The organism is Mycolicibacter sinensis, assembly GCF_001673565.1.
Classification (GTDB): domain Bacteria; phylum Actinomycetota; class Actinomycetes; order Mycobacteriales; family Mycobacteriaceae; genus Mycobacterium; species Mycobacterium sinense_C.
On sequence record NZ_LZMF01000057.1, the window covers coordinates 1 to 114,552 of the forward strand.

Annotated in this window: 110 protein-coding genes and 1 pseudogene; 70 read left to right on the plus strand and 41 right to left on the minus strand. The window is 65.6% G+C overall.

The features are described from left to right. The 12 genes from A5648_RS08670 to fadD4 all read left to right on the plus strand — a co-directional run. Positions 1 to 489: ABC transporter permease (locus A5648_RS08670; RefSeq protein ID WP_131810541.1), on the plus strand; the 489-nt coding region annotated here is incomplete at its 5' end. A gap of 1 nt (position 490) precedes the next feature. Beyond that, complete coding sequence (locus A5648_RS08675) at positions 491 to 1,351, plus strand: ABC transporter permease (RefSeq protein ID WP_234787366.1); 861 nt, start codon at positions 491 to 493, stop codon at positions 1,349 to 1,351. Positions 1,352 to 1,357: 6 nt separating this feature from the next. Further along, positions 1,358 to 2,509, plus strand: a complete 1,152-nt coding sequence (locus A5648_RS08680) for an MlaD family protein (protein ID WP_065024148.1) — start codon at positions 1,358 to 1,360, stop codon at positions 2,507 to 2,509. Then, a complete protein-coding gene (locus tag A5648_RS08685) occupies positions 2,503 to 3,513 on the plus strand; it encodes an MlaD family protein (protein WP_065024149.1) in 1,011 nt (336 codons plus the stop codon). The genes A5648_RS08680 and A5648_RS08685 overlap by 7 nt, the downstream gene beginning before the upstream one ends. Continuing rightward, entirely contained in the window at positions 3,501 to 4,475 is a 975-nt protein-coding gene (locus A5648_RS08690) for an MlaD family protein (RefSeq protein WP_428844325.1), read from the plus strand. The genes A5648_RS08685 and A5648_RS08690 overlap by 13 nt, the downstream gene beginning before the upstream one ends. After that, the gene (locus A5648_RS08695; protein ID WP_165607323.1) at positions 4,475 to 5,587 is read left to right on the plus strand and encodes an MlaD family protein; all 1,113 of its coding nucleotides are present in this window, start codon (positions 4,475 to 4,477) and stop codon (positions 5,585 to 5,587) included. The genes A5648_RS08690 and A5648_RS08695 overlap by 1 nt, the downstream gene beginning before the upstream one ends. Then, on the plus strand, positions 5,584 to 6,597 hold the full coding sequence (locus A5648_RS08700; protein WP_082966391.1) for an MlaD family protein: 1,014 nt from the start codon (positions 5,584 to 5,586) through the stop codon (positions 6,595 to 6,597). Before A5648_RS08695 ends, A5648_RS08700 begins: the two co-directional genes overlap by 4 nt. Before the next feature lie 41 nt (positions 6,598 to 6,638). Further along, positions 6,639 to 7,556: an MlaD family protein gene (locus tag A5648_RS08705; RefSeq protein ID WP_234787368.1), complete on the plus strand. Its 918-nt coding sequence runs from the start codon at positions 6,639 to 6,641 to the stop codon at positions 7,554 to 7,556. 14 nt (positions 7,557 to 7,570) lie between these two features. Further along, positions 7,571 to 8,293: a hypothetical protein gene (locus A5648_RS08710; RefSeq protein ID WP_065024153.1), complete on the plus strand. Its 723-nt coding sequence runs from the start codon at positions 7,571 to 7,573 to the stop codon at positions 8,291 to 8,293. Positions 8,294 to 8,302: 9 nt separating this feature from the next. Next, complete coding sequence (locus tag A5648_RS08715; protein WP_131810542.1) at positions 8,303 to 8,887, plus strand: hypothetical protein; 585 nt, start codon at positions 8,303 to 8,305, stop codon at positions 8,885 to 8,887. A gap of 31 nt (positions 8,888 to 8,918) precedes the next feature. Next, positions 8,919 to 9,719 (plus strand): RsiV family protein, encoded by an 801-nt coding sequence (locus A5648_RS08720; RefSeq protein WP_065024155.1) that lies wholly within the window; start codon positions 8,919 to 8,921, stop codon positions 9,717 to 9,719. A 25-nt stretch (positions 9,720 to 9,744) separates the two neighbouring features. Then, complete coding sequence (gene fadD4 / locus A5648_RS08725; protein ID WP_065024156.1) at positions 9,745 to 11,280, plus strand: fatty-acid--CoA ligase FadD4; 1,536 nt, start codon at positions 9,745 to 9,747, stop codon at positions 11,278 to 11,280. Here the strand turns inward: fadD4 and A5648_RS08730 are convergent. Further along, on the minus strand, positions 11,264 to 11,827 hold the full coding sequence (locus A5648_RS08730) for a TetR/AcrR family transcriptional regulator (RefSeq protein ID WP_065024157.1): 564 nt from the start codon (positions 11,825 to 11,827) through the stop codon (positions 11,264 to 11,266). The two genes, fadD4 and A5648_RS08730, sit on opposite strands and share 17 nt — an antisense overlap. A 379-nt stretch (positions 11,828 to 12,206) precedes the next feature. On the opposite strand from A5648_RS08730, the gene A5648_RS08735 reads away from it, so the two are divergent. From A5648_RS08735 to A5648_RS25075, 3 genes are all read left to right on the plus strand, one after another. Next, a complete protein-coding gene (locus tag A5648_RS08735) occupies positions 12,207 to 12,509 on the plus strand; it encodes a hypothetical protein (protein ID WP_065024158.1) in 303 nt (100 codons plus the stop codon). A 68-nt stretch (positions 12,510 to 12,577) separates the two neighbouring features. Beyond that, entirely contained in the window at positions 12,578 to 14,077 is a 1,500-nt protein-coding gene (locus tag A5648_RS08740) for a class I adenylate-forming enzyme family protein (protein ID WP_065024159.1), read from the plus strand. Positions 14,078 to 14,421: 344 nt separating this feature from the next. Beyond that, entirely contained in the window at positions 14,422 to 14,631 is a 210-nt protein-coding gene (locus A5648_RS25075; RefSeq protein WP_165607321.1) for an HAD-IA family hydrolase, read from the plus strand. A 51-nt stretch (positions 14,632 to 14,682) separates the two neighbouring features. Here A5648_RS25075 and A5648_RS08750 read toward each other — a convergent pair whose 3' ends face one another. Beyond that, entirely contained in the window at positions 14,683 to 15,744 is a 1,062-nt protein-coding gene (locus tag A5648_RS08750; protein ID WP_065024161.1) for an acyl-CoA dehydrogenase family protein, read from the minus strand. Beyond that, positions 15,745 to 16,992, minus strand: a complete 1,248-nt coding sequence (locus tag A5648_RS08755; RefSeq protein WP_082966393.1) for an acyl-CoA dehydrogenase family protein — start codon at positions 16,990 to 16,992, stop codon at positions 15,745 to 15,747. It lies immediately after the preceding gene. 54 nt (positions 16,993 to 17,046) lie between these two features. On the opposite strand from A5648_RS08755, the gene A5648_RS08760 reads away from it, so the two are divergent. Both A5648_RS08760 and A5648_RS08765 read left to right on the plus strand, forming a co-directional pair. Next, positions 17,047 to 18,027, plus strand: a complete 981-nt coding sequence (locus tag A5648_RS08760) for an acyl-CoA dehydrogenase family protein (RefSeq protein ID WP_065024162.1) — start codon at positions 17,047 to 17,049, stop codon at positions 18,025 to 18,027. A 500-nt stretch (positions 18,028 to 18,527) separates the two neighbouring features. Continuing rightward, a complete protein-coding gene (locus A5648_RS08765; RefSeq protein WP_065024163.1) occupies positions 18,528 to 20,642 on the plus strand; it encodes a molybdopterin-containing oxidoreductase family protein in 2,115 nt (704 codons plus the stop codon). Here the strand turns inward: A5648_RS08765 and A5648_RS08770 are convergent. The 11 genes from A5648_RS08770 to A5648_RS08820 all read right to left on the minus strand — a co-directional run bounded on the left by A5648_RS08770 (position 20,639) and on the right by A5648_RS08820 (position 34,064). Then, positions 20,639 to 21,334 (minus strand): nitroreductase family protein, encoded by a 696-nt coding sequence (locus A5648_RS08770; RefSeq protein WP_342707250.1) that lies wholly within the window; start codon positions 21,332 to 21,334, stop codon positions 20,639 to 20,641. The genes A5648_RS08765 and A5648_RS08770 overlap by 4 nt on opposite strands. 454 nt (positions 21,335 to 21,788) lie before the next feature. After that, positions 21,789 to 22,622, minus strand: a complete 834-nt coding sequence (locus A5648_RS08775; protein WP_065024164.1) for an SDR family NAD(P)-dependent oxidoreductase — start codon at positions 22,620 to 22,622, stop codon at positions 21,789 to 21,791. A gap of 3 nt (positions 22,623 to 22,625) precedes the next feature. Next, complete coding sequence (locus A5648_RS08780) at positions 22,626 to 23,783, minus strand: acyl-CoA dehydrogenase family protein (protein ID WP_234787369.1); 1,158 nt, start codon at positions 23,781 to 23,783, stop codon at positions 22,626 to 22,628. A gap of 31 nt (positions 23,784 to 23,814) precedes the next feature. After that, the gene (locus A5648_RS08785; protein ID WP_065024165.1) at positions 23,815 to 24,591 is read right to left on the minus strand and encodes an SDR family oxidoreductase; all 777 of its coding nucleotides are present in this window, start codon (positions 24,589 to 24,591) and stop codon (positions 23,815 to 23,817) included. Continuing rightward, positions 24,591 to 25,454: an enoyl-CoA hydratase/isomerase family protein gene (locus A5648_RS08790; RefSeq protein ID WP_065024166.1), complete on the minus strand. Its 864-nt coding sequence runs from the start codon at positions 25,452 to 25,454 to the stop codon at positions 24,591 to 24,593. Before A5648_RS08790 ends, A5648_RS08785 begins: the two co-directional genes overlap by 1 nt. Before the next feature lie 38 nt (positions 25,455 to 25,492). Continuing rightward, positions 25,493 to 26,647 (minus strand): acyl-CoA dehydrogenase family protein, encoded by a 1,155-nt coding sequence (locus A5648_RS08795; RefSeq protein WP_065024167.1) that lies wholly within the window; start codon positions 26,645 to 26,647, stop codon positions 25,493 to 25,495. Beyond that, positions 26,647 to 28,437: an acyclic terpene utilization AtuA family protein gene (locus A5648_RS08800; protein WP_065024168.1), complete on the minus strand. Its 1,791-nt coding sequence runs from the start codon at positions 28,435 to 28,437 to the stop codon at positions 26,647 to 26,649. Before A5648_RS08800 ends, A5648_RS08795 begins: the two co-directional genes overlap by 1 nt. Next, positions 28,434 to 30,407, minus strand: coding sequence for an acetyl/propionyl/methylcrotonyl-CoA carboxylase subunit alpha (locus tag A5648_RS08805; protein WP_065024169.1), 1,974 nt, complete (start codon positions 30,405 to 30,407; stop codon positions 28,434 to 28,436). Before A5648_RS08805 ends, A5648_RS08800 begins: the two co-directional genes overlap by 4 nt. Before the next feature lie 12 nt (positions 30,408 to 30,419). Next, positions 30,420 to 32,012: an acyl-CoA carboxylase subunit beta gene (locus tag A5648_RS08810; RefSeq protein WP_234787370.1), complete on the minus strand. Its 1,593-nt coding sequence runs from the start codon at positions 32,010 to 32,012 to the stop codon at positions 30,420 to 30,422. Between the two features lie 58 nt (positions 32,013 to 32,070). Continuing rightward, positions 32,071 to 32,910, minus strand: a complete 840-nt coding sequence (locus A5648_RS08815) for an amidohydrolase family protein (protein WP_234787371.1) — start codon at positions 32,908 to 32,910, stop codon at positions 32,071 to 32,073. A 2-nt stretch (positions 32,911 to 32,912) separates the two neighbouring features. Continuing rightward, entirely contained in the window at positions 32,913 to 34,064 is a 1,152-nt protein-coding gene (locus A5648_RS08820) for an acyl-CoA dehydrogenase family protein (RefSeq protein ID WP_065024172.1), read from the minus strand. Positions 34,065 to 34,223: 159 nt separating this feature from the next. Here A5648_RS08820 and A5648_RS08825 point away from each other — a divergent pair, with 159 nt between their 5' ends. From A5648_RS08825 to A5648_RS08845, 5 genes are all read left to right on the plus strand, one after another. Further along, on the plus strand, positions 34,224 to 35,828 hold the full coding sequence (locus A5648_RS08825; protein ID WP_082966404.1) for a pyruvate, phosphate dikinase: 1,605 nt from the start codon (positions 34,224 to 34,226) through the stop codon (positions 35,826 to 35,828). 34 nt (positions 35,829 to 35,862) lie between these two features. Then, on the plus strand, positions 35,863 to 36,618 hold the full coding sequence (locus A5648_RS08830; RefSeq protein WP_082966394.1) for a FadR/GntR family transcriptional regulator: 756 nt from the start codon (positions 35,863 to 35,865) through the stop codon (positions 36,616 to 36,618). 69 nt (positions 36,619 to 36,687) lie between these two features. Then, positions 36,688 to 37,701 carry an acyl-CoA dehydrogenase family protein gene (locus tag A5648_RS08835; RefSeq protein ID WP_065024173.1) on the plus strand — a complete coding sequence of 338 codons (1,014 nt, stop codon included), beginning with the start codon at positions 36,688 to 36,690 and terminating at the stop codon, positions 37,699 to 37,701. Between the two features lie 2 nt (positions 37,702 to 37,703). Then, positions 37,704 to 38,318, plus strand: coding sequence for a hypothetical protein (locus A5648_RS08840; RefSeq protein ID WP_082966395.1), 615 nt, complete (start codon positions 37,704 to 37,706; stop codon positions 38,316 to 38,318). Beyond that, entirely contained in the window at positions 38,315 to 39,082 is a 768-nt protein-coding gene (locus A5648_RS08845; RefSeq protein WP_065024174.1) for an enoyl-CoA hydratase-related protein, read from the plus strand. Before A5648_RS08840 ends, A5648_RS08845 begins: the two co-directional genes overlap by 4 nt. A gap of 48 nt (positions 39,083 to 39,130) precedes the next feature. Here A5648_RS08845 and A5648_RS08850 read toward each other — a convergent pair whose 3' ends face one another. Next, positions 39,131 to 39,973 (minus strand): mycofactocin-coupled SDR family oxidoreductase, encoded by an 843-nt coding sequence (locus A5648_RS08850; protein WP_065024175.1) that lies wholly within the window; start codon positions 39,971 to 39,973, stop codon positions 39,131 to 39,133. Positions 39,974 to 40,071: 98 nt separating this feature from the next. Here A5648_RS08850 and A5648_RS08855 point away from each other — a divergent pair, with 98 nt between their 5' ends. The 20 genes from A5648_RS08855 (at position 40,072) to A5648_RS08950 (ending at position 59,466) form a co-directional block, all read left to right on the plus strand. Next, entirely contained in the window at positions 40,072 to 41,292 is a 1,221-nt protein-coding gene (locus A5648_RS08855; RefSeq protein WP_065024176.1) for a CaiB/BaiF CoA transferase family protein, read from the plus strand. Between the two features lie 293 nt (positions 41,293 to 41,585). Continuing rightward, positions 41,586 to 43,100, plus strand: a complete 1,515-nt coding sequence (locus A5648_RS08860) for a class I adenylate-forming enzyme family protein (RefSeq protein ID WP_065024177.1) — start codon at positions 41,586 to 41,588, stop codon at positions 43,098 to 43,100. Positions 43,101 to 43,131: 31 nt separating this feature from the next. After that, positions 43,132 to 44,040, plus strand: a complete 909-nt coding sequence (locus A5648_RS08865) for an SDR family oxidoreductase (protein WP_065024178.1) — start codon at positions 43,132 to 43,134, stop codon at positions 44,038 to 44,040. Further along, on the plus strand, positions 44,037 to 44,486 hold the full coding sequence (locus A5648_RS08870) for an FAS1-like dehydratase domain-containing protein (RefSeq protein WP_065024283.1): 450 nt from the start codon (positions 44,037 to 44,039) through the stop codon (positions 44,484 to 44,486). Before A5648_RS08865 ends, A5648_RS08870 begins: the two co-directional genes overlap by 4 nt. Then, positions 44,483 to 44,926, plus strand: a complete 444-nt coding sequence (locus tag A5648_RS08875) for a MaoC/PaaZ C-terminal domain-containing protein (RefSeq protein ID WP_065024179.1) — start codon at positions 44,483 to 44,485, stop codon at positions 44,924 to 44,926. Before A5648_RS08870 ends, A5648_RS08875 begins: the two co-directional genes overlap by 4 nt. Next, positions 44,923 to 45,324: a Zn-ribbon domain-containing OB-fold protein gene (locus A5648_RS08880; RefSeq protein WP_065024180.1), complete on the plus strand. Its 402-nt coding sequence runs from the start codon at positions 44,923 to 44,925 to the stop codon at positions 45,322 to 45,324. The genes A5648_RS08875 and A5648_RS08880 overlap by 4 nt, the downstream gene beginning before the upstream one ends. Next, complete coding sequence (locus tag A5648_RS08885; protein ID WP_207511628.1) at positions 45,324 to 46,523, plus strand: thiolase C-terminal domain-containing protein; 1,200 nt, start codon at positions 45,324 to 45,326, stop codon at positions 46,521 to 46,523. The genes A5648_RS08880 and A5648_RS08885 overlap by 1 nt, the downstream gene beginning before the upstream one ends. An 80-nt stretch (positions 46,524 to 46,603) precedes the next feature. Beyond that, a complete protein-coding gene (locus A5648_RS08890; protein ID WP_109470733.1) occupies positions 46,604 to 47,764 on the plus strand; it encodes an amidohydrolase family protein in 1,161 nt (386 codons plus the stop codon). Then, complete coding sequence (locus A5648_RS08895; RefSeq protein ID WP_065024182.1) at positions 47,764 to 48,042, plus strand: hypothetical protein; 279 nt, start codon at positions 47,764 to 47,766, stop codon at positions 48,040 to 48,042. The genes A5648_RS08890 and A5648_RS08895 overlap by 1 nt, the downstream gene beginning before the upstream one ends. After that, complete coding sequence (locus A5648_RS08900) at positions 48,029 to 48,658, plus strand: HAD family hydrolase (protein WP_065024183.1); 630 nt, start codon at positions 48,029 to 48,031, stop codon at positions 48,656 to 48,658. Before A5648_RS08895 ends, A5648_RS08900 begins: the two co-directional genes overlap by 14 nt. 77 nt (positions 48,659 to 48,735) lie before the next feature. Next, positions 48,736 to 51,363 carry an NAD-dependent epimerase/dehydratase family protein gene (locus A5648_RS08905; RefSeq protein WP_065024184.1) on the plus strand — a complete coding sequence of 876 codons (2,628 nt, stop codon included), beginning with the start codon at positions 48,736 to 48,738 and terminating at the stop codon, positions 51,361 to 51,363. A 13-nt stretch (positions 51,364 to 51,376) separates the two neighbouring features. Then, positions 51,377 to 52,384 carry a hypothetical protein gene (locus tag A5648_RS08910; protein WP_065024185.1) on the plus strand — a complete coding sequence of 336 codons (1,008 nt, stop codon included), beginning with the start codon at positions 51,377 to 51,379 and terminating at the stop codon, positions 52,382 to 52,384. Beyond that, on the plus strand, positions 52,381 to 52,833 hold the full coding sequence (locus A5648_RS08915; RefSeq protein WP_234787373.1) for a Zn-ribbon domain-containing OB-fold protein: 453 nt from the start codon (positions 52,381 to 52,383) through the stop codon (positions 52,831 to 52,833). Before A5648_RS08910 ends, A5648_RS08915 begins: the two co-directional genes overlap by 4 nt. Beyond that, on the plus strand, positions 52,830 to 54,011 hold the full coding sequence (locus A5648_RS08920) for a thiolase family protein (protein WP_065024186.1): 1,182 nt from the start codon (positions 52,830 to 52,832) through the stop codon (positions 54,009 to 54,011). The genes A5648_RS08915 and A5648_RS08920 overlap by 4 nt, the downstream gene beginning before the upstream one ends. After that, positions 54,008 to 54,625 carry a histidine phosphatase family protein gene (locus A5648_RS08925; protein ID WP_065024187.1) on the plus strand — a complete coding sequence of 206 codons (618 nt, stop codon included), beginning with the start codon at positions 54,008 to 54,010 and terminating at the stop codon, positions 54,623 to 54,625. Before A5648_RS08920 ends, A5648_RS08925 begins: the two co-directional genes overlap by 4 nt. Before the next feature lie 5 nt (positions 54,626 to 54,630). Next, positions 54,631 to 55,539 (plus strand): 3-keto-5-aminohexanoate cleavage protein, encoded by a 909-nt coding sequence (locus A5648_RS08930; RefSeq protein WP_065024188.1) that lies wholly within the window; start codon positions 54,631 to 54,633, stop codon positions 55,537 to 55,539. 26 nt (positions 55,540 to 55,565) lie between these two features. Further along, positions 55,566 to 55,757 (plus strand): ferredoxin, encoded by a 192-nt coding sequence (locus A5648_RS08935; RefSeq protein WP_234787378.1) that lies wholly within the window; start codon positions 55,566 to 55,568, stop codon positions 55,755 to 55,757. 128 nt (positions 55,758 to 55,885) lie between these two features. After that, the gene (locus A5648_RS08940) at positions 55,886 to 56,944 is read left to right on the plus strand and encodes a cytochrome P450 (protein WP_165607322.1); all 1,059 of its coding nucleotides are present in this window, start codon (positions 55,886 to 55,888) and stop codon (positions 56,942 to 56,944) included. After that, positions 56,941 to 58,410 (plus strand): aldehyde dehydrogenase family protein, encoded by a 1,470-nt coding sequence (locus A5648_RS08945; protein ID WP_065024191.1) that lies wholly within the window; start codon positions 56,941 to 56,943, stop codon positions 58,408 to 58,410. The genes A5648_RS08940 and A5648_RS08945 overlap by 4 nt, the downstream gene beginning before the upstream one ends. A 27-nt stretch (positions 58,411 to 58,437) precedes the next feature. After that, positions 58,438 to 59,466: a hypothetical protein gene (locus tag A5648_RS08950; RefSeq protein WP_065024192.1), complete on the plus strand. Its 1,029-nt coding sequence runs from the start codon at positions 58,438 to 58,440 to the stop codon at positions 59,464 to 59,466. A gap of 453 nt (positions 59,467 to 59,919) precedes the next feature. Here A5648_RS08950 and A5648_RS08955 read toward each other — a convergent pair whose 3' ends face one another. After that, complete coding sequence (locus A5648_RS08955; protein WP_082966397.1) at positions 59,920 to 60,603, minus strand: TetR-like C-terminal domain-containing protein; 684 nt, start codon at positions 60,601 to 60,603, stop codon at positions 59,920 to 59,922. A gap of 192 nt (positions 60,604 to 60,795) precedes the next feature. Between A5648_RS08955 and A5648_RS08960 the strand changes: the two genes are divergently transcribed. Further along, the gene (locus A5648_RS08960) at positions 60,796 to 61,803 is read left to right on the plus strand and encodes a hypothetical protein (protein WP_065024194.1); all 1,008 of its coding nucleotides are present in this window, start codon (positions 60,796 to 60,798) and stop codon (positions 61,801 to 61,803) included. 15 nt (positions 61,804 to 61,818) lie between these two features. Next, on the plus strand, positions 61,819 to 64,437 hold the full coding sequence (locus A5648_RS08965) for an NAD-dependent epimerase/dehydratase family protein (protein WP_065024195.1): 2,619 nt from the start codon (positions 61,819 to 61,821) through the stop codon (positions 64,435 to 64,437). Positions 64,438 to 64,521: 84 nt separating this feature from the next. Here A5648_RS08965 and A5648_RS08970 read toward each other — a convergent pair whose 3' ends face one another. The 9 genes from A5648_RS08970 to fadD3 all read right to left on the minus strand — a co-directional run bounded on the left by A5648_RS08970 (position 64,522) and on the right by fadD3 (position 74,160). Further along, on the minus strand, positions 64,522 to 65,769 hold the full coding sequence (locus tag A5648_RS08970; RefSeq protein WP_065024196.1) for a hypothetical protein: 1,248 nt from the start codon (positions 65,767 to 65,769) through the stop codon (positions 64,522 to 64,524). Between the two features lie 7 nt (positions 65,770 to 65,776). Then, positions 65,777 to 66,172, minus strand: coding sequence for a heme-binding protein (locus tag A5648_RS08975; RefSeq protein WP_064856151.1), 396 nt, complete (start codon positions 66,170 to 66,172; stop codon positions 65,777 to 65,779). A gap of 39 nt (positions 66,173 to 66,211) precedes the next feature. Then, complete coding sequence (locus tag A5648_RS08980; RefSeq protein WP_065024197.1) at positions 66,212 to 67,378, minus strand: pyridoxal phosphate-dependent aminotransferase; 1,167 nt, start codon at positions 67,376 to 67,378, stop codon at positions 66,212 to 66,214. Beyond that, positions 67,375 to 68,514: an alpha/beta hydrolase family protein gene (locus tag A5648_RS08985; RefSeq protein ID WP_065024286.1), complete on the minus strand. Its 1,140-nt coding sequence runs from the start codon at positions 68,512 to 68,514 to the stop codon at positions 67,375 to 67,377. The genes A5648_RS08980 and A5648_RS08985 overlap by 4 nt, the downstream gene beginning before the upstream one ends. Positions 68,515 to 68,576: 62 nt before the next feature. Continuing rightward, the gene (locus tag A5648_RS08990) at positions 68,577 to 69,563 is read right to left on the minus strand and encodes a linear amide C-N hydrolase (protein ID WP_065024198.1); all 987 of its coding nucleotides are present in this window, start codon (positions 69,561 to 69,563) and stop codon (positions 68,577 to 68,579) included. A 20-nt stretch (positions 69,564 to 69,583) separates the two neighbouring features. Continuing rightward, the gene (gene ipdE2, locus A5648_RS08995; RefSeq protein WP_065024199.1) at positions 69,584 to 70,546 is read right to left on the minus strand and encodes an acyl-CoA dehydrogenase IpdE2; all 963 of its coding nucleotides are present in this window, start codon (positions 70,544 to 70,546) and stop codon (positions 69,584 to 69,586) included. Continuing rightward, positions 70,547 to 71,503, minus strand: coding sequence for an acyl-CoA dehydrogenase family protein (locus A5648_RS09000; RefSeq protein ID WP_065024200.1), 957 nt, complete (start codon positions 71,501 to 71,503; stop codon positions 70,547 to 70,549). It abuts the gene before it with no gap. After that, entirely contained in the window at positions 71,500 to 72,633 is a 1,134-nt protein-coding gene (locus tag A5648_RS09005) for an acyl-CoA dehydrogenase family protein (protein ID WP_065024201.1), read from the minus strand. The genes A5648_RS09000 and A5648_RS09005 overlap by 4 nt, the downstream gene beginning before the upstream one ends. Further along, positions 72,634 to 74,160 (minus strand): 3-((3aS,4S,7aS)-7a-methyl-1,5-dioxo-octahydro-1H-inden-4-yl)propanoate--CoA ligase FadD3, encoded by a 1,527-nt coding sequence (gene fadD3, locus A5648_RS09010; RefSeq protein WP_065024202.1) that lies wholly within the window; start codon positions 74,158 to 74,160, stop codon positions 72,634 to 72,636. Between the two features lie 181 nt (positions 74,161 to 74,341). On the opposite strand from fadD3, the gene ipdE1 reads away from it, so the two are divergent. Genes ipdE1 through A5648_RS09035 form a run of 5 tightly spaced genes read left to right on the plus strand, consistent with a single transcriptional unit; the run spans position 74,342 to position 78,715 of the window. Continuing rightward, positions 74,342 to 75,490: an acyl-CoA dehydrogenase IpdE1 gene (gene ipdE1, locus A5648_RS09015; RefSeq protein WP_065024203.1), complete on the plus strand. Its 1,149-nt coding sequence runs from the start codon at positions 74,342 to 74,344 to the stop codon at positions 75,488 to 75,490. Beyond that, positions 75,487 to 76,287: a (5R,7aS)-5-hydroxy-7a-methyl-1-oxo-2,3,5,6,7,7a-hexahydro-1H-indene-carboxyl-CoA reductase gene (gene ipdF, locus A5648_RS09020; protein WP_065024204.1), complete on the plus strand. Its 801-nt coding sequence runs from the start codon at positions 75,487 to 75,489 to the stop codon at positions 76,285 to 76,287. Before ipdE1 ends, ipdF begins: the two co-directional genes overlap by 4 nt. Before the next feature lie 4 nt (positions 76,288 to 76,291). Beyond that, positions 76,292 to 76,879, plus strand: coding sequence for a TetR family transcriptional regulator KstR2 (gene kstR2, locus A5648_RS09025; protein ID WP_065024205.1), 588 nt, complete (start codon positions 76,292 to 76,294; stop codon positions 76,877 to 76,879). Between the two features lies 1 nt (position 76,880). Beyond that, the gene (gene fadA6, locus A5648_RS09030) at positions 76,881 to 78,035 is read left to right on the plus strand and encodes a steroid 3-ketoacyl-CoA thiolase FadA6 (protein ID WP_065024287.1); all 1,155 of its coding nucleotides are present in this window, start codon (positions 76,881 to 76,883) and stop codon (positions 78,033 to 78,035) included. An 11-nt stretch (positions 78,036 to 78,046) separates the two neighbouring features. After that, positions 78,047 to 78,715: a TetR/AcrR family transcriptional regulator gene (locus tag A5648_RS09035; RefSeq protein WP_065024206.1), complete on the plus strand. Its 669-nt coding sequence runs from the start codon at positions 78,047 to 78,049 to the stop codon at positions 78,713 to 78,715. A gap of 10 nt (positions 78,716 to 78,725) precedes the next feature. Here A5648_RS09035 and A5648_RS09040 read toward each other — a convergent pair whose 3' ends face one another. Further along, the gene (locus tag A5648_RS09040) at positions 78,726 to 79,391 is read right to left on the minus strand and encodes a TetR/AcrR family transcriptional regulator (RefSeq protein ID WP_065024207.1); all 666 of its coding nucleotides are present in this window, start codon (positions 79,389 to 79,391) and stop codon (positions 78,726 to 78,728) included. 85 nt (positions 79,392 to 79,476) lie between these two features. On the opposite strand from A5648_RS09040, the gene A5648_RS09045 reads away from it, so the two are divergent. From A5648_RS09045 to A5648_RS09055, 3 genes are all read left to right on the plus strand, one after another. Continuing rightward, complete coding sequence (locus A5648_RS09045) at positions 79,477 to 80,163, plus strand: DUF899 domain-containing protein (protein WP_065024288.1); 687 nt, start codon at positions 79,477 to 79,479, stop codon at positions 80,161 to 80,163. Positions 80,164 to 80,181: 18 nt separating this feature from the next. Beyond that, positions 80,182 to 80,580 (plus strand): VOC family protein, encoded by a 399-nt coding sequence (locus tag A5648_RS09050; protein WP_065024208.1) that lies wholly within the window; start codon positions 80,182 to 80,184, stop codon positions 80,578 to 80,580. A 122-nt stretch (positions 80,581 to 80,702) separates the two neighbouring features. Beyond that, positions 80,703 to 81,629, plus strand: coding sequence for a DUF559 domain-containing protein (locus A5648_RS09055; RefSeq protein ID WP_065024209.1), 927 nt, complete (start codon positions 80,703 to 80,705; stop codon positions 81,627 to 81,629). Between the two features lie 15 nt (positions 81,630 to 81,644). Here the strand turns inward: A5648_RS09055 and ipdC are convergent, their stop codons facing one another. Genes ipdC through echA20 form a run of 4 tightly spaced genes read right to left on the minus strand, consistent with a single transcriptional unit; the run spans position 81,645 to position 85,094 of the window. Next, positions 81,645 to 82,715 carry a (3aS,4S,5R,7aS)-5-hydroxy-7a-methyl-1-oxo-octahydro-1H-indene-4-carboxyl-CoA dehydrogenase gene (gene ipdC, locus A5648_RS09060; protein ID WP_065024210.1) on the minus strand — a complete coding sequence of 357 codons (1,071 nt, stop codon included), beginning with the start codon at positions 82,713 to 82,715 and terminating at the stop codon, positions 81,645 to 81,647. Continuing rightward, complete coding sequence (gene ipdB / locus A5648_RS09065) at positions 82,712 to 83,464, minus strand: cholesterol ring-cleaving hydrolase subunit IpdB (protein ID WP_065024211.1); 753 nt, start codon at positions 83,462 to 83,464, stop codon at positions 82,712 to 82,714. The genes ipdC and ipdB overlap by 4 nt, the downstream gene beginning before the upstream one ends. Then, positions 83,461 to 84,339, minus strand: coding sequence for a cholesterol ring-cleaving hydrolase subunit IpdA (gene ipdA, locus A5648_RS09070; protein ID WP_065024212.1), 879 nt, complete (start codon positions 84,337 to 84,339; stop codon positions 83,461 to 83,463). The genes ipdB and ipdA overlap by 4 nt, the downstream gene beginning before the upstream one ends. Continuing rightward, positions 84,336 to 85,094, minus strand: a complete 759-nt coding sequence (gene echA20, locus A5648_RS09075; RefSeq protein WP_065024213.1) for a (7aS)-7a-methyl-1,5-dioxo-2,3,5,6,7,7a-hexahydro-1H-indene-carboxyl-CoA hydrolase — start codon at positions 85,092 to 85,094, stop codon at positions 84,336 to 84,338. Before echA20 ends, ipdA begins: the two co-directional genes overlap by 4 nt. 52 nt (positions 85,095 to 85,146) lie before the next feature. On the opposite strand from echA20, the gene A5648_RS09080 reads away from it, so the two are divergent. Beyond that, entirely contained in the window at positions 85,147 to 85,911 is a 765-nt protein-coding gene (locus A5648_RS09080) for an SDR family oxidoreductase (RefSeq protein WP_065024214.1), read from the plus strand. Positions 85,912 to 85,935: 24 nt separating this feature from the next. After that, positions 85,936 to 86,841 (plus strand): SDR family oxidoreductase, encoded by a 906-nt coding sequence (locus tag A5648_RS09085; RefSeq protein WP_065024215.1) that lies wholly within the window; start codon positions 85,936 to 85,938, stop codon positions 86,839 to 86,841. Between the two features lie 13 nt (positions 86,842 to 86,854). Here A5648_RS09085 and A5648_RS09090 read toward each other — a convergent pair whose 3' ends face one another. Genes A5648_RS09090 through A5648_RS09105 form a run of 4 tightly spaced genes read right to left on the minus strand, consistent with a single transcriptional unit; the run spans position 86,855 to position 89,887 of the window. Next, positions 86,855 to 87,823: a phosphoglycerate mutase family protein gene (locus tag A5648_RS09090; protein ID WP_065024216.1), complete on the minus strand. Its 969-nt coding sequence runs from the start codon at positions 87,821 to 87,823 to the stop codon at positions 86,855 to 86,857. A gap of 33 nt (positions 87,824 to 87,856) precedes the next feature. Beyond that, positions 87,857 to 88,336, minus strand: coding sequence for a nitroreductase family deazaflavin-dependent oxidoreductase (locus tag A5648_RS09095; protein ID WP_065024289.1), 480 nt, complete (start codon positions 88,334 to 88,336; stop codon positions 87,857 to 87,859). Between the two features lie 10 nt (positions 88,337 to 88,346). Beyond that, entirely contained in the window at positions 88,347 to 88,736 is a 390-nt protein-coding gene (locus tag A5648_RS09100; RefSeq protein ID WP_065024217.1) for a hypothetical protein, read from the minus strand. Further along, entirely contained in the window at positions 88,736 to 89,887 is a 1,152-nt protein-coding gene (locus A5648_RS09105) for a steroid 3-ketoacyl-CoA thiolase (RefSeq protein WP_065024218.1), read from the minus strand. Before A5648_RS09105 ends, A5648_RS09100 begins: the two co-directional genes overlap by 1 nt. A gap of 117 nt (positions 89,888 to 90,004) precedes the next feature. Here A5648_RS09105 and A5648_RS09110 point away from each other — a divergent pair, with 117 nt between their 5' ends. The 7 genes and pseudogenes from A5648_RS09110 to A5648_RS09135 all read left to right on the plus strand — a co-directional run bounded on the left by A5648_RS09110 (position 90,005) and on the right by A5648_RS09135 (position 97,313). Next, positions 90,005 to 91,249, plus strand: coding sequence for a cytochrome P450 (locus A5648_RS09110; RefSeq protein ID WP_065024219.1), 1,245 nt, complete (start codon positions 90,005 to 90,007; stop codon positions 91,247 to 91,249). Between the two features lie 32 nt (positions 91,250 to 91,281). Further along, positions 91,282 to 92,529 carry a cytochrome P450 gene (locus tag A5648_RS09115; protein WP_065024220.1) on the plus strand — a complete coding sequence of 416 codons (1,248 nt, stop codon included), beginning with the start codon at positions 91,282 to 91,284 and terminating at the stop codon, positions 92,527 to 92,529. Between the two features lie 129 nt (positions 92,530 to 92,658). After that, positions 92,659 to 93,495, plus strand: a pseudogene (locus A5648_RS24565) (acyl-CoA dehydrogenase family protein); the annotation flags it as partial. 96 nt (positions 93,496 to 93,591) lie between these two features. Then, positions 93,592 to 94,755, plus strand: coding sequence for an acyl-CoA dehydrogenase FadE29 (fadE29, locus tag A5648_RS24570; protein ID WP_234787379.1), 1,164 nt, complete (start codon positions 93,592 to 93,594; stop codon positions 94,753 to 94,755). 28 nt (positions 94,756 to 94,783) lie between these two features. Beyond that, a complete protein-coding gene (locus A5648_RS09125) occupies positions 94,784 to 95,746 on the plus strand; it encodes a bifunctional MaoC family dehydratase N-terminal/OB-fold nucleic acid binding domain-containing protein (protein ID WP_065024222.1) in 963 nt (320 codons plus the stop codon). After that, the gene (locus A5648_RS09130) at positions 95,743 to 96,156 is read left to right on the plus strand and encodes a MaoC family dehydratase (protein WP_065024223.1); all 414 of its coding nucleotides are present in this window, start codon (positions 95,743 to 95,745) and stop codon (positions 96,154 to 96,156) included. Before A5648_RS09125 ends, A5648_RS09130 begins: the two co-directional genes overlap by 4 nt. After that, the gene (locus tag A5648_RS09135) at positions 96,156 to 97,313 is read left to right on the plus strand and encodes a lipid-transfer protein (RefSeq protein ID WP_065024224.1); all 1,158 of its coding nucleotides are present in this window, start codon (positions 96,156 to 96,158) and stop codon (positions 97,311 to 97,313) included. Before A5648_RS09130 ends, A5648_RS09135 begins: the two co-directional genes overlap by 1 nt. Positions 97,314 to 97,324: 11 nt before the next feature. On the opposite strand, the gene A5648_RS09140 is transcribed toward A5648_RS09135, so the two are convergent. The 3 genes from A5648_RS09140 to kstD form a co-directional block, all read right to left on the minus strand. Then, positions 97,325 to 98,764: a PPE family protein gene (locus tag A5648_RS09140; protein ID WP_065024225.1), complete on the minus strand. Its 1,440-nt coding sequence runs from the start codon at positions 98,762 to 98,764 to the stop codon at positions 97,325 to 97,327. A gap of 150 nt (positions 98,765 to 98,914) precedes the next feature. Beyond that, positions 98,915 to 99,775, minus strand: a complete 861-nt coding sequence (locus A5648_RS09145; RefSeq protein ID WP_065024226.1) for a MaoC/PaaZ C-terminal domain-containing protein — start codon at positions 99,773 to 99,775, stop codon at positions 98,915 to 98,917. 3 nt (positions 99,776 to 99,778) lie between these two features. After that, positions 99,779 to 101,473 carry a 3-oxosteroid 1-dehydrogenase gene (gene kstD, locus A5648_RS09150; protein WP_064856254.1) on the minus strand — a complete coding sequence of 565 codons (1,695 nt, stop codon included), beginning with the start codon at positions 101,471 to 101,473 and terminating at the stop codon, positions 99,779 to 99,781. A gap of 262 nt (positions 101,474 to 101,735) precedes the next feature. Here kstD and A5648_RS09155 point away from each other — a divergent pair, with 262 nt between their 5' ends. The 6 genes from A5648_RS09155 (at position 101,736) to A5648_RS09180 (ending at position 108,332) form a co-directional block, all read left to right on the plus strand. After that, the gene (locus A5648_RS09155) at positions 101,736 to 102,992 is read left to right on the plus strand and encodes a cytochrome P450 (RefSeq protein WP_065024227.1); all 1,257 of its coding nucleotides are present in this window, start codon (positions 101,736 to 101,738) and stop codon (positions 102,990 to 102,992) included. Between the two features lie 159 nt (positions 102,993 to 103,151). Next, complete coding sequence (locus A5648_RS09160) at positions 103,152 to 103,937, plus strand: 2-keto-4-pentenoate hydratase (RefSeq protein ID WP_065024228.1); 786 nt, start codon at positions 103,152 to 103,154, stop codon at positions 103,935 to 103,937. A gap of 10 nt (positions 103,938 to 103,947) precedes the next feature. Next, positions 103,948 to 104,877, plus strand: coding sequence for an acetaldehyde dehydrogenase (acetylating) (locus tag A5648_RS09165; protein ID WP_065024229.1), 930 nt, complete (start codon positions 103,948 to 103,950; stop codon positions 104,875 to 104,877). Positions 104,878 to 104,882: 5 nt separating this feature from the next. Beyond that, positions 104,883 to 105,914 carry a 4-hydroxy-2-oxovalerate aldolase gene (dmpG, locus tag A5648_RS09170; RefSeq protein WP_065024230.1) on the plus strand — a complete coding sequence of 344 codons (1,032 nt, stop codon included), beginning with the start codon at positions 104,883 to 104,885 and terminating at the stop codon, positions 105,912 to 105,914. Positions 105,915 to 105,935: 21 nt separating this feature from the next. Next, positions 105,936 to 108,041, plus strand: coding sequence for a RecQ family ATP-dependent DNA helicase (locus A5648_RS09175; RefSeq protein WP_065024231.1), 2,106 nt, complete (start codon positions 105,936 to 105,938; stop codon positions 108,039 to 108,041). Between the two features lie 21 nt (positions 108,042 to 108,062). After that, positions 108,063 to 108,332 carry a hypothetical protein gene (locus A5648_RS09180; RefSeq protein WP_065024232.1) on the plus strand — a complete coding sequence of 90 codons (270 nt, stop codon included), beginning with the start codon at positions 108,063 to 108,065 and terminating at the stop codon, positions 108,330 to 108,332. Here the strand turns inward: A5648_RS09180 and A5648_RS09185 are convergent. The 4 genes from A5648_RS09185 to A5648_RS09200 are packed head-to-tail and all read right to left on the minus strand — an operon-like array spanning position 108,307 to position 111,348. After that, positions 108,307 to 109,023, minus strand: a complete 717-nt coding sequence (locus A5648_RS09185; RefSeq protein ID WP_065024233.1) for an EthD domain-containing protein — start codon at positions 109,021 to 109,023, stop codon at positions 108,307 to 108,309. The genes A5648_RS09180 and A5648_RS09185 overlap by 26 nt on opposite strands. An 8-nt stretch (positions 109,024 to 109,031) precedes the next feature. After that, positions 109,032 to 109,961 carry a TIGR03619 family F420-dependent LLM class oxidoreductase gene (locus A5648_RS09190; RefSeq protein WP_065024234.1) on the minus strand — a complete coding sequence of 310 codons (930 nt, stop codon included), beginning with the start codon at positions 109,959 to 109,961 and terminating at the stop codon, positions 109,032 to 109,034. Continuing rightward, entirely contained in the window at positions 109,958 to 110,431 is a 474-nt protein-coding gene (locus tag A5648_RS09195; protein ID WP_065024235.1) for a nuclear transport factor 2 family protein, read from the minus strand. The genes A5648_RS09190 and A5648_RS09195 overlap by 4 nt, the downstream gene beginning before the upstream one ends. Beyond that, a complete protein-coding gene (locus tag A5648_RS09200) occupies positions 110,428 to 111,348 on the minus strand; it encodes an IclR family transcriptional regulator (protein ID WP_065024236.1) in 921 nt (306 codons plus the stop codon). Before A5648_RS09200 ends, A5648_RS09195 begins: the two co-directional genes overlap by 4 nt. 97 nt (positions 111,349 to 111,445) lie before the next feature. Here A5648_RS09200 and A5648_RS09205 point away from each other — a divergent pair, with 97 nt between their 5' ends. Genes A5648_RS09205 through A5648_RS09215 form a run of 3 tightly spaced genes read left to right on the plus strand, consistent with a single transcriptional unit; the run spans position 111,446 to position 114,512 of the window. Next, complete coding sequence (locus A5648_RS09205; protein ID WP_065024237.1) at positions 111,446 to 112,573, plus strand: hypothetical protein; 1,128 nt, start codon at positions 111,446 to 111,448, stop codon at positions 112,571 to 112,573. A 2-nt stretch (positions 112,574 to 112,575) separates the two neighbouring features. Then, positions 112,576 to 113,358 carry an SDR family oxidoreductase gene (locus tag A5648_RS09210; RefSeq protein ID WP_065024238.1) on the plus strand — a complete coding sequence of 261 codons (783 nt, stop codon included), beginning with the start codon at positions 112,576 to 112,578 and terminating at the stop codon, positions 113,356 to 113,358. Then, positions 113,358 to 114,512 carry a sulfotransferase family protein gene (locus A5648_RS09215; protein ID WP_065024239.1) on the plus strand — a complete coding sequence of 385 codons (1,155 nt, stop codon included), beginning with the start codon at positions 113,358 to 113,360 and terminating at the stop codon, positions 114,510 to 114,512. Before A5648_RS09210 ends, A5648_RS09215 begins: the two co-directional genes overlap by 1 nt. The last annotated feature ends 40 nt before the right edge of the window (positions 114,513 to 114,552 follow it).

Below are 114,552 nucleotides of genomic sequence, written 5' to 3' on the forward strand. Positions count from 1 at the left end.
GCCGGCCTCCTGATGGGCGGTGCCGCGGCGTCGGCAATCGCCTCCGATCTGGGTGCCCGCGCGATTCGCGAAGAACTGGATGCCCTGCGGGTAATCGGCGTCAATCCGATCCGGCACCTTGTTGTGCCGCGTTTTCTGGCCTTGATTCTGCTGGCGCCCGTGCTGTGCGGCATCATCATCGCCTCGGCGGTGATCGCCTCGTTCGTGTTGTCTCTGGGTGTCAGTGATGTGGCTCCCGGAACGTATTGGCTGTCCTTCGGTGCGTTCGCCAAGATGGTCGATGTCTGGTTCGCCCTTGGTAAGGCGGTGGTGTTCGCCGCGATCGTCGGGATCGTCTCGGCTATTCGGGGCATTGAAGCCAAAGGCGGGCCGCGTGGCGTGGCGGACGCGGTGAACGCAGCCGTCGTGCTCAATGTCGTCGGGATCTTCATTGCGAACCTTGCCATCACCCAGGTTCAAACGATGTTCTTCCCCATGCAGGTGGCCTGACATGAGCAATCGGGTAGGCGCACCGTCACGTTTCGCTGGTGGATGGAGACGGCTCCTTTCGCCGTTCCGACAGCTGGCTAGGGACACCGGCCAGTGGGTGGTGTTCGTGTCGCAGTGTATTTATCTGCTGCCATTGACCTTTCGTAAATATCGCAGAGAGTCATTGGACCGGATGGTGAATCTGGCCTGGGGGCGTGGCTCGCTGCTGGTGGACGGCGGCGTCATCAGCGTGCTGGTGGTTCTGGGCCTGGCCATCGGCAGTATGGTGGCCATCGAGGCATGGTCCACGCTCAATATGATCGGGTTCGGTGCGCTGTCAGGAATTGTCGGTGGCCTGGCAAACGTTCGCGAGATGGGCCCGTTGGTAGCCGGAATCGCATTCGCTGCGCAGTGCGGCACCCGGATGACTGCCGAGATCGGGTCGATGCGCATCGCCGAGGAAATCGATGCCACCGAGGTGATGGGTCTGCGCCCGATACCGTACGTCGTCGGCACCCGGCTCATCGGCGGCATGCTGATTGTGGTTCCCGGCTACGCCCTGACGATGCTGACGAGCTTCTTCATCTCCAATTTCATGATCCAAGGTCTGTACCACGCGCCGGGCGGGACGTATAACCACTACTTCGTTCAGTTTCTGTCCCCGACGGACCTCGCATATTCGACGATCAAAGCCGCAGTCTTCGCGTTTGCTGTGATCATGATCCACTGCTACTACGGATATTTCGCGTCTGGAGGCCCTGTGGGGGTAGGTGAGGCCTCGGGTCGCGCGGTCCGAGCCAGCTTGGTGAGTGTGATGACCCTCGACTTGATCATGACCATCATGATGTGGGGATTCAAGCCGACCTTCCTATTCAAGGGATAGCCGGCGATGACGATTCTTCACGCTTCAGCGCAACAGGAAACACGCATTCTCGAGCGGATCGGTCTGCTCGCCATCACCTGCGTAGTCCTCGTCTCCACCGTCTACGCGACATTCAAGCCGTCGGCAACGAAGTCCGCTGAAACACTTGCCGTGATCATCGAAGCGCCCTATGTCGGACAGGGGGTGCAGTCGGAAACCCCAGTCATCATGCACGGAGTCAAGGTCGGCGAGGTGACGTCGATCGCAAGTATCCCCGGCGGCGGGGTCCGGATGGGAGCTGTCCTGCAGCCCGGCCCCGCGCAAGGACTGACGGATAGCTTGCAGCTTGACTATCGCCCGGCCAATTACTTCGGGATCACCGGCATCAACATTACGCCCGGTGAGGGTGGTCGGCCGTTGCGCAACGGTATGCAGCTGGCGATCACCCCGGAAGGAAATTTCAGCCTCCAAGCCCTGCTATACCGCTTGGGCGCGTTGACGCATGGCGTGTTCGATCAACGACTCATCCGTGTCTTTGAGCGTGCCACACAATACGTCGACGGATTAAACCCCCTGTTGGAGACTGCCTTAATGGTGGGCAGCGCGGTGGCCCATGTCCAAACAGTAAGCACTGCGCAGCTGTTGAGGAACACCACTGGGATCAGCATCGCTTTTCCCGCGGTCATCGACGCCGCGACGACGACGGCGGATATCTTTTTGAACAGCTACTACGGCTTGGGGCATAACCCGGACACCGCTCAGAGCATCAAGGATAAAGCGAAGTACTACAAGATCGTCGACGCCGAAGGTAAACAGCGTTACGAGAACAACGAGCGGCTATGGCTGGCCAACCGAGACAACGATGTGTTCTTCGATCGGCAGGTCGTGGCGCTGATGGACAAAGCCCGGTCCGACCTGTTCGGTCAGATCGGCAAGCTCGAATCGTCGCACTCCGATGACCTGTTTCCGCTGGTGGACAGCATCCGGGGCATAGTCGACGCGGTACCTGAGATCTTCAGCCCCGAGGATTTCGCCGAAACGGTCATGGATCTGCGCGGGCGATTCGAGCGCATCTATGGAAGCTCCCCGGACCAGCACTCGCTGCAGGTGCAGATTGTGCTGGATCGACTCCCCGGAGTTGCGGCGCCGCTGGCCTACGCCCCGGGGGAACCATCATGAAGCCCAAATCGGCGCTATGGCGATTCGTCCTGGTGAGTGCTCTCAGCGTGGTGCTGCTGATCATCGTCTCGAACGCGATCCGCCAACCCGTCCGGGCATCTACCTCGACCTACCGCGCAGAGTTCACCGACGTATCCGGTCTGGCCGAGGGCGCTGATGTGCGGGTACGCGGAGTACGTGTCGGCAAGGTGAAGGGCATCGAGCTAAACCACCGCGGTGACGGCACCAACATCGCTGCCGTAGCTCTCACCCTGGAGGATCGGTTCACGATCGGGCCTGATACCCGACTGGCGGTGAAGTACCAGGCATTGACGGGACTGCGATATGTCGATCTGCAGAATCCCATAGCGGGGGATGATGCCGGCGTCCAACGGATAACTGAGGTGCCGACAGCGATGACCCAACCGTCGTTCGATATCACCATCTTGTTCAACGGCCTTCAGCCGGTACTCGCGACTCTCAGCCCAGAGGAGATCAACACCTTCACCGACAACGCCGTAGCCTTCCTGCAGGGTGACGATGGCGGACTCGGACCCATGCTCGACAGTATTCACAGGCTGACCAGATTCGTCGCCGACCGCCAAGACGTGATCGCAACGTTGGTACGCAATCTCAATACGCTTGCGGATGGAGTTAAAGGGCGGTCAGAGTATCTGACGCAGATGCTCGATGAGATCGAACTGCCAATCAACCAAGCTGTGTCGATGGCCGACGAGTTCCGCAAGTCGCAGATCGCAGGTGCAGATTTCACCGGTACGGTGATCCAATTGCTGGCCGCTGCCGGTCTACGGCCCGGAATCGAACCAAGCAGGGCATTGGACCAGGCGCTGACCAATACTTACGACGCCATAGAGGCATTCAAGCGGACGCCGGTGATTTGGGAGAACATTCCGCCACCACCGGAAGCGGGTGGCCCGGTGCCGTGCTCCAAGGGTCGCGCTCAGCTTCCCGAAGCGGTGGATGTGTTGCTGAACGGACAACGGATAGTGCTATGCAAGAAATGAGTTCCGGTCGTTCCCAGCGCTTCTGGGGTGTGGCCGCGATGGCATTGATTACCGCTATCGGTGTGACAGCGGCAACTCTGTACATCAAACCGCCGGGTGAAAGCGCCATAACGTTCTACACGGACGATGCGGCCGCACTGCGGCCCGGCGACACCGTCCGCGTGGCTGGCGTCGTCGTCGGTAAGGTCAAAGACCTTGCGATTGAGCCGGATCAGGTCAGAGTGCGGGCCAGCGTTAACAAGAAGGCCTTCGTCGGCGATCAATCGCAGATTCAGGTGCGAATGTTGACCGTTGTCGGGGGCTATTATGTCACCATTGTTCCGTTGGGAAAACGGCCTCTGGGGAATCTCGCGATACCAAAGGAACGCGTGACGATGCCCTACAACTTGATGCAGGTCCTGACCGATTCGACCAAGATCACCGAAGGCGTGGCGACGAAACCCATTAAAGAATCCATTGACCAGTTTCAGAATGCCTTGACTGGGACCAATACCGAAACCGTTTCGGCCATCTTGGATGCCGGTAACAGCGTGACAGATATGCTGAGCAGGCAGCGAGGGCAGGTCGGTAGCATCCTCGACCTCTCCGATGAGTACATCGAGAGGTTGACCAGCTACAGTCCGCAACTAGAACAGTACCTACGCCGGATATCGATACTTGAGCAGACACTGATCTTGTACGGCAAGGCTTTTGGTGACGGTCTTACAAGGCTCGGCGGTGTTGGCTGGACGCTGGGGCCGGCAATCGATGACTACTTCGCGCACCGAGATGACTTTCTTGCCCGGATCCGCAACATCCTGGGCGATTTGCGAACCATCGAAACCCGTCACGGTGCGACGGTCAGAATGCTGCAGCGTATCCACGATCGAATGGAAGTGGCGTTGGACAAGCAGAACAACTTCACGCGGCCCGAACTCCTGGCTACCGATATCTGTATTCCGATACATGGGAGCCCATGCTGATGAACGCTCCGTTTGGGTGTGACAGACGTCCGGCGCTGGCACGGATTTCTCGCGCCCTAGTCGCCGCGGCTGTGGCCTTGAGCGCTGTCTCCTGCGGGCGTGAACACGAAGAGCGGATGTCCACGGAACAGTTCTGTGCACACATGTCGGACAGTGTGGGCCTCTACGCGGGTAACTCAGTGACTCAGATGGGTTACAAGATCGGGACTGTCGACAGCATCACACCCACCGACACCGAGGTGGAGGTCCGATTCACGCTGACCGAGAGTCGTCCGCTGCCGGTTGATGTCAAGGCGATCACCCGTTCGACGTCGGTGTTGGCCGACCGGTCCCTGGAGCTGGTGGGAAACTATCGTTCGGGTCCCCGGTTGCCGGCGGGTGAGTGTATTCCGCGCGAGCGCACGCTCACCCCGTTGAGTATCTCCCAGGTGATCGGTTCGGCGACCAACTTTGTCAATGGCATCAGCCCCGCCGGTTCAGACAATATCAGGGATGCCTTGCGTGGTGTCGGGGAGTCTGCCAAGGGCAATGGTGCAGGGTTGAATCGACTGTTATCCGTGTCGTCGGAATTACTCGACAACCCGGACCAAAACATTGCCGACATCGGAAAGATCGTTCGCAATACCGCCGATCTGACATCGATGTTGGAGAGGAACCGGGCGCCACTCCGGGAGATCCTGGAGGACACACCGGTGGTTGCTCCTGAATTGGTGAAGGCCGTAGGCGGTGTCGATGGCCTTGCCGCCGTCATCCACCCGATGGTCGCGATTGTGGGGGATTTCGAGACCGAACTGGGTGATGATATCCAGCTGACCTTGGACTTCGTCGCCGATGCGATCCGTCACCTAAGTCCGCACTACAAAGGTATTGCGAACTTGTTGAACCCGGTGCCACGCTTCATCAACACCATCTCGTACGAGTTGAATAATAAACAGTTCAATGTACTCCGGTGGCGACCGCCAATTTATCGCGTTCACACTCCCAATGGGCTGGTGGTATGCGGCATGATGAATCAGTCGATGCCGGGCAGCTGTGCCGACGTCAACGGTCAACCATACGCGGTGGACATCGCACTGCTGCAATATGTATTGCTGGAGGCGGCGCGCCGATGACACATCGTATACGGCTCGCCGTCGCCGCGGTGATCAGCGGGATAGCATTGCCACTGACATCGTGCGCGGGAACCAACGCGCTCAGCGTCGACGTGATCCCGGTGCCCGGCAGCAACGCCTCCGGCGGGTACGACATCATTCTTGAGTTTGCGAACGTTCTGAACCTTCCGGACCGGGCCAAGGTTGTGATGGACGGAACGAAAGTAGGCTTTGTCAAAGATATTTCGTTGAAGGCCAGCGGTGTCGAAGTGACCGCACGCATCGACGACGGCATCCTTGTACCGTCGGACATCCACTCAGTTTTGCAGCAGGCCACGGTGCTGGGCGACACTTACATGGCATTGGAACGCAACACCGATGCGGACGCGCCGAAGTCCCCCCCACTGCAACCGGGCGGTCGGATTGCGTTGTCGCAAACGACGTCGCCGCCTCAACTAGAAGATACTCTTGCGAATCTAGCGAACTTCGTCGGCAGCGGGTCGATTCAGCGGGCCCAGAATTCGGTAATCAAGATTAATCGCATCACGCCGTCCCGGCCCGAGATTCGGGCAATGGCTGCTCAAGTTGCTACCGATCTAGATGACCTGTCCAACAACATCGACAACGTGGACCTCTGGCTCGATGGTTTTGCTCAGTCGGCGGCTGTGATGGCGGCAAATACCCCGAAATTCGATACCTGGTTCACGCCATTGGGAGTTCGAAGCTTCGCCCATGTCTTTGTGCTGGTGCATTTTATGGCGCCGATCATGCCGACCATTGGTAGTATCTACTACAACGGATATTGGCTGGTGCCTGTCCTTTCTTCGGCGGCCGCGGCGATCGCGGCTATTCAGAAGGGCAAGTGGGTATTCGAGGACGAGGTGCACAAATGGGAGAGGTTGGTCAACGATCAGATTCTGCCCCAGGAAAAACACCCTGCTATCAACATCACCTCGATCGTTGACTCGGATGGGCGGGATCTGACCAACAATGTGCAAGAAGTATTGCGCATGATTGGAGCCACGCAATGAGATTAAAAACAGGCTTGGCCATAGGCTCGTTCGTCCTATTCATGGTGATGATACTGGGATTCGTACAGTATGTCAGGTCGTTGGGGATCACCGTGCGGCCGCCCGAACACCGCACGAACCTCTCGATGGAAGTGTCCGATATCAATAATATCGTGGTAGATGCCAACGTGCTGCTCCGCGGGGTGCCCGTGGGAAAGGTGACGGGCGTTGACACCACGACAGCGAACGCAATAGTTCATTTCTACGTAGATGACGCACATAGGATTCCGATAGACAGCACCGTGCGGTTAGATAATCTCTCCGCACTCGGTGAGTCGTATATCGAATTAGAACCGCGCAGTACCGGCGGCCCGGTCATGCGCGATGGCCAGCGAATCGCGCCACACGATGTGAAGCAGCCTCCATCGATATCTGAATTGGGTACCAGCGTTGTACGGGTACTCAACGAACTAGACCCGGATCAGCTGAGTCGTGTGATCGACGAGGCAGATGCCGGGCTTCCGGATCCGCATGTGGTCCTGCCTAATCTGTCCCACGCGAGCCTGGTGCTGCGCAACACCACCGCGGATTTTCACGGGACCGGACAACGACTTCTCGGGAATATGCAGACATTGTTGCGAAATGCGGGATTCGTCGGTCCCGCGTTGGCTGCTACCGCGCCACCGCTCAAAGATATCGGACCGGCTATATCTATCACGTGGAACGACGTATGGACGGCGGGTTTGTTCTTACTGCCGACTGACACCTTGACTTTCAGCGCCTTGCTGACGCGTCTGCAGAGGTTCCTCGATGACAGGGGAGGCGATCTCAAGATTCTGGGCGTGGCAACCTCCGGGAACATGAAGCTAATCGCCAACGCGTTGAGGAACTTCGACAGCACCCAGGTCATGAAGAACCTACAGGCGACGGTTCCCGCGGACGGCCCGATCGATATCCATGTAGCGGTTCCAGCAGGATAGACAGAGTATTGACTATGGAAGCCAACGTTTGCACGGGAACAGAAGAGGAGGTGGGCGCCATCTCTGAGCAGAACGGGGCCGCCGACCAGAAGGACGACGTCGACAATGAACGCCCTGATGCGACAGGGGACGACGCGAAGTCAGGGGAAACCGAATCGGTTGTTGCTGAGTCGGTGGCGGGAGCGCCGAAGACGGCATCCACCAAGGGGGACAGCCGTCAGATATCCATCTCTGTGCGAACCCTGGGGTTCGCTGCGCTTGCTGCGGTAGCCGTGGCCGCGGCGGGTATCCCTACTTGGCTGTACTTCGGGGAGCGGGCCAAGGTCGATGCCCATGAGCGCCAGGTTGCGAACTACCACCACGCCGAGCAGATAGCCCTGGACTACGCGGCCAAGGCGGCGAGGATCGATTACCGGGATCTTGACGGGTGGAAGAAGAACCTCGTCGACAATACGACACCGGAATTAGGGGACAAGCTAGCGGAAGCCGGTACATCGATGGAACAACTACTGGTGCCCTTGCAGTGGAATTCGACAGCCACACCCCTCGTTGCCAAGGTGCGGTCCGATGACAATGGCATCTACGTGGTAGATACGTTCGTGGGTGTGAACACCAAGACCATGCAGGCGCCGGAGGGGTTGCAATCAACTGCGACATACAGCGTGACCGTGGATAGCAATCACGATTGGCAGATCAGTGAAGTCGGTGGTATCGGCTCAGTTGTCGGCCCGAAGTAGGACGCGAACATGACCGCGATGTCATCACTGAGCAGGGGGCGGCAGGGCGCGTTTCCTTGGTCGTACAGGGCCTCTGGAACTGGAGGCCGTGTACCCGCTGGCCTCATCGGCGCGGTCCTGCTCGTCGCGGTCAGTGGCGTGGCGCCAGCCCATGCGGATGCGGTCGATGTGTTGAAATCGGCGATTGATGCCGTGCATCGTGAGGGTGGGTGTGTGCCACTGCAATGGGAGCCCCGACTGGCCGAAGTGACCGAACGGACCGTGCATGAGGTCCAAGGATGGGTCACTCACACCGCAACCTTCCTGCCCGTCGAGGACACCACGTTGATGTCGGAGCTGCGCCGAGTCAATTACCGCACGATGAAGGCGAGGATGCTGTCCGGCTACGCGGACGACTTGACCGGGGGGGCTGGAACCTACCAGGACAAGGCCGTCAAGGCCACGATCCTGCAGGGACGGTCATTTGACGTGCTGGGCGATTGCTCGTATACGAAATTCGGAATGAGTGCCCTGAGTGATGACGGCAGCCAAGGATGGCCCTCGACTCCACCGAAAAGTTTTGCCGTCACCAGCGTGGTGCTTGCGAGCGACTAACGGCACCGGCCGGATAAGGAGCTATTAGGACATGCGAAAGGTCGCGTTGTTGCGTGCCGTCGGCTTGGCCGGCGTCGTTGCTGCTCTAGTGCTTTGTGGTGTGAGCGCCATCGGTTCCGCCGACGCGCCGGCACTAGGCGGTCCAGCCGTAGACGCGTGCCGTGACCTGGGCGGGAGTATCCAGGCCGGCACGATATGTCACGTCACCGAGAAAACCGATGCGTACTCGATCGATATGCGGTTCGGCGTGGACTACCCCGACGGCCGCGCGGTCGCTGATTACGTACGCCGGTTACGCGACGATTTCGTCAACACCGCACAAGCGCCCGGAGCCAAGAACCTGCCCTATCAGATGTTCGTCGGACTACAGACCTTCAGGTCCGGGCAGCCGCTGCGCGTGGTGCCGAGTCTGGGCCAACGATTTCCCGGCGCGCAGGCATACGGACAGCCCTGGCAGGGCTCTGAGACCATGGTGCTGAAGAACTTTCAGCGCTTGGATGTCGATTCGGTCACGCCACGATCGCGGTACAAGACATTCACCTATGACCACAACAGGAACCGGGCGTTGAGCTTCGGTGATCTGTTTCCGGCCGACTCAAAACCCCTCGAGGCCATCTATCCATATGTTGCAGCCGATTTGGAGCGCAAACAGATTGCCCGGCAATATAAGCTGTCGCCAAAAGACGGCCTGGACCCAGCTCTTTACCAGAATTTTGCCATCACGGACGATGCCTTGATCTTCTTCACCGATCAGGGCCGCCTGGTGCCGGACGAGGCAGGGGACATCCAGATCGAGATTCCGCGCAATAGTATCCCGCCACTGGAGATTTAGCGGTGAGTTCCGTAGGACCAGAACAGTGCAGATTCGTCAGCACATAGATTCGCAAAAGCCGGCACTCGTCCTGCATCCGTCCGGGACAACCGTGAGTTTTGCCGAGTTGGAGGCCCGTGCGAACCGTTTGGCCCACCATTTTCGGCGGGCAGGTCTACGTGAGGGCGACGTGATTGCTGTCGTGATGAACAACAACGAACACCTACATGCGGTGATGTGGGCTGCCCGCCGAACCGGCCTGTATTACGTCGTCATCAACACGCATCTCACTGCCGCTGAGTCAGCCTACATCGTGTCGAACAGCGGAGCGGCCGCAGTGGTGGGAGCGCGGGCTACTGCCGACCTCTGCCGTGGGATCGAGATGGAGTTAGGTTCTCGAATGCCGGCGTTGCGCATGATTGCCGACGCTGAAATCCGAGGTTGGCAGCGCTATCCGGCATGTGTGGCTGATTATCCCGAGACGCCGGTGCCCGATGAGCGAGAAGGTGATCTGTTGCAGTACTCGTCGGGCACAACCGGGAAACCCAAGGGGATTGTCCGGGAGCTCAGCGGCCTCACCCCGGCCGACGCGCCGATGCTGCTGACACCGATGTTCGACAGGCTCGGGATCAACCGGGACTCAGTGTATTTGAACCCTGCGCCGTTGTGTCATACAGCGCCCGCTTACTGGTCCATGTCGGCTCAGGCGGTGGGTGCCACCACCGTGGTGTTGGAGAGGTTCGCTGCCGAAGTTGCACTTGCTGCGATTGAGCAATTCCGCGTCACGCACGGTCAGTTCGTGCCCGCCATGTTCGTACGCATGCTGAAACTTCCGGAGGACGTCCGAAGTTCGTACGATCTGTCCAGTCTGCATCGAGTGGTGCATGCGGCCGCCCCCTGCCCGGTGGGTATCAAACAACAGATGATCGACTGGTGGGGTCCGATTCTCGACGAGTTCTACGCGTCATCGGAGGGCGCGGGAAGCACGTACATTACTGCTGAAGAGTGGCTGACTCGGCCGGGTTCGGTGGGAAAGCCACTGGTAGGAGTTCCACACATCGTCGATGACTTCGGTTGCGAACTGCCACCCCGAGAAGCGGGGGAGATCTACTTCGGTGACGGCATGGAGTTCAGCTATCTCAACTACGACGGAACGACTGCCGATTCACGCAACGCGCAAGGCTGGGTGACTGTCGGGGACATGGGCTATTTAGACGAGGATGGCTATCTGTTTCTCACCGACCGTCGTCACCACATGATCATCTCGGGAGGAGTCAATATCTATCCGCAAGAGGCGGAAAACATGTTGATCACCCACCCAAAAGTATTGGACGCTGCGGTATTCGGTATTCCCGATACTGAGATGGGACAGCAGGTGCAGGCCGCGGTCCAGACTGCGGACCCTGCCGACGCCACGGCAGACTTCGCCGCCGAGCTGATTGCCTGGCTTCGCGATCGATTAGCGCACTACAAATGCCCACGTTCGGTGGGATTCGAGAGACAGTTGCCACGCAGTGATACGGGCAAGCTCTACAAGCGCGAACTCGTCGAGAAGTACGCGACGCTCAGTGCGGCCGAATGAAGGCCGCCAACACGAGATCGACCAGGCCTTCCGTGTAGCTGTCGGACTCGCGGGCCAGTTTGGTTATCTGCGACGGAGGTGTGGCCAGGCAGTGCATAAGCAGGCCGCCGAACAGCGCGTCGAGGAGCAGTGTCATTGGGGTGTTGGCCGGTAGATCATTGCGGGCGATCGCCCGGTGGGCGATATTGCGCATGGCGGTCACGTTGCCGTACATGAAGTCTTCCCAGCGAGGGGCGAGTTCGGGGATCAGCCGTCCCTCTGCGGACAGTCGCAGCAGCGCGTCACCCGCGTCCCCGGTCAACAACGCGAAGATGCTGCGGGCTATGGCCAAGAGATCGCCGCGCACGGAACCGGTGTCGACGTCGTAGGGGACATCGATGCGGGCCTCAAGTGTGTCCAGGAGCAGAGCGGTATTGTCGGACCAGCGCAAATAGATCGATGACTTGCCGACACGAGCTTCTCGGGCGACCGCATCGATGGTGAAGCCGGCCCAGCCGACCCGACCGTAGAGTTGCACCGCGGCGTCGCGCACCCGCTGCTCGAGCATCGGATCTCGCGGCCGGCCCGCGACCCCGTTGGTTGTCTGGCTCAATCTTTGCCCCGGTGGTCAGCAGGAGTGGGGCGTCAGACGCTTCTCCTGGCGTTTTCCTGATGGTATTACTGGTGGACGGACCGCGGACCACCGGGATTCCTATCAATGGTCGTCTGCCCGGCTGGATTTCATTTCCAGAGCCGCCTGGTCGCTGCTCTTCGACCGTGAGATGCGTGATCGCGCGGCCGCCGGGGGTGACGGTGGAAGCGCGAACCGCGCGCGTCCGGAGCGTAAGAGCTCGGAGGCCCCGATACCGATTCATGTAACCAGGTTGTATTATTAGGCGGAGCTCGAGCCCGTCGAGGACGGTGGACTGTATGAGGAGGGTGCGCACGTGATCAAAAGCGGTGCACGACTTGAAAGCCAAGTCTGCGACACGCAGGTTATCGTGGTGAAATCTGCCGACAGTCTCGACGATCTGCGCGCCGGCGGTCATCCCATGGTGCCCATCGGAACGGCTCACGCCGATGGGCTGACGCCCCATTCTGACTGGACTTCGGGTGCATTGATGGGGAAACGTTACGTCGATTCGTCGGGTGCTGAAGTGCTGGTCACTCGCGCCGGTGTCGGAACGCTAACCGTCGGCTTGACCGCCATGACACTGAAGGCGGCGGCGCCGTTGCCTGCCAGCGACTGACGCTGCGGAGGCCAGGGCAGGGCAAGGCGTTGACGCGCCGGTGTCCGCGTGTGTGAAAGGTAGGACGGTTGACTCTTTCGCTTCTGCTGGAGATGGCCTCGGGTGATGCCGACCGAGTTGCCGTCGTTGATGGACAGCATCGGTGGTCGGTCGGCGATCTCAGTGAAGTGACCGGTGGGGGAGCCGGTTTGATCACTGCAAGTGGTGCACGCACGTTGGTCTACGTAGGGCTCGGGGGGGCCTTGCTGCCGGCGCTCTTGTTCTCGGCCGGACGCGCGGGGGTTCCGTTCTGTCCCTTGAACTATCGACTGGGTGCTGACGGTCTTACTGCTCTGCTGGCACGACTGCCCGAACCGCTAGTCGTAGCCGATCCTCAGTATCGTGATGCAGTCGAAGTCGCATCCGCGTTCGAAGTCCTCGACAGCGCTCAATTCCTGCGCCGTGCTGCCGAGGCTGAGCAGGCAGACGTGCTTGTTGACGGCCATGAGGTTGCGGTCATCCTCTTCACTTCGGGGACTACCGCACGGCCAAAGGCGGTTGAACTCTCCCACGAGAACCTGTTCAGTTATGTCACTGGCACCGTCGACTTCGGTTCGGCCGCACTACAAGACGCCGCGCTGGTATGCGTGCCGCCCTATCACATCGCTGGTGTCGGAGCGGTGTTGTCGAACATGTACGCCGGACGCCGCCTGGTCTACCTGCCGACCTTCGATCCGGCCGCGTGGATCGCGCTGATCGACACCGAGCAGGTCACCTCAGCGACGGTGGTGCCAACCATGTTGGACCGGATCGTGTCGGTGCTGGAACAGCAGCCGGCGCAGCTGAGCTCGCTGCGCACCCTTGCCTACGGCGGCTCGCGGGTTCCGCTTCCCCTGGTGCGAAAGGCCTTGGCGCTGTTGCCCCATGTCGGCTTCGTCAACGCCTACGGACTGACCGAGACCAGTTCGACGGTCGCGGTCCTGACACCCGAGGACCATTGGGCCGCGCTCGACCCCGTCGACACGGTCGCAGTGAACCGACTCGGTTCGGTGGGACGCCCGGTACCGGGCATCGAGGTGCAGATCCGCGACGGACAGGGTCAGGTACTGGCGGCCGGTGGCACCGGCGAGCTGTACCTGCGCGGGCCGCAGGTCTCGGGCAGCTATGCCGAGATCGGATCGGTACTGGACTCTGAAGGGTGGTTCCCCACCAAGGATCTGGCGACCATGGATCAGGACGGCTACCTATTCGTGCACGGCCGTAGCGACGACACCATCATTCGTGGCGGGGAGAACATCGCGCCCGCCGAATTGGAGGACGTACTGGTCGAACATCCATCGGTCCACCAAGTCGCGGTGGTCGGTGCCGACGATCCCGAATGGGGCCAGATCATCGTGGCCGTGGTGGTGGCCGAACCGGACACTGCCCCGGCCGTCGAGGAACTTCGTAACTGGGTGCGTGCGCGGCTGCGCGGATCGCGCACGCCCGACCGCGTGGTGTTCCGTGCCGAACTTCCGGTGTCGCCGACCGGCAAGATCCTGCGCCGAGATTTGGTCCGGGAGCTCAATGAGGGGTCTACCGCCCCCTAGTCTGGAGGCCGATGTGTCGAGTTCGGATACGGGTGTGCCCACGCTGTTGAGTGATATGGCGGGGTGCTGACCTCGCCGGTCCCTGCGGCGTTTGCCAATGTTTGCGCGTTGTTCGGCATTGACCTCAACGGGTTCGTGGCAGGCTGCCGAATGGGTGATCCGGCCAGGCGCTTCGCAGGACTGGAGTGGGTGCTCGACGATGTCGGGTTCGCCCGCGTGGTCACGCCCATTCTCACCGAGCACGCGCACGCACCCGTCGACGGCCTGGTATGGGTGCGCGAACTGCAGCGATTCCTTCGGATCACTGGAGCGTTACCCGTGGGCGTCATTGCCCCACTTCACCGATGCGGTCATCTCCTCAGTGGTCGGTATGCGCAAGCGGTCCACGTATCTATGGACTCGTACTAGAGCGGTGTGGCAGGCCGGCGCAAGAGTGCGTGTTCATCGACGACTCCGAGGCGAACCTCGGTCCTGCCCGTGCACTCGGCATCCGTAGCATTCACCATCAAGGTCCGGCGACGACGATCGCCCAACTCAACGCTATCTTCGGCTGACGGCGACGCGTCGAATAAATTTTGGTGCAACGGTATTGCGTTAGAGGCTGATCAAGCGTCGAGCAGGCTCGCGGCGATACGCGCCCGGTGCTCGGCGGGTGAACCGTATGTGAGCTCCAGGGCCTTTGCCCGGCGCAGGTACAGATGCAGATCGCACTCCCAGGTCACACCGATGCCTCCGTGTAGCTGAACGGCTGTGCTGACCACCTCGATGGCATATCCGGTCGCAACCGCCTGTGCCAACGGGGCCGCCCGGCCGGCGCGGCCGTCCTCGGCCAGTGCCCAGGCGGCTGCGTAGACCACCGAACGGGAATTCTCCACCGCCACCAGCATGTCCGCCAGCCGGTGTTTGACCGCCTGGAAGGTGCCGATCGGCAGGCCGAATTGGTGGCGCTCTGTGGTGTACCGCGCGGTGCTGTCCAGTGCGGTCGACGCCGCGCCGACGGCTTCAGCTGCCGCAAGAGTCCAGAGTAGCTCGGTGGGGCGGTCGGGTGTCTCGTCGACGGCGAGTATTTCGGCCGCGGTGCCGGAGAACTCGGCAGCGGCTGCGGGCCGGGTGCGGTCGACGGTGGCCAATGCTGTGATCTGTGCGTTGCCGGTTACCAACCAGCGCAACCGGTCGTCGATGACTGCGGGTACCAGCAGGATGGTCGCCGCGGCGGCATTCGGGATCAGCGGCAGACGGCCATCGAGTCGCCAACCGTCGCGATCCGACCGGACGCTGATTGCGGCCAAGTTGGACTTGGTGGGTGACACGATGCCGGCGACCTGCTCGGCGCGGTTCAGCGGGATCAACAGTCGCTTGCATTGACCCTCGGAGCCCAGCCGCGCGATGGTGTCGCCAGCCGCGGCGTGCTCGCTGAAGGGCACTGCGCCGGCAACGCGGCCTAGCCCTTCGGCGATCAGCACCTGTTCGACCGGGCCGGCCCCGCCTCCGTCGTAGGCCTCCGGCCCACCGACTCCTAGGAGCCCGGAGGTACCCAGCGCTGACCACAGTCGGGCGTCGAGGGTGGCGTCGGAGTTGTAGACGGCTCGGGCGTTACCTACCTCGGCGCAGACTTCGCGCAGCAGACTGCGTAGGGCCTCGTGCTCGTCGGTGAACTCGAATTTCATCTATGCATCGGCCCATGGGTCTCGGGGCTGACCGAGGATGCGCTCGGCCAGCACGTTGCGTTGGATTTCGGAAGTGCCGCCGCCAATGGTGGATGCGCGGGTTCGCAGCCAACCCAGCGCCCACTTGCCCTTATTGGGCGCGTTTTCTGCGCCACGATCGAGGATGGCGAACTCGCCGCCCAGGTCAAGTGCCAGTTCGTGCAGGTGCTGCTCGACGTGCTGGCCGAACAGTTTCGACATCGCTCCCTCAGGCCCGGGTTGGCGGCCTGATAGCACCTTGGCGAGGTTGCGCATACCGTTGAGCCGCACCAGTTCGACGTCGATCCAGCCCTGGGCGATACGGTCGCGCAGATAGGGATCGTCCGCGGCACGCACACCGAATGCGTCGGGTGTCTTGGCCATCGCGATCGACTTGCGTAGCGTGGCAGTCAGCGCCATCTGCTGGCCCATGAACAGGATCGCGCGCTCGTTGGCCAGTGTCGTGCGGGTGACGTTCCAGCCATCATTCAGTCGGCCGACCACATTGGTCATCGGCACCCGGACCTCGTCGAGGAAGACCTCGTTGAACTCGGCATCGCCTGAGATCTGGCGGATCGGACGCACATCGACGCCGGGGGCGCGCGTCGGGACCAGGACGAAGCTGATGCCCTGGCGTTTGGGCGCGTCAGGATCGGTGCGCACCAGGGCGAACATCCAGTCAGCGACCTGGGCGCCCGAGGTCCAGATCTTCTGGCCAGAAATCACCAGTTCATCGCCGTCGATTTCACCCCGTGTGCGCAGTGCGGCCAGGTCCGAACCCGCGCCGGGCTCGGAGAAGCCTTGACACCACACCTCGCTGCCATCGAGCATCGGGGGCAGGAAGCGTTGCTGCTGCGTGGGAGTGCCGTGAGCTATCAGGGTAGGGCCGCAGAGGTTGAGGCCGATGCGGCCGGCCAACGGTGGCACCCGCCGTTCGGCGGAGATCAGGTAGAAGAGCAGTTGTTGGCGCGAAGTAGCCGACCGACCGCCGAACTCCGGTGGCCAATGGATGGCCGCCCAGCCCCCCTCAGACATCCGCGCCTGCCACTTGCGGGCCAGGGAGTGCTTGTCCATGGCGGACGTCGCCATTGCGTAATCAGCATGTACCGCTGGGAGATTGGCGTCCAGCCAGCTCGACCATTCAGCGCCGAAGGCGGCATCGGCCTCAGACAGGTCGATGTTCAGTTCGTCGAGTCCGGCCGGGGCGGGTGCCCTGGTGTCATCCTGCACCTAAATACTATAACCTGGTTGTTCAATTGGTCGTCTAGTGGTTCGGAGTGCGCGTTGTTCGATGAACGTTGGCCGGAAGAGGCTGAGGAACTCGCGGATGCACTGGACGGCATCCTGGTCAAGTACTGCTCGCCGGCAGCGCTTCGGGTGATGGAGGCCGACGGGTCCGAGTCGACCGACCGTCGTGAAGATCTTGATCAGGCATTGCAGAAGTTCGGGTTGGGTGACTTGCCTGCCGAGCCCTGCCTGTTGACTCGGGCGGCGGTAAGCCTGGGTGCGCGTTTGGCGCCGGTGCCATTCGTCTCAGCGACGCCGGCACGGGTGATTTTGGACGAGTCCGATGTGGCCAATGGCGTTGACCGCGCCACGATTCCGTCCGGGCTGCCGAGGGCTGTGGTTGCCTCGGGGGGGAGAGTCGCCATCGCCGACGTCGCGGGCGAGATACGGCGCAGTGCCAGTGGCGAACGGTTGGTTGTGATAGGGGATCTCACCGGTCAAGCGGTAGATGCGGACGTCGACGCGTTGCGTGCCTGGGGATTTCTTTTAGAAGCGGCGCAACTGGTCGGGGCAGCGAAGGCTCTGCTTCGTTACGGCGTCGGCTATGTGTCCGAGCGGCATCAATTCGGTGTCCCGGTCGGCAGCTTCCAGGGTGTGGCGCATCCGCTGGCTGAGACCGCGACCGCCCTGCAGGCGGCCGATCTGCTGACCCGGCATGCCGCCTACTTGGCCGATTGCGATGGCGCGGTCCCACTGTTCGCTGCCGCAATGGCAGCGGCCAAGGCGCGGACGGCCTCGCGATTTGCGGCCGGTACGGTACACCAGGCGCTGGGCGGTTATGGGTTCACTGTTGAGGCAGACTGTCAGCTGTATTCCCGCAGGATCCGCGCTTGGACTGCGGCAATGGCCGACCCGATGCCGACTTTGGGCGTGCTGGCCCGAACGCTGTCCGACCCGGCGACACGCGATCAGGTTACCGACCTATGGCAGTTCGATCGGGGATTCGCATTGCCGCGCTGGGCCATGGAGGCGGGCTGACTCGCGCGGCGTGTGACAATGCCTGGGCGTGACGGTACGCCGGAAGCCGAGAAGCGGCTCGGGGGCGACTGCGTGATCTGACATTCTTCCGGTTGCGCCCCTTGCGCAACGTGCTCCGCTTGATCTCCAGGCGATCAGCAGCAGGTGGAGATGGCGTAGCCAAACCTAATGAGAGCTGCGAACCAACGACTCAGAACCCTTGAAGTACTTTGCTAGGTCATTGTACTGCAACAGGTTTCGTTTCATTCTGGCGATAACCATCGGGGAGGGCACAGTCGGCTCGGTCCGCAAGACCCTGTTGCGTAGCCGCTGTGGCACGGCACACTCCCAACCCGAGCAAGTTCTGCTAGGCACCGCATTTGCGTCGCGGGGTGGGTTTCGATCCGTTCTCTTGACAAGACGCGCCTCGAACTATAGATATAGTTAACCAGGTTGGTCAATTGACCTCGCCGGGGCCGAGTGATCGAACACCACGCGTTCACGTCGATGAGGGGTGCCAGGTGGCCGAGGTGCACACTACGTGCCGGATCTGTCAACAGAAATGCGGGCTCACAGTCACCATCGAGGGTGGTCGCATCAAGCGCATTGGGCCCGATAAGGAGCATCCGCTGAGTTGGCGTGACTTCTGCGTGAAAGGCCGTGCCGCGGGTGAACTCGTGCACCACCCTAGACGCATCACGACCCCGATGCGCCGCTGCGGTGACAGGTACCTGCCGGCGACCTACGGCGAGGCATACGACGACATCGCGACCAGGCTTGCGCGCATCGTCGGAGACGGTGGCGCGGACTCCGTTGGCTGCTTTTACGGCAACCCCGCAGGATTTCACCCCAGTGCACTCGGTGGGTTGCTGCGATTCATGATGGCCCTCGGTTCTTCGAACCTGTTCAACTGGGCGTCCGTGGACACCAACGCCAAGACGGTTACATGCGGCGAAATGTACGGTGTGACGCTGCTACCCCTGATACCGGACGTGGACGCATGTGATTGTCTCTTGCTCGTCGGTGCCAATCCTGCGGAGAGCAAGATGAACTGGGCGTCGTCCGTGCCCAACGGATGGCGGCGCATTCTTGACCGTGTCGATGCAGGCGCGGATCTTCTGGTCGTGGATCCTTACCGCACGCCTACCGCCGCCCGGGCCACCATGCATCTGCGCGTGCGGCCTGGTGAGGATTGGGCGCTGCTGCTGGGCATGGTGAAGACGATCTTCGACGAGCGGCTGGAGGACGCGGCGGCCTGCTCCGCGGAATCGGGAGGAGACGACCTGCGCACCCTTGCGGCCGAGGTGGATTGGGACGTGCTGACTCGGCGCAGTGGCGTGGCGCAAGCCGTCATCGAAGACGCAGGACGGCGGTTCGGCGCTGCGGAGACGGCCATCGCCCTAGCTCGTACTGGACCGTCACAGACGACCCGAGGAACCCTCGCGCTGTGGCTCACGGAGGTTCTCGGCGTCATTACGGGCAATTGGGATCGGCCGGGAGGACGGTACTTTCAACGCGGCTTCGCGCCGGTTGAGTTGAGCGAGTACGCCCCGGAGAAGGAGCCTCGAGCGCGGCTGACTGGTCGACCAGCCATCGGCGGATGTCATCCTCTGGCAGACTTGCCGGCCGAGATCCTCACACCGGGTCCCGGCCAGATCCGGGCCCTGTTCGTTGAGCACGGCAATCCGGTCGTGGCCGGCCCGGACGGCGCGAATCTCGACCGCGCGTTGGCCGACCTCGACTTGTTAGTGTGCGTGGACATGGTGCAGCGTGAGAGCCATCGGCACGCCGACTGGCTCATCCCGGGCACGCACTGGCTCGAGCGTGACGAGCTGGTGGACCCTCTGTTCGCCACGTTTAACGAACTGCCATTCGTTCAGTTCACTCCGATGGCGTTGCCGCCACCGGTGACGGTACGCGAGGAGTGGGCGTTCTATCAGGAATTGGGCGCGACGCTGGGACTCGCCGGGTATGTCCGTGACCAGCCGGCGGACTTCGAAGACCGATGGCGTGAGGCGGTGGAGGGTGGCAACCGCACCACCTGGGACGAGGTCAGGGCAAGTCCGCACGGCATCGTACTGGGGACGCGCGAGTTCGGGTATGCGCGCAGCATGCTCAAAACTCCCGGCCAGCGAATCCGTTTGGCGCCACGGCGTTTTCTGGACGAAGCGCGTCGCCAGGCGGTGTCGCATGTCGACGTAAACGATGGTGAGTTCCCGTTCTTCCTCGGCAATCGTCGTCGGCTGGAGTCGATGAACTCGCATCTCAATGACTTGCCGAGTATTCGCCGGCTGCTTGATGGCAACGGTGTCGAAATACACCAGGATGATGCTGTCGAGCTGGGCATCAGCACCGGCGACATGGTCCGCATCAGCTCGCCGACGGCGAACATCGACCTCGGTGCGGTCGTATCCGCGAATCCGAGGCCGGGCACAGTAATCATCGAGCACGGCTGGGGCTCCCGGGTATTCGACCCAGTGTCGAGTCAGACGCCGGATGTTGTGGGGGTCAACAGGAACCTATTGACATCAGCCCGCCACGAAGACCCGTTGTCGTACATGTCCGGTTTCAACGACACCCGCGTCGCCGTCAGGCGCGTTGACGGTCCGTCAGACGACCTGAACCAACCAAGCTAACTCCGCCACGGTTGATTTCCCCAGCGGTCGAAGTGGGCCACCTCACCCACCGGTCGCCGGTTGTTCGGTCCATATTTACCGCGTGGCCAGCCGAGCGGGATCACCCCCACCGGTGTGACGCTGCGGGGCAGGCCGAGGACGCGACGCAACTTGCCGAGACGCCACAGGGGCAGCGAGATGAATCCTGCGCCCAGAGCTACCGCACGCGCCGCCAGCAACAAATTCTGCATCGCCGGATATATCGACGCGTACGGCGCGGAGTTGCACATGATCGGGCGGAGCGGGATTCGACCCGTCCAACACGCCACGATGACCACAAGTATTTCGTGGAAATGGTCGCGCTGCCACTCGATAGCCTTCCAGGTGCGCGCCCACGCCGCGTCGGTGCGCAGGCGCCGACGGTAGTACAGCGACATGCTGGGAAAGCCGCTGCGGTTCAGTCGCGCCAGCTCCGCTCGCACCAAGGCGTCTTTGACGATGACGAAGGCAGCCTTCTGCTCGTTGCCCCCATTGGGGGCTTTCGTCGCGAGTTCGAGGACACGTTGAAGCACAGCATCATCCACCGGGTCCGGGTGCAGGCGCCGGATCGCCCGCTGCGTCTCGACTACGCTCTGTAGGGGCATCGCCAGTCCGCTCAGCGCCGCCTCGACCGTGGGGTTGAGGCCGGCGGAGGCCGCATCTTCTGTCGTCACGATCGCCTTTCATCGACTTGACGCGGACTATTCGCGGCTGTACTGGCCGACCGGCTGACGGCGTCGCCGAGACAGTCGGTGTGTCAGTATTGCCCCGCCGCTCGCATGACACGCACTGCACCGCGCCCTACTCACATGATGATATAACCTGGTTATCGAACGCGACGTGCCTCAGTCGTCGCGCAACCGGCGGCTCGATTGGACGCCGCAGCCCAGCGGAATGCCGCGCGCCGACTATGTGCATGGCGGTTTTTCATCGCCAATCATGTTGGTTTGATGCAGAGTTCACGCACTTTAGGACCGCCCCAGCAGATCCGAGGGCGCGAACTCGGTGTGGCGGGAGAACCTTCGTGCGCAAGCACGTTCGGCGGTCTCCCACCCGGTCCCGTGCCACAGTGGGAGGGGCACTACAAGAGATACAAGCCAGATTGGGTGGCCGGCGCCGGCCACCCCGTCAGAGGTACTCGGACCCACCGTCGACATTGAGTAGTACACCGTTGATATAGCTCGCGCGCTGAGAGACCAGGAAAACGATGGCATCGGCGATATCGTCCGGTACCCCGAGTCGGGTTCCCCAGGTGGCCTGATGCCAGCGTGCGTTGGCGTCGGCGAAGTAGTCGTCTTCACTACCACCCGTTTCAGCCATCCACTGGCGGCGCTTCTCGGCGATCTGCTCGTTGACGATCATGCCCGGCAACACCACATTGGCCCGGATGCCCTGCGGACCATATTCGCGGGCAAGGTTTTTGGTGAAATGCGCCAGGGCGGCCTTCTGTGCCGAATAGTGCGCGATCCGCGGGACGAAGTGCCGCATCGACATGGCCGAGGTGGTCACGATCGCCCCGCCGCCCGAGTCCAGCATCAGCGGCACTCCGGCCCGGCAGGCGCGCACCGACGTCATCAGCACCGACTGATACGACCGGTCCCACCAGTCGTCGGGCTCGGTGACCGATTCCCCGAGTTCGCACAGCCCGACGGTGTTGACCAGGATGTCGAGCCGGCCGTGCTCGGCGGCCACCGCCTCCATCAGTTGCTCCGCCTGACCGGTCTCGGTCAGATCGGCGGCGATGGCCTCCGCCGATACCGCACCGGCGCTGCGGGCATCGACCGCCACGGCCTCCAGAGCGGGCTTGGCGGCATAGCGATAGTGTTCATCGCCGTCGGTATGTCCGCGCGAACAGACAATCAGATGCACGCCCTCAGCGGCCAGCCGCAGGGCCGTGGCCCGTCCCATGCCCTGGGTGGCGCCGAGAACTAGCGCTACCTTGCCGTGCAGTCCGAGATCCATGGCTCAGCCTCGTGGCAGGCCCAGCCAGCGCTGGGCGATGATGTTGCGTTGGATCTCACTGGTACCGCCGATGATCGACAGCACGGTGGCCGCTCGCAGGAAGTGCTCGGTGTCCTCGGCCAACCGGTCGCCGCTGTCGACGATGTAGGCATCCGGCCCCAGCTCATCGACCAGCCACTGCGCCACCCGCTGCGCCACGGCCGGCCCGTGCAGCTTGCTCATCGAGGCCTCGCCGCTGGCCGACTGCCCACGGTCACCCAGCGCCACCACCTGCTGGCCCAGCAGCCGTTCGGCCTGCAGTTCCATCACGAACTCGCCGATCTGCCGGTAGGTGGCATCGTCGAGTTCGATGCCGCGCTCGCCGATGCGATGCAGGTATCGGGCCAACAACAGCCGCGCCTCGCGCCCGCCGAAGCTCATCGAGCGTTCCATGTCCAGCGCCCGCGACATCATTGACCACGCCTGGCCTTCTTGGCCGATGAGGTTGCGAGCCGGCACGGTCACGTCATCGAAGAAGCAGGCGTTGACCCGCCAGCCGCCCATCACCCGCACCGGCTGGATGGTCACCCCGGCAGCATGCGCATCGATCATCAGCAGCGACAGCCCCTTGTGTCGGGAGCTGTCCGGATCAGTGCGCACCAGAGTGAAAATCCAGTCGGCCAGGTGAGCGCCGGAAGTCCACATTTTCTGTCCGCTGACCACGAAATCGCCGTTGGTGTCGCGGGCGGCTCTAGCTCGCAGTGCGAGCATATCGCTGCCGGCCTCGGGTTCGCTGTACCCACCCGCGTAACTCCACGAAGCATCGAGGATATGTGGAAGATGTTCGGCAGCAAGTTCATCCGGACCGAAGGTGGCCAGCATCCAACCGACCGCCTCGGCCTGTTCCAGGCCGTAGGTGGGCAACCCGGCCGAGTCCATCTCCTCGTAAGCGATGAATCGGTCGGTCTGGGTGGCGGGCCGGCCGTGTGGGCCTGGCCAGCCCAGGCCGATGACATCCTGACGTACCAACCACGGATGAAATACCGTGGGCGCCTGACGGTCGCTTTCCAGTGCGGCCATCTCGGCATGCATCGCTGCCATATCGTCGGCGCTGAATTCGTCGATGTGCGAGCGCAATTCGTCACGCCGTTGGGATTCAGCCTCGTCGAGACGGAAACGCATGGGGATGACTACCTTTCCTGTCCGCCGACACTCAAGCCAGCAGGCTGTAACCGCCGTCGACCGGGATGGTCAGGCCGGTGACGAACTGGAAATCGCTGGACAACAGCGACACGATGACCGAGGCCAGTTCGTCGGGGTGGCCCAACCGTCGCAGCGGGGTCTTCTGGGCCACCGCGGCCTGCATGTCGGCCACCCCGGCGATGATGTCCTCGCCGCCGTGGCCGGGGTTGTCCACCAGCGACGGTGATATGCCGTTGACGCGAACACCTTTGGGTCCCAGCTCGGCGCCGAAGTAGCGCACAAGGTTCTCCATGGCCGCCTTTGCCGGGCCGATGGCCCCGTAATAGCGGGCGTAGTGGTTGGCGCCCAGGCTGCTGACCGCGACGACCGAGCCGCCGACCTTCTCCAGCTCGGGCAGCGCGGTGCGGACGGCTTCCCACAAACCCCACACTTGCACATCGAAGACGCGGTCATACTCCTCGCGGGTGACTTTCAGGGTGCGTCCGGCGATGATCGGCACCGCGGTGGTGACCAGCCCGCCCAGGCCGCCGAGAGCCTCGATGGCGGCGCCGACGAAGCCCGCGGCGTCGATGCCCAGGTCGCCCCGCACCAGTACCGGTTCGGGACCACCGGTGGCGCGGGCGAGGGCCTGGGTTTCCTTGGCAGCGGCGTCGTTCTCCAGGTAGCCGATGGCGCAGTAAATGCCGGCTTCGGTCAGCTGCACCACAGTGGAGCGACCGATGCCCCGGCTGCCGCCGATGACGAAGACCTTGTCCGGCAGGGAGCGGGTGTATGAGTGATCTGTCACTATGCTGATCCTGTTCCGAAGTGCTCGTCGCGCTTCTTGAACGCTGCGCTGGTACTGCTCTTCTTCCGCTCCTTGACGAAGTTGAACTCGTCGGGCTCGAACCGCAGGTTGGTGCCGTAGCTGTGGAACAGGTAGGCGGTGGTCTCCTCCAGCCCCAGCGCCGAGCTCGCCTCCACCAGACGGTAGGCCTCCTTGGCGATGGTGATGCCGTCGGCCGGCATCTTGGCGACCTGGCCAGCCAGCGCCTCGGTCTCGGCGGCCACATCGGCCTCGTCGACGAACCGGGTGAACAGTTTCATCGACTCGAACTCCTCGGCGGCGGCCATCCGCCCGGTCAGCATCAGATCACGCATGACCACCGGACCGAGCCGGTGCAGGAACAGCGAGACGTTGCCCAGCACCGGGCCTAAGAAGCGGGCCGCGGGCATACCGACCTTGGCCTGACGGGAGGCCACGACGAGATCGGCTGACAGCGCCAATTCGAAGCCCAGACCGAGAGCGTAGGACTCCAGTTGCACGATAGTCACCTTCGGGAATCCGATGAACTCGTGGAACATCCGCTGGCCCTTGCGGTCGACGGTCAGCCGGCGGCGCTGGCTGGGCCGGCGCTCGTCGCCAGGTGTGTTGTACCAGCCGTAGGCCCGGTTGAGGTCGACGCCGGTGGTGAATACCCCGCCGTCGCCGCGGACGATCACGATCTTGATCGCGTCGTCGTCGGCTACATCGTCGAGCAGGCGGCCCATCACCTCACAGTCCTCGGGCGCCATCGCGTTCTTCTTCTCCGGGTTGGAGATGGTGATCCGCGCGATATGGCTTTCATGATCCTTCTCCAGCCGTACGCGTTCGGTCTCGGTGGTGGTCATCGTTGGCCTACTCTCTTGTCGAAATTCTCGTGGGGTCTTCAGCCGAAGAACTGCTTGCGGGTAACGTCGCGGGCCAGTACCCGCAGCATGACCTCGTCGGCGCCGCCGCCTATCGACAGCAGCCGCGAATCACGGAAGAACCGCGAGGTCCAGCTTTCCGCCATGTAGCCCATACCGCCGTGATACTGCAGGCACGTGTCGGCTACCCGGCGAATCAGCTTTCCGGCCAATAGTTTTGCGCTGCTGGTCCGACGGGTGACATCGGCACCGGCGCCGATGAGCTCGGCGCATGAGTACGCGTACTGCTTGAGCGCGTCTACCTCACATGCCAGCTCGGCGAGGTTGTATCGCAGGTATTGGTTGTCGATCAGCTTGCCGCCGAACGCCGGGCGGTCCTGCAGATAGTCCACGGTCTGCTCAATGGCGGTCTGCATCTGCCCGACAGCCTGGTAGACAGCGCTGATGCGTTCGGTCTGGAATTGCTCCATCTGCTGCTGAAAGCCGCGGCCGATCTCACCGATGGTGTTGCGCACCGGCACCCGCACCTTGTCGAAGCTGAGTTCGGCGGTGTCCGAGCACCAGTTGCCGAGCTTCTTGAGCGAGCGGCTGACGGTCAGGCCGGGGCTGTTGTTCGGCACGATGATCTGGCTCATCCCGCGGTAGCCATCCTCGTCGGAGGTGCGTGCCAGCAGGCACAGCCAATCGCCCTGCACACCGTTGGTGATATAGGTCTTGGCGCCGGTGATCACCCAATCATCGCCGTCACGAACGGCCTTGGTGCGAATGCCCGCGACGTCGGAGCCGGCGTCGGGCTCGGTCACCGCGATCGAACAGACCAGTTCGCCGGCGATCGCCGGGGCCAGGAACTCACGCTTGAGTTCGTCGCTGCCGTACGCGTGCAACGACGGCGTGGCCATGTTCGCCTGCACGTTGTAGGCCATCGGGATGCCGTTTCCCGAAAGCCGGCCGAATTCCTCGCAGGCGATCACCGAGAACCAGTGCTCGGCGCCCTCGCCGCCATAGGCCGGGTCGTACTCCAGGCCCAGCAACCCGAGCTTGGCGAACTCCGGAAACAGCTTATGGGCCGGGAACTGGCCGCGCTGCTCCCACTCCTCGTAATACGGTTCGACGGTCTTGGCCAGCATCTCGCGCACGCTGGTGCGAAATAGGTCGTGCTCTTCAGTGAATTGCATCAAGCCTCCGGTGGAGTCGGGTCGGGCAGAAGCGCGGCGGGCACCGATACGCGGGCCGCGCGGAAACGTTCGCCGAGGCCCTTGGCCTGCGGATCCTCGCGTAGGGAGGCGGCTACCCCGTTGCCGAGCAGGCCGACTACTACGATGTTGACGGCGAGTAGGTTCGGCAGCGGGAACACCCGGATCTGTTGACCCCCGAACTCTTTGAACACCTGTGGCAGCCGGCCCGGATCGGACAAGTGGTCGAGCAGCGGCAGGAGGCGTTCGTCGCGCACCCACAGGCCGAGGTTGGCGTTACCGCCTTTGTCGCCCGAGCGAGCTCCCAGGTAGTCCCCGATGACGATCTCCACGAGCTCGGTGCAGGCGATGTCGGTGGCGCACGGGGTGCGTGGCGTATCGGCGATCAGCGGTGCGACGGTGACCGGCTTGGCCACCGTGAGGGCCTGGCCGTCGAGCTGGGCACGCGGCTCCAATCGGGCCACGTCGATCAGCGTGGGCCAGCCCACCATGAACTCACTGGCGGCCCCTGGCGGCGTGGTCAGATACAGCCCCGGATAACTGCCCAGTGCGGTGGCGACCACCGCCGAGGAGAATTCCCGGCCAACCGCGTCGGCGTCCGGATCGGCAACCGAGATACGCAGATAGCTCTGATCATCGGGGGCCTCGGAGTCCAGGCCCGCCCCGACGACCTCGACCGAGGATTCGGCGAAACGCTCTCTGCCACCAGGGATCTGTGCCCAGACGGCGCGCTCGCCGAGCTCGGACTTGGCTCGCCGACAGGTGCCGGTGATCGCCAGGGTCATGGCGTTGCGATAGCCGCCGCGAAAGGTCAACAGGGCTTTGGCATGCGCGGGTGCGCGCTCGCCTCGCACGGTCGAGATCTGGACGCGGTCCGGACCGAGTTGGTGCAGTCGCACGCTATCGAAGCGCGCCACCACATCCGGCACCGGATAGCGCGGACCCGCGATCTCGTAGAGCAACTGGGCCGACACCGAATCCACGGACACCGTTCCGCCGGTGTTCGCTGCCTTGGTGATGACACTGCTCCCATCGCGCGCGATTTCGGCGATCGGGAAGCCCGGCTCGGTCAGATCGGCGATCTCGGTGAAGAACGCCAGGTTGCCACCGGTGACCTGTGTGCCACATTCGATCGCGTGACCGGCGACGGTCGCACCCGCCAACGCATCGACTTCGTCGGGGGACCAGCCGTGCCACCAGGCGGCGGCCCCAGTGACCACCGCGGCGTCGGCCACCCGACCGGTGATCACCACATCGGCGCCGGCGGCTAGTCCGGCGGTGATCGCGTGCCCACCCAGATACGCGTTGGCCGCCACCACGTCGCCGGCGTCACCGCTCCAGGGTTCGCCAGTGTCGAGATGACAAAGAAGCTCACCGGCTGAACGCAATTCGTCGATCCGATCGGTCAGGTCGTCGCCCTCGACGATAGCCACCGAGATCGGCATGTCCAGTCTCTCGGCGATGATCCGTATCTTTTCGGCACAGCCACGCGGGTCGATGCCGCCGGCGTTGGCCACCACCTTGATACCGCGTCGTAGGCAGGCGCCCAACACCTGGTCCATCTGGGCGATGAAGGTGCTGGCGTACCCGGCACGGCCCCGGCTACGGCTCTTGGCCAGGATCGACATGGTCAGCTCGGCCAGCCAGTCGCCGGTCAGCACATCGATCGGTTCACCGCTGTCCAGCAACTGGGCGGCCGCGGCGACGCGGTCGCCGAAGAACCCAGAACAGTTGGCGATCCGGACCGGACGGTCGGCGCGGCCGGGACTCAAGACTGATCCTCCAGTTCGACCAGGACCCGGCCCGCGGGGACCGACTGCCCCACCTCGACCAGCACACCGGTGACCACCGAATCAGCGGAGGCGCGGATCACGTGCTCCATCTTCATCGCCTCCACGACAATCAGTCGGTCACCGGCGCAAACTTCTTGTCCAGTAGTGACATGTACCGACAGCACGGTGCCGGGCATGGGGGAAGTGGGGCCGCCGATGATGGCGTCGATATTCGATTCGGTGAATCGCGGTGCCACAGTGAACGAGATCTGCCCATCGGTTCCGTTGGCCCAGACCCGGGTCTGCGCATCAGAGTCGACATCGCCATCGGTGCGCACCCACTGATTGCGGGCGATGCCGTCGACCTCGACACGATGGCGCGCACCATCACCGCACAGCGCCCGCACGGTGTACTCGACGCCGTCGATGCGGAACAGTCCGAATGCTTCGCCGCTGCGCCCGGGCGGGCGGTAGTCCACCTGGTAGCTGGCGCCGTGATCATCGGTGACGGTCAATTGCACCGGGGGGCGGGCGGTGTTCGACCAGGCCGAGGGTAGCGCGAACCGGTCGGATTCGCCGGAGATCGAGTCGATCACGGCTGCGGCCAACGCGTGCGGTGAAAGCGGTGGCGCCACCACCAGATCGGATCGCTGTTCGAGCCAGTTTGCCGTCACCTGGCCGCTGCGGTAGTCGGGGTCGGCCAGGATCGAGCGCAGGGCAACCACATTGGTGGCCGGTCCGTGCAACTGCAGTCCGGTCAGCGCGGCACGCAGTGTGTTGATGGCATCGATGCGGGTACCGCCGGTGGCGACGATCTTGGTGATCATCGAGTCGTAGTACGGGCTGATGATGCTGCCCGAGGCGACGCCGTCCTCATAGCGCACTCCATCGTCGGCCGGATGCCAGTAGTGGTCGATGTGACCCGTGCTGGGCAGCCAGCCGGCGTGCGGGTCCTCCGCGCACACCCGCGCCTGGATGGCGTGGCCAGTGAAGGTCACATCCGCCTGGGTGAACGGCAACGCAGCGCCCGCGGCCACATCGAGTTGCAGCGCAACCAGGTCGAGCCCGGTGACCTGCTCAGTCACGGTGTGCTCGACCTGCAGTCGGGTATTCATCTCGAGGAAGAAGTACTCGTCGCCCTGGACGAGGAACTCGCATGTGCCGGCGCCGACGTAACCGATCTCGGCGGCCAGCCGCACGGCAGCCTCGGCCATCGCGGCGCGCAGCCAGGCTTCGACCAGCGACGCGGGGCATTCTTCCAGGAGCTTCTGGTGGCGGCGCTGCACCGAACACTCACGGTCGCCGAGATGGACGACGTTGCCGTGCGTGTCACCGAAGACCTGAATCTCGATGTGGCGAGGGCCGGCCAGGAACCGTTCCAAGAAGACCGTCTCGTCACCGAATGATGTCCGGGCCTCGCGCTGCGCCGAGGCAACCGCGGCGGCGAGTTCATCGGCGGATTCGACCAGCCGGATGCCGCGGCCACCGCCTCCGGCGCTCGCCTTGACCAGCAGCGGATAGCCGACCTGCTCCCCCAGTTCGGCCAGGCCGGCACGGGCGTCGGTGATCACCGCGTCGGGCAGCACCGGGACGGAAGCCTTGCGCGCCAACTGCTTTGCCTGCACCTTCGAGCCCATGGCGGCAACACATTCCGCCGACGGGCCGACGAAGGTCAGGCCCGCCGTGGTGACGGCGTCGGCGAACTGGGCACTCTCGGCCAGGAACCCGTACCCGGGGTGGATCGCGTCGCAGTTGGTCCGGCGCGCGGCATCGAGTACCGCCACGATGTTCAGGTAGGTGTCGGTCGCCGATACGCCGGGCAGTGACACCGCTTCGTCGACATCGTCGAGGTAGGGCAGCGTCGCGTCGGGGTCCGAGTACAGCCCCACGGTGTGGACGCCGCGGGCGTGTGCGGCACGGGCCACCCGGCTGGCCACTTCGGCGCGGTTGGCGATCAACAGTCGATGCACGTAGAACCCCTACTAGAAACGGAAGACGCCGAAGCGGGCTGGTCGATGTGCTTTCGGGCCTTCGCTGTCGCGTGATATGGCGAAGGCGACGGTGAGTGCGGCGCGGCTGTGCCGTGGGTCGATGATGCCGTCGTCCCACACGCGGCCGGTGGCATATAGCGCAGTGGATTCCGCTTCGATGCGGGCCTCGTCCTCGGCGCGCTGCGCCGCATCGGCCGTCTCGTCGAACTCGATGTTGCGGGACTGCGCCGAACGTTTGCGCACGATGGACATGACCCCCGCGAGCTGGCGTCCGCCCATCACCGCGATGCGATGAGTCGGCCAGGTCAGTACCAATCGCGGACGGTAGGCTCGACCGGCCATGGCGTAGTTACCCGCGCCGTAGCTGACCCCGACCATCAACGTCACGTGTGGAACCCGGGAGTTGGACACCGCGTTGATGAGCTTGGCGCCGTCCTTGATGATCCCACCCTTCTCGGCCGCGCTACCCACCATGAACCCGGTGATGTTCTGCACGAACAGGATCGGTGTCCCGAGCTGGTTGCACAGCTCGATGAACTGCGCGCCCTTCTGCGACTCGGGGGAGAACAGGATGCCGTTGTTGGCCAGCACGCCGATCGGCATGCCGCTCAGCTCCGCCCACCCAGTCACCAAGTTCGGTCCGTAGAGCGGTTTGAACTCGTCGAACTGCGAACCGTCGACGATCCGGGCGATCACCTCACGAATATCGAACGGCGTCTTGGGATCCTCGGGCACGATGCCCAGCAGCTCGTCGGGGTCGTGTACCGGTGACGGGCCGCCGGGGACCGGATCAACAAGGTCGAAGCGGGAAATCACGGATCGGGCCTGACAGAGGGCGTCGGGTTCATCGGCGGCCAGGTAGTCTGCCAGCCCGGACGCCCGTGCGTGCATGTCGGCCCCACCGAGCTCTTGCTCGGTGACGTCCTCATCGATCGCCATCTTGACCAGTGGGGGGCCACCGAGGAAGGCGTAGCCGCGGTCCTTGACGAAGATGGTGTAGTCACTCATCCCGGGCAGGTAGGCACCGCCGGCGGTAGACGATCCGAAAACAACTGACACCGTCGGAATGCCGGCGGCCGACAACTCAGTTAGTCGGCGGAACTGCTCGCCGCCTGGGACGAAGATGTCGGCCTGCTTGTCCAGGTCCGCGCCGCCCGATTCGACCAGGGTGACCACCGGCAACCGGTTGGTCTCGGCGATGTCCATGGCGCGCAGGGTGCGGGCGATCGAGGTCGGCGACAGCGAACCGCCGCGCACGGTGGGATCGTTGGCGATCACCATGACCGCGCGCCCGCGGATTTCGGTGACGGCGGTGACCAGGCCGCCGCCGAGCGGATCGGTGGTGCCCCAACCGGCCAGCGGTGAGAGTTCCATGATGAAGCCGTGGCGGTCCGCGAGCAGCGAAAGGCGTTCGCGTACCGGAAGTTTTCCACGTTCGCGGTGGCGTTGCACCGAGTCGGCCGAGCCGCCCTCGGCAACCTTGCCTTGTAGACCGTCCACCTCGGCGAGCAGCGCCGCCATGCGCGAGCGTGCCCTGCGGTGAGGCTCGCTCGACGGGTTCACCTCGGTGGCAAGAACGGGCACGATTCCTCCAAATTTAATAACCTGGTTATATAAAAGAATGTGCGTTAAAGCAAGCCCGTCACTCCTGTAGCGCGAACGCCTCCACTACGTTGCCGCGCAGGAACAGCCGGCGCACCTCGGGATTCAGGTCCAACCCATCCAGGCCCTCCAGCGCTGCCTCGAAGGTCAGGATCGGCCAGTCGCTGGCCCAGATGCACTTACGTCGGCCATAGGTACGCAGGAAATGCACGAACGCCGCTGGGTAGTATTTGGGCAGGTGGGCGCTGGTGTCGATGTAGACATTGGGGTGCTTGGCGGCAACCGCGATCATCTCTTCGGTCCATGGCCAGCCGATGTGGCCGGCGACGATGCGCAACTCCGGGAAGTCGATCGCGATCCGATCGATGTGGCCCGGCCGGCCGGTCTCGGAGGTATAGGTCGACGGGCCGGTGCCACCAACCTGGACCTGCAGTGTTATGTCCAGTTCGGTGCAGGCCGCGTACAGCGGATACCACTGCGCCTCAGTGGGGATCTTGTCCAGGATGAACGGCTCGAGCTTGAGCCCCTTGAAACCGTAATCGCCCACCAGTCGGCGAAGTTCGCGGACCGCAGGCATAACGCCGTCCACCGACCATGGGTTGACGTTTGCGATGCCGATCAAGCGGTCCGGGTAGCGCCGCACGGCCTCGATGACGTCGTCGTTGGGGATCAACGGCCCCGCCGAACACAGCGCCTTGCCGACGTTGTTGGCATCCATTTCCTCGATGAGGGTCTCCAACGGCATCCCGGTGCGCAGCCGGGCGCCGTGCTGCATGCGGTCGGCCAGGGTCATGTTTCGCTCGGGCATCTTGGCCACCGTGTCCGGCAGCCAAGGCTGCACCCACGCATCGATCATCGGTGGCGCGTCGTTGTCGGTCATCATCAGCCTTTCGGGAGTCCGAGCACGCGCTCGGCGATCATGGTCTTGACGATCTCGTCGGTGCCGCCGGCGATGTGAAACGCGGGTGCCGACAGCACCACCAATCGCCAGTCGTCGAGGGTGGGATCGGTTTTGGACAGATCGTTACCCAGCCGCTTGGCCACCGCGTCAGAAATCTGCGAGGCAACCTTTCCGGTTGCGAGTTTGGCGAGCGCGGCCTCGGGCCCGGGTGGTTGACCGGTCACCAGGCGGCGGTGCATCCCGGCCTCGAACGCGGCCAGCGCGCGCTGATCGATCACCGCGTCGATGAAGGCTTCGCGGGCGACGCTGTCGTCCCAACCCAGTTCACCGGCCTGGCGCACCAGGCGGCCCAATGATCGGCCGAAGCTGGAGAATCGCTCGAATCCCAGGGTGGCCATGGCGACGGCCCAACCCGCGCCGACCTCGCCGAGCACCGCATCGGCGGGCAGGTCCACATCATCGAAAAAGACCTCCGCGAAGGACGCCCCACCGGTCATCTGCTTGAGTGGGCGCACATCGATACCCGGGGTGGACATGTCCACCACGAATGCGGTCAGTCCCTTGTGACGCGATTGGGTCGGATCGCTGCGCGCGATCAGATAGCCGTACTGCGCGTGCCGTGCCTCCGATGTCCATACCTTCTGCCCGTTGATCCGCCAACCGATCTCGGTGCGTACCGCCTTGGTGGCAACCGCGGCCAGATCGCTGCCGGCGCCGGGCTCGCTGAACAGCTGGCACCACACCTCATCTCCGCGCAGGATGGCCTCGCAGTGTTTCCTCTGCTCGTCATTGCCGACCGCCAGCAGCGTCGGACCCACCATCTCCAGGGTCACGCCGAACAGACCACGCGGGATCTCGTACTCGGCCTCCAGATCTGCCCAGGCCAGGGCGTAGGCCGACGGCAGGTCCTGACCACCGACCTCACGCGACCAGGTCAGGCCGGCGAATCCGTTGTCGAAGAGCAACCGTTGCCAGGCAACGCAATCAGCCCGGAAGCGCTCGGGGTCCCGCAGGTAGCGGAATTGCGCATACATGGCATCGGGAAAGCCGTCGGGCCGATGCTCGGCGTGGGCATCGAGGAAAGCCTTGGCCTGTTGACGAAAGGCATCGAGTGAAGGCGGTTGGCGTTCCATCACACTCCGTACAGTCTGGGGTAGCGACACTTGGCACCTAATTACTAACCTGGTTATATGATAGTGATATCACGTCGCACCGAGGAGTCGTAAGTGAGTTTGCAGGTGTCCGCTCTGGACGGCCAATCCGTCGTCGATCGCCTCAAGGAGGGGCAGTTGGTGGTGCGGCTCGACGGCAGCCGTATCTATTCGCGACGGTTGGTCGGCGGGAAGGCTTATGGCCTGTCAAAGATCCGCGCCGCCGGACTGCCCACGCCACCGGCTTTCACGGCCACCGTAGACGCCTGTCGGCAGTACTTCGAGGGGCCCGAGGCCTTGTTGGAGCGGCTGTGGCCGCAGGTGCGCGACGGCTTGTCCTGGCTGGAAGCGCAGTCCGGTCACGCATTCGGGCAGGGGCCGGTGCCGCTTCTGGTGTCGGTGCGCAGCGGTGCGCCGGCCAGCATGCCCGGGATGATGGACACAGTGCTCAATCTCGGGATCAATGACGAGGTCGAGCAGATGCTGGCGACCAAATGTGGTGGCGAGTTCGCTGCCGACACCCACGCCCGATTCCGCGAGTTGTACCGCCAGGTCGTCGGTCCGGGGGACGGTGTGGTGCCCGCGGATCCGTGGGAGCAGTTGCGTGGTGCGGTCACCGCAGTCTTCGAGTCGTGGAACTCGCCGCGCGCGGTGGCCTACCGGCGCCACCACAACCTGGAAGGCAAGATGGCCGGCACCTCGGTCACCGTGCAGGCCATGGTGTTCGGCAATCTCGATGAACACTCCGGCACCGGTGTGCTGTTCAGTCGCAACCCGTTGACCGGGGAGAACCTGCCATACGGCGAGTGGTTGCCGCGCGGTCAGGGTGAGGACGTGGTCAGCGGCAAGTTCGATCCGATGCCGTTGACCGCACTTGCCGAACACCACCCGGACATCTACCGGCAACTGCTGGAGGCGGCCCGCTGGTTGGAGAACGACGCAGCCGACGTACAGGACATCGAGTTCACCGTCGAGTCCGGCGCGCTTTTTTTGCTGCAGACGCGTGCTGCGAAAAGATCTGCGCGAGCAGCGATTTCGATCGCCGTGGCGCTGCAACGCGAGGGTCTGATCGACGTCGACGAGGCGCTGTCACGGGTGACACTCGCTCAGTTGGAGACCTTGCTTACGCCGGTCATCGAGCCGTCCGCGCTGGCCGGCGCCACGGTGTTGGCAAGCGGACTACCGGCCTGTCCCGGTGTCGGTGCGGGCCGGGTGGTGACAGACAGTGACAGTGCCGAGGATGCCGCCGACGAAGGTGAAAGTGTGGTGCTGGCTCGCGTGACGACCAGCCCCAACGACGTCGGCGGGATGATCGCCGCACAAGCCGTCATCACCGAACAGGGCGGCTCGACCTCCCACGCGGCGGTAGTCAGCCGGGAACTGCACACCCCCTGCGTGGTGGGCTGCGGCAAGGGGGCTTTGGCCGACCTCGCCGGTAGCGCGGTCACGGTCGACGGATCGACGGGCCAGATCTACGCCGGCCTGTTGCCAATGACCAGTCCGTCGGAGGACGCCGATTCGAACATGGCTGCGCTGTTGAGTTGGGCGCGCGAGCGCTGCACGGTCGAGGTGCGGCAGGTCGGTGCTGCGCAGGCCAACGGCATACCGGTAGTCGATCACCGTGACCCGAACTCGGTGTTTCGCACCGTTGACGCGGGGCAGCGGGCGGTGGCAAGCGAGCATCCGCTGCCTGTGCTGCTGATGTTGCTGGAGCGGTCGCGTAAAGCCGACGGCGGTATCCACTAACCAGGATTCCTATTTAGGTGCGACAATCATTGCCGTGTATCCCGATAGTGAGGCCATAACGCATCCGACGGCAGGTCAGCTGGTCGCGGACAACGTCCGCCGCAAAATTATTCTCGGCGAGTTCCGTGATGGTGACTTCCTGCCCAACGAGGCGCAACTGCTTGCTCAGTACGGGGTCTCGCGACCGGTGCTGCGGGAGGCGATTCGCATCCTGCAGTCCGAGTCGTTGCTGACCATCCGGCGGGGGAGCAAGGGCGGCGCCCGGGTCAACGCTCCCCGTCCGGAGCCGGTGGCCCGACAGGCCGGCGGCCTGTTGCAATATGGCCGTACCACGGTTTTCGACGTGTTCCGCGCGCGCTCCATCATCGAGCCACCGGCGGTACGTCTACTCGCCGAGAACTCCACTCCCAGTACGATCCAGCGGCTGCACGAGGCCCTTGAGCTGGAGTCGGAGAGCATCACTGATGCGCGCCGGTGGGGCAAGATTCACGCGGACTTCCACACTCTGGTCGTCGAACTGTCGGGCAGCAACACGCTGGCGCTGTTCGCGCACATCATGTCCGAGATCACCACGGCGCACACCCAGGCGGTATGGCAGCACGCCACCGACGATGCGCAGAAGCGCACCGATTCCGAACTCGCCCATCGGGTGCACCGCAAGCTGGTCCGGCTGGTGGAAGCGGGCAAAGCCGCGGACGCCGAAACGCTTTGGCGTCGCCACCTGGAAGAGACCACCGAGAAGATGTTGTCGAACCAGGGGCAGCGCGAACTGCTCGATCTGATCGACTGATCCCCGTGTAACTGTTCAAGTCAACCTGGTTATACTTTTCTTCGACGGTATTGGTTGGAGGAGAGTTACATGAGCTCAGACCGGCTCGACGATCTGCGCTGCGCCGTCCGCCAAGCCATTTCCAGCGGTAGTGGCCACGATGTCGTCGACCAACTCGACGTTGGCGGTCTGCTGCTCGACGTCGCACACGGCGGACTCGGCATGACCGAGCGCGAAATGGTCATGGTCGGCGAAGAGCTTGGCCGCAACCCCGTGGCGTCGTCCTTTCTGCCCGTGGTGGTACTGGCCGCCACGCTGCTGATCGAGGCCGGTGCGGTCGACCTGCTGGCATCGGCGGCGGAGAAGCGCCATGCTGTTGCCCTGACCGGGCTCGTCGAGGCGTCGACGGACGCCGTGACCGCGGCCAAATCGGGTGCGGGACGGTACCTTCTGCGAGGCTCGGCGTGGGCGTTGACCACGCCCGTTCCGGCCGAGGAACTGTTGATCGCGGTCCCCATCGGCGAGACCGTCGGACTGCTGATGGTCGACATCGCCGATGTGCGGGCCACGCCCGCCAACGAATTGGACCCGCAACGTGGCCTGTTGTGCGTGGACCTGGACCGGGCACCGGCCCGGTTGGTCGCCGACAACGCAACGGCTGCGGTGCGGACAGGCTACCGGCGTGCCCTACTGGCGGTGGCGGCCGAGCAACTCGGCGTGGCTCGAGCCTGTCTGGAGATGTCGGTCGACTACGCCAAGACTCGAACGCAGTTCGGCGCGCCCATCGGGTCGTTCCAGGCGATCAAACACCGACTCGCCGAAACTCTGCTCGATGTCGAGATGGCCGCGGGCGTGCTGGAACAGGCGGTGAGCAGCCGTAGCTTCGACGACGCCGAGTTGGCGTTCGTCGTCGGCACTCGTGCGGCGACCTCGGCCGCCCAGGCCGGTATCCACATTCACGGTGGTACCGGTTTCACGTGGGAGCACTCCGCGCACTGGTATCTGCGTCGCGCACGGGTGAACGCCACCCTGCTGGGCTCCGCCGGTGCGCATCGTGAAGCCATCGCGGCCTCAGCCGGTATCACCTCGAGCAAGGGAAGCTGATCATGATCGACGAACTGACCATCCTGCGGCTCGTTGCCATCAAGGGGCGCGTAACCGCCGATGCTGTCGCCGGCAGCCTGGGCGCCGACGCAGCGCAGGTTCAGGCCCAATTGGATGATCACACCGAGCGCGGGTTGTTCAAGAACACGCCGATGGGTTACCGGATCACACCGGTGGGGCGCGAGCGCTGCACCGAACTGGTGGTCAGCGAACGCCAGGATGCCAACGCGGCGGCCGTGGCGGAGATCTATGAGGCCTTCACCGAGCACAACACGGAACTCAAGGAGATCGTCACCGATTGGCAGACTCGCGGCCCCGATCAGCCCAACGACCATACCGACGCAGCATACGACGCGGAGGTTCTGCGACGGCTGCTGGGACTGCATCGGCAGGTACTGCCGCTCGTCGAGCGAATCTGCAGTGCTGCACCGCGGTTGACTCACTATCGGACTCGGTTGGCCAAAGCTGCGGATGCGGTCGCCGCCGGTGACAACAACTACGTGTCCAAGCCGATACTGGACAGCTATCACACGGTGTGGTTCGAACTGCACGAAGATCTGATCGGGTTGGCCGGCCTGACCCGAGCTGGAGAGGCCGAAGCGGGACGCGGCGCGTGAGCTTGGTCAAGGTCGACGTCGGCGGCGGCGTTGCCCGACTGCTGCTGGATTCGCCGGCCAACCGCAATGCGCTCTCGACACAACTGCGCACCGAGTTGTATACCGCGCTGCGGGACGCGATCGCCGAGGATGGTGTGCGCAGCATCGTATTGAGCCACACCGGGACCGTGTTCTGTTCGGGTGCCGACCTCAAAGAGGCCCGCGGTGGTCCGGCAGCACTCCGCACTGCGACGGTGCCGCAGATCCTTATCGACATCTGGCGCTCCCCCAAGCCGGTGATCGCGGTCCTCGCTGGAGTGGCCCGGGCCGGTGGCCTGGGCCTGGTCGCAGCCTGCGATGTTGTGATCGCCAGCAGTTCGGTGACTTTCGCGTGCACCGAGGTGCACCTAGGAGTGGTGCCCGCGGTGATCTCGGCGGTGATGCGTCCACGGATGACGAGCGCGGCCATCCACCAGTTGTACCTGACTGGGCTACCGGTATCCGCGCAGTGGGCGCAGCAGGCAGGATTGGTCGACGTCGTTGTCGAACCCGAGCGGCTCGATGACGAATTACGCCGGTACACCGAAGCATTCAACCTGGCCGCGCCGCAGGCCTTGGCCGCCACCAAGCGACTGTCGCGAAGCAACGATGCAATCGCGGCGCTGCAGACCGAACTGGCCCAACTGGAAAAGCTATCGGCCCGGCACTTCGCGTCAGAGGAAGGCCGCGAAGGCCTCGCCGCGTTCGCCGAGAAGCGTCGGCCGCGCTGGGCGCCGTCGGGCTAGCCTTGTCGGCTGGTTGCCCTCGGCAAGCCGGACCGGGCGGAAGGCCTGTCAGATCTTGAGCAGTGCCCCTCCGTCGACCGGAAGCTGAAGTCCGGTGACATAACGGGATTCGTCCGATGCCAGGAACACCACGGCATTGGCGATGTCGTCGGGCTCGACATAGGGGATGGGCATCGACTGCATGTGCGGGAACGCCTCTTCGGCGTCGGCCCGGGTCGGTTCGGCCAGGTCCTTGCGGAATGCCTTGTACATCGGCGGGCTGTGCAGCATGTCGGTGTTGCAGTTCGTCGGGTGCACCGCGTTGACCCGGATGCCCTGGGAGGCAACTTGGCGGGCCAGTACCACCACATAGTCGCTGATGAACTGTTTGGCCAGGCCGTAGCCTGCACCGCCTGGGCCGTTACCGGGGTTGTTGACGGCGTTAGGCAGCATGGCTGCCACCGATCCGGTGGCTATGATCGAGCCGCCCTGCGAAATCAGCGGAAGTGCAACGTGAATGGTGTTCAGCACGCCCACCAGGTCGACATCGACGGCGTCGGCGAACGCCGTGACCGGGTAGTCGGTACCGATCGGACAGATACCGGCGTTGGCCACCACGACGTCGAGTCCGCCGAGTGTCTGGACGGCTGTTTGCACGGCCTTGTCCATTGAATACCGGTCCCGCACATCCACGATCACCGGGACGGCCCGGCGTTCGAACTTCTCGACCAGCCGTACCGTCTCATCGAGGTCTTGGGGTGTGGCCATCGGGTATCCGACGCCGGGGATATCGGCGCAGACGTCGATCAGGATGACATCGGCGCCCTCCTCGGCGAGCCGGATCGCGTGGTGCCGACCTTGGCCGCGCGCGGCGCCGGTGATCAGTGCCTTCTTACCTCTAACCCGCCCCATCGCAGATCTCTCCTCGCAGTCTCGGCGACCATGCCCATCAAATTATATGACGTGGTTAGTCTATTATGGCTACGCTACCTAGACGAGGAGAACAGCGCATGCCCGGGGTAATGGATGGCATTCGTGTCATCGAGCTCGCCACGTGGGGATTCATCCCGTCGGCCGGTGTCGCACTGGCGGATTGGGGTGCCGAGGTCATCAAGATCGAGCACCCGGTGCACGGCGATCCGATGCGCGGACTGGTCAGTGGCGCGCTGGCGGCCGCCGGCCAGCAACCCGTCCCGTTCATGTTCGAGACCTTCAGCCGCAACAAGTCCAGCGTCGGTATCGACCTCACCACTGAGCCGGGCCGCGAAGCCCTGCTGCGGTTGGTGGCCACTGCCGACGTGTTCCTGACGAATTACCTTGAGCCGGTACGCAAGAAGCTGCGGGTCGACGTCGACGATCTGCTGGCCGTCAACCCCCGGCTGGTCTATGCGCGCGGAAGCGGTCTGGGGCCCAAGGGCGACGAATCCGCAACCGGAGGATTCGACCTGGCGTCCTATTGGTCGCGCGGTGGGGTAGGCCATGTCAGCACCGAGGCCGGCGCCGACTATCCGCCGCCGATGCCGGGCGCCGCCTTCGGCGATCTGCAGTCGGGGCTTTATGCCGCCGGCGGGGTGGCCGCGGCGCTACTGGGCCGCGAGCGCACCGGTGAATCCCAGGTCGTTGATGTCAGCCTGCTGGGCGCGGCAGTATGGGCGACCGCCCCGCATATCGCCGCGGCATCGTGTTATGACATCGACGCGATGCCCCGTGGCGATCACCAATCGGCCCACAACCCGATCAGCAACACCTACCGCACCAAGGATGACCGGTACATCGCCCTGGTCATGCTCGAATCCGACCGATTCTGGGCGCCGCTGGTCGAACTTGCCGGCCGCCCGGATTTGGCCAGTGACGTGCGGTTCCGTGACTCCGCTGCCCGCGCCGAGAACAGCGCCGCCTGCATCGCCGAGCTCGACGCCGTGTTCGCGCAACGTACCGCGGCCCAATGGTCCGAGCTGCTCGGACGGCAGCGTGGCGTGTGGGCGCTGGTGCAGACTCCGTGTGAAGTCGCCGCCGATCCACAGGTGGTAGCCAACGGCTACGTGGAAGCCGTACGACGCGACGATGAGGTATCCGTCTCGGTGGCGATGGCGCCGATCCAGTTCGAAGGCGCCGCACCCCAGCCGGTCGCGGCACCAGACCTGGGCGCTGACACCGATCGACTGCTGCTCGACGCGGGCTACGACTGGGACGAACTGGTGCAGATGAAGATCGACGGCGCCATCACCTGACACCGTCGGCAACGTTGTGCTCACCGGGCGATACCCCGACTGCTATCGCGGTATCGCGCGGTAGTGCTTTGCGCTTGAAAACATTGCGGTGTAGTGGTTTCAGTCACCCTCTTGGTCACCGTGACGTCGGTCGCCCAGCTGGCCGCTCGCCGGTCGTGGTGGTCTGCGACCCGCCCGCCGAAGGTTCGACCCGCGAACGGTTTCCAAGATCCATGTAATCTTGTTACGCTAACCTGGTTATATTAATCTGCTTGTTTGAGTGTTAGCGCGCCACGTTCGGTGAGGGTGTCTGGATGAATTTGATCGAAACAATGCAGCGGCGGATGAATGTCGCGGGTGACGAGCCGTTGCTGTGCTATCGCGGCGAGTGGCGAAGCCGAAGCGAGTTCGCCGCGGCCGCGCGGACGATCGATACTCTGCTCGCCGAACACGGTGTCGGCCGGGGCGATCCGGTGGGCATCTTCATGCGCAACCGCCCGGGACTGGTGGCCGCTCTCACGGTGGTGTTCGCCACCGAACGTCCGCTCATCGTGCTCAACCCGCTGACTCCCGACGGGGCCGTTGGCGACGAGGTGCTGGCCCTGCGTCCGGCGGCCGTGCTGGCCGACGGCGAGGACTGGGCGCGCCCGGAGTTGGTCAAGGCCGTGACCACCTGCGGCGCTTTGGGTGTGCAGGTCGACGTGCCCTCTGGTGCGGAGTCGGCGGCGACAGTGGTGACGCCGCGAACCAATGCGTCATGCGCGGCCATCGACGACGGTGTGGCGGTGCTCATGCCAACCAGCGGCACCACCGGTCCGCCGAAGCGGATCCCGTTGCGGTACAAAGAGATCGAGCAAGCGCTCAACGGTGCGCAGGAGCACTACATGACGGGCAGTGCGCGCAGCGGTAGCGTTCGCGGCGGCGGCGTGCAGATCATCTCCCTCCCATCGACCAATATCAGCGGGCTCTGGGCGATCATCACCGCACTCAATGGCGGCGGCCGCGCCCTGTTACAGGACAAGTTCGAACCGTTGGAGTGGTCCGAGGCAGTCGCCGAATATCAGGCGCGGTCGGTGTCGCTCCCCCCCGCCGCGTTGCGCATGGTGCTCGATGCCGGCGTGGCGCCGGCCAAGCTGGCCAGCCTCAAAGCGGTGTGGGCCGGTGCGGCACCGACCGGGGCCGACCTGGCCGCCCAGTTCGAAGAGACTTACAGCTGTCCGGTGCTGCTCAGTTACGGGGCCACCGAATTCACCGGTGGGATCGCCGGTTGGTCGCTCAAGGACTGGCAACAGTGGAAAGACACCAAACGCGGCAGTGTCGGGCGCTCCCATCCCGGCGTCGAGATCTCGGTGATCGACCCGGACACCGGGGAGCTGCTTGACGCCGGTGAGCATGGCATCCTGCAGGTCCGCTCGGCGCAGGCTTCCGGCGGCAACGCGCAGTGGGTCCGCACCAACGACCTGGGCATTGTCGACGCGGACGGCTTCGTCTGGATTCATGGTCGTGCCGACGATGTCATCAATCGGGGGGGCTTCAAGATATTCCCGGCCGAACTCGAGGACTGCCTCGAAGCCCATCCGCAGGTGCGCGAGGCCGTGGTCTTCGGCATCGCCGACGATCGACTCGGAGAGGTGCCCGTCGCGGTGGTGGTGGCTGCCGGCGAGATCTCCGTCGACGAACTGATCGCGTGGACCCGCAGTCGGCTGCCTGGCTACAAGGTGCCCACACGCATCCAACTCGCCGATGCCATTCCACGGAACTCGGCCATGAAGATTCTGCGCAAACAGGTCCGTGAAGAGTTCGAACTATCCACCGCAGCAACGCAATGAAGCGGTTCTGAGACAACAAGGGAGTCCGACAGTGCAGTCCGATCTGACTGACCGCGTCGTCGTCATCACCGGAGCCGGCAATGGTCTGGGCCGTGCGCACGCACTCGCCTTCGGCCAGGCCGGTGCCGCGGTCGTGGTCAACGATCTCGGCGGAAGCCGTGACGGCAGCGGGGGATCGACCGGTCCAGCCCAGCAGGTGGTCGACGAGATCATCGCGGCCGGCGGGCGCGCCGCGGCCAACACCGACGACATCAGCACCTGGGACGGCGCGAAATCGCTGATCGACCAGGCCGTCGACAACTTCGGCAAGCTGGATGTCCTCGTCAACAACGCCGGCATCCTGCGTGACCGCATGCTGACCTCGATGTCGGAAGCCGAGTGGGACGCGGTGATAGCCGTGCATCTCAAGGGCACGTTCTGCCCGACCCGTCATGCAGCTGAATACTGGCGCAACCAATCCAAGGCCGGCACCGCCGTCGACGCTCGCGTCATCAACACCACGTCGCCATCGGGATTGTTCGGCGCGCCAGGCCAAAGCAACTACGGTTCGGCGAAAGCCGGGATCGCCGGCTTCACCGTCATCACCGCCATGGAGCTGGCTCGCTACGGCGTCACCGTCAACGCGGTCGCACCTACGGCGCTGACTCGGTTGACCGACGATGTTCCGGCTATGCATGATCTGGCGGCGTCGACCGACATGGCACCGGAGGGCGTCTCACCGCTGGTACTGTGGCTGGCCGGCCCTGTGGCCCGAAGTGTGACCGGCCGGGTGCTGGCGGCGATCGGCGGCACCATCGCGGTGGTCGACGGTTGGGCCTACGGCCCGGAGGTTCGCAGCGCCGAGCGCTGGACGTTGGCCCGGTTGGATCAGGAAATGCCCGCACTGTTGGACAAGGCGCTGCCGGGCGCCGACATCACCGGATGTCGGGCCGCCCGATGAGCGCATCGACCAGCCACCCCGCCCAAAAGCTGATCGGGACAGTCCTTTTCAGCTACGACATGCCCATCGAGCGGGGTAAGATCCGTGAGTTCGCCGCAGCCACCGAGGCGACCGACCCCGTCTACCGAACCGCGAACCCGCCGGTCCCGCCGACGTTCATGGCCACCAGCATGCACTGGGAACCACAGGACCCACCGCTGGCGACCCTGCTGGGCCTGAATCTGAGCCGGGTTCTGCAGGGCGGTCAGGAGTACACCTTCACCGGTCCCCTGCCGCAGGCCGGAGACTGCCTGCACGCGGAGACCTCGGTGGAATCGGTGACCGAAAAGCACAGCAGCCGCGGTGGTGTGATGACGGTGGTCGTCGTGCTCACCCGGTTCACCCGACCCGACGGCAGTGTGGCCGCAGAGGGGCGTGCCACCGTGATCGAGCGGGCCGAATCATGAGCGCGCCAGCTCGGTTCGGCGCCGGGGCGGCGCTGCCCGAACGACGCTTCGGGCCGCAGACGCACACCGACATCATTCGCTACCAGGGCGCCAGCGGTGACTTCAACCCGATCCACCACGATCTCGAATTCGCTCGGTCGGCGGGGATGCCCGGAGTGTTCAGCGTCGGCATGCTGCAAGCGGGGTATGCGGCCACCTACTGCGTGGACCTGTTCGGCCCAAGCAGTGTCCGTCGGCTCGCGGTCCGGTTCGCAGAGCAGGTGTGGCCCGGTGACGAACTGGTGTGCCGGGGCACCGTGACCGCGGTGACGTCCACCGACGACGGCGACACCGCCGAGATCGAGCTGACGATTTCGCGTGCTCCCGGCGGGGTGGCCGTATCCGGTTCGGCCACGGTCCTTCTCGAGTCCAGCGCCGAACCTGAAAGGTCCCCCGCATGACCGATCACGTCATACCGGTCGTCAACTACCTGGTGCTCGGCGAGCGTCCGCATCTGACGGGGCTTCGTTGCGCCGACTGCGGCGCCGTCTACCTGCTACGTCGTTCAGCGTGTTCGCGCTGCGGCGGAGCCGAACTTGGCGAGCGCGTCGACCTCGGTGACGTCGGGGTGGTGACAGCGGCATCAGTGGTCCATCGCGCCCCAGAAGGCGTGCAGACGCCGTTCGTCAGCGGTGTGGTGGCTCTCGACGGTGGTGGCCATGTGCGGACCAACCTGACCGGTGCCGCCGAGGACCCGGTGGCGGCGGTCGGCCGGCGCGCGAGGATGCGCACCAGATCGATCGGAACCGACAGTCGCGGGGTGGAAGCGGTGTCGTACGAATTCGAGGTGCAGAAATAATGACGGACACCGTGTGGATCGTCGGTGCGGCCATGACCAAGTTCGGTCGTTTTCCTGATGCCGACCTAGTCGACCTGGGAGCGAGCGCCGCTCGCAGTGCGCTCGCCGACAGTGGCACCACCATTCATCAAATGCAGACGGTTGCCGTCGGTAATGTCTTCGAGGGGATTACCGGAGTGGGGCAGCGGATCATGCATCAGATCGGACAGACCGGCGCACCGGTCTACAACGTATCGAACGCGTGTGCGACCGGTGCGACGGCGCTGCGCACGGCGTTGCTCTCGCTGCGTGCCGGCGAGGCCGACCTGGCGCTGGCCATCGGGTGCGAACAACTCGGCAAGCGCGGTCTGCTGGCCGCCGGTGAAGAGCCGCGCGGGTCTGAGTTCAGTCCGCGCGGCCGGGATGGCGCCGTCGTCGAGCCCGAAGGTGTGATCGGCAGCGCCCTGATGCCCTCGGTGTTCGCCGAGGCGGGAGTGGCCTACCTGGCCCGCAACCCCGAGGCCACGGTCGAACACTTCTATAAGGTGGCGCAGAAGAACCACCTGAACTCCGCGCTGAATCCACTGGCCCAGTACCGCAAGGAGTTCAGCCTCGAGCAGATCGCCGGTGGCGATGTGATCGCGTATCCGAACACCGCCCTGATGTGTTCGCCGACCGGTGACGGCGCCGCGGCCGTGGTACTGGCCACCAATGCCGCCCTGAGCAAGCTGGACCCCGGCGTGCGCGACCGCGCGGTCAAGGTCAGCGCCTCGGTGTTGGTCAGCGATCCGTGGGTCGAGCAGGCCGAGGCATCGTGGGACGTGGACACCGTCACGCAAAATGCGGCGAACCAGGCCTACGAGGCTGCCGGCATCGGGCCCGGCGACCTCGACATGGTCGAACTACACGACTGTTTCGCCACAGCGGAGTTGGTGCACTACGAGAATCTGGGCCTGTGCGAACGGGGTGGAGCGGCGAGCTTCCTTGATTCCGGGGCGCCGTGGCGCGGCGGTAAGACGCCCGTCAACATCTCCGGCGGGTTGTTGTCGAAGGGGCATCCTCTGGGTGCCACCGGTATCGCCGGGGTGTTCGAGGTTGTCACGCACCTGCGCGATGAGGCCGGTGATCGGCAGATCGACGGCGCCAAGGTCGGCTTGGCACACGTCCTCGGCCTGGGCAGTGCATGTGCGGTCCACGTGCTCGAACGCCGTGCGGGTTGATCCTGCCGCAGGCCCTTCCGGGCGCATCGTTTCGACGTTAGACTAGAATCAAATAACCAGGTTATACATTAGGAGTATTCATGCCGCTGCAGGATCGCATGCAGTTGATCTCCGTCGATGACCACCTCATCGAGCATCCGAGGGTCTGGTCGGATCGCTTACCGGCCAAGTATGCCGCGCTCGGCCCGCGGATCGTTGAGGTGCCGCGTTCTAAGGGGGGACCGCCCAGCCAGGTCTGGGAATATCAGGGCAAGACCTACCCGCAGATCGGCCTGAACGCCGTCGCGGGCAAGAAGCCCGAGGAGTACGGCATCGACCCATCACGGTTCGATGAGATGCTGCCGGGCTGCTACGACCCGGTGCAGCGGCTGGCAGACATGGACCTCGACGGGGTGGAGGCAGCCCTGTGCTTCCCGTCCTTCCCGCGGTTCGCCGGCACCGTCTTCCTGGAGGGCGAGGACCGCGATGTGGCGCTGGCCAGCGTGCAGGCGTTCAACGACTTCATCCTCGACGAGTGGTGTGCGGCGGCGCCGCACCGCTACATCCCACTGGTGATCTTGCCGTTGTGGGATGTGCAGCTCTCGGTGGCCGAGGTGCATCGCACTTTCGCCAAGGGCGCCCGGACCATCGCATTCCCGGAGAATCCGCACCCGCTGGGGCTGCCGTCGATCCACACCGATCACTGGAATCCGTTGTTCAGCGTCGCCGAGGAATATGACCTGCCGCTGTCCATGCACTTCGGCACCTCGGGCCAGTCCCCGAAACCCTCGCCCGAAGGGCCCATGGCGGTCAGCATTACGCTGTTTGGCACCAACTCGATGTCCGCATTGACCGATCTGCTGTTCTCGCCGGTCTTCCACCGTCACCCCAAGCTCAAGGTCGCGTTGTCCGAGGGCGGCATCGGTTGGGTTCCCTACATGCTCGAGCGCGCCGACTACGTGTGGGAACGGCATCGCTTCTACCAGAACGTCAATCAGGAGTACCGGCCGTCGGAGCTGTACTACAAGCACGTCTATTCGTGCTTCATCGACGATCGGCACGGGCTGGAGGCTCGCGACAAGGTCGGCCTGGACAACATCCTGTGGGAGTGCGATTACCCACACTCGGATTCCAACTGGCCCAACAGTCGCAGAATCGCGCAGGAGGTCTTCGCCAAGGTGCCCGACGAGGACACGCACAAGATCGTCGAACTCAACGCCCGCCGACTGTTCAATTTCCCGCGGGTGGAGATCGCGAAGTAATGAATCACCAATCCCCGCAGCCCATTCCGCCCGAAGCGATGCTCGGGCCATCGGACTGGGATGACGAGGACCTACTGACAGTTGTGGGGGCATCTGATCGGCTGGTCGGCGAGATAGCGGCTTGCCGGGAGCGCATTCGACAGGCCGAAGAGGTGCTGGACGGCGCGGCTGACGACGCCGAGGCGGCGGCCATACTGGCGGCGGAACGTCAGCGATCCGACGACCTGATGCGCGCCGTCGAGCGCATCAAGGACGCCCAGGCCAATGCCCCGCGCTGAGGCCGGCGGGATCTCCGCGGTCGTCTTCGACATGGGTGGGGTGCTGACGGTCGATCCGTTCGAGGCATGCCGGGCGTATGCCCGCGAGCTCGGTATTCCGTTAGATACCTTTGTCGACCAGCTGCGTGGGCCGGTGTTCGCCGAGGTGGAATGCGGGCAGCTTGCCATTCGCGACTTCCTCAAGTTCGCCTGCCGGGACGTCTCCGAACGCCTCGGGGTGGCCGTTGACATTCGGCGCCTGGCCGACTGCCTGGCGGCCGGTCAGCGGGTGCGAGCTGAAATGGTGACGCTGATCGGTGACCTGACCGCCCGCGGGATCAAGGTCGGGGTGCTGACCAACAACGCCAAAGAGGCGGCCTCGTGGTGGCGCAGCGGCGTGCTTCCTGTGGAAAGCTTTACCGCTGTGGTGGATTCGTCCCAAGTTGGGATCCGTAAGCCCGACCCGGCGATCTATGCGCTGACCGCCAAACGCATGGGATCCCGCGCGGAGGAGCTGCTGTACTTCGACGACCTGGATGAGAACGTGGACGGTGCGGTCTCGGCGGGGCTGGCGGGGGAGCTCTTCACCGACCCGGCCTCCTGCCGCGCCGTATGCGCGCAACGGGGCCTGCTCTAGGGGTTTGAGCTCCAGACACAACCAAAATAATATAACCAGGTTATAGTTACGTCGTTGGCTGAGATTGCGAAGGTGATATGTCAGGGCGAATTCTGGTAACGGGCGGCACCGGCGCCGCCGGTGCCGCCACCGTCAAATGGCTCAAGCGGATGGGTGCCGACGTCGTGGTCCTCGCGCGCCGCCCCCCCGCGGTGCCCGTCGCCGGGGTGGAGTACGTCGCCGCCGATATTCAAGACGCCGACGGCGTCTCGCGAGTGGTCGCCGGCTGCGATGCCATCGCGCACTTCGCCTGGACAGTGTCGGCCATGCAGAGTGCCGAGATCGCCGAGGGCATCGACATCGGGGGCACCACCAACCTGCTGCGGGCCATGGCCGACCACGACTGCCGTCGTATGGTGTTCGCCTCCTCGATCACCGTCTACGGCGGACACGCGGATCACCCGCGACCCTTCACCGAGGACGAAACGCCGCGCCCGGCAGCCTCTTTTCACTACGAGAACAACAAAGTTCGCGCTGAGCAGATGATCCTCGATTCCGGTGTGGAGGCGGTCAATGTACGTCCCACCGTGATCGTCGGCCGCTCGTCGTGGAGCGCGCCGGCCAACATCTTCCGTCAGCCGGTAGTCGTCACACCTGGCCGGGACGCCTGCATGCAGCTTGTGCACGTCGATGATGTCGGCCGGTTCTGCGCGCTGGCCGCATTGGGCGGACCCACCGGAACGGTGAACCTGAACGCTGATGACGCCCTGACCTTCACCGAAATGGCACGCATCGTCGGGCGGCCCGTGATCAACTCCGGCAAGCGATTCGCGCAATTGCTCGCTGGCCTGATCGGGCGGGCCGAGAACTTCAGCTCGGTGCCCGATCTCATCGACTTGTTCCTGCACTACCCGCTGGGCGATACCCGAAAGTTGCGCGAAGAATTCGGGTTCCGCTGTGCCTACAGCTCGGCCGATGCGGTCGCCGACATGACCGACTGGTCGTCGAGCACGTGGACGGTGGGGACTCGCTCGGTGCGCAAGCCGATCCGCCTGGGGGTGCCGGCCGTGCATCCCCGCAACACCAGCGGTTCCGACGGCAGTGTGACACGCATCGTGCCGCCGGAATACACCGGCGAATTCGACAATGTCACCGGCGATCCCGAACTGCCGGAGTGGAGTGCGGCCAACCTCTCGGAAGCCTTCCCCGGCCCGATGACACCGTTCTCGCTCGGACTGGCGAATCGAATTCTGTTCAGCGGCGCCAACATGCTCGACCACCTGTTCCCGATGGACCGCGATCTGATCGCCACGGTGAGCACCAAGCAGGTCGGGACGATCGGCCACCGGCTGTACAACAACATGACGGTGATGAAGCGGCTGGCCGGCGCCATCCCGGGGCAGACACCGGAGAGCTTCGAGCTGCAGATGAACGGAACCCCGCTGCCCGAGGGCTACCAGGCGCCGCCGATGTCCCGGGCCGATTTGCTGGCCGGTGTGCAGGCTGCGGTGAAGGGTGGTCCGCAGATCGCCGGACTCGGCAGGGAAGTCGCCGACATGGAACGGCGTGCGCAGCGTCTGGTCGCAGACCGCCCGAATCTGACCGCGATCAGCGATGAACAGTTGTTGTCGCGTCTGGAGTTGGTGTCCGACACGGTGGTACGTGCTTGGGATATCAATTTGATGAATACTTTCATGGTCAGCCTCCCGATGAACCTGATCGCCCGGCGCTACGGGGAACGTTCCGCTATGAATGTGCGTGCCGGAACACAGAATCTGCGCAGTGCGGCACTGCTGCGCGGCGTACGAGAACTCGCTGATCTGGTGGCGCGGGACGACGGTCTGCGCCGATTGATCGCCGAGAGTCCACGCGAGGTAGTGCTCGACAAACTCCGCAGTGATGCACCCGGATTCGCCACGAAATTCGACCGGCTGGTGGCCGACTGCGGGCACCGCGGCCCGGGCGAGACCGAACTGAGCAACGAAGTCTACGCCGATGCACCCGAACTCTTGCTGCGATCGGTGCTGGGCAGCATCCGCGGGGCGGAGACGCCTGCCGTGGAGGCCACGTCTGGATCGCCGATGAGTCGGGCACTCACTCGGGTCGCGGTCAGTGCGATGGAGCGCCGGGAGAACGGGCGCGACGTCTGTATGAAGGTCACCTACGAGTTGCGGTTGGTACTGAGGGAATGGGGTCGCCGATTGGTGAGTCGTGGCATCCTGGATTCGGCCGATGACGTGCATTATCTGACTCTTGACGAAATCTATTACCCACCAGCAAGTTCCAAGGCGACAGTCGCTCGCCGGCGCGAGGAGCGCGAGCGGCTGGCGAAACTCGACTATCCGGTGCACTTCACTCAGCCGTGGGCACCCGACGATGCCGGTTTGGTCGACGACGCCGAGATGGTTACCGGTCAGGCGGTGTCGCCCGGCACCGCGCGGGGCATCGTGCGCATCCTGGCGCATCCCGACGACGACTTCGAACCCGGTGAGGTGCTGGTAACCAACGTCACCGACACCGGCTGGACGCCGTTCTTCGGTTGTGCCGCGGCCATCGTCACCAATGTCGGTGGCGCGATGTCCCACGCCGCGATCGTAGCCCGCGAGTTCGGTATCCCCGCCGTCGTCAACACCATGACCGCCACCCGGCAATTGCGGGACGGACAGTTGGTCGAGGTCGACGGTACCGCCGGAACAGTTCGCGTCATCAATGCCAAGGTCAGCTGAGAGGAGCGAGAACATGTCAGAAAAAGGAGAATTCGGTCATCGGACCCTGGTCGGCACCTTTGAGCCCGTCGCGGTCGACGCTGACCCGACGCGCACCTACTTCGGGCTGTCCTTGTCGTGCACGTGGTTCTATCTGAACTTCCGTGACGCAGACGGCAAGCTGTATTTCGCATACCGGACCGTCTTGGGCCTAGAGGGCACACTCCACTTCACCTGCAACGAATCCCGGGATGGCGCTCTGCGCAAGGTCGCCATGCCCGAAGGTCGCGAGTTCTTCCGGGGACCGGTCATTACCACCGTCGACGACGACACCTACCGGATGGCCAGCAAGCCGGCCGAATCCGGCTACGCCACCGGTCAGCCCTTCGAATTGGTGCGCACCGGCACCGACCTGCGCTATCGCGAAGGACAGGAGCTACAGTTCAGCGGCCGCCGGATCGGTCCGGGCATGCAGGTGTACGTGCCCAGCGGCCCGACCCCGCTGCTCTACACCTCCCTGCAGCACCGGGTTTCCGGTACCGCTTTCGGTAAGTCCGGTGAAGGCTTCCTGTGGTTGGACCAGTGTTATCTTCCGCCCGGTGTCACCTGGCGCAACAGCGACTTCTTCAAGGGCGTCGAGCTGGCCTGGACGCCGTTCGGTACCGAGTACGCCGACGGGTCGATCGAGATGGGCCACATCTGCTACGGCGCAGACGGATTCAACTTTTCGCTGATCGCAACCGGCGATGGCGAGGTGCTGCACTGCACCTCCGATGTCGCGGCACGCGACATCAAGTACAGGCCCGACACCTTCCCGGAACACATGTACTACGAGGTCGACGGCACCGACTGGGAGTGGTCCGCGGTCGACGACGGCGAACTGCCCGATCAGGCTTCCGGCCATGACTTCTACCGCTCATCGGAGGGCTACCTGCGGCGTGCAGGGGAGACTCGCACGCCGGTGGTCTACCACTCGTACAACGAGTTCTTCCCACCGGCGATCAAGGCCTGGGAATCGACCGGACGGATCATCGGCAGGTGAGTTCGGAAGATCAGAACCAGCACCGCACCGGGGTCGGTCCGCTGCTGCAGCCGGTACCCACGCCCGACGAGATGGAGTTCTGGCGTTCGGGGGCGGACGGCCAACTACGCATGCAGCGCTGCGGCAGCTGCCGACGCTGGCAGCATCCGCCGAATCCGGTGTGCTCGCACTGCCTCTCGCGTGAGGTGGCATTCGAGACGGTGAGTGGTTACGGCACCGTCTACTCGGTGACCATCAACCACCAGCCCTGGTTGCCGCACCTGATCGAGCCCTACGCGGTGATCGTCGTCGAACTCGACGAGCAATCGGGTCTGCGTTTCGTCAGCCGCATGGTTGCCACGCCGGTCGACGAGGTGGCCGTCGGGATGAGGGTGCGGGTGGTGTTCGAGCCCCTGGGCGACGGCCTGTACGCGCCGCTGTTCACTGCAGCGGAGGAAGTTCTGCGATGACCCGTCCAGAACAGCAGGCGGTGATCCGCGGTTTCGGATCTTCACAGGTCGGTCGCCGGCTGCCGGCCAGCGAGATGGCACTCACCGTGGACGCTTGTCTGGCCGCAATTGCCGACGCCGGTCTGACCCGCGATGAGATCGACGGGCTGGCAACGTTCCCCGGAGGCGGCTTCGATACGCCCGGCTTGGCCGGCCCCGGTGCGGATGACGTGCACGCTGCCCTCGGGCTGGTAACGAACTGGAAATACGGCGGCCCCGAAGGCGGTCAGCTGGGCGGGTTCTTCTCCGCATGCCTGGCCGTGGCCACCGGGCTGGCCCGGCACGTCCTGGTCTATCGCACCGTCGGCGAGGCATCGGCACAGGGCGCTGCGGGCCGCGCCGCGGCGCTGTCCGGCAACGCCAACGCCGCGGTATCGGGCTTCCGGCGCTGGCTTGCCCCGTTCGACGCGCATTCGCCGGTGAACTGGATTGCCCTGTTCGCGCAGCGTCACATGCACGAATTCGGCACCACTCGTGAGCATCTGGGTACCATCGCGGTCAATAACCGTAGCAACGCCGGCCGCAATCCGAACGCGGTCTACCGCACCCCGATTACTCTCGAAGACTACTTCGGGGCACGGATGATCAGCACACCGTTCGGCATGTATGACTGCGACGCCCCGTGCGACGGATCGGTGGCTTTCGTGGTGTCCCACGTCGATACCGCCGACGACGGTCCGCATCCGTCGATCGGCATTGAATCGATCGGCTGGGCTATGCGGCACCGACCGCTGTGGGATCAGTGGCCGGACATGACCGAGATGGCCGCCTGGGACGCCGCCGCGCACCTGTGGGAGCGCAGTGATCTGACCCCGGCCGATATTGATCAGGTGCAGCTGTACGACGGCTTCTCGTTCCTGCCGCTCATGTGGTTGGAAGCGTTGGGCTTCTGCGATAAGGGTGAGGGGGGGAACTTCCTGGAAGGCGGCAAGAGGATCGCGCTGGACGGGCCACTGCCGCTGAACACCGGCGGCGGCCAGCTCTCCGGCGGACGGCTGCACGGCTGTGGGCTGCTGCACGAGGCCTGTGTGCAGCTGGCCGACCGCGGCGGCGATCGTCAAGCCGGTCGGCCCGACACAGTTGCGGTCGGGGTCGGCGGAGGTCCGACCGCCGGAGCGGCACTATTGGTGCGCCGATGAGCACGGCCGGTGAAGGTATCGACGTCGCGCTGGTACGTCACGGTCTGCCGCTGCGGGTCGAGGGTGTGACCAGGCCGGACCCGCAGCTCAGCGAGAGCGGCCTGGCGCAAGCCCGCGCGGTTGCCGAGGTGATGACCTTGCTGCCGGTGAGCGTGATCGCCAGCAGCGACCTGGCCCGCGCGCAGCAGACCGCGGCACCGACGGCTGACAAGCTCGGTATGACCGTCGACATCCACGCCGATCTCGCCGAGTTCGACAACGGTGCCGACTACTACATCCCGATCGAGGACATGATCGCCGAGGGCGATCTACGCCTTGAGATGTGGCGGAATTCCCTTTCGGAGCCCGAGACGGCCCGGCTGTACGCAGAATTTCGGCAAGAGGCGGCCGCCGCGGTCGGTCGGGTGGCGCAGGAAACACCTTCGGGGGTGGCGGCGATCTTCTGTCACGGCGGGGTGATCGCCGCGTGTGTGGCCAAGGCGCTCGGCGACGTGCAGGCACCCTTGATCGAACCGCACTACGGCTCGGTCACCCGCATCACGATCACCCCTAACGGGCAATGGAAACTGCGAACGTACAACGAAGTTCAGCATGTCGAGCGGCAGATCGGATGAGCCCCATGAGTTTTCGGGATGACGGCAAGGTTTACCTTGAGGTCGGCATCAACGAGGTGGTCAGCAAGGATGACAACCCCAACGTGCCCTATGGTGCCGAGGAAACCGCGCGCAATGTCGTCGACTGCATCCAGCGCGGCGCAACCGCGGTGCACTTCCATGCCCGCAATGACGACGGGACCCAAGCCTGGGTCGATGACGAGATTTCGCGCACGGTGCTCGCCTCCGCGGCGCGAGAGGTCGACCCGCTCGCCTACCCGAGCTACCACGGCAGTCTCGACCACATCTGGTCTCTGGCTGAGCGACCGCCGGCCGGGACCAAGCTGCTGCTGACTCCGTTTGACCCGGTGCAGCACATCAAGCGGGTGCTCTGGTTGGAGGACGAAAACCGATTCGGTGTGGTCAGTTTCGGTCCCGATGACCCGAATAACTCGAACCCCCCGTATCCACCGGAACTGGATCGATTCGCCGAACTCGGGTTGGTACCGAACATCGCGGTGTTCAATGCCGCGGACATGAGGTGGGTGACGTTGGCCGCCCGGATCGGAATCTTGCGGCAGCCGCTGAACATTAAGCTGTTCTTCTCCGACCGATGGGTTTCCAACAACGATCCGGATCCCGACGTCATCGACTTCCTGATCTCGCGGATCCCCCAGGGCATCGACCACGAGACCGTGGTGGTGCCTTACGCGATGAGTTCGGCGCAGCGGTGTGAACAGCTGTGGGAACGGGCGCTCGACCGCGGTCTGGGAATTCGCGTCGGTGTCGGCGACTGCCCGTGGGCGTACCCCCACGCCACCAATGCGGAGATGGTCGATCGCGCGGTGGATCTGATCAGCAAACGGGGACTCACGCCAGCCACTCAGGCTGACCTGCGTACGCGAGTGGGTGCACCCGAGGTGGTGGCGTCATGAAGGTGACCGTCGACTCCGAGCGTTGCATGGGCCACGGGCAGTGCTACACCTGGGGACCGGATGTCTACCAGCCTGACGATCAAGGCTACTGCTTAGTGCCAGTAGCTGAGATCACTGGCGATCTGGCGGCCCAGGCCATCGCAGGTGCTGAGGCGTGCCCGGAGTCGGCCATCACCATTCATGAATCGACCGTGACCGCGGTCCGAGAGGCGAGGTAGTAATGCCCGATCAAGATGCCACCACGACGACCCAATTCGACCCGTTCACTCCGGTATTGGACCCGTATACACCGCTGGGTGAGGCTGCAGCGCGCTGTCCCGTTCTGACGGCTCCCGGCGGTGCGCTGGTGATCACTGGCTCGCAGAATGTGTCGGCGGTGTTCAAGGACTCGGAGTCCTTTCTTAACGAACTTCGCCCACCGGAGCCCGGGACCCAGCCCAGCCTTGTGCACCTCGACGGTGCCGAGCACAGCCGAATGCGCAAGCTGGTGGTCAAGGCGTTCACGCCACGGGCGGTGAAGAAGCTCGAAGCGCCGACCTACGCCATGGCGCACGAACTCATCGACGGCTTCGTCACGCGTGGAACGGCGAACTTGTGTGCGGAATTCGCCTTCCTGTTGCCGGCCATGGTGATCGCCGAACTGGTCGGTATCCCGGAGGGGGACCGCTCGACGTTCGTGCGGTGGGCCGATGACGCGATCACTGCCGCCGGCCCGGGATCCAGCGGTTATGCGGAGTCGGATCCGGACTTACGGGCCTACGTCCTTGACATCATCGACCGACGTCGTACGGCTCCGGGTGAGGACCTGCTCAGTCACCTCATCCAAGTGCATGACGGAGACGACCACCTCACCACCGATGAGCTCGTTGCCTTGGTGCGCATGTTGATTCTCGCGGGAACCGACACCACCGCAAACCTGATCGGATCAATGCTGCATCAATTGCTGTCGGTGCCGTCGCGTTGGCAGCGCCTGATCGCCGAGCCGACGCTGATACCGAACGTGGTCGAGGAAACACTGCGTTTCGACCCGCCGTTGTACTGGGTGCCGCGCAAAGCCGCCGCGGACACCGAACTTGCCGGCATAACCATTCCGTCGGGAACGTTGGTGTGCAACGCCGTTGGACACGCGAACCGTGATGTGACGGGACTGGAGCGCCCCTTCGAATGGGACATGGACCGCCCAGCAGCACGCAACCGGACCCATCAGACGTTCGGTTTCGGTGAGCACTTCTGCATCGGCTCCTCGCTGGCGCGGCTGGAAGCGAGCATTGCACTGGAAGTGCTACTGGAGCGTCTCCCTGACCTCGCACTGGCGGATGGTTACGTTTATCAGCCGCACGGGCCGTTGATGATGCGTGGTGTCAAGTCCATGCCGGTCGTTTTTTCCGCGGGTTCCCCTCGATGACCTCGACGGAGAAACTTGGGAGCCGTTTGCTGATCGACGGCGCGCTGATCGACTCAGTTGGGTCGCATTCGGAGGTCATCGATCCGTCGACCGGAGCGGTCGTACGTACGGTGCCACACGGTGGGCTGACGGATTTGGATTGTGCGCTCGCGGCGGCGCGTCGGGCATTCGACGACGGGCAGTGGCCGCGGTTGGCTACCGAGGAGCGTTGCCGCGTTCTGCTCCGGCTCGCGGATCTGGTCGATGCCCATACCGCCGCTTTCACGCGTTTCGTGGAGACCGAGGTCGGGACCTGCCGCAAGGTGGCCGGTCCCGGGCAAGTCGTCAGACCGATGGATCACTACCGCGACATGGTGGCGCGCGCGGGCGTCGAACTCGGTCGAGAGCTGCCGCGGTTGGCCGGCCCGCCCGTGACGGGACAACGCGTCGTGCGCGAGCCCTGGGGCGTGGTGGCCGCGATTACCCCTTGGAACGCACCGCATCTGTTGAACCTGTGGAAGGTCGGTCCGGCACTGGCGACCGGGAACACCATGGTGCTCAAGCCCGCCCCGGAAGCGCCGAGCTGTGCGCTGCTGCTCGGTGAGCTGGCGGTGCAGGCCGGTGTACCCGCGGGTGTGCTGAACGTGATCACTGGTGGTGCCGATGTGGGTCAGGCGATGGTCGCCGATCCACGGGTTGACATGGTGGCGTTCACCGGGTCGTCGGCCGTGGGCCGAGCGATCGCACAGTCGGCCGGTGCGACACTGAAGCACACGCTGCTGGAGCTTGGCGGCAAGTCCGCGCTGCTTGCCTTGTCTGATGCTGACATTCCGTCATTGGTCGCGGCGGTATTGCGGTTCGTCACCCTTGCGGGGCAGGGCTGCGGTCTGCTGACGCGGATAGTAGTGCCCGACCCGCTGCACGACAGCGTGGTTGCGGCCCTGATTGCGGCGCTGCAGCGGGTGCGGGTCGGCTCGGCCGACGATCCCGAGGTCCTGATGGGACCGGTCATCTCCGCGGCGGCCAGGGAACGCATCGAAGCCACCGTGCGCCAGGCTGTCGCCGATGGTGCCAGCATCGCGTTCGGCGGCGGGCGTCCCGTAGGCGTCCCGGACGGCGGGTTCTACCTGGAACCGACACTTCTGACCAATGTGACCAACGATATGGCGGTCGCTCGCGAGGAGATCTTCGGGCCGGTGGTCGTGGTCATTCGGTACAGCGGTGAGCCCGACGAGGGGGTTCGAATTGTCAACGACAGCCCCTACGGGTTGGTCGGTGCGGTCTGGACGGCGGACACCGCGCTCGGACTGCAGCTGGCGGGCCGTATTCGTGCGGGCCAAGTGCGCGTCAATGCGACAGCGTCGTCCAATGAGGCGCCGTTCGGCGGTTACAAGCAGTCGGGTATCGGCCGCGAGGTCGGGCAGGAAGGCGTCCTTGAATACACCACCGTCAAGTACGTCGGGTGGCAAACCGTTTCTGGTAACTGATCATTCACACATCGATAGGAGTAATCCATGACAGCCGGTCCCGCAGTCGGCGACCTCAACTTCGCCACGTCGGTCAGCTGCTACCAGCCGAACCTCGCCATGCACCTGCCCACGGCACGGCCCCTCGGCCTCACCGAAGAGTCGATGTACCTGTACGGCGGATGGCGTGACGAGTCCGGCGCCTTGCACATCGTTGAGCGCAAGTTCTGCGGTCCAATGACCGCGGGCCTGTGGATGATGACCAATAGGTCGGGCAAGGTCACGTTGGCACCGGAGTCGCTGCAGACTGTGCGCGGTGAGGTAAAGCGCGAGTACTCCGACACCCAGCACCATTTGCATGGGTCGCTGCTCGGCAAGGCTGGTGGTGCGCCCGAGGAGGGCCTCGACTATCGGCTTACACCCGGTGCCATGCACTGGCGTGAGGGAACCGTGCTCGATCTCGACGGCGCTCTGGTGGGGCCGGGAATTCAGATCGGTTCGATCGACCACGAGGAGCCGTTCTTCTACACAAGTGAGCTGTACAAGGTCACGGGATCGGTTCTCGGGGAGGCCGTCGACGGTTTCGTGTTCCTGGACCACGGCTACTGGCCGCACGGCCGGGACTGGAAGGAATACCAGATCTTCAACGGCATTCAGCTGTCCTGGTCGGCATTCGCGACCGAATTCGACGACGGGCATGTCGAATGGGGTCAGGTGGCCATCGGGCGTCAGGGCTTCAATTTCGTGGCCGTCGCTGACGAGCACGGCCCGGTGGTCATGGACGTCAACACGGCCGGCGGAATCGACCCCGATCCCGAGGACTGGGCTCAGCGCATCGGTTACCAGGCACACGACGGCCGGACCTGGATATTCGAGTTGGAGCCCGGGGGGCAGATGTCGCAGTTCTCCGCCGCACGCTGGGGCGGCTATCGTGCGCAGGCCGGCCACATCGTGCGCCACGGAGAGGACCGGGACGTAAAGGTCGCCTTCTCCTGGGGGGAAACGTTCATGGAACGCTTCCGCCAAGAGGGCGTCGGTTCGGTGGATGCGCTGCTGTCGGCAGACGCCACAAGCTGATCGTCTCCCGGGGTGACATTTCAGCAGAGGCACTACCCGCTGGACCTTTGCGATACAGCCGGCAGTTCGTGGCACGAGCGTGTGCGGGAGTTACCGCACCATCAGCTCGCCGGCGTTCGTCTTGATCCTTGACCGAATTGCTCTTCGCCCACAACGGATCCCGCTGTAGGTCGTCGGGAATCCGGGATTTTTCGCCGGAACCCGCGAGCAGGTATGCCGGCGGCCCGCCGACTACGCCGACGCCGCTCGGACCTATGAGCCATCGTCGATTGCAACGGACGGACCGATTCGTCGCATGCCGAGAACGCCAGGGGTCACGTGGAATTTCTGGTTACGGAGTTGCGGTAACACTGAGCGCGGCGGTTTGCAGGCCTGGGGTCCAAAAAGAATAACCTGGTCAGGCATATATTGACGGCGCTTGACGCCGAATGACTTTGCGCGGCTCCGGTCCCGCTAAGTCCGTGGGATGTCGAGTCCGAGGTTCACGAAGTTCATCAGCGTCGCCTCGAGTTGTTCTTCACTCGGCGCCGTGGCCTCGGGCGCGGCTCCGGCATGCTGGCTAAAGAGTGCGTGTATGAGGACGCCTCCGCCGATGGCTTCCAAAACCGCCACGGGGTCGGCGGTTTCGCGAAGTCCGCCGTGGTGTGCGGCGGCGTCGAGCGCGGCCACGTTGACGACAAAATTCGGGTCGACGACGCGTTCCCGATAGGCGTGGTACAGCTGCGGAAACTGCTGGGCTTCCAGGTGGATGCGCAGACTGGCGATACCTTCGGCCGAAGTGAAGTAGCGGTAGATATCACGCGCGTACCGCATCAGTTGCTCACGCACGGGGCCACGACCGTCCACGACAGGAAGAACCGCATCTGCGAGTGCATCGAGCAGAAGCGCTTCGCGGTCCGAGTGCCGCCGGTAGATGACATCACGGCTCACTTGCGCAGCTTTGGCAACCCGATCGAAATGGAAACCCGACCAGCCGAATTCGGCGTAGGTCTGGCGGGCCGCCACAAGAACCCGAAGGTCGATGTCGGGGTCGCGCCGGCGTCCACCACCGGGGCGTCGCCGTCGTCGCGGCTCGCCCGGCGTCGTGTCGGATTCAGGGGAGTTCGAGGGATCGGCGGCGTCGGCCTTCTTGGGCATCGGTATCCCTCTACGTAAGCGGAGCTGAAGCGGGCTGTGCGGAATACTAGCCGGATCAGCTATTGCCAACACAATGTGTCGGCAATAAGCTGACCTTGGCGCACGCCGCGGCGAGGTATCCCAAGAGGTGACCGCGGCCAGCGCCGTGTGGATCAGGCACTCATCAGCCAAGAGCTAGGAAGAACAAGGGATATGGCATCAGACATCGGATCGTTTCAGCACCGCGCCTTGACGGCGCCCTACACACCCGACGTAAGCGTGCACCACCCGTACAACACCCCGTTCGGGCTCACCGAGCAGGTCGTCTACTTTTATGGGGGATGGCGCGAAGCTGACGGAACGCTGCACGTCTTCGAGCGCAAGTTCATTGGGCCCATGACCGCTGGGCTTTGGCTGATGAACGCCCGCGGCGGCTCTGTGGCCATCGAACCCGATTCTGCGAAAACCGTTCGGGGTGAGGTAAAACGAGAGTATTCCGATGATCGGATCCTGCTCCACGGGGCGATGATGGAGAAGGTGGGAGACTCGGGCGGCGCCTTCAGTTTTGAGGCCACACCCGGCAGGTTCGAGTGGAGCGAAGGCGACCTGTTGTCGCTCGACGGAGCGCTCGTCGGTCCGGGTGTCCAGATCTATGCGCCAGACGAGAGTGAGCCCATCCTCTATATCAGCGAGTTGTACAAAGTCAATGGCAATGTGCTCGGCGATGATGTCGAGGGGTTTGTGTTCTGGGACCACTCTTACTGGCCGGCCGGCTACGACTGGAAAGAATTCCGGGTGTTCAAGGACCTGCAGTTGGGCTGGGAAGCGTACGCCAACGAGTACGACGACGGCACCATCGAATGGGGACACCTGTGTTTGGGCCGCGATGGCTTCAACTTCGCCGGTGTGGGGGACCAGAACGGTGCCGTGACGATGGACAGCGGCGTCACCGGCGGCATCGACCTCGGCGACGATGATTGGGCGGAGCGCACTCGATGGAAGGCGTCCAGCGGCGAAGAATGGACCTTCGAGTTGGAAGAAGGTGGCAAGCTCTCTGAGTTCACCGCAGCCCGGTGGGGCGGCTACCGAGCGCAGGCCGGACACACGCGCCGCGTCGGTGACGACCGCAAGGTGCGGTTGGGCTTCAGTTGGTTGGAGACATTCGGTGATCGGATCCGGGAGAGCAAGATCCCATCCTTTGACGACGCAGCAAACAACTGATCCAAAGGAGATTTGGTGACTTCGAACGGTCGTGTGTTGGTCACCGGGGGTACCGGCGCTCTTGGTGCCGCGACCACCAAGTGGCTCGTACGCGCAGGCCACGATGTCGTCGTCTTCGCCCGCCACGAACCGGACACTCTGCCAAGGGGTGCCCGGTTCGTGGCGGGTGACATCGCCGATGCGAAGTCGGTCCGGCGCGGTATGGGCGGCTGCGACACTGTGGTGCACCTGGCGTGGGTACTCAGTGGCTCGAGCACCCATGACCAGGCCGAGCCGGTCAACATAGGGGGGACCCGAAATGTGCTGCGCGCCATGAGTGATACTGGCTGTCAGCGCTTGGTTTTTTCTTCGTCGGTAACCGCCTATGGTGCCCATGCAGATCACCCGCAGTTGTGGCACGAGGATGAAGATCTCGATCCGGCCCACGGTTTGGTGTACGAATGGCACAAAGCCCAAGCCGAGCAGTGCATCGTCGATTCTGGGGTCGAGGCGGTCCGTGTGCGACCGACGGTGGTAGTCGGGCGTGAAGCGCACAATGCTCCGGCCAATGTGTACCGGCAGTTGATGATTCCCACTCTCGGTGGCGCGAAGATCCAGATGATCCACCAGGACGACGTAGGGCGGTTCTTTGCCCATGCATGTGATAGCGCCGCCGTCGGTGCCGTCAACCTGGCGGCTGACGATGTGCTCACCTGGAGTCAGGTCGCTCAACTGGCGCGCCGGCCCGGGCTTCCCACGCCGCCCGGCGGTTTGGTGCCAGCTGTACGCCTAATCAGCAAGTTGGCGCCGGTAGCGCGGTCGGCTCCGGAACTGCTCGACATGTTCCTCCACTGGCCGATTGCCGATACAACTCGGTTGAGGGAGGAGTTCCGTTTCCAGCTCGGGTACTCCTCTGCCGAGGCCATCGCGGACCAAGGGCGGCATGCGACCAGCCACTTCGTCCTCGGCATGAAGGAGATCCGCAGACCGGCCAAATTGGATCGAGCGCGTCCGTTCCTGCCCGCGCAAGGTGACACCGAAGGTCGCTCCATCGAAGTGATATCAGGCGAACCGTCAGGAGAGCTGGACACGCGACAAGCCGACCCCGGATATCCGGAGTGGACCTGCGCGAACCTCGCCGAGGCCTTTCCGGGGCCGATGACCCCGTTGTCGCTGCAACTGATCGGCGACGCGCTGTTCACCGGTGCTGACCAAGTCGCGTTGCTGCTCCCGTTGAACGAGCAATTGCGCGATAACGTGCGGCGCAGGCAACTGGGCGTGTTCGGTCACCGGTTCTATCAAAACGTCAGTGTGCTCCGGGAGATGGCCTCGGCGATTCCGGGTCAGACCGCAGAGGACTTCGAGCACCAGATCAACGGTCGGCCGTATCCGGCCGGTTACGTTCGCCCGAAATTCAGTCTTCGCGATGTACCTGGATACGTGAAGTTTGCCGCTGTCGCCGGGCCTCGGCTGTGGGGTGTCCCGGGGGCCGTTCGCGATGTCGAGAAGCGAGCAGATGAAATGTGTTCTGTACAGGCATCCCTCGGCGGTCTGACCGACGAACGGCTACGCGCACGCATCGACACATTGTGGCGTGATTGCCTCGACGGGTGGAAGGTCGGCTTGTTGTGCACCTTCCTGGTCAGCGCGCCGACCTCCGCGCTAGAACGCCGGTATGGCCCCGGGGCCGCGGCGCAGAGCACGCAGAGCTCACCGGGGTTGGCAAGTTCACGCCTACTGCGTGGTGTCCGAGAGTTGGCGGCTATGTCCAGGCACCGGCCGGAAGTCGCTGCGGTGCTTTCGAGCGTTCGGTCTGACAGCTGGCGCGAGTTGCAGCGCCGAGACCCGCCGTTTGCCGAGCTGGTGCAGCAGTTGCTTGATGCTGCCGGACACCGCGGTCCGGGCGAGACCGAATTGGCCAACGCCGTATACGCCGACGAGCCCGTTCTTCTCCTGCGGGCCATTGCCGGCGCCGCCGACGCCAGACCCGTGCCGGTCGATATCCCGAGGCTCGACTTCCTCGGCAGGCAATTGACCAAACTCAGCTGGTTGACGATGGGGCAGCGTGAACGCTGCCGTGACGCAGTGATGCGCTTGACGCATCAGTTGAGATTGGCCCTGCGGGAATGGGGCAGCCGGCTGGTGGAGCGCGGTCTACTCCTGTCAGGTCTCGATGTCTTCTACCTCAGATACGACGAGCTATTTGGTTGCGGCACTGAACTCGTGACGACTACTTCTCGGCGCCGCGAAGAGCACGAGCGGCTCGCCAAGTTCGACCTGCCACTGAGGTTCAGCCAGCCGATGGACCTGACCGCGGTATCACGTTCCGAAGGTGCGGAATCCGTCATCTCTGGCGTGCCCGCGGTCTCGGGCGTGGTGCGCGGGCGGGTGCGAGTGCTGCGGTCACCAGACGATGAGCTCGAGTCAGGTGAAGTCATGGTGGCCAAGGTGACCGACACCGGGTGGACACCATTTTTCGCCACTGCCGCAGCCATAGTCACCGATATTGGCGGCATGATGTCGCACGCTGCGATCGTAGCTCGAGAATTCGGTATCCCAGCCGTCGTCGGGACCGAAATTTCCTCGCGCGTGCTTCGGGATGGGCAACTGGTCGAAGTAAATGGCGATACAGGCCAGATCACAGTCCTCGATTAGGGTTCTCACGTTTGCGAACTCGGTTACTCGCCGAGAAGCTGCGCGGCACAATCAGTAACCCGACCGGCAAGCCGGGATGGCGGATCAGCCGTGCCAGCGCTGCTGATGTTCGGCGTGGGTGCGCAGATACGCACCGGGGCCGTAGAACTCGTCGTAGAAGTCGGTGTCGAGGTGCTGGGCCTGCAGATACATCAGCACATGCACGGTCGGCACCGTGCCGGGCAGCTTGCCGAAGGTGTCGTAGATATACGACGCCTGCAGCGTGACCAGCTCGGCGATACCGTCCGGTGGCAGCGCCGAGCCGCGCACCGCCGGGCTTGCCGACCAGGGCCCCGGGGTGTCGGCGTGGGACGGCCCGCCGGGACCGAACTTTCGGGCCACCAGCTTGGCCACGCCCTCGGACACCGACGGTACATGCGGCGGGCTCAGCGTCTCGAAATGGTCGGGCAGCCCGGTCACATTGGGCAACGGCCAGCGCGGATCGTCCTCGGCGATGAACCCCAGCCCACGCAGCACCGATACCCGGTCCAGCCCGTCGAAGATCCAGCCGCCCAAGCCCATCGCCTGCAACCCCAGCGCCCCATTGTGGGCGGCGATGGACAGCTCGGCGCTGGCCTCGGTCAGACTGTACTGCTCCACGAACGACAGCGGGATCGGGTCATCCGCGTGCGCCAAATGCGAAAAGGCTTGCAGGCCAGGGATATCACGGCCGTTGATGTCGTCGGTGATGCGGTAGCCGTTGGCCGCGAAGAACCACAGGTTCTCCAGCAGATGCTCGGCCAGATCGGCCACGGCGAACGCCAGCAGGCTGCCTGGATGGTTGCCGATCCAGGTGTTGTGGCCCTCCATGTAGGGCTCCTCGCGAGGAAGCTCCAAGCGAGAATCCGACAGCCGCACACAGGAATCCGCGGTGTGGCTGATCCAATCCTCGATGGTGTCGAGCTGCCGCGGTTGCTGGTCGCGGGTGGGTAGCAGATAGCAACCGGTGTCGTCGGTGAAGAACAGCTGACTGGTGTGAAAGCCCGCCGCCGACGGCATTGCCCGGCCGGTGGCGCTGCCGGGATAATTGGGCAGCGCCGGGGCGTATCCGGGATGGTGCGCGATGCCGTCGTGCCAGCCGGTGACCCCGGCCATCAGCGACAGCAGCAGCGCCCGTTCCACCTCCGAGAGCGGCTGCACCGGCCGCCGGCTGGTGTAGGCCAGCGCGCCGGCCGGAATGGCGCCGCCGACCGGGAACCGCCGGGACCGGCGTCCGGTGATCGCGGCGAACAGGCCGAAGCCGGCGGCTTGGGCCAGCGCGGCCCGTTCGTGGTCGCTGATCGCCAGGCCCATGGCGGATCTACTTGCTGACGGTCTCCAGCAGCATGGCCAACTGGGTCGGGGAGACCGCGATGCCGCACTGGTTCTTCAGGTCGGTCAGCGGTGCGGCGATGCCCTGCAGGGTCGACAGCTGGTCGAGGTGGCCGATGAAGTAGCCCTGCACCGAGGACTTGGCCTGGTCCGCGGGCATGGTGGCCGCGGCGGTCAGCACGTCGTTGGCCTCCGGGTGGTCGTTGAGGAAGCCACCGGCCTGGCTCAGCACGCCGCTGGCGGTGGTGCTCAAGCCGGCAGCGGTGCAAGGCGCCGGCGCGGCGTCGGCCGGCGCGGTGGTTCCGGTCGTGGAGGCGGCCACCGCGCCGAGGATGCCGACGGCTGCCGCGCCGATCGCCAGGCGAGAAGTCGTGGTTGTGCGCATTGCTGTGGTCCCTTCGGTCGGTCGAGCTTGTGAGTAAACCTACCGGAGTGCCAGCCACCCGCCGATTCGATGCAACGCTTCGGAGATATCGGCGGTCGGGCCGGCGAACGACAACCGGACGAACGTGTTGCCGCGCTCGGTGTCGAAGTCGACCCCCGGCGCCAGCGCGACACCGGTGTCGGCGAGCAATCGTGCGCAGAACGCCAGCGAGTCGTCGGTGTACTGACCGACATCGGCGTAGACGTAGAACGCCCCGTCGGTCGGCGCCAGCTTCTCGATGCCCAGGCCTCGCAGCCCGCCCAACAGCAGCTCCCGGTTGGCGGCGTAGTGGCGCAGGTGGCCGTCGGATTCGGCGATCGCCGCAGGCGTGAAGGCGGCGACCGCCGCGTACTGGGCCAGCACCGGCGGGCAGATGGTGAAGTTGCCGGTCAGCCGGTCCACCGCGCGCCGCAGCGCCGGCGGCACCAGCAGCCAGCCCAGCCGCCAGCCGGTCATCGCGAAGTACTTGGAGAAGCTGTTGGCCACCACCGCGTTGCGGGAGGTCTGCCAGGCGCAGCTGGTCTGCGGGGCGCCGTCATAGACCAGGCCGTGGTAGACCTCGTCGCTGATCAGCCGCACACCGGCGTCGTCGCACCAGCGGGCGATCGCGGCCAGCTCCTGCGGCTCCAGGACGGTCCCGGTCGGGTTGGCCGGGCTGGCTACGATCACCCCGGCCAGCGGCCCGGGGACCTCGGCCAGCGCCGCCGCGGTGGGCTGGAAGCGGGTCTCCGGCCCGCACGGGATCTCGACCACCTCGCAGCCCAGCGCGGTCAGAATGTTGCGGTAACACGGGTAGCCGGGGCTGGCGATCGCCACCCGGTCCCCGACGTCGAAGCAGGCCAGAAACGCCAGCAGGAAGCCGCCCGACGAGCCGGTGGTCACCACCACGTCGTCGGGGTCGACGGTCAAGCCGTAGCGATCCTGATACGAGCCGGCGATGGCCGAGCGCAGCTCCGGGATGCCCAGCGCGACGGTGTAGCCGAGCTGGTTGGCCTGCAGAGCCTCGGCGGCAGCAGCGCGCACCGGTGCCGGCGCCCCGACGCTGGGCTGCCCGGCGGACAGGTTCACCAGGTCGCCGTGGCTGCGCTGGCGCTGCGCGGCGGCCAGCCACACATCCATCACGTGGAACGGGGGGATGCCGGCGCGCAGCGCGACACGATCAGTCATGGGCTTTCCTCCGTCATGGCGCGGTGCAAAAAGCGGGTGGAGTCGGGCATCGAGGCGATCACGGTGCCGGAATGGTCCTGATCGGGGTACAGGTGCAACTCCACGTCCTGATGATGGTCGAGCAGTTGCTGGTAGAGGGTCTGGGTGGACAGCGGCGGCACGTCGGTGTCCAGCATGCCCTGGCCCAAGAAGATCGGCCGGTCGTAGCCGTCGACCGGAGTGCCCATGAACGCCTCCAGGGCGCTGGCGATGCCCGGCAGGGTGTCGATCGGGGCACTGAACAAGTCGTTGACGGTTGTACCGGCTGCCTGCTGATCCAGTGCGGGTTTACACAGGTCCTGCGCCATGTCGGCCAGCTCCCGTCCCCGCGGGGTCAGCACCTGATCGATTCCCAGGTCGGGGCGGGCCTCCCGCAGGGCGGCCAGAATGTAGGAGGCGTAGCTGATGGCCGCCGGCGGCGTCGGACGGGGCGGCAGATCGGGACCGGCCGCAAGGACCACCCGTTCGATGTTGGCCGGGGTGCCGGTGGCCACCACGCCGCGATAGTCGAGCCCACTATCGCCGGTCAATCGATCGGCCCACCAGGCGCTGTTCACCGCCGCGCCGCCACCCTGGGACTGACCCACGATCGCCCATTTCGGGGACAGCGGCAGGTCCATCTGGTGCACGGCCTGCACCGAGTCGACCACCGAATGCGCCTCGGCGACGCTGTTGAGGTAGCTCATCAGCCCGGGGGTGCCCAAGCCCGCGTAGTCGGTGCCGACGACCAGGTAGCCCTGGTCGAGCCAGTGCGACAGGTACTGGTCGTCGCGGGGGCTGCGCGGCAGCGCCGACGGGGTGCAGTCGTCACCGAGACCGACGGTGCCGTGCGCCCAGGCGATCACCGGCCAGCCTCCGGCCGGTGCCGCGCCGCGCGGCACGAACACCGCCGCGGTGCTCACCGCCGGCCGATCGTGCTGATCGACGGTGGCATACAGGATGCGAAATGCGTTGGCGGCGCCGGTCACCGACAGTGCTGGATCAAGCGGTACCGAGGTGATCAAGCCCCCTGCGGCGGGGATGCTGCCGGCATAGGCGCGCGCGTCCAGTCCCGACCACTGGGGCACCGGTTCCGCGACGGCCGGTGCGGCCAGCATCACGGTGGCCAGACCTACCGACAGCGCGGCGCCGGCCAGCCGCCGAGCGTGGCGAACCGACCTCACGTGTCCATGCCGAGAAAGGAGAACGGTTCGGCGACAACGAAGTCCGCTGAGGTCTCACCGGCGAAGACGTTGCTGTCATCGGAGCCGAGGTCGAGCTTGCGCACCGCGGCCCCCTGCGCGAAGTCGAGCTTCTTCAGGTCCACCCAGAACACGTTGGGCGTCAGGGCGGATTCGAAGCAGTACAACCTGCGGGTGTGGTGGGCGACGGTGCGCCAGCGGGTCGAGGAGATATTGGGCTCGTCGGGAGTGGAGATGCCGAACGGCACCGACACGTTGCGCACCACACTGAGCACCGACGCGAGCGCGATCTTCGGATCCTCGGACTTGGGTATCGCGTTGACGTAGAACGAGGCCCGCGCGAACCGGTCGGCTGCCCGGTTGGTCCCGGGCAGCATGACGGTGCCGCCGAGCTGCTCCCAGTAGGCGTTGACTGCGAGCTGCTGGTCGAAGGTCGGCGAATTCGTCATCACCTGATAGTCGCGGCTGTGGTGGATGACCTGTTTGCCGCCAACGTATTCCACGATCGCACTGTCACCGCCGGCGTCCGACATCGACAGATGCAGGGTCGCCAGGCGGTCCTCACCGGGGACGCCGTCGGTGACCACTACGAACGGTTCGGTGCTCAAAGCGGCGACGGCCTCGGCCACGGTGGCGAAGTTGTCCAGGACGTACTGTGCCCAGGCTGCGATCGACAGCGCGGGCCGGGAATCGTCGTAGCAGGGGTACTCCGATTCGGCCAGCCACAGCAGGTTGGCCGACAGTCCGGCCTCGTTCAGGCCGTCGGTGGTGCAGATGTCGTAGCCGGTGGCCACCACGCTGCCGTACTTCGCCGTCCACTCAACGGAGTTCGGCCCGGCCTGCCCGGTCCGCTGCATTCCGCGCGGTAGCGCCCAGAGATTGGTCGCCAGATCCAGCTTCCAGTCCATCGAGCGTCCGGTGATGATGTTGCCGTTGGGCCCCAGGTAAACCAATCGGGTACACACGTGTCCACCGTACGGGAGTTCTAGAACACCTCGGCCTCTAACCGGCGCAGGTGCTCGGCGGGCCGACCGAGCAGCTGCGAACTACCGTGCGCACGTTTGAAATACAGCTGGATATCGCTTTCCCAGGTGATCGCGATGCCGCCGTGCAGCTGCACCGCCTCGCCGGCCACCTTGGAGAACGCCTCGCTGGCAACGACTCTGGCCAGTGCGGCCGAGGACGGCGACGGGGCGGTTTCGGCGTCTTGGATGGCGTCCTCGACGACGGCGCGAGCCGCCGAGACCGCCACATACAGGTCGGCCATCCGGTGCTTGAGCGCCTGGAAGCTGCCGATCGGCCGGCCGAACTGCACCCGGTCCTTGGTGTATTGCACGGTCAACTCCAGACACCGGCTGGCCGCGCCGATCTGCTCGGCGGCCAGCAAGATCGCGGCGTAGCCGGCGATGCCGGGGTCAGTTCCGATCTCCTGAGTCTGCTCGGCGGTGACCCGGCCCAGTCGGCGGGTGGGGTCCATGGTGGCCGCCGGCTCGGCGCTGAAGCCGGTCCAGCGGGTGAGCCGGCTGCCGTCGGTGCCGACGACGATATCGGCGACATCACCGTTCACGGCGTATTCGTCATCGAAGACGACCGTCCCGATCGCGCCGCCTTCCGCCAGCTGCTCCAAGGCTTCGGCGTCCGGCTCCTCCGAGGCGGCCAGCAGGGCCAGCTCGGCCAGCACGGTGCCCAGCAGCGGCGTGGGCACCAGTGCCTTGCCGAGCTCCTCGAGAACGACTGCGGCATCACCCAACTGGCCACCGGCCCCGCCGAGCTCCTCGGGCACCACCAGGGCGGCGGCACCGACCTGCTCGCACAGCAGCTGCCACAGCGTCTCGTCGTAGCCCCGTTCGGACTCCATCGCCGTCCGGACCGCTTCGGGTCCGGCGTGCTTGTCGACCAGTGCGGCGACGGTCTGGCGCAGCAGTTCACGCTCTTCGTTGTGGGCCACTTAGATCGCCTCCAACACTCGCCGCCGATGGGCGGTCGCATCACCCCAGGCCGGGCGCAGGGCCTGCACCCGCAGCAGCCACAGCGACAGGTCGCATTCACTGGTGAAGCCGATCGCACCGTGGGTCTGTAGCGACGAGTGCGCGGCCAACAGGGCCGCATCACTGGCGGCCACCTTGGCCGCGCTCACGTCCCGGGCGGTGTCAGCGGAGTCATCAGCCAGCGAGAGCGCGGCCCCGTACACCAGCGGGCGGGCCAGCTCCAGCGCGATGTGCACGTCGGCCAGCTTGTGCTTGATCGCCTGGTAGCCGCCGATCACCCGGCCGAACTGGGTGCGCTGCTTGGCGTAGTCCACGGCCGTATTGAGCATGGCCTGCCCGGCGCCGATCAGCTGTGCCGCGGTGGCCAGTGCCCCGACCTCGTAGGCGCGGGCGGTGTCGGCGTCCCAGGATTCGCCGGTCGCGGTGACGTCGAAGACGCCGCGGCTCGGGTCCACCGAGGCGTGTCGGGTACCGGCCTGGGCCAGGTTGACCTTGCCGGCCTCGGCCAGCAGAACGAGGTCGGCGGCCTCGGCGTCCACGGCCCGCGGCGTGTGCGGGGGCAGCGCCACGGTGGCGATCAGCTCACCGGCGGCCAACCCGGCCAGCCGCTCACCCTGACCGGCCAGCAGCACCGGTGCCACCGCAATGGATTCCACCACCGGCCCCGGTACGCACCAGCGGCCGAGCGCTTCCATGGCCAGCACCAGATCGACCGGGTGCGCGCCGATGCCGTCGAACTCCTCCGGGACGGCCAAGGCGGTGACGCCGAGTTCGGACAGCTGGTTCCACACCCGCTTGCCGGCCGCCGTGTCACCGGTCGACCAGGCGCGCACCGCGCCGGGCACGTCGGCCGCACCGAGGGCGGCGTCGATGCTGGCCGCGAAGTCGCGCTGTTCTTGGTCTAGATCGAATTTCACTTCTTCTCCCGGGGCAGGCCCAGCAGCCGCTCGGCGATGATATTGCGCTGGATCTCGTTGGTGCCGGCGTAGATCGGGCCGCCGAGTGCGAACAGGTAGCCGTGGGTCCAGGCGTCGGCCAGCTCGCCGTCGGCGCCGCGGATATCCAGGCCGGTCTGGTGCAGCGCGACGTCCAGGTCCGACCAGAACACCTTGGTCACCGACGACTCCGCACCCAGCTCACCGCCGGCGGCCAGCCGGGTCACGGTGCCGAACGTCTGCAATCGGTAGGCCTGCGCCTTGATCCAGGCGTCGGCGACGGGGTCGGTGAACACCGGGTCACTGCCGTGCTCGCGCCAGAGCGCGGCCAGTTTCTCGGCACCCACCAAAAAGCGGGCCGGGCTGCGCAGGCTCATCCCGCGCTCGTTGCTCGAGGTGCTCATCGCCGCGCGCCAGCCCTGGTTCGGCTCGCCGATCACATCGTTGTCCGGAACGAACACGTCGTCGAGGAATATCTCGCCGAAACCGGTCTCCCCGCCGAGCTGCTCGATGGCCCGCACGGTGATCCCGTCGGCCTTGAGGTCGAACATGAAGTAGGTCAGCCCGTGATGGCGCTGCGCTTCCGGGTCGGAGCGGAACAGCCCGAAGCCGCGCTCACCGAACGGCGCACGCGAACTCCAGATCTTCTGCCCGTTGAGCTTCCAGCCGCCCTCGACTTTGGTGGCCGTCGAGCGCAGCGACGCCAGGTCGCTGCCGGACTCCGGCTCCGACCAGGCCTGCGCCCAGATCTCTTCGCCGGAAGCCATTTTCGGCAGGATTCGGTCCAGCTGCTCTTCGGTGCCGTGCGCGAACAGCGTCGGCGCCAGCATCGAGGTGCCGTTGGCACTGGCCCGCCCCGGTGCGCCGGCGCGGAAGTACTCCTCCTCGTACACCACCCACTGCAGCAGGCTGGCGTCACGCCCGCCGTATTTCTTCGGCCAGGCGATCACCGACAGGCCGGCGTCGTAAAGCACCTTGTCCCAACGACGGTGCTGCTCGAAGCCCTGGGCGGTGTCATAGGACTCAGTCGGGAACTTGTCGGAGTTCGCCGCCAGGAAGTCGCGGACCTCCAAGCGGAACTCTTCGACCTCGGCATCTAAGTTCAGGTCCATTCAGGCCCACTCTCTCAACTCATGCTTGACCACCTTGCCGCCGGGATTACGCGGCAGGGAGTCGGCGAAGGTCACCGATCGCGGCGCCTTGAAATTCGCCAGATGTTCACGGGCGTAGCCGATTACCGTCTGCTCGTCCAACTCCGCCCCGGGCCGGCGCACGATGAACGCCCGGCCCACTTCGCCGAGACGCTCGTCGGGCACCCCGATCACCGCCACGTCGGCAACCCCGTCGAGTCGAGCCAGTGCCTGCTCGATCTCGGCCGGGTAGACGTTGAAGCCGCCGGAGATGTACATGTCCTTGAGCCGGTCGGTGATCCGCAGGTTCCCGGCCTCGTCGAGGGTGCCGACGTCACCGGTGTGCAGCCAGCCGTCGCCGTCGACGGCCGCGGCGGTGGCCTCGGCGTCGTCGAGGTAGCCGAGCATGATGTTGGCGCTGCGCAGCAGCACCTCCCCGGATTCGCCGATGCGCAGCTCAAAGTCGGCGATCGGGCGCCCGCAGGTGGTAGCCACGGTGACGGCGTCGTCGTCGGCGCGGCACATGGTGGCAAACCCGCCGGACTCGGTCAGCCCGTAGGCGGTGAGCACGATGTCGATGTCGAGCTCGGTCTGCATCCGCTCGATCAGCACCACCGGGACGGTGGCGGCCCCGGTGACCGCGAACCGCAGCGAGCTCAGGTCATAGCGGTCGCGATCGGGGTGGTCCAGCAGGGTCTGGTAGATCGTGGGTGGCCCGGGCAGCACGGTGATCTGGCGCTCCTCGATGGCGCGCAGCGCACCGGCCGGGTCGAAGGTCAGCTGCGGGATCAGCGTGGCCCCGGTCTGCAGGCAGGCCAGGATCCCGGCCTTGTAGCCGAAGTTGTGGAAGAACGGATTGATGCACAGGTAGCGGTCCTGCGCGGTCATCTGCCCGCACGCCGCCCAGGCCGCCGGGCCGGCCAGCGACTGCCGGTGCGCGCAGAGCACCCCTTTGCTGCGGCCGGTGGTGCCCGAGGTGAACAGGATGTCGGACAGATCGTCAGGGCCGACAGCTGCGGCCCGTGCGTCGATCTCGTCGTCGGTTATCGAGGAACCGGCGGCGATGAACTCGTCCCAGGTCCCGTCGGCAATTTCTACCGGCACCCGGACGACGTGCTCGAGGGCGGGCAGCTGGTCGCGGTCGAGTTCGGCGAGCCGGTCGGCCTTGAGGAAGCGGCCCATGCCGAGCAGGACCTTGGCTTCGCTGCGGGCCAGGATGTCTGTGGCCTCCGAAGCGGTGTAGCGGGTGTTCAGCGGCACCAGCACGCCACCGGCATAGTGCGTACCCAGGCAGGCGATGACCCAGTGCCAGGTGTTGGGCGACCACAGCGCGACCCGGTCGCCGGGTGCCACGCCGTGGGCGATGAGCGCGGCGGCGGCGCGGCGCACCTGTTGGCGCAGGTCGGCGTAGGTGAACCGGGTGTCGTCGGCGATCAGTGCGTCATGGTCGGGGAGTGCACGCGCGATGTGGTCCAGGGCCGCAGGAGTCGTCTGCGGTGCTGTGTTCATGGGCGCCACTCCTCCTCATCGCTCCGTCCCCCTCGCCGCTGCGCGGCCGGGGGTACCCCCACCGCATCGTCGCCGGCGCAACTCATGGGCGCGGCTCCTCCCCGTCGCGGAACTCCGGCGCGGGCTCCTCGGGCTCGACGGCTCGTAGCCGAGCAAGTGCTTGGTAGGTTAGCCTACAGGGGTGCAAGCAGTCGAGGAGTTCCGGGCTGAGGTCCGCGCATGGCTGGACCACAACCTGGTCGGGGAGTTCGCCAAGCTCAAGGGCCTCGGCGGTCCCGGGCGCGAACACGAGGCCTTCGAAGAGCGGATGGCGTGGAACCGTCATCTCGCCGACGCCGGGCTGACCTGCCTGGGCTGGCCGGTGGAGCACGGCGGGCGCGGCCTGTCGGTGGCGCACCGGGTGGCCTTCTACGAGGAGTACGCGCGCGCCGATGCGCCCGACAAGGTCAACCATCTCGGTGAGGAGTTGCTCGGGCCGACGCTGATCGCCTTCGGCACGCCCGAACAGCAGCAGCGATTCCTGCCCGGGATCCGCAACGTCACCGAGCTGTGGTGCCAGGGCTACTCGGAGCCCGGCGCCGGCAGCGACCTGGCCAATGTGGCCACCACCGCCGTGCTGGACGGCGGGCAGTGGCACATCAATGGCCAGAAGGTGTGGACCTCGCTGGCGCACCTGTCGCAATGGTGCTTTGTGGTGGCCCGCACCGAAAAGGGCTCCAAGCGGCACAACGGACTGTCGTATCTGCTGGTGCCACTGGACCAGCCCGGCGTCGAGATCCGCCCGATCGTGCAGCTGACCGGCACCTCGGAGTTCAACGAGGTGTTCTTCGACGACGCGGTCACCGACGCCGACCTGGTAGTCGGCGAGCCCGGTGACGGGTGGAAGGTGGCGATGGGCACCCTCACCTTCGAGCGCGGCGTGTCCACACTCGGTCAGCAGATCCGTTATGCGCGTGAGCTTTCCGCGCTTGCCGAACTCGCGCAGCGCAACGGCGCCGCCGAGGACCCGCTGATCCGTGAGCGGCTGACCCGGGCGTGGGTGGGCTTGCGCGCCATGCGGTCCTACGCGCTGGCCACCATGGACGTGGAGCAGCCCGGTCAAGATAACGTGTCGAAGCTGTTGTGGGCCAACTGGCATCGCGACCTGGGCGAGCTCGCCATGGACGTGATCGGGCGCGACTCGATGGTGCTCGCCGACGGCGAGTTCGACGAGTGGCAGCGGCTCTACCTGTTCACCCGCTCCGACACCATCTACGGCGGGTCGAACGAGATTCAGCGCAATATCATCGCCGAGCGGGTTCTCGGCCTACCCCGGGAGGCAAAGGGATGAGCTCGGCTTCGGATCTGTCCAAGGCGCCGGAAGAGATCGCCGGACACGGCCTATTGGCGGGCAAGACGGTGCTGGTGACCGCGGCCGCCGGCACCGGGATCGGCTCCACCACCGCCCGGCGTGCGCTGCTCGAAGGCGCCGACGTCGTCGTCTCCGACTACCACGAGCGCCGGCTGGGCGAGACCCGCGATGAACTGGCCGGCCTTGGGCTGGGCCGGGTGGAGGCGGTGGTCTGCGACGTCACCTCCACCGCCGCGGTCGACGCGCTGTTCGAAGCCGCCGTGGCGAAGATGGGCCGGCTCGATGTGCTGGTCAACAATGCCGGGCTGGGCGGGCAGACCCCGGTGATCGACATGACCGACGACGAGTGGGACCGCGTCCTGAACGTGACGCTCAACTCGGTGATGCGGGCGACCCGGGCGGCGTTGCGCTACTTCCGCGACGTCGAGCACGGCGGGGTGATCGTCAACAACGCCAGTGTGTTGGGTTGGCGCGCACAGCATTCCCAGTCGCACTATGCGGCGGCCAAGGCCGGCGTGATGGCCCTGACCCGGTGCAGCGCGATCGAGGCCGTCGAGTACGGCGTGCGCATCAACGCCGTCTCACCGTCGATCGCCCGGCACAAGTTCCTGGAGAAGACCAGCTCGGCCGAACTGCTGGACCGGCTTGCCGACGGCGAGGCGTTCGGCCGGGCCGCCGAGCCGTGGGAGATCGCCACCACCGTCGCGTTCCTGGCCAGCGATTACTCCAGCTACCTGACCGGCGAAATCATCTCGGTTTCCAGCCAGCGCGCCTGATGCCATGACGCGCCGTGACGAACTTTTGAACCTGGCTGCGGCGATGATCGCCGAGCGTGGCCTGCGCGCCACCACCGTGCGCGACATCGCCGACGCCGCCGGGATCCTGTCCGGCAGTCTGTATCACCATTTCTCCTCCAAGGAGGAGATGGTCGACGAGGTGCTGCGCGACTTCCTCGATTGGCTGTTCGAGCGCTACCAGCAGATCATCGACACCGAGTCCGATCCGCTGGAGCGCCTCAAAGGGCTGTTCCTGGCATCGTTCGATGCGATCGAGCACCGGCACGCCCAGGTCGTCATCTATCAGGACGAAGCCAAGCGACTGTCGGCGCAGGATCGCTTCGCCTACGTCGACGAACGCAATCGTCAGCAGCGCAAGATGTGGATCGACGTGCTGCAGCAGGGCGTCGAGGCGGGATGCTTCCGGCCCGACCTCGACGTCGACCTGGTCTACCGTTTCATCCGCGACACCACCTGGGTTTCGGTGCGCTGGTATCAACCGGGCGGACCGCTCACCGCCGAACAGGTCGGCAGACAATACCTCGCGATCGTGCTGGGTGGAATCAGTGAAGGAGTAAAACGAGATGGCTGAAATCTCACAGGCTTACGTCATCGACGCGGGCCGCACCGCTGTCGGCAAGCGCAACGGGTCGCTGGCCGGTGTGCACCCGGTCGACCTGGGCGCGTTGGCGTTCCGCGGCCTCCTGGACCGGGTCGGCGTCGACCCTGCGGCCGTCGACGACGTGATCGTGGGCTGCGTCGACGCGATCGGGGGCCAGGCCGGCAACATCGGCCGGCTGGCGTGGCTGGCCGCCGGCTACCCCGAAGGGGTTCCCGGCGTCACCGTCGACCGGCAGTGCGGTTCCAGTCAGCAGGCGATCTCGTTTGGCGCGCAGGCCATCATGTCCCGGACAGCGGATTTGATCCTGGCCGGCGGTGTGCAGAACATGAGCTGGGTGCCGATCTCGTCGGCGATGATCGTCGGCGAGCAGTTCGGCTTCACCTCGCCGACCAATGAGTCCAAGAAGTGGCTGGAACGCTATGGCGACCAGGAGATCTCGCAGTTCCGTGGCGCCGAGATGATCGCCGAGAAATGGGACCTGTCCCGCGAGGAGATGGAACGCTTCGCGCTGCAGAGCCACGAACGGGCCTTCGCCGCCATCCGCGAGGGCCATTTTGACAAGGAGATCATTCCGGTGGGCGATTTCCGCGTCGACGAGGGACCGCGGGAGTCCACCCTCGAGAAGATGGCCGGGTTGAAGCCGCTGGTAGAAGGTGGCCGGCTGACCGCCGCACTGGCCAGCCAGATCTCCGATGGGGCCAGCGCGGTGCTGCTGGCTTCCGAGCAGGCCGTCTCCGACCATGGCTTGACCCCGCGTGCCCGCATCCACCACATCAGTGCCCGCGGCGACGACCCGGTGTTCATGTTGACCGGCCCAATCCCGGCCACCCGCTACGCGCTGGAGAAGACCGGGCTGAGCATCGACGACATCGATGTGGTCGAGATCAACGAGGCGTTCGCGCCGGTGGTGCAGGCCTGGATGAAGGAGTTCCCGATCGACCCGGCCAAGGTCAACCCCAACGGCGGGGCGATCGCGCTGGGGCATCCGCTGGGGGCTACCGGCGCCAAACTGTTCACCACCATGCTGCACGAACTCGAGCGCACCGGCGGCCGGTACGGGTTGCAGACAATGTGTGAGGGCGGCGGCACGGCCAACGTGACTATCATTGAACGGTTAGGCAGTTAAACTTCTTCGCCATGGGCGGAATAATGACGACTCCGGCCCCCCAGGGGCGCAGGATTCGCGGGCTGGACGCCGAACAGCGGCGTGCTCAGCGCCGTGATCAAATTTTGGCTGCGGCGTTTGACCTGTTTGCGCAGGACGGCTATGTCAACACCTCAATCGAGCAGATCTGCCAGACGGCCTATGTCGGCAACAAGGCGTTCTACGAACTGTTCGACAGCAAGGAAGACTGCTATCTGGCGTTGATGAGCGAGATGGGGGAACGCCTCGAGGGACAAGTCGAGGCGGAGCTGCAGCGCATCGGCCCCGACGAGGCGGAGGAGCTCACCGTGCGCCGGGTCGCCGCCGCGTTCGCGCATGCGCTGGTCGACGACCCGCGGGTGGCGGTGGTGACTTTCCGGGAATCCACCGGTATCTCGCCGCGGGTGGAAGCGCAGCGGCGGGCCCACCGCAAGTGGGCGGCCGGTTTCATCGAGGCGTTCTGGCGCAGCAAGGCGCGCCCGGGCGAGGACATCGATTACCGGGCGATGGCGGTCGCCACGGTCGGGGGACTGTTCGAGACCGTGGCGGATTTCCTGTACGAAACCGATCCGCCGCGCTCGATCGACGATCTCACCCGCGACCTGACCTCATTCGTGCTCGCGGTCGGAAACGGCATCCACCGGCCGACTGTCGCCGACTGAGCGGGACCGCTTAACCCACCAGTCCGGCGATGACGTCGTCGACCGTGCGTCTGGCCAGTGTCTCCAGCTCGCGGCGGCTGCTGCCCTGCAGTGGCCCGCGCAGGGCCAGCTCGGCGAATCCGTGTGCCGCCGACCAGCAGGGCCACTCCGCTCCGGCACGCCGGTTCGGTGAGAGCACACCGGCATCGGTCATCGCATCCAGGGCGTCCACCAGTGCGCGAAACGGCGGCGCGGTCCACTCGTCGCCCACTGCTGTCAGATCGGAACCGCTCGGCTCATGCGGCGGTCCCAGCTTCGGCTCTCCTCCGTCGAGCCTCGCTGAACTGCCGAAGAACGCGACGGCGAACCACCCGGGCTCGTCCAGCGCGAACTCGATGTAGCCCAGACCCACTGCGCGCAGCTGGTTGCGCGCCCGGGTCTGGGCCGAGCCGCGTTGACTTCCGAGTTCAAGCATGCGCGCGGCCATCCGGTCCTGGATCGCGATCGCCACCGCTCCCAGCAAGGCCTCGCGGTCGGCGAAGTGGCGGTATGCAGCATTGGGGGAGACACCGGCGCGCCGGGTCGCTTCCCGGATGGTCAAGGCCTCGGGGCCGCCGGTCCGGGTGAGGTGCAGGCCGGCCTCGATCAGCGCGGCGCGTAGATCGCCGTGGTGGTAACCGGTCTTTGCTCCCGCCACCTCTTGACAACCCCCTCGAGCTGAAGTGTACGGTGTCAACATACTCAATGTAGACGCCGTACACATGACAGTGGGAGGTTTTTTCATGGAGACGACGTTGGGTCTGCCCCCGGTGGTGGACCAGGCGACGTGGCAGCGTGAGTTGGACGCCCTTCGGGTCCGGGAGAAGGCGGCCACCCGCGAATTGGATGCGATCGCCGCGCAGCGCCGCCGGCTGCCGATGGTCGAACTGCCCGACTACGTGCTCGAAGCAGAGCATGGACCGGTGCGGCTGGTCGATGTGTTCGACGGCAAACAGCAGCTGATCGTCTACCACCACATGTGGTTTCCCGGCCAGGAGTGGCAGTGTCCGGGATGTACCGGGTTCACCTCGCAATTCACCCGGTTGGAGTTTTTGGCCGATTACGACGCGCGGTTCGTCATCGTCACCCAGGGTCCCATCGATGAAGCGATCGCCTACAAGCGGCGGGTGGGCAACCGGATGGACTGGTACAGCAGTGCCGACAGTCAGTTCGGCGCCGACGTCGGTGTCCCGCCGGGCGGCCAGTTCGCGCTGAACGTCTTTCTGCGCCAAGGCGATACGGTGTACCGCACCTGGCACACGAACCACCGCGGCTGTGAACAGCTCGGCTACATGTTCGGACTGCTCGACGCCCTGCCCTACGGCCGCCAGGAAGCCTGGCAGGACTCTCCGGACGGCTGGCCGCAATATCCCACCTTCAGTCGCTGGGCGAGCTCTCCGGAGATCGCCCGGGCATACGGCACCGATTAATCCCAACCCAGAAGGAGCATGATGACCCCCACCAAGACCGGCATCAAGACCATCAACCTGGTGTGCATGGCCACCCCCGATCAGGACAAAGCGGTTGCGTTCTACGAGTCGCTGGGCTTCGAGAAGCGCACCGACGAGGAATTCGGCGGCGGCTACCGGTGGATCGAGGTCTACCCGCCCACCGGCTCGACCGGCATCGCGCTGGCGCCGCCGCAGGAGGGCGTGCCGGTGGTGCCGACGGAAACAGGCATCACGCTGACCACCGACGACATCGACGCCACCCACGCCGCGATGAAGGAACTCGGAATCGACGTCGACGCGCAGGTGGCCCGGATGGGCGAGCCGGTTCCGCCGATGTTCTGGTTCCGGGACCCGACCGGGCACACCCTGATGGTGGTCGAGGTCCAGCCGGCCTAACCTCCTTCGCGCCGAGTGGGAATCTCGCGACGCTGCCACGGTGTGTCGCGTCGTGCGGTTCCCACTCGGCGGCCTGTGGAGGGGGGTGCGCGTGAATTGGCGCCCGGTAGCACGCTTCAGTCATGTACGAACTGGACTGGCCGTTTCTAGGTGCAGAGGCACTGGCCGACAGGCGCATTCCGGAGCGGGCGATGCGCACCCTCTACGAAGCGGTGTACCCGGGCGTCTACGTCCCGTGGGGAATCAAGCTGACCGCGCGGCAGCGAGCGCAGGCGGCGTGGCTGTGGTCGCGGCGGCGAGGGGTGGTCGGGGGCAACTCGGCTGCGGCACTACTGGGCGCGAAGTGGGTGAGCGGCGGGTTGGATGCCGAACTGGTGCACAACAACCGCAAGACGCCGCCGAAGCTGATCGTGCACCGGGACGTTCTTGACGACGACGAGGTGATGACCGTCGACGGAATCTCGGTCACGGCCCCGGCGCGGACCGCGTTCGACATCGGCCGGCGAACCCGGTCGCGGTCTGTGGCACTCGGGCGGCTCGACGCACTGGCCAACGCCACCGGCGTCACCATCGCCGATGTCGAGGCCGTGATCGCCGCGCATCCCGGCGCGCGGGACCTGAGCCGGCTCCGCGCGGTGCTGCCACTGCTTGATGCCGGCGGGGAATCCCCGCAGGAGAGCGGCACCCGGCTGGCCCTGATCGATGCCGGCCTGCCGTGGCCCGAGACCCAGATCGTGGTCTGCGACAGCTTTGGCGAATTCGTGGGGCGGGTGGACATGGGGTACCGGGACCTCAAGGTCGGCGTCGAATACGACGGGCCGCAGCACTGGACCGATCCCAAGCAGCGACAGCGTGATATCGACCGTCATGTGGGGCTGGCCGAGCAGGGCTGGGTGATCATCCGGGTCAGCACGGAGCTGCTGCGCTACCGGAAGGCGACCCTGATTGCTCGCGTGGAGGCCGCGATGTACGCCGCCGGCTGGTCTGGGCGGGCCCGACCCTTCGCGAGCGGGAATCCCGCGACGCTGTTACCGCGTGTTGCGTCGTGAGGTTCCCACTCGGCGCTAGACGACGAAGGAGTTCGCGGCCTGAAGGTGCTCGACCGCCTCGTCGACGATCGAGGTGATCAGCTCCGCGCAGGACGGCAGGCTGTCCAGGATGCCGGCCACCTGACCCGAGGCCAGCACACCGGCCTCGGTGTTGCCTTCTACCAGACCGGCTTTGAGCAGCATCGGGGTGTTGGCGGCCATCAGCACCTGCGACCAGGTGAGCTCCTTGCCGTGCCGCATCGCCAGCCCGTCTTTGACCATGGTCGGCCAGCTCATCTGCGACATCTTCTTGAACTTCGCGGCATTGCGGATCGCGGCGCTGAAACCGCGCGCCCGTGAGCCGCTTTCCAGCTTCTCCACCAGTTCGGTGCGCAGCACCCGGTGCGGCATGCCGTCGACCCGGGTCGAGACCACGGTGCCGTCCAGTCCGGCGCCCAGGTAGCGCTGCTTGACCGCATCCGGCACGGTCGAATCCGAGGTCAGCAGAAACCGGGTGCCCATCGCGACGCCGGTCGCTCCATAAGACAGCGCGCCAGCCAGACCGCGGCCGTCAAAGAAGCCGCCGGCGGCGATCACCTGCACACCGGTGCCGGCGACCGCGTCGAGCACCGATGGCAGCAGCAGGGTGGTGGCCACCGGGCCGGTGTGCCCGCCGCCCTCGCCGCCCTGCACGATCACCGCGTCGGCGCCCCAGGACGCCACCTTCTTGGCATGCTTGGCCGCGCCGACCGACGGGATCACCACGGAGCCCGCATCTTTGAGTTTGGCGATCAGCTCGGCCTTGGGCGCCAGTGCGAACGACGCGACCTTCACGCCCTCGCGGATCATCAGGTCCACCCGGTCGCCGGCATCGGAGGCGTCGGCGCGGATGTTGACCCCGAACGGCTTGTCGGTAGCCGACTTCACCTTGGAAATCGCGGTGGCCAGCTCGTCGATGGTCATGGTCGCCGAGGCCAGGATGCCCAGCCCGCCGGCGTTGGCGGTGGCTGAGACCAGCCGGGCGCCGGCCACCCAGCCCATCCCGGTCTGCACCACCGGGTGTTCGATGCCGACCAGTGTGGTCAGCGGGGTCTTGAGCCGGCTCATGCCCGTACTTCTTTGTCCCGCAGCGATTTCGGGTCGATGACCTCGCGGATCAGCCGCAGCTCCTCGACCTCCGGCAACCGGGTGGTAGCGGCCTCGGCCAGCCCGTGCACCTCGAACGAGGTGTTGTCGGCGACTTCCTCGGCGGTGACGCCGGGGTGCAGCGAGACCGCGCGCATTTGGTGATCGGGGCCGCCGAAGTCGAACACGCCCAGGTTGGTCACCACCCCGCCCAAGTTGAAGAACCGGAACGCCGGGTTGGCCGGGTCGACCTTGTCGTAGCCGATGCCCGAGACGATGTCGACGGTCTCGCAGAACACCCGTGACGAGTGGGCGCCCACCCAGTAGCTGGTGGTGTGGTTAATGGTGTTGCCGGGGGCGCCGCGGACCCCGAACATCTGCCGGGTGGGTTGCTGCAGGGGACCGAACGCCGACAGGTTCTGGTTGCCGTAGCGGTCGATCTGGTTGGCGCCCATGATCACATGGCGCCGGCCCCACGAGAGGGTTTCGAAGACCCGGTTGAACGGCATCCAGCCTTCCAGCGCCCCGACCTTGCCGATCGCCGGGGTGTCGGCCAGGATGCGGGCCTCCCCGTCGGTGAGCACCAGGTCGGGGGAGAAGGTCAGGCGGGCCAGCCGGGCGCCGACCGAGGGCACGGTGGCCATGGGTGAGGCCATGATCTCGCCGGCGTCGCGGAACAGGTCGGCGCAGGCGATCGCGCAGATCTCGGCGCGAGTGGGTGAGTCGGTCATGCTTGGGCCTCCGCTCCGAACTTCTTCACCGCAGCCTGGTAGTCGTCTTCGCTGCCGGACAGGTAGGTGGCCGTGAACTCCGCCCAGGTCTCGTCGGACTTGGCGGCCTCGGCGTAGTGCCGCTGGAACTTCTCGTCGCGGCCGTAATCGGCTGCGCCGATGGTGAAGTGAGCACCGTTCGGGGCCTCGACCACCTTGTCCACCATCATCCGGTTGATCACCTGGGTCTGCGGCGAGGTGGCGGCGATCAGCTCTTCGGTCGGCACGATCTTCTCCACCGACAGGAAGCGGCGCTGCGCCGACATTAGGAACAGATCATCGAAGTACGGGTCGATGCCGGTGTAGGCGGCGTTGCCGCGCTCGTCGCCGAGATTCATGTGCACGAAGGCGGCGTCGAGGTTCAGCGCCGGCATCGCGACCAGCGTCTCGTGGGCACCGTCAGTCGGGTACGGGCTGGCGACGGTCTTGAGCTCACCTTCCCAGAAGTCGAGCACCGAGCTGCCCAGGCCGGCCCGGATCGGCAGGAACGGCAGCCGTTGGGCGGCGGCCTGCAACCCGCAGCGCAGCATGCCCTCGTCCATCTCGCGAGCCTCGATGGAACCGGTGGTGCGTGCCTTGGCGAACCAGGGGTCGTAGAACGGTGGGGAGTCCAGCGAGACGAATCCGTAGTAGGCCCGACGCACCTTGCCCGCCGAGCACAGCAGCCCCAGGTCCGGGCCGCCGTAGGTCACCACGGTCAGGTCCTTCACATCGGTACGCAGGATGGCGCGCACGAACGCCATCGGCTTGCGCCGCGAACCCCAGCCGCCGATGCCGATGGTCATCCCGTCGCGCAGCTCGGCGACGGCCTCGTCGAGAGTGGTCAGCTTGCTCATTTCTTGGCGCCCTTCTCGGTACCGGCGAACGCGTCGCGGTGCTCATCGGCGACCCCGGCGAGGTTGAGCTCGAAGGTGAAGCCCTGCTCCATGCGGTAGCTGGAGTTGACCTTCTGCACGTCGATGAGGTTCAGCGCCTCCTTGGCGGCCCGGATCACCCGGGTGTCCTTGGCGGCGATGTCGCGGGCCACCCGCAGCGCTGCCTCGTCGAGCTCGGCGCGCGGCACCACCTCGTGCACCGAGCCGTACTGGTGCAAGGTGGCGGCGTCCACGGTGGCCGCGGTGTAGAACAACCGGCGCATCATGTGCTGCGGGACCAGCCGGGACAGGTGGGTGGCCGCGCCCAGCGCGCCGCGTTCCACCTCCGGCAGGCCGAACTTGGCGTCGTCGGAGGCCACAATCACATCGGCATTGCCGACCAGGCCGATGCCGCCGCCGACGCAGAACCCGTTGACCGCGGCGATCACCGGCACCGCGCACTCATACACCGCCTTGAACGCGGCGAAGCAGCCCCGGTTGGCGTCGATGAGCGCGGTGAAGCCCTCGGTGTTCTGCATCTCCTTGATGTCGACGCCGGCGTTGAAGCCGCGGCCCTCGGCCCGCAAGATCACCGCGTGGGTGGACATGTCGTTGCCGGCGGCGGTGATGACCTCGCCCAGCTCGAACCAGGCCCGCGAGGGCAGGGCGTTGACCGGGGGGTAGTCGACGGTGACCGCGACGATCCCGGGTTCGACGGTGGTGGACGTGATCGGCATGCAGACTCCCCTGGGTTGACCTGAGCAAGCACTTGCTTGGTACGCTAGCACAGTGGCTGATGCGATCAATCTCGGCTTGACCGGCAAGGTGGTGTTGGTGACCGGCGGAGTCCGCGGCGTCGGCGCCGGTATCAGCGCCGTCTTCGCCGATCAGGGCGCAACGGTGGTGACCTGCGCCCGGCGACCCGTCGACGGCCTGCCGTATGAGTTCCACGCCTGCGATGTCCGCGACGACGACGCGGTCAAGGGGCTGATCGAGGCGATCGCCGCCAAGCATGGTCGCCTGGACGTGGTGGTCAACAACGCCGGCGGCTCACCGCACGCGCTGGCCGCCGAGGCCTCGGCCAACTTCAGTCGCAAGATCATCGAACTCAACCTGCTGGCGCCGCTGCTGGTCGCCCAGCACGCCAACGCCGTCATGCAGACCCAGGACGGCGGCGGCTCGATCGTCAACATCACCAGCGTCAGCGGCCATCGCCCGTCGCCGGGCACCGCGGCCTACAGTGCCGCCAAGGCCGGGGTGGACAACCTGACCGCCACCCTGGCCGTCGAGTGGGCGCCCAAGGTCCGTGTGAACTCGGTGGTGGTCGGGATGGTCGAGACCGAGCAGTCCGAGCTGTTCTACGGCGACGCCGAGTCCGTCGCCGCCGTGGCCGCCACCGTGCCGCTGGGCCGGCTCGCCAAACCCGCCGACATCGGCTGGGCCGCAGCATTCCTGGCTTCCGACGCCGCGTCCTATATCAGCGGCGCCAGCCTTCAAGCCCATGGCGGTGGTGAGCCGCCGGCCTACCTCGACGCTTCGAGCGCCAACAAATAGCCAACGGATAAGGGAGACAACAACATGGGACTTCTCGACGGCCGCGTGGTCATCGTCACCGGAGCCGGCGGCGGAATCGGGCGGGCGCACGCGCTGGCGTTCGCCGCCGAGGGCGCCCGGGTGGTGGTCAACGACATCGGCGTCGGACTCGACGGTTCGCCCGCCGGTGGCGGTAGTGCCGCCCAAGGTGTGGTTGACGAGATTAAGGCCGCCGGCGGGGAGGCCGTCGCCAACGGCTCCAACGTGGCCGACTGGGACCAGGCGCAGGCGCTGATCCAAACCGCGGTGGACACCTTCGGTGGGCTGGACGTCCTGGTCAACAACGCGGGCATCGTGCGGGACCGGATGTTCGCCAACGCCACCGAAGAGGAATTCGACGCCGTCACCGCGGTGCATCTCAAGGGCCACTTCGCCACCATGCGCCACGCCGCCGCGTACTGGCGGGCCAAGTCCAAGGCCGGCGAGACCGTTGACGCCCGGATCATCAACACCAGCTCGGGCGCCGGCCTGCAGGGCAGCGTCGGGCAGGCCACCTACAGCGCCTCCAAGGCAGGCATCGCCGCGCTGACCCTGGTCGCCGCCGCTGAGATGGGCCGCTACGGCGTCACCGCCAACGCCATCGCGCCGTCGGCCCGTACCCGCATGACCGAGACCGTCTTCGCCGACATGATGAACACCCAAGACCAGGCCTTCGACGCGATGGCTCCGGAGAACGTCAGCCCGCTGGTGGTGTGGCTGGGCAGCGTGGAATCCAAGGACGTCACCGGCAAGGTCTTCGAGGTCGAGGGCGGCAAGATCCGCGTCGCCGAGGGCTGGGCGCACGGGCCGCAGGCCGACAAGGGCTCCCGCTGGGACCCGGCCGAGCTGGGTCCGGTCGTCGCCGACCTGCTGACTCAGGCGCGGACGCCGGTGCCGGTCTACGGGGCTTAACCCGGGCCGGGCCTCACGCAGCCGCCAGGGCGGCGGTCAGATCGTGAAGCACGTCGGCCGGGAATTGCGTTAGGGCGGTGCCGATTTCGTCGGCGCCGGCCGTCAGTGCCGCCGTCATCGCCGTCGGATCGCCGCCCAGGACGGCCTCCCACACGTGGTAGGCCGCCATCTGCGGCACTGTGATCAGGTCACGGAAGTCGACGAAGAGCTCGGTGAGCAACCCCGGGTCCTGCGGTACGGCGTGCCCGTCCCAGCTGATCAGTGTCCAGCCGTCGGTCGGATTGCCCTGCACCTCGATAACGCCGGTGTAGGGCAGCAACTCTCCGGTGGTGAGGGCTTGGTTGAAGATCAGCCCGAAATCGGGATTCTTGACGTTCATCAACGTCCAGAACACGATTGAGGCCTCGTGGGCAAACACCGCGTCGGTGGTGTCGCCGTTACCGGCGCCGAAGTAGATCTGTTGCACCGCATCGGTGAAACGCTCCTGGAATACCATCCCGTTGGCGTCGGGTGAGCCCAGTTGCGGCACGAAGTACAGCCCGAGCGACCACAGGAACGGCGCCAGCGCGTAGGCCACCGCACCCACCGGCAGGCCCCCAGCATCAAGAGGCAGGCCCGCGAAAACCCCGGCGCCGATCTCGTTGAGGCCGGGCAGCACGTGATCGGACGGCAGCGGCCACAGCTGCAACGCCTCAGCCAGCGGCTCGGCGGTCTGCTGTGCCCGTGTCATCGCCGAGGCGAATATCCCGTCGATTCCACCACCCTGCAGCAGCATCTGGGCGACGTCGTTCGCCTGTTGCCACCCCTGCGCGGTGAGCGGCGGCCCGGGGATCTCATCGTTGATGATCAGGTTGTCGCCGGCTTCGCCGTGCCGCACGAAGTCCAGGGTGATCGACCCTGCGCCCCAAGCGATTGCCGGGCAGGCGAACAGCGCGAGTGCGGCCGCCGAAGCGGTGCCGGCAACGAACCGATGGGTCGGCATAGGCAGCAGCAAACCCGGCTGCCCGTGCAGCTGTCAAGGCTCGCAGATGACGATCGGGATCTCTCGGTCGGTCCAGGCGCGGTAGTTGACGAAGTCGGGGTACATCGCGTCGAGCTTCGGCCAGTACGCGGCCCGCTCCGACTCGCCGGCGTCCCGGGCGCGCAACGTCAGCACCTCGTTGCGGATCCGGAACGACACCTTCGGGTTGGCCTTGAGGTTCAGGTACCACATCGGGTTGGTGGCGCGACCGCCCTGCGATGCCACCAGGATCACCCGGTCGCCTTCGCGCAGGAACAGCAACGGGGATTCGCGCGGCTGACCGGTTTTGCGTCCGGTGGTGGTGAGGATGCCGACTTCGGGAACCTCCCCGAAATGCTTGGTGCCCAGCCGCCACTTGCCGCCGATCCGGCCGCCGGTCGCCTTGTAGGCAAGCGTGTTGGCCCGCGACATCCATTTGATGATGGTGCCGGTGACCGGCGAGTCCAGCGACTTCGGCTTCTCTGGTGTCTCCACGCCCACCACCTTAACGTTGAACGAACGGACGAATCCCGGCCCGGATGTGGTGGATGGTGGCGGTGCCGTCCGGGCTGTCGGCCGGGATGACGAACACCTCGTCGACGTGGGCGCACACCCGCCGCCCCAACAGCGACGGCTTGGTGATGATGTCGAAGACCGCCCGCACCTCGTCGCCGTCGACGCTGTACTTCGGCAGGGTGGCGGCCGAGATCAACCGGAACTGTGGTCCCCGATTCAAGCTGCGCCGCAAGTGATTTCCGGAGAATCCGGTCTTGAGTCCGACTTCGATGCGGACACAGTCTGGGGCGAACCGGACCGCCGAGGCATCGTGGCTGACCAGCGCGTCGATGTAGGCCTGGGCCGCCGCGATGCGGTCGGCTTCTGAGACCGCAACCACTAGATCCGCTCGATGATGGTGCCGGTGGACAGCGCGCCGCCGGCGCACATGGTGATCAACGCTGTCGACTTGTCGGTGCGCTCCAGTTCGTGCAGCGCGGTGGTGATCAGCCGGCTTCCGGTGGAGCCCACCGGGTGACCCAGCGCGATCGCCCCGCCGTTGACGTTGACCCGATCCATGTCCGGGTTGTGCACCGCGGCCCAGGACAGCACCACCGAGGCGAACGCCTCGTTGATCTCGACCAGGTCGATGTCGCCCATCTTCATCCCGGCCTTCTCCAGCACCTTCGCGGTGGACTGCACCGGGCCGTCGAGGTGGTAGTAGGTCTCGGCACCCACCAGAGCCTGGCTGACGATCCGGGCCCGCGGCTTGAAGCCGAGGGCTTTCGCTTTGTCTTCGTCCATCCAGAGCACCGCAGCCGCGCCGTCGGAGATCTGTGAGCTGGTGCCGGCGGTGTGGATGCCGCCCTCGATCACCGGGTTCAGCTTCGCCAGGCCCTCGGCGGTGGTGTCGCGTAAGCCCTGGTCGCGGCTGACCATGTTCAGCTCGGCGGTGGGCTGCTTGTTCTCGTCGATCACCGGTGCCTCGATCGGGGAGATCTCTCGGCCGAACCGGCCCTCGGCCCAGGCCTGCTTGGCCCGTTGCTGTGAGCGCAGCCCGAATGCGTCGACGTCGGCCCGGGTGATACCCCGGCGCTTGGCGATCCGCTCGGCGGCCTCGAACTGGTTGGGCAGGTCGATGTCCCAAGATGCGGCGCGAGCACCGCCGCCGTTCTCGCCCAGGCCCACCCGGCTCATCGCCTCGATGCCGCAGGCGATGCCGATGTCGATGGCGCCGGCGGCGATCAGTCCGGCGATCAGATGGTTGGCCTGCTGCGCGCTGCCGCACTGGCAGTCCACCGTGGTGGCGCCGACCTGCTCGGGCAGCCCGGCGACCAGCCAGGATTGCCGGGTCACGTTGTTGCCCTGCTCGCCGAACTGGGTGACGCAACCGCCGATGACCTGCTCGACGCTGCCCGGGTCGATCCCGGCCTTGGTGACCAGTGCCTTCTGCACCGCCCCGAGCAGTTCGGTGGCGTGCAGGCCGGACAGCCAGCCGTTACGTTTACCGATGGGGCTACGAGTGGCTTCGACGATGACAGGATTACCCATGCGGCCAGGCTAGAACACGTTTCATTAGTCTGACAAGCGACGATGTGAAGAGGCCTTTGGTCTATGGTGAGGCCATGTTTTACTGCTACTAGAACGCGTTGCATTTAGGAGTCGTCGATGTCGAGTGTCAAACTGCCCCCGGGGTTCGACTTCACTGACCCCGAGATCTACGCCGAACGGCTGCCGGATGCGGAGTTCGCCGAAATGCGGGCCGCCGCCCCGATCTCCTGGATCGAGCAGCCGGACGACAAGAGCGGTGGGTTCAAAGACGGCGGCTACTGGGCGATCACCAGCCACCACGACGTCAAAGAGGTGTCCCGGCTCGACGACGTCTTCTCCAGCGAGATCAACGGCGCCATCCCGCGCTACAACGACGACATCGAGCGGGAGAACATCGACGTCGGCCGGCTGTTGATGCTCAACCAGGACGCCCCGCGGCACACCCGGCTGCGCCGGATCGTCTCGCGCGGTTTCACCCCGCGCCACATCCTGCCGCTGCACGACGAGTTGCAAGAGCGCGCCCAGGGCATCGCCAAGGAGGCTCTGGCCAAGGGCACCGGTGACTTCGTGGTGGAGGTGGCCTCCGAGCTGCCGCTGCAGGCGATCGCCGGCCTGATGGGCGTGCCCCAAGAGGACCGCGGCAAGCTGTTCAACTGGACCAACCAGATGACGTCCTACGACGACCCCGAATACGCCCACTACGACCCGAAGACCTCGTCGATGGAGATCATCTCCTACGGGTTGCAGCTGGCCGAGATGAAGCGGCAGAACCCCGGTCATGACATCGTCACCACACTGATCGAGGCCGACATCGACGGCGAGAAGCTCAACGATGACGAGCTGGGATTCTTCATCATCCTGCTGGCGGTCGCCGGTAGCGAGACGACGCGTAACTCGATCACCCAGGGCATGATGGCGTTCACCGAATTCCCGGAGCAGTGGGAGCTTTTCAAGTCTCAGCGCCCGGAGACCACCGCCGACGAGGTCGTGCGCTGGGCCACCCCGGTGACGTCGTTCCAGCGCACCGCCACCCGCGACCACGAGCTGTCCGGGGTGAAGATCAAGCAAGGCCAGCGGGTAGTGATGTTCTACCGCGCGGCCAACTTCGACCCCGAGGTGTTCGACAACCCGCAGCAGTTCAACATCCTGCGCGACCCCAACCCGCACGTCGGCTTCGGCGGCACCGGTGCGCACTACTGCATCGGCACCCACCTGGCCCGGATGTCGGTGAACCTGATGTTCAACGCCATCGCCGACCAGATCCCCGACCTCAAGCCGATGGGCGCCCCGGAACGACTGCGCTCGGGCTGGCTCAACGGGATCAAGCACTGGCAGGTCGACTACACCGGCAAATCCGTCTGAACCACCGAACGAACACGGAGGTTAGTTCTGTCATGTCCACCCTTCCGCCCGGATTCGACTTCCTCAACCCCGACGTCATCGTCGAGGGCATCCCCGAGCAGGAGTTCGCGCAGCTGCGCAAGACGGCGCCCGTGTGCTGGGTCGAGCAAGCCCCGGGCAAGGGCGGCGGATTCAACGACGGCGGCTACTGGGCGGTCACCAAGCTCGCCGACGTCAAAGAGGTGTCGCTGCGCAGCGATGTCTTCTCCAGCTACGAAAACTGTGTGATCCCACGGTTTCCCGACGACATGCAGCGCGAGAACATCGAGGTTCAGCGGTTCGTGATGCTGAACATGGACGCGCCGCACCACACCCGGCTGCGCCGGATCATCTCGCGGGGCTTCACCCCGCGGGCTATCGGACGGTTGCGCGACGAACTCCACGAGCGGGCGCAGGCGATCGTCAAGGACGCCGCCGCGGCGGGCAGTGGTGACTTTGTCGAGCAGGTTTCCTGCGAACTGCCGCTGCAGGCGATCGCCGGACTGCTCGGGGTGCCGCAGGAGGACCGGGACAAGTTGTTCCAATGGTCCAACGAGATGACCGGCAGCGAGGACCCGGAATACGCCGACATCGACCCGCAGGCCACCTCGCTCGCGTTGATCCAGTACGCCATGCAACTGGCCGCCGACAAGGCGGAGAACCCCGGCGAAGACATCGTCACCACCCTGATCAACGCCGATATCGACGGCGAGAAGCTCTCCGACGACGAGTTCGGGTTCTTCGTCGTGATGCTGGCGGTGGCCGGCAACGAGACGACCCGCAACTCGATCACCCACGGCATGATCGCGTTCTCCGAGCACCCCGAGCAGTGGGAGTTGTTCAAGAAGGAGCGCCCGGCGACCACCGCCGACGAGATCGTGCGGTGGGCCTCCCCGGTGATCTGCTTCCAGCGCACCGCACTGGAGGACTACGAATTGTCCGGAGCCCAGATCAAAAAGGGCCAGCGGGTGGTGATGTTCTACCGCTCGGCCAACTTCGACGAGGACGCCTTCGACGAACCGTTCAGCTTCAACATCCTGCGCGATCCGAACCCGCACGTCGGGTTCGGCGGCACCGGTGCGCACTACTGCATCGGCACCCACCTGGCCCGGTTGACGATCGACCTGATCTTCAACGCGGTCGCCGACCACGTGCCGGACCTCGCGCCGCTGGCCTCCCCGGAACGGCTGCGATCCGGATGGCTCAACGGCATCAAGCATTGGCAGATGGACTACACCGGCAAATGCCCGGTGGGCCACTAGTTTTAAGGAGATTCGGTGGACTTCAGTCCAGATCCGGAACAGCAGGCAGTCGCCGACGTCGTCACGTCGGTGCTCGACCGGGACAACAGCTGGGAGGCGCTGGTCGCCGGCGGCGTGACGGCACTCGCGGTGCCCGAGCGGCTCGGCGGTGACGGTGTCGGCCTGTCGGAGGTGGCCACGGCGCTCACCGAGATCGGTCGGCACGGGACCATCAGTCCCGCACTGGCCACCCTCGGGTTCGGTCTGGTGCCGCTACTGGAGCTGGCCACCGAGGCTCAGCAGGACCGCTACCTGGCCGGGGTGGCCAAGGGAGCGGTGCTGACCGCCGCGCTCGACGAGCCGGCCGCCGCACTGCCGGAGCAGCCCGGAGTTCGGCTTTCCGGTAACCGGTTGTCCGGCACCAAGATCGGTGTGCCCTTCGCCGAGCAGGCCGAGTGGATGCTGGTCACCGCTGATTCCGGTGTCGCGGTGATCTCACCGAAGGCGCCCGGAGTGCAGCTGACCAAGACCCCGACCGCCAACCACAGCAACGAGTACGTGGTCGTCTTCGACGGCGCCGAGGCCGACGCCGTGCTCGACGGGGCGTCGGTACACCGGGTGAACCACTTGGCACTGGCCATGGTCGGCGCCTACACCTCCGGGCTGGTGGCCGGTGCACTGCGGCTGACCGCTGACTACGTCGGCAGCCGTGAGCAATTCGGCCGGCCGCTGTCGACGTTCCAGACGGTGGCCGCGCAACTCTCGGAGATCTACATCGTCTCGCGCACCATCACCCTGGCGGCGACGTCGGTGGTGTGGCGGCTGGCCAACGGCCTCGACGCCGGCGACGACCTCGGGGTGCTCGGCTACTGGATCACCTCGCAGGCGCCCCCGGTGATGCAACTCTGCCATCACCTGCATGGCGGGATGGGCATGGATGTCGACTACCCGATGGACCGCTACTACTCCACGATCAAAGACCTGAACCGCCTGCTCGGCGGACGGTCGCACCGTCTCGACCTGGTGGAGGTCGGTAGCGCGGCGGAGCCGGGGGAGGGGCAGCAGCCGGCAGCAGCGGGCACCATGTTCGTCGATCTGACCCCCGAGCAGCGCAAACTGCAAGCCGAATTGCGGGAATACTTCGCCAACCTGATCACGCCCGATGAGGAAAAGGCGATGGCCACCGACCGGCACAACGAGGCCTACCGTGCCGTGATCCGCCGGATGGGCCGCGACGGCAAACTCGGCGTCGGCTGGCCCAAGGAGTTCGGCGGCCTGGGCTTCGGCCCGATCGAGCAGCAGATCTTCGTCAACGAGGCGCAGCGCGCAGACATTCCGCTGCCCGCCGTGACGCTGCAGACGGTGGGACCGACCCTGCAGGTGTACGGCAACGAGGCGCAGAAGAAGAAATTCCTGCCGGACATCCTGGCCGGCGAAGTGCATTTCGCGATCGGCTACAGCGAGCCTGAAGCGGGCACCGACCTGGCGTCGTTGCGCACCACCGCCGTTCGCGACGGTGACCACTACATCGTCAATGGCCAGAAGGTGTTCACCACCGGCGCGCATGACGCCGACTACATCTGGCTGGCGGTGCGCACCGACCCGACCGCGGTGAAGCACAAGGGGATCTCGATCCTCATCGTCGACACCAAGGACCCGGGTTACTCCTGGACTCCGATGATCCTGTCCGACGGCGCACATCACACCAACGCGACCTATTACAACGACGTGCGGGTGCCCGCCGACATGCTGGTGGGCGAGGAGAACGGCGGTTGGAAGCTGATCACCACCCAGCTCAACAACGAGCGGGTGATGCTCGGCCCGGCCGGCCGGTTCGGCGCCATCTACGACAAGGTGTACGCCTGGGCCACCCAGCCCGGCAGCGACGGGATCACCCCGATCAGCCACGACGCGGTCAAGCGCGGTCTCGGCGAGATCCACGCCATGTTCCGCATCAACGAGCTGCTCAACTGGCAGGTCGCCGCGGCCGGCGAGATCATCGACGTGGCCGACGCGGCGGCCACCAAAGTCTTTGGCACCGAGCGGATCCAGTACGCCGGGCGGCTGGCCGAGGAGATCGTGGGCTGCTACGGCAACCCGGCCGACCCGGCGACCACCGGGCTGCTGCGTTGGCTGGACGTGCAGACCAAGCGCAACCTGGTCATCACCTTCGGCGGTGGGGTCAACGAGGTGATGCGCGAGATGATCGCCGCCTCCGGTCTGAAGGTTCCGCGGGTGCCACGGTGAGCGCTTGCGCGAGGAGTCGAGGACACAGATGAGTGACATTTCTTCCGGTATCGAGCAGATTCTGGCGTCGGGCCGCAGCAAGCCGCGGTCGGGCCGGGATCCGGTGAACCAGCCGATGATCCGGCACTGGGTCGATGCGATCGGTGACGCCAATCCGATCTACACCGACGAGGCCGCCGCGCGCGCGGCCGGCCACCCGGGCATCGTCGCTCCGCCGGCGATGATCCAGGTGTGGACGATGATGGGCCTGGGTGGGGAGCGCCCCGCAGACGACCCGCTCGGCAAGGTCATGGAATTGTTCGACGGCGCAGGCTACGTCGGGGTGGTGGCCACCAACTGTGAGCAGACCTACCACCGCTACCTGCGGCCCGGCGAAGAGGTCAGTGTCACCGCCGAGGTGACCGACATCGTGGGCCCCAAAAAGACCGGCCTGGGTGAGGGCTACTTCGTCACCCAGAAGATCCGTTGGTGGGTCGGAGAAGAGAATGTCGCCGACATGAACTGGCGCATCCTCAAGTTCCTGCCGAAGGATCGCGCCGAATCCATCGCGGTGCCTGAGGATCTCGACCCGGGCAAGATGATGCGCCCGTCCTGGTCGAGGGACTCCAAGTACTTCTGGGACGGGGTGGCCGCCCACGAGCTGCGCATCCAGCGCCGCCCCGACGGCAGCCTGCAGCATCCGCCGGTTCCCGCGGTCTGGAAGGACAAGTCCGAGACCACCGACTACGTCGTTTCCAGCGGCAAGGGAACGGTGTTCAGCCACGTCGTGCACCATGCCCCCAAGGTCCCCGGCCGCAGCCTGCCGTTCGTGATCGCGCTGGTCGAGCTGGAGGAGGGCGTGCGGATGCTCGGTGAACTGCGCGGTGTCGACGCCGATGCGGTGGAGATCGGGATGCCGGTCCGCGCAACGTTTCTCGACTTTCCTGCCAGCGACGCCGGCCCGGCGTGGACCCTGTACGCCTGGGAGCCTGTGGAAGGAGGCGGGGCATGAGCGCTCCGACCGTGGAAGTGGGCACCAAGCTGCCCGAGCTGAAGATCTACGGCGACCCGACGTTCATCGTCTCCACGGCGATCGCCACCCGCGACTACCAGGACGTGCACCACGACCGGGACAAGGCGCAGGCCAAGGGATCCAAGGACATCTTCGTCAACATTCTCACCGATACCGGCCTGGTGCAGCGCTACCTCACCGACTGGGCCGGATCCAATGCGGTGATCCGTTCGATCGGGCTGCGCCTGGGCGTGCCGTGGTACGCCTACGACACCGTCACCTTCAGCGGTGAGGTGACCGGGTTGGAAAACACAGCGGACGGACCTCTGGTAACCGTGAAAGTCGTTGGTAACAACAGTCTTGGCGACCACGTGATCGCCACCGCCACATTGACGATCGGGGACGTGTAATGCTGTCGGGTAAGGCTGCCATCGCCGGCATCGGGGCGACCGACTTCTCCAAGGAATCCGGGCGCAGCGAACTGCGTCTGGCCGCCGAGGCGGTGCTCGACGCACTCGACGATGCGGGCTTGGCGCCGTCCGACGTCGACGGTCTGGTCACCTTCACCATGGACTCCAACCTGGAGACCGCCGTCGCACGTGCCACCGGGATCGGCGAGCTGAAGTTCTTCTCCCAGATCGGCTACGGCGGTGGCGCCGCCGCGGCGACCGTGCAGCAGGCGGCGATGGCGGTGGCGACCGGGATCGCCGAAGTCGTTGTGGCCTACCGGGCCTTCAATGAGCGCTCGGAGTTCCGGTTCGGTCAGGTGATGACCGGGCTGACGGTCAACGCCGATTCCCGCGGCGTGGAGTACAGCTGGTCATACCCGCACGGCCTGAGCACCCCGGCCGCGTCGGTGGCGATGATCGCCCAGCGTTACATGCATGAATACGGTGCCACCAGTGCGGATTTCGGTGTGGTGTCGGTGGCAGATCGCAAGCACGCGGCGACCAACCCCAAGGCGTTCTTCTACGGCAAGCCGATCACCATCGAGGATCACCAGAACTCGCGGTGGATCGCCGAACCGCTGCGGCTGCTGGACTGCTGCCAGGAGAGCGACGGCGGGGTGGCGATCGTCGTCACCACGCCCGAGCGGGCCCGCGACCTCAAGCATCGGCCGGCGGTGATCGAGGCGGCCGCGCAGGCAGCCGGGGCCGACCAGTTCACCATGTACTCCTACTACCGCGACGAGCTCGGGCTGCCCGAGATGGGCCTGGTGGGCAAGCAGCTGTGGGCGCAATCGGGCCTGACGCCGGCCGACATTCAGACCGCGGTGCTCTACGACCACTTCACCCCTTACACGCTGATCCAGTTGGAGGAGTTGGGGTTCTGCGGTAAGGGCGAGGCCAAGGACTTCATCGCCGGTGGCGCGATCGAGCTGGGCGGCCGGCTGCCGATCAACACCCACGGCGGGCAGCTCGGCGAGGCCTACATCCACGGGATGAACGGCATCGCCGAAGGGGTGCGCCAGCTACGCGGCACCTCGGTCAACCAGGTCGACGGTGTCGAGCACGTGTTGGTCACCGCCGGTACCGGGGTGCCGACGTCGGGTCTGATCCTGGGCTAGCTTCGCGCACCCTACCGCCGAGCGTGACGTTCGTCGCCGGCCTCGCTCCAGCTTTCGGGTAGCAGCGGAACCGTCGGGCCGCTGCCGAAGCTCTCAGCAGCCAACGTCGTCAGCCCCGCCGCAGCCCTATCCGGCTTAGCCTGTGCCCCGGCGAAACCCAGGGCACCGGCCCCGGTGGCCGAGGCGCTGGTGGCCACCAGGTCAGCGAACTCGTTCGCCTCATCGCGAGCACGCCGGCGCCGGCGAGTCCGGACCCGGTCCCGACCTTGCGCGGCCGCGGCAGCCGCCGCACTGGCGTCATCCGGATTCGGCGCCTTCTTGACGGCCTGGGCGCGGCCCTTGGCACGGATCCGGTCGGCCGTACCGGTAGGCCCGATCACATAGGGCGGGAAGAATCCCGGGCTTGCGCCGGCCGGGGGAACCGAAGGCGGTGGCGCGGCGGGAGCCGCGCTGGTCGTCGGCACCGACGCGGACGACGGCACTGTCGCCGTGGTCGAGGCGGGAACCGACGGGGTGCTCGACGAGGCACCTGCAGCCGGCAACGCCGGAGGTGTCTCCGAGATCGGATCCACAGCGACGGGTGCGACCGGGGTCGGCTGAATTCCGGCCAGCCCGGCCAGGCCGGCCGCCCATCCCAGGTTGGCGAGCACCAGGCCCAGCGCCGGCTGCAGCAGCGCGGGAGCGAACTGGCTCAGGCTCGAGGCGATTTGGCTGGCATGGAAGGTCAGATCGGCCATTATCAACGGGAGATCGTTCAGCAGCGCCGCCGGATTGGTCAGCAAGTCCGTGATGATGGTGTTGCCGTACTCGCCCAGTTCGCCGAAGAAATCTTGCCACCACTCCGGGTCGGACGGGTCCAATTCGCCGTCGTGGATGCCGTCGTGGTCGTGGTCGTGGTCGTGGTCATGATCGCCGTGGTCGGACTCGTCATGGAGCACGATCGGTGGTGCCGCGGTGGGCTGTGGAGCCGAGGCCAGCGCCGCCCCGGAGACCGCTTCGTAGCTGGCCATCGTGGTCGCGGCCTGGATCCACATCCGCAGGTAGTCGGCTTCATTGAGTGCGATCGGAATCGTGTTGATGCCAAAGAAATTGGTCGCGACCAGGACACCGTGCGTGGCGTGATTGGCGGCCAGTTCCGGCATCGTGGGCATGACCGCCAGCGCGCTGACATAGGCGCTGGCCACCGTTTCGTGCTGCGCCGCCAGGGCGGCGCTGTCGGCGCTGGCCTTCGACAGCCACCCCAGGTAAGGGGCATGCGCGGCGACATACTGTTCAGCACTCGGCCCCTGCCACGCCGCCGCCTGAGTGGACCCCAGCAAGGCGCGCAACTCATCTGCGGTCGCGGTGTACTCCAGGCTCAGTGATGCCCATGCGCCGGCCGCCGACAACAGCGGTCCGGGTCCGGGGCCGCTGGTCAGTGCTGCCGAGTGCACCTCCGGTGGCGACGCCATCCATACCGCAGCCGTCACAGGGTCGTCCTCGCTTGTCGGTTCGCGACGCAACCTCTTCGTGTTGCGTTACGTGGTTCCGACAGACGTTAGCGGAGATGACAATCGTTTTCAATAAGGCCGGGCGACGAAGGACGCCGCCGACCGGCGTCGCTAGGCCGTAACCAGCTCGACGTCGCTCAGCACCGCGGCGTTGTCACGCGAGGGCGCCACCACGTTGCCCAGCAACCGGCCGTCCTCTTTCCACAGGTGAGCCCGCAGGGTCTCGCCGGGGAAGACCACGCCGGCGAACCGCGCGCCGAACGAACGCACCGCGCCCGCATCGCCGTCCAGTGCCGTGTCCACGGCCGCCTTGCAGGTCATGCCGTAGGTGCACAGCCCGTGCAGGATCGGCCGCGGGAATCCAGCAGCCGCCGCGAATCCAGGGTCCGAGTGCAGCGGATTGCGGTCTCCGCAGAGCCGGTAGAGCAGCGCCTGTTGCGGCGCCACCGGGATGTCGACTTCGAAATCCGGTGCGCGGTCGGGACGTTCGGTTGCCGAGGCCGGGCCGCGCTCACCGCCGAAGCCGCCCTCGCCGCGCGCGAAGATGGACCGCTGCTGCGTCCACAGCGGCGTGCCGTCGGTACTGGTGACGGTGGTCTCGAGCACGACGACGGCGGCCTTGCCCTTGTCCCAGACGTCGACGATCCGGCTGACGGCCTGCGCGCTGCCGGACGGCGGTAGCGGCGCGGGCACGATCACCTTCTCGGAGGCATGCAGGATCTTGGCCAGATCGATTTCGACGCCGGGCCAGCTGACCTTGGGCGGGTCGACATCGTTGAACGACGCCGCGACGCAGCCGAACGTCGGCAACACCTGCGGGGTGCCGTCGACGACGTAGCTCAGCTCACGCGGATCCATCGGATCCGAGCCGGCGCCCAGCGCCAGGTTGTAGAGCTGCACATTGGTTGCGGTCCAGGAGAACTCGACCCGGCCGAACTCCGCACCCCGTGCGACATCGAGATCGATCGGCATGTCCTAGGCCCTTTCGGCTGGTGAGTCGGCGATGTCCAGAGCGGCCAGGTAACCGAACGTCATCGCGGGTCCGATGGTGCCGCCGGGCCCGGGGTAGGTGTGGCCCATGACCGGGGCGCTCACATTGCCCGCGGCGTAGAGGCCCTCGATGACGCTGTCGTCGTCGCGCAGCGCCCGACCGCGCACGTCGGTGCGGATCCCGCCCTTGGTGCCCAGGTCCCCGGGCACCATCTTGGCCGCGTAGAACGGCCCCTGCGCGATCGGGCCCAGGTTCGGGTTCGGCTTATTGGTCGGGTCGCCGTAGTAGCGGTCGTAGGCGCTCTCACCGCGGTGGAAGTCCTCGTCGACGCCGGTGCGGGCGAACTCGTTGAACCGCTCCACGGTCGCATTGAGCCCCGCTGCCGGCACGCCCATCTTGGTCGCCAGTTCTTCCAGGGTGTCCGCCGAGACGATCACGCCGGACTCCAGCCACTTCTTCGGAATCCGTTGGCCCGGCTGCAGACCCGCAAAGATGAAGTTGTTGCGGTAGCGCTGGTCGAACACGAGCCAGGCCGGGATGTTCTCGCCGGGGCCGGGGCCCTGCCCGTATTCGCCGCCGTACATGTGGTGGACGGCCTCCACGTAGGGCATCGACTCGTTCATGAACCGCTTGCCGGCCATGTTCACGATGATCGACCCGGGCGAGTTGCGCTCCGAGAGCGCGAACCACGGTGCTCCGGGCAGCGGCACCGTCGGGCCCCACCAGGAGTCCTCCATGACGTCCAGTGCGGCACCGAGTTTTTCGCCGGCCAGGATGCCCTCGCCGGTGTTGGCCTTCGCGCCGACCGTCCACTCGGTGGTGATCGGAGCGCGCTGGTACTTCACCCGCATCTGCTCGTTGTGCTCGAATCCGCCGCTGGCCAGAATGACCCCGCGCCGCGCCCGGATCAGCCGGGGCTCGACGGCCTCCGAGGCATTGCTGTCGCGGACGTAGACGCCGCGGACCACGCCGTCGGAGACGTAGAGGTCGGTCAGTGCGGTGTTCAGCTCGACCGGCACGCCGGCATTGCGCAGGGCGATCCGCAACGGAGCGATCAGCGCGCGGCCCATCCCGACCAGGTTCTTGCCGGTGGCCTGGGCCCACATGGTGCGGGCGCCGACCTTCAGGCTGCGCAGCACGCCGCGCGGATGGCGCTTGAGCTGGTTGAGCCGGACGTAGTCCTGCTGCATGACGACGACGTTCAGCGGCACCTTGCCGTAGGCCGGTTCCAGGCCGGCCGCATCCGCGCCGAGCTTTTTGGCGTTGAACGGCTTCGGCTCGATCGAGCGGCCGGTGGGCTTGCCGCCCGGCTGCTCGGGGTAGTAGTCGGCGTAACCGGGAACCCAGCACATCTTCAGCGGCGAGTTCTTCAGCACGAACGACAACATCTCCGGCCCGCGCTGCAGGTAGGTGTCGATCTTCTCGGCCGGAACGACGTCACCGACGATCGTGCGCAGATAGGTGCGGGCGGCCTCGGGGGTGTCCTTGACGCCCGCGCGTGCGAGCACCTCGTTGTTGGGGATCCACACGCCGCCGCCGGAGCGGGCGGTCGAACCGCCGTAGTGGGCGGCTTTCTCGATGACGATGGTGGACAGTCCCCGGTGGGCGGCGGTGAGGGCGGCGACCATCCCGGCGCCACCGCTTCCGACCACGACGACGTCGTACTCCTGCTCAGCCATGTAGAACACGTTATAGAATTGCCCCACCCGGGCGCCAGTTGGCTGGCGGTATGGTTACCCCGCTCGCCCGGACGACCACTTCCTACCCTGCGGGTAGGGCGCCGGGACCGACCAGGTCAGGCGGAGTTGCGGACCTGGTAGAACGCGTTTCAATTTTGCGGCCCGCGCGGACGCGTTCTCGCCTTTCTTCTGCAGCGAAGGCATGTTTTACTGGCACGAGCATGCATCGTGCTGCACATGCCCTGAGTTAGGAGTCTTCGCCGTGGCCAGCCCCACTGTCCCTTCCGCCTTCAATGTTCCCGCGGGTTTCGACCCGACCGATCCGGAGATCTACGCCGAGCGGATTCCGGACGAGGAGCTGGCGGCGCTGCGCACGAGCGAGCCGATCAAGTGGATCGAGCAGCCGGAAGGTGTCGGCGGCTTCAACGACGGCGGCTACTGGGCGATCACCCGCCACGAGGACGTCAAAGAGGTCTCCCGCCTCGACGACGTGTTCTCCAGTGAGATCAACACCGCCATCCCGCGGTTCAACGACGACATCACCCGCGACGCGATCGAGGCGCAGCGGATCATCATGCTCAACCAGGACGCGCCGCGGCACACCCGCCAGCGCCGGATCATCTCGCGCGGCTTCACCCCGCGTCACATCCTGCCGCTGCACGAGGAGCTGGAGCAGCGCGCGCAGGGCATCGCCAAAGAGGCGCTGGCCAAGGGATCCGGTGACTTCGTGGTGGAGGTGGCCTCCGAGCTGCCGCTGCAGGCGATCGCCGGTCTGATGGGGGTGCCGCAGGAGGACCGCGGCAAGTTGTTCGAGTGGACCAACCAGATGACCTCGTACGACGACCCGGAATACGCTCACTACGACCCGGCGGCGTCGGCGCTGGAGATCATCACCTACGGCCTGCAGCTGGCCGAGATGAAGCGCCAGAACCCGGGCAAGGACATCGTCACCACGCTGATCGAGGCCGACATCGACGGCGAGAAGCTCAACGACGACGAGCTGGGCTACTTCATCATCCTGCTGGCGGTGGCGGGCAGCGAGACCACCCGTAACTCCATCACCCAGGGCATGATGGCCTTCACCGAGAACCCCGACCAGTGGGAGCTGTTCAAAAAGGAGCGCCCGGAGACCACCGCCGACGAGGTCGTGCGCTGGGCCACCCCGGTGACGTCGTTCCAGCGCACCGCCACTCGGGACCACGAGCTCAATGGCACCTTGATCAAGGAGGGCCAGCGGGTGGTGATGTTCTACCGCGCTGCCAACTTCGACCCCGAGGTGTTCGACAACCCGCAGCAGTTCAACATCCTGCGTGACCCCAACCCGCACGTCGGCTTCGGCGGCACCGGTGCGCACTACTGCATCGGCACCCACCTGGCCCGGATGACGATCGGTCTGATCTTCAACGCCATCGCCGACCACATCCCCGACCTCAAGCCGCTGGAAAGCCCCCAGCGGCTACGCTCGGGCTGGCTCAACGGGATCAAGCACTGGCAGGTCGACTACACCGGCAAGTCCTAGTTCACGCTTCGGTGGGGGGCCGGCGGCGACCATGCCGCCGGCCCTCCGTCGCCACCGGACCGCCCGAGACCGCCCGAGCTGAAAGTTAGAACACGTTATAGAATTCGGTCAGCGGCTCGGTTTTACCCGCATCCCAACACCCGAGGGGACTCTTCAAAGATGCTCAGCGCCCAGATCCGCGACGAACTCGCCGCCGAATTGGCGCAAGCGGAGCGCAGCCGCGTACCGATCTCCCCTCTGACGGCGGCGCATCCCGACATCGACGTCGTCGACGCCTACGAGATCCAGCTGATCAACATTCGCCAGCGGATCGCCGAGGGCGCCCGGGTGGTCGGCCACAAGGTCGGCCTGTCCAGCGAGGCGATGCAGCAGATGATGGGCGTCGACGAGCCGGACTACGGGCACCTGCTCAACGAGATGCAGGTGTTCGAGGACAAACCGATCAAAGCGGCGAACTACCTGTACCCGCGGGTCGAGGTCGAGGTGGCGTTCATCCTCGCCGAGGACCTGCCGGGCGCGGACTGCACCGAGGAGCACGTGCTCGCCGCCACCGAGGCGTTCGCCCCGGCGATTGAGTTGATCGACAGCCGGATCACCGACTGGAAGATCAAGCTCTGCGACACCATCGCCGACAACGCCTCCTCGGCCGGGTTCGTCCTCGGCAAACAGCGGGTCAAGCCGGGCGACATCGATATCAAGCGGATCGACGCCTCGTTGACCAAGAACGGCGAGGTGGTCGCCGAGGGCCGCAGTGACGCGGTGCTGGGTAATCCGGTCACCGCGGTGGCGTGGTTGGCCCGCAAGGTGGAGAGTTTCGGGGTGCGGCTGCAGGCCGGCGACATCGTGTTGCCCGGCACCGCCACCCGGGCCATCGACGTGCACGCCGGCGACGACTGTGTCGCCGATTTCTCCGGACTGGGTTCGGTCCGGCTGGTTTTCGAATAGAGGAGCGCTCATGGCCGACAAAGCGTCAGTCGCGATCGTCGGGTCGGGCAACATCAGCACCGACCTGCTGTACAAACTGCTGCGCTCGGAGTGGTTGGAGCCGCGCTGGATGATCGGCATCGACCCGGAGAGCGAAGGCCTGGCCCGAGCCCGCAAGCTCGGACTGGAGACCTCGGCCGAGGGGGCGGACTGGCTGCTGGCCCAGGATGAGTTGCCGGACTTCGTCTTCGAAGCCACCAGCGCCTACGTGCACAAGGCGTACGCGCCCAAGTATGAGGCGGCTGGGATCCGGGCGATCGATTTGACTCCGGCTGCGGTGGGTCCGGCAGTGATCCCGCCGGCGAACCTGCACGAGCACGTGGACGCTCCGAACGTCAACATGATCACCTGCGGTGGGCAGGCCACCATCCCGATCGTGTACGCGGTGACGCGTGCGGTCACCGAGCAGGGCGGCACCGTGCCCTACGCGGAGATCGTGGCCAGCGTCGCGAGCGTGTCGGCGGGGCCGGGCACCCGGGCCAACATCGATGAGTTCACCAAGACCACCTCGCGTGGAGTGGAGACGATCGGTGGGGCGCAAAAGGGCAAGGCGATCATCATCCTGAATCCGGCGGATCCGCCGATGATCATGCGCGACACCATCTTCTGCCAGATCCCCGAGGACATCGACCGGGATGCGATCACCAAGTCGATCCTCAGTGTTGTCGAGCAGGTGCAGACCTATGTGCCGGGTTACCGGTTGCTCAACGAGCCGCAGTTCGACGAGCCGTCGCTGAACTCGGGTGGGCGTGCGGTGGTCACGACGTTCGTCGAGGTCGAGGGCGCCGGCGATTACCTGCCCCCGTATGCGGGCAACCTGGACATCATGACCGCGGCCGCGACCAAGGTGGGCGAGGAGATCGCCCGCGAGATGGCCACCGCCAAGGCTCAAGGGGTGTAGCTGCTATGTCTGATCACATTTTCGACGTTCGGATCACCGACACCAGCCTGCGTGACGGCAGCCATCACAAGCGCCACCAGTTCACGCCTGAGGAGGTCGCCGCGATCGTGGCGGCGATCGATGCTGCCGGCGTGCCGGTCATCGAGGTGACCCATGGCGACGGGCTGGGCGGATCCAGTTTCAACTACGGATTTTCCAAGACTCCCGACCAGGAGCTGATCGCCCTGGCGGCGCAGACCGCCAAGGACGCCAAGATCGCGTTTTTGATGCTGCCCGGGGTGGCCACCAAGGAAGACATGAAGACCGCGCAGGGCAATGGCGGTGTGATCTGCCGGATCGCTACGCACTGCACCGAGGCCGACGTGTCGATCCAGCACTTCGGGCTGGCTCGCGAACTCGGCCTGGAGACCGTCGGGTTTTTGATGATGGCTCACACCGTGTCCCCGGAGAAGCTGGCCGCCCAGGCCCGCATCATGGCCGATGCGGGCTGCCAGTGTGTGTATGTGGTGGATTCGGCCGGTGCGCTGGTGCTCGAAGGGGTGCGTGATCGGGTCCAGGCGCTGGTCGCCGAGCTCGGTGATGACGCGCAGGTGGGTTTTCATGGCCATGAGAACCTCGGGCTGGGGGTGGCCAACTCTTTGGAGGCGGTGCGCGCTGGTGCCAAGCAGATCGACGGCTCGGTGCGCCGGTTCGGCGCGGGGGCGGGCAATGCCCCGGTGGAGGCGTTGATCGGGGTGTTCGACAAGGTCGGGATCAAGACCGGTATCGACTTCTTCGACATCGCTGATGCCGCCGAGGAGGTGGTGCGCCCGGCGATGCCGGCTGAGTGCGTGCTGGACCGCAACGCGCTGATCATGGGCTACTCGGGGGTGTACTCCAGCTTCCTCAAGCACGCGGTGCGCCAGGGTGAGCGCTACGGCGTGCCCGCCCATGAGCTGCTGCACCGGGCCGGCCAGCGCAAGCTGATCGGCGGCCAGGAAGACCAACTCATCGACATCGCCCTGGAAATCCAGCGGGAGCGGGCTGCCGCCGAGTAGCTGTCGGAGCCCTCGGGCACGATGAGGCTTGTGTCTTCCTCGACCACCCCGACGCGCGACGACGCCCAGGCGATCCTGGAGCAGCTGGCCGGCCCCGATGCGCGCCTGCGCGACGACCAATGGGCAGCGATCGACGCGCTGGTGGTCAGGCGTCGCCGCGCCCTGGTGGTGCAGCGCACCGGCTGGGGCAAATCGGCGGTGTACTTCATCGCCGCGAAGCTGCTGCGCCGGTGTGGCCAGGGGCCGACGGTCATCGTGTCGCCGCTGTTGGCGTTGATGCGCAACCAGGTCGCCGCCGCGGAACGGGCCGGGGTGCATGCGGCCACCATCAACTCCTCCAACGTGACCGAGTGGGCCGAGGTGCAGGCCAGGGTGGTCGCCGGTGATCTCGACGTGCTGCTGGTGAGCCCGGAGCGGCTCAACAACCCGGATTTTCGCGATGAGGTGCTGCCGGCGCTGGCGGCCCGGGCCGGGCTGGTGGTGGTCGACGAGGCGCACTGCGTCTCGGATTGGGGCCACGACTTCCGGCCGGACTACCGGCGCATCCGCACGCTGATCGCCGAGCTGGGCGCCGGCATCCCGGTGCTGGCGACCACGGCGACCGCCAATGATCGGGTGGTCGACGATGTCGCCGGCCAACTCGGGGTGGGTGGTGGCGACACGCTGGTGCTGCGCGGCGGCCTGGATCGCGAGTCGCTGCGGCTGTCGGTGGTGCACGCCGGTGGTCCGGCGCAGCGGGCCGCCTGGATCGGTGCGCACCTGGAAGCACTGCCGGGGTCCGGGATCGTGTACACGCTCACCGTGGCCCAGGCCCACGATGTCGCCGCCGATCTGCGTGCGCAGGGGTTCGCGGTCGCGGCCTACACCGGTTCCACCGAAGCGGCCGACCGGGAACAACTGGAGGCGGATCTGCTGGCCAACCGGGTCAAAGCGCTGATCGCCACTTCGGCGCTGGGGATGGGCTTCGACAAGCCGGACCTCGGCTTCGTGATCCACCTGGGTGCGCCGTCCTCGCCGATCGCCTACTACCAGCAGGTGGGACGGGCGGGGCGCTCCACCGCCAGTGCGGAGGTCATCCTGCTGCCCGGCCCGGAAGATCAGGACATCTGGCGTTACTTCGCGTCGCTGGCGTTCCCGCCGGAAGCGTTGGTGCGCAAGGTGATCGGCGAGCTATCGGCCGAACGGCCGCTGTCGACACCCGCGCTGGAACCGCTGGTCGACTTGAATCGGTCGCGACTGGAGATGGTGCTCAAGGTCCTCGACGTCGACGGCGCGGTGCGCCGGGTCAAGGGCGGCTGGCTGGGTACCGGGCAGCCGTGGACCTACGACGAGCAGCGTTACCGCAATCTCGCTGAGCTGCGCCGGGCCGAACAGCAGGCGATGCTCGATTATCAGAGCACCGCCGAATGCCGGATGACGTTCCTGCGCGCCCAGCTCAACGACCCGCAACTGCGCGCCGGGGAACGCTGCGGGCGGTGCGACAACTGCGCTGGGCGGCGGTTTGACGCCGAGGTGGATGCGGCCGCCGCCGCGGCCACCCGGGAGCGGCTGATGCGTCCCGGCGTGGAGCTGACCCCGCGCCGCCAGTGGCCCTCCGGGCTGGCGAAACTCGGGATCGACCTGTCCGGCCGGATCACCGACGGGCCGGAGCCGGGCCGGGTGATCGGCCGGCTCACCGACCTGGGCTGGGGTGCCCGGCTGCGGCGACTGCTCGACGAGCCGGATCGGGAGGTCCCCGACGAGGTGGTTCGCGCGGCGGTCGCGGTGCTGGCGGGCTGGGACTGGCAGAGCAGGCCGGCCGCGGTGCTGGGGTTGGACTCGGCCACCCATCCGAAGCTGATCGAGTCGCTGGTGGACCGGCTGGCCGAGCTGGGCCGACTGACCCGCCTAGACACACTGCGTTATGCACCGGGGCGGCGGGCGAGCACCGCGGCGAACTCGGCCTACCGGGTCGCGGCCCTACACGGCTGTTGGCAGCCGCCCGCTGAACTGCCGGCGGGTATCGGCCCGGTGCTGCTGGTCGACGACGTCGCCGACACCGGGTGGACGCTGACGATGGCGGCACGGGTGCTGCGCGCCGCCGGTGCGCCGCAGGTGCTGCCGTTCGCGCTGGCCAGCGTGAACTGACGACGCGGGTACCGTCGAGTTATGAGCGCAATCATTCGAGCCACCGCCGTGGCCCTCGCGGGTGCGGCGCTGATCCTGGCCCCGGTAGCGAACGCCGCACCGCAACAGTGCGACCAGACGTTCGGCAACTCGATCGACTCGTACCTGAACCGGCACCCGGACGTCCGGGCTGAGCTGGACGAGAAGGGACGGCAGGAAGACCCCGGCGCTCCGAACCCGGTGCTGTCCTATCTCGAACGGCACCCGCACGTGCGCGAGGCGCTGATCACCTTGTCGCAGCAGTGCGTGTGAACGGCGACCGCAACAGGTAGCGGCTGGTGGGCACCGTATCGATGTTCTGGTGCGCGCCGAACGCGCTGACGCTGGCGATCATGCGCCCAACCCGGTCGGTGAGGTCGGCCTCGTCGGCCGCGCCGTAGAACACGTAGGGATCTGACACCGCGCCGTCGGGGAAGAGTTCCTCGACGATGCCGTCGATCGCCGGCGCATCCTCGGTGAGCGCGCGGACCACGACATTCTGGGTGTAGCCGAAGGTTGCCTGGGTGTCGATCGCCACCTGGGTGTGGTCGATGTGCCAGCGATGCAGCCAGGTGGCGTGGTCCAATTCGGCGGGCCGCCGCAGCAGTGCCACGTTGGCCAATCCCGGAGTGCGCGCACCGTCATCGGGGTCTGGCGGTGCCAGCGGTGTCGATTCGGTCACCAGATACGCTGGCGCCGAGTCAGATTCGGCCTCGATGAGCGCCATGGCGGCCCGGGCCTGCGTGCCGTAATACTGCTCGGTCCACAGGCTGATGACTGCGGCGGCCGGCGGGTCCAGTGTCGTCAGGGTCATCATGGCATCGCGCACCGGTTCGTCGCGCACGTTGACCGCCAGCCCCGGAAGTCCCAGATCCAGCAGCTCCGCGGCGACCGGCCCGCGCAGTTTGCGGCACCATTCCTCGCTGAAATCGGCTGTCCGGGCAACGATTATGACCTTTTCCATCAATGCTCCTAGGTTGCGGCGCGGAACGCCTCGACGAGTTCGCTCAGCACCTCGGTGGCCCGGTCGGCGTCGCGCGGCAGTGAGCAGGTGACCCGCACATCGGTGACGCCGGCGGCCACCAACGCCGGCGCCGATGCCACGGTGGCCGCGGTATCCAGGGAACCGTCCGCGCGCTTGACGGTCTTCGCGTGGCCCAGCACCTGCAAGGCGGTCGGGTCGCCACCGAGGCCGGCGATGCGGTCCTTCATCTCGGTGATGGCGCCGGCCGGGTCCTGGATCGCGGGACCCCACGGAATCCAACCGGTGCCGAACCGGGTCAGCCGGCGTGCCACGGCGTCGTTGATGGTGCCGCTGACCCAGATCGGGACACCTTCTGCCCGAGTCGGTTTGGGCATCTGATGGATGTTCTCGAAGGACAGCTCCGGTGAGTGGTAGCTGCTGCGCTGCTCGGTCCAGAGTGTCTGGCACACCTCCAAGGTGTGATCCAGCAGTCGGCCGCGGCGCTCGAACGGCAGTCCCGCGGCTTCGTACTCCTCTCGCTGCCAGCCGACGCCCACACCGAGGTCGAGCCGCCCGCCCGACAGCACATCCAGCGTGGCCAGCTGCTTGGCCAGCACCGCGGGGCGGCGCAGCGCTGCCAGCAGGATCGCGGTGCCGAGCCGAATGCGGGTGGTGGTGGCCGCCAACGCGGTCAGCACGATCAGGGGGTCCAGCCATTGGCCGTCGGGTCCGGTCGGTTGGCGTCCGCCGGCCATCCCGCCGAGCCGGGGATCGGCGTACGCCTCGGGGTTCTCGCCGAACACCACATGGTCGGAGACGACGACGCGATCCACCCCGGCGGCATCCATCGCGGCGCCCAGCGCCAGGGTGCTGTGCCAGTCATGGCCGGGATCGTCGGTGAAAGTCTTGAGCTGCAGCGAGATCTGGGGCGTGCTCATGATCGCACCTGCCGTGCCGGCCGGGTTTCGATAGCGTCGATCGACAGCGTGCGCACCGCGATCCGCCAGCCCTGCCCACCGCGGCGGTATATATCGCTGTAGCGCAGGTACCAGACGTGATCGGTGATCTGCCCGCCGCTGTCGACCCAGTGATGCGCCACGCCGGCGATCGATCCGGTTGCTACATCAGCGGAGCCCGGGGCGCCACCGGTGTAGAACTCGCCGAGGATGCCGTGCTGGGTCCGGGTGACTCCGGCCAATGCGGACATCGCGTCGAGCACCCCGGCGGGTCCGTTGTGCCGTACGCACGGCTCCAGGTGTGCCGGCGGGTTCGGCAGGATCAGTTCTGCGTTGGCGGTGAACAATTCGGCCAGATCGTCGAAGCGGCGGGCGTCGACGTATCCCGCGTAGCGGTGCACGAGCCCGGACAGCTCCAGCTGGTCGGCAACGGACAAGACGGACGCAGTCATGGCGCCGAACCTAACAGCGGTTTCGGCTTGGTGCCGCCGAGTTGCGCAGTGAGGGCGTCGGCGGTGCGCAGCAGCCCACGGGCCCAGCGGGTGATCTCGGTGTCGGTGAGGGCCCGCTGAGCATGCAGCGACACGACCATCGCCTGGCGTTGGTGATCGTCGTAGACCGGCGCCGAGATGACGCTGATGTCGTGGCGGCCCCGAGCCCCGGCTTCGCCACGGAGATACACCCGTTCGCCGATATCGGAGACCAATTCACCCAGCAAGGCCCGCAATTCGTCCGGCAGGTCGCTGGACAGACCAGCCATCAACGAGTAGAGCCGTTGCCCACCCGGGGTCAGCCGCTCGACCAGGTAGCCGTCCGCCCGGCATTCGGCGACCACGCGTTGCAGGCGCTCGCTCTCGGAGCGCAGCGGGATGGTGGGCTGCCGGGCCAGCCAGTCCTGCAGGGCGTGGTCGTCCCAGAGCACGAACATCAGGCCGACCGGCGGGGCGAACGGATAGCTCTGGCCGGCCTGCACGCCGAGGTGCGCGTTGGGCGCCGCCACCAGCTCCAGCACGGTGATCCGGTCGTCGACCACCGCGCTCAGCGCGGCGGAGGTGGCGAAGTCCTCGGAAAGCCGCAGGAGTTGCTCGCGGGCTTCGGGGCCGACTCGCAGCGATTGTTGGGCGGCCCGCCCGAGCGAGATCAGACCGGGCCCGAGCCGGTAGGTCTTGTCCGGATCGTCGCGCAACAGGTAGCCCGCTTCGGTCAGCGAGGTGGCGATTCCCAGGCAGGTGGACTTGGACAGGCCGGTCCGGCGAGCCAGTTCCGACAGGCCGAAGCGCTGGTCGGGGTGGTGGGCCAGGAAGCCCAGGATGGTTACCACCCGGTCGGCCGGAGGCGACGACCGCGCGGATTGCAGGGGTTCCGGCATTGCCGCATGGTACCGCGACAGTCTAAAGTCGGTTCAAGATATCTACCGATTCGGTTCAATAATGGACCGACTAAATGATCAGTGAGGTGCTGGCGCGATGTACTCCGAACCACTTTCGGCCGCGATCGCTGAGGCGGAGAAGCTGGTTGCTGCGGCCCCGCACATCGAGACCGAGGCTGACCTGCTCGAGGGCCTGCAATACCTGGCCGGCGGGGTGGAGGCTTGTGTGCACGCCGCCTTCAACAGCGAGCGCGACCACCCGTTCTTGCTGTCGGGCACTGGGCCGTTCACCAAGATGGGCCTGGACAACCCCGACACGCTGTACTTCGGCACCGTCGTGCGTCCCGGCAACGACTACGTGGTGCAGGGTTCCCGCGGAACCACGACCGACCTGAGCTTCCAGCTGCTCGGTGGCGAGTACACCGACGACAACGTCCCGGCCAGTGAGGCCGCCTTCGATGATCGCGAACTCGATGTGGCCGCCGACGGCAGCTTCACCTGGCGATTCCAGCCGAAGACGCCGGCGCAACTGGTGATCCGCGAGGTCTACAACGACTGGGCTGCCCAGCGCGGCACGCTCTCGATCGCCCGGACCGACACCGAAGGCACCGCTCCGCCGCCCCTGACCCGTCAGCTCGTCGAGAAGCGTTATGCGGCAGCGGGAAAGCAACTGATCAACCGCGTCAAGACCTGGCTGGCCTTCCCGCAGTGGTTCTATCTGAACCTGCCGGTCAACACGATGGTGGCACCGCGGCTCACCCCGGGTGGCCTGGCCACGCAGTACTCGTCGGCCGGGCATTACGAGTTGCAGCCCGGAGAGGCACTGGTGATCACGCTGCCGGTGACCGATGCGCCCTACCTGGGGTTCCAGCTGGGCAGCCTGTGGTACATCTCGCTGGACTACATCAACCACCAGACGTCGCTGAATGGCACTCAGGCACAAGCCGATCCGGACGGAAAGATCCGCATCGTGGTCTCCGACACCGACCCCGGCGTCACCAACTGGGTCGAAACCCTGGGGCATCGCCGCGGCTTCCTGCAGTTCCGCTGGCAGCGGGTGTCCCGACAGCTGACCGCGGCCGACGGCCCGACCGTCGAACTCGTCGACGCCGACAAGGTGGCGTCGGCACTGCCCTATTACAACGACAACAAGATCACGCAAGAGGCTTGGCGTGCGCGTATCGCGCAGCGGCAGCAGCAGATCGCTAACAGAATGCTGGGGTGAAGATGACCGGAATGCTCGACGGCAAAGTCGTGGTGATCAGCGGGGTCGGGCCGGGGCTGGGCAGCACGATGGCCAATCGGTTCGCGGCCGAGGGTGCCGACCTGGTGCTGGTCGCGCGCAGCGCCGATCGCCTGGAAGAGGTGGCCAAGCAGGTCAGGGCCGCCGGGCGTCGCGCCCTGGTGGTCCCGGCCGACATCACCGAGGACGACCAGGTGGCGAACTTGGTGCAGGCAGCCTCGGCTGAGTTCGACCACATCGACGTCTTGATCAACAACGCCTTCCGGGTGCCGTCGATGAAGCCTTTGGCACAGACCACGTTTCAGCACATCCGCGACGCCATCGAGCTCAGTGGGCTCGGCGCGCTGCGCCTTACCCAGGGCTTCACGCCGGCTCTGGCCGCGGCCAACGGCTCGATCGTCAACCTGAACTCGATGGTGATCCGGCACTCGCAGCCCAAGTACGGCGCCTACAAAATGGCCAAGGCCGCGCTGCTGGCTATGTCGCAGTCGTTGGCATCCGAACTGGGTGAGCAGGGTATCCGGGTCAACTCGGTTGCGCCCGGATACATCTGGGGTGACACTTTGCAGGGCTACTTCGCCCACCAGGCCGGCAAGTACGGCACCACCGTCGAGCAGATCTACGCCGCCACCGCGGCGAACTCCGATCTCAAACGCCTGCCCACCGAGGACGAAGTGGCCTCAGCGGTGCTCTTCCTGGCCAGCGATCTGGCCAGCGGCATCAGCGGCCAGGTTATCGACGTCAACTGCGGGGAGTACCACAACTGATGACCGAGCACAGCGGCCGTATCGATGTCGGCACCGTCGAGGATCTGCACGCCTCGGCCACCAAGATGGTCGGCCTTGATGACTTCGGTCCGGACGACGACGACTACCGCGAAGCACTCGGCGTTCTGCTGGACTCCTACCGCAGTGAGGCCGACCTGACGGAGCTGGGCAGCAAGATGAACCGGTTCTTCCTGCGCGGCGCGCTGGTGGCCCGGCTGCTCTCGCAAGCCGGCTGGAACCAGCATCCCGAATACGCCGACGTCGCCGTCGAGCGGCCGATATTTGTCACCGGGTTGCCCCGGACCGGCACCACCGCGCTGCACCGGCTGCTGGGTGCCGACCCTGCGCACCAGGGCCTTCAGATGTGGCTGGCCGAGTTCCCACAGCCTCGCCCGCCCCGCGACACCTGGGACTCCAACCCGGTGTACCAGCAGATGCAGGCCCAGTTCGCCCGGCACCACGAGGAGAACCCGGACTACACCGGGCTGCACTTCATGACCGCCGACGGCCTGGAGGAGTGCTGGCAGTTGCTGCGCCAGTCGCTGCACTCGGTGTCTTACGAGACGCTCGCACACCTGCCGAGCTACTCGCGGTGGCTGTCCGAGCGGGACTGGACGCCGTCGTACCGGCGGCATCGCCGTAACCTGCAGCTGATCGGGCTCAACGACCCGGGCAAGCGCTGGGTGCTCAAGAACCCCAGCCACCTGTTCGCACTCGACGCGATCATGGCGGTCTACCCGGATGCGCTCATCGTGCAGTGCCACCGGCCGCCTGCGACCATCCTGGCGTCCATGTGCTCGTTGGCTCAGCACACCACCGAAGGCCAGTCCAACACCTTCGTCGGCGCGCAGATCGGCGCGGACGAGATGGAGACTTGGGCCCGTGGACTGGAGCTGTTCAATTCCCAACGCGCCAAATACGATCCGGCGCAGTTCTGCGATATCGACTACAAGGATTTCGTCGCCGACCCGCTGGGGACCGCGGCAGGAATCTACGACCGGTTCGGTATGCCGTTGTCCGATGAGGCCCGCCAGGCGATGGCCGACGACTACGCGGCCAGCCAGACCGGCCCGCGCGCGCCCAAGCACCACTACTCGCTGGAGGACTACGGCTTAACCACCGAGCAGGTGCAGGAGCGCTTCGCCGGGCTGTAGATTTCTCGGCGAGCAGACGCGAAAGCCCCCAAATCCTGCT

Bases quoted from the DNA above. Each gene is read 5' to 3' on its own strand.
- A5648_RS08675 (WP_234787366.1), top strand. From the start codon at position 491: ATGAGCAATCGGGTAGGCGCACCGTCACGTTTCGCTGGTGGATGGAGA.
- A5648_RS08680 (WP_065024148.1), top strand. From the start codon at position 1,358: ATGACGATTCTTCACGCTTCAGCGCAACAGGAAACACGCATTCTCGAG.
- A5648_RS08690 (WP_428844325.1), top strand. From the start codon at position 3,501: ATGCAAGAAATGAGTTCCGGTCGTTCCCAGCGCTTCTGGGGTGTGGCC.
- A5648_RS08695 (WP_165607323.1), top strand. From the start codon at position 4,475: ATGAACGCTCCGTTTGGGTGTGACAGACGTCCGGCGCTGGCACGGATT.
- A5648_RS08700 (WP_082966391.1), top strand. From the start codon at position 5,584: ATGACACATCGTATACGGCTCGCCGTCGCCGCGGTGATCAGCGGGATA.
- A5648_RS08705 (WP_234787368.1), top strand. From the start codon at position 6,639: ATGGTGATGATACTGGGATTCGTACAGTATGTCAGGTCGTTGGGGATC.
- A5648_RS08710 (WP_065024153.1), top strand. From the start codon at position 7,571: ATGGAAGCCAACGTTTGCACGGGAACAGAAGAGGAGGTGGGCGCCATC.
- A5648_RS08715 (WP_131810542.1), top strand. From the start codon at position 8,303: ATGACCGCGATGTCATCACTGAGCAGGGGGCGGCAGGGCGCGTTTCCT.
- A5648_RS08720 (WP_065024155.1), top strand. From the start codon at position 8,919: ATGCGAAAGGTCGCGTTGTTGCGTGCCGTCGGCTTGGCCGGCGTCGTT.
- A5648_RS08730 (WP_065024157.1), bottom strand. From the start codon at position 11,827: ATGCTCGAGCAGCGGGTGCGCGACGCCGCGGTGCAACTCTACGGTCGG.
- A5648_RS25075 (WP_165607321.1), top strand. From the start codon at position 14,422: ATGCGGTCATCTCCTCAGTGGTCGGTATGCGCAAGCGGTCCACGTATC.
- A5648_RS08750 (WP_065024161.1), bottom strand. From the start codon at position 15,744: ATGAAATTCGAGTTCACCGACGAGCACGAGGCCCTACGCAGTCTGCTG.
- A5648_RS08775 (WP_065024164.1), bottom strand. From the start codon at position 22,622: ATGGATCTCGGACTGCACGGCAAGGTAGCGCTAGTTCTCGGCGCCACC.
- A5648_RS08780 (WP_234787369.1), bottom strand. From the start codon at position 23,783: ATGCGTTTCCGTCTCGACGAGGCTGAATCCCAACGGCGTGACGAATTG.
- A5648_RS08790 (WP_065024166.1), bottom strand. From the start codon at position 25,454: ATGACCACCACCGAGACCGAACGCGTACGGCTGGAGAAGGATCATGAA.
- A5648_RS08795 (WP_065024167.1), bottom strand. From the start codon at position 26,647: ATGCAATTCACTGAAGAGCACGACCTATTTCGCACCAGCGTGCGCGAG.
- A5648_RS08815 (WP_234787371.1), bottom strand. From the start codon at position 32,910: ATGACCGACAACGACGCGCCACCGATGATCGATGCGTGGGTGCAGCCT.
- A5648_RS08820 (WP_065024172.1), bottom strand. From the start codon at position 34,064: ATGGAACGCCAACCGCCTTCACTCGATGCCTTTCGTCAACAGGCCAAG.
- A5648_RS08835 (WP_065024173.1), top strand. From the start codon at position 36,688: ATGAGCTCAGACCGGCTCGACGATCTGCGCTGCGCCGTCCGCCAAGCC.
- A5648_RS08840 (WP_082966395.1), top strand. From the start codon at position 37,704: ATGATCGACGAACTGACCATCCTGCGGCTCGTTGCCATCAAGGGGCGC.
- A5648_RS08850 (WP_065024175.1), bottom strand. From the start codon at position 39,973: ATGGGGCGGGTTAGAGGTAAGAAGGCACTGATCACCGGCGCCGCGCGC.
- A5648_RS08855 (WP_065024176.1), top strand. From the start codon at position 40,072: ATGCCCGGGGTAATGGATGGCATTCGTGTCATCGAGCTCGCCACGTGG.
- A5648_RS08860 (WP_065024177.1), top strand. From the start codon at position 41,586: ATGAATTTGATCGAAACAATGCAGCGGCGGATGAATGTCGCGGGTGAC.
- A5648_RS08870 (WP_065024283.1), top strand. From the start codon at position 44,037: ATGAGCGCATCGACCAGCCACCCCGCCCAAAAGCTGATCGGGACAGTC.
- A5648_RS08875 (WP_065024179.1), top strand. From the start codon at position 44,483: ATGAGCGCGCCAGCTCGGTTCGGCGCCGGGGCGGCGCTGCCCGAACGA.
- A5648_RS08880 (WP_065024180.1), top strand. From the start codon at position 44,923: ATGACCGATCACGTCATACCGGTCGTCAACTACCTGGTGCTCGGCGAG.
- A5648_RS08885 (WP_207511628.1), top strand. From the start codon at position 45,324: ATGACGGACACCGTGTGGATCGTCGGTGCGGCCATGACCAAGTTCGGT.
- A5648_RS08890 (WP_109470733.1), top strand. From the start codon at position 46,604: ATGCCGCTGCAGGATCGCATGCAGTTGATCTCCGTCGATGACCACCTC.
- A5648_RS08895 (WP_065024182.1), top strand. From the start codon at position 47,764: ATGAATCACCAATCCCCGCAGCCCATTCCGCCCGAAGCGATGCTCGGG.
- A5648_RS08900 (WP_065024183.1), top strand. From the start codon at position 48,029: ATGCCCCGCGCTGAGGCCGGCGGGATCTCCGCGGTCGTCTTCGACATG.
- A5648_RS08905 (WP_065024184.1), top strand. From the start codon at position 48,736: ATGTCAGGGCGAATTCTGGTAACGGGCGGCACCGGCGCCGCCGGTGCC.
- A5648_RS08910 (WP_065024185.1), top strand. From the start codon at position 51,377: ATGTCAGAAAAAGGAGAATTCGGTCATCGGACCCTGGTCGGCACCTTT.
- A5648_RS08920 (WP_065024186.1), top strand. From the start codon at position 52,830: ATGACCCGTCCAGAACAGCAGGCGGTGATCCGCGGTTTCGGATCTTCA.
- A5648_RS08925 (WP_065024187.1), top strand. From the start codon at position 54,008: ATGAGCACGGCCGGTGAAGGTATCGACGTCGCGCTGGTACGTCACGGT.
- A5648_RS08930 (WP_065024188.1), top strand. From the start codon at position 54,631: ATGAGTTTTCGGGATGACGGCAAGGTTTACCTTGAGGTCGGCATCAAC.
- A5648_RS08935 (WP_234787378.1), top strand. From the start codon at position 55,566: ATGGGCCACGGGCAGTGCTACACCTGGGGACCGGATGTCTACCAGCCT.
- A5648_RS08945 (WP_065024191.1), top strand. From the start codon at position 56,941: ATGACCTCGACGGAGAAACTTGGGAGCCGTTTGCTGATCGACGGCGCG.
- A5648_RS08950 (WP_065024192.1), top strand. From the start codon at position 58,438: ATGACAGCCGGTCCCGCAGTCGGCGACCTCAACTTCGCCACGTCGGTC.
- A5648_RS08955 (WP_082966397.1), bottom strand. From the start codon at position 60,603: ATGCCCAAGAAGGCCGACGCCGCCGATCCCTCGAACTCCCCTGAATCC.
- A5648_RS08960 (WP_065024194.1), top strand. From the start codon at position 60,796: ATGGCATCAGACATCGGATCGTTTCAGCACCGCGCCTTGACGGCGCCC.
- A5648_RS08970 (WP_065024196.1), bottom strand. From the start codon at position 65,769: ATGGGCCTGGCGATCAGCGACCACGAACGGGCCGCGCTGGCCCAAGCC.
- A5648_RS08975 (WP_064856151.1), bottom strand. From the start codon at position 66,172: ATGCGCACAACCACGACTTCTCGCCTGGCGATCGGCGCGGCAGCCGTC.
- A5648_RS08980 (WP_065024197.1), bottom strand. From the start codon at position 67,378: ATGACTGATCGTGTCGCGCTGCGCGCCGGCATCCCCCCGTTCCACGTG.
- A5648_RS08985 (WP_065024286.1), bottom strand. From the start codon at position 68,514: ATGCTGGCCGCACCGGCCGTCGCGGAACCGGTGCCCCAGTGGTCGGGA.
- A5648_RS09005 (WP_065024201.1), bottom strand. From the start codon at position 72,633: ATGGACCTGAACTTAGATGCCGAGGTCGAAGAGTTCCGCTTGGAGGTC.
- fadD3 (WP_065024202.1), bottom strand. From the start codon at position 74,160: ATGAACACAGCACCGCAGACGACTCCTGCGGCCCTGGACCACATCGCG.
- ipdF (WP_065024204.1), top strand. From the start codon at position 75,487: ATGAGCTCGGCTTCGGATCTGTCCAAGGCGCCGGAAGAGATCGCCGGA.
- kstR2 (WP_065024205.1), top strand. From the start codon at position 76,292: ATGACGCGCCGTGACGAACTTTTGAACCTGGCTGCGGCGATGATCGCC.
- A5648_RS09035 (WP_065024206.1), top strand. From the start codon at position 78,047: ATGGGCGGAATAATGACGACTCCGGCCCCCCAGGGGCGCAGGATTCGC.
- A5648_RS09045 (WP_065024288.1), top strand. From the start codon at position 79,477: ATGGAGACGACGTTGGGTCTGCCCCCGGTGGTGGACCAGGCGACGTGG.
- A5648_RS09050 (WP_065024208.1), top strand. From the start codon at position 80,182: ATGATGACCCCCACCAAGACCGGCATCAAGACCATCAACCTGGTGTGC.
- A5648_RS09055 (WP_065024209.1), top strand. From the start codon at position 80,703: ATGTACGAACTGGACTGGCCGTTTCTAGGTGCAGAGGCACTGGCCGAC.
- ipdC (WP_065024210.1), bottom strand. From the start codon at position 82,715: ATGAGCCGGCTCAAGACCCCGCTGACCACACTGGTCGGCATCGAACAC.
- ipdB (WP_065024211.1), bottom strand. From the start codon at position 83,464: ATGACCGACTCACCCACTCGCGCCGAGATCTGCGCGATCGCCTGCGCC.
- ipdA (WP_065024212.1), bottom strand. From the start codon at position 84,339: ATGAGCAAGCTGACCACTCTCGACGAGGCCGTCGCCGAGCTGCGCGAC.
- echA20 (WP_065024213.1), bottom strand. From the start codon at position 85,094: ATGCCGATCACGTCCACCACCGTCGAACCCGGGATCGTCGCGGTCACC.
- A5648_RS09085 (WP_065024215.1), top strand. From the start codon at position 85,936: ATGGGACTTCTCGACGGCCGCGTGGTCATCGTCACCGGAGCCGGCGGC.
- A5648_RS09090 (WP_065024216.1), bottom strand. From the start codon at position 87,823: ATGCCGACCCATCGGTTCGTTGCCGGCACCGCTTCGGCGGCCGCACTC.
- A5648_RS09105 (WP_065024218.1), bottom strand. From the start codon at position 89,887: ATGGGTAATCCTGTCATCGTCGAAGCCACTCGTAGCCCCATCGGTAAA.
- A5648_RS09110 (WP_065024219.1), top strand. From the start codon at position 90,005: ATGTCGAGTGTCAAACTGCCCCCGGGGTTCGACTTCACTGACCCCGAG.
- A5648_RS09115 (WP_065024220.1), top strand. From the start codon at position 91,282: ATGTCCACCCTTCCGCCCGGATTCGACTTCCTCAACCCCGACGTCATC.
- fadE29 (WP_234787379.1), top strand. From the start codon at position 93,592: ATGTTCGTCGATCTGACCCCCGAGCAGCGCAAACTGCAAGCCGAATTG.
- A5648_RS09125 (WP_065024222.1), top strand. From the start codon at position 94,784: ATGAGTGACATTTCTTCCGGTATCGAGCAGATTCTGGCGTCGGGCCGC.
- A5648_RS09130 (WP_065024223.1), top strand. From the start codon at position 95,743: ATGAGCGCTCCGACCGTGGAAGTGGGCACCAAGCTGCCCGAGCTGAAG.
- A5648_RS09135 (WP_065024224.1), top strand. From the start codon at position 96,156: ATGCTGTCGGGTAAGGCTGCCATCGCCGGCATCGGGGCGACCGACTTC.
- A5648_RS09140 (WP_065024225.1), bottom strand. From the start codon at position 98,764: ATGGCGTCGCCACCGGAGGTGCACTCGGCAGCACTGACCAGCGGCCCC.
- A5648_RS09145 (WP_065024226.1), bottom strand. From the start codon at position 99,775: ATGCCGATCGATCTCGATGTCGCACGGGGTGCGGAGTTCGGCCGGGTC.
- kstD (WP_064856254.1), bottom strand. From the start codon at position 101,473: ATGGCTGAGCAGGAGTACGACGTCGTCGTGGTCGGAAGCGGTGGCGCC.
- A5648_RS09160 (WP_065024228.1), top strand. From the start codon at position 103,152: ATGCTCAGCGCCCAGATCCGCGACGAACTCGCCGCCGAATTGGCGCAA.
- A5648_RS09165 (WP_065024229.1), top strand. From the start codon at position 103,948: ATGGCCGACAAAGCGTCAGTCGCGATCGTCGGGTCGGGCAACATCAGC.
- dmpG (WP_065024230.1), top strand. From the start codon at position 104,883: ATGTCTGATCACATTTTCGACGTTCGGATCACCGACACCAGCCTGCGT.
- A5648_RS09175 (WP_065024231.1), top strand. From the start codon at position 105,936: ATGAGGCTTGTGTCTTCCTCGACCACCCCGACGCGCGACGACGCCCAG.
- A5648_RS09180 (WP_065024232.1), top strand. From the start codon at position 108,063: ATGAGCGCAATCATTCGAGCCACCGCCGTGGCCCTCGCGGGTGCGGCG.
- A5648_RS09185 (WP_065024233.1), bottom strand. From the start codon at position 109,023: ATGGAAAAGGTCATAATCGTTGCCCGGACAGCCGATTTCAGCGAGGAA.
- A5648_RS09190 (WP_065024234.1), bottom strand. From the start codon at position 109,961: ATGAGCACGCCCCAGATCTCGCTGCAGCTCAAGACTTTCACCGACGAT.
- A5648_RS09195 (WP_065024235.1), bottom strand. From the start codon at position 110,431: ATGACTGCGTCCGTCTTGTCCGTTGCCGACCAGCTGGAGCTGTCCGGG.
- A5648_RS09200 (WP_065024236.1), bottom strand. From the start codon at position 111,348: ATGCCGGAACCCCTGCAATCCGCGCGGTCGTCGCCTCCGGCCGACCGG.
- A5648_RS09205 (WP_065024237.1), top strand. From the start codon at position 111,446: ATGTACTCCGAACCACTTTCGGCCGCGATCGCTGAGGCGGAGAAGCTG.
- A5648_RS09210 (WP_065024238.1), top strand. From the start codon at position 112,576: ATGACCGGAATGCTCGACGGCAAAGTCGTGGTGATCAGCGGGGTCGGG.
- A5648_RS09215 (WP_065024239.1), top strand. From the start codon at position 113,358: ATGACCGAGCACAGCGGCCGTATCGATGTCGGCACCGTCGAGGATCTG.